Source organism: Erythrobacter sp. F6033, assembly GCF_023016005.1.
GTDB lineage: Bacteria > Pseudomonadota > Alphaproteobacteria > Sphingomonadales > Sphingomonadaceae > Erythrobacter.
On record NZ_JALKAZ010000001.1, the window covers coordinates 2113066 to 2228132 of the forward strand.

105 protein-coding genes (2 of these 105 only partly in view) are annotated in these 115067 nt (G+C 57.6%); 46 read left to right on the plus strand and 59 right to left on the minus strand.

The features are described from left to right. The 3 genes in view from MWU39_RS10180 to MWU39_RS10190 are tightly spaced (at most 58 nt apart) and all read left to right on the plus strand, a layout consistent with a single transcriptional unit that may run on beyond the window. Positions 1 to 586 carry the end of a S9 family peptidase gene (locus tag MWU39_RS10180; protein WP_247159877.1) on the plus strand. It extends 1370 nt beyond the left edge of the window, so only the last 586 of its 1956 coding nucleotides appear in the window; the start codon falls outside the window, past its left edge; it ends in the stop codon at positions 584 to 586. Positions 587 to 644: 58 nt separating this feature from the next. Then, complete coding sequence (locus MWU39_RS10185) at positions 645 to 1460, plus strand: SDR family oxidoreductase (RefSeq protein WP_247159878.1); 816 nt, start codon at positions 645 to 647, stop codon at positions 1458 to 1460. Between the two features lie 12 nt (positions 1461 to 1472). Continuing rightward, positions 1473 to 2285: an SDR family oxidoreductase gene (locus MWU39_RS10190; protein WP_247159879.1), complete on the plus strand. Its 813-nt coding sequence runs from the start codon at positions 1473 to 1475 to the stop codon at positions 2283 to 2285. Here MWU39_RS10190 and MWU39_RS10195 read toward each other — a convergent pair. Next, the gene (locus MWU39_RS10195; protein WP_247159880.1) at positions 2282 to 2575 is read right to left on the minus strand and encodes a 4a-hydroxytetrahydrobiopterin dehydratase; all 294 of its coding nucleotides are present in this window, start codon (positions 2573 to 2575) and stop codon (positions 2282 to 2284) included. The two genes, MWU39_RS10190 and MWU39_RS10195, sit on opposite strands and share 4 nt — an antisense overlap. Before the next feature lie 57 nt (positions 2576 to 2632). Between MWU39_RS10195 and ccmA the strand changes: the two genes are divergently transcribed. After that, a complete protein-coding gene (gene ccmA, locus MWU39_RS10200) occupies positions 2633 to 3241 on the plus strand; it encodes a heme ABC exporter ATP-binding protein CcmA (protein WP_247159881.1) in 609 nt (202 codons plus the stop codon). Beyond that, positions 3238 to 3888, plus strand: a complete 651-nt coding sequence (locus MWU39_RS10205; protein WP_247159882.1) for a heme exporter protein CcmB — start codon at positions 3238 to 3240, stop codon at positions 3886 to 3888. Before ccmA ends, MWU39_RS10205 begins: the two co-directional genes overlap by 4 nt. Before the next feature lie 298 nt (positions 3889 to 4186). On the opposite strand, the gene map is transcribed toward MWU39_RS10205, so the two are convergent. Further along, a complete protein-coding gene (gene map, locus MWU39_RS10210; RefSeq protein WP_247159883.1) occupies positions 4187 to 5017 on the minus strand; it encodes a type I methionyl aminopeptidase in 831 nt (276 codons plus the stop codon). Positions 5018 to 5049: 32 nt separating this feature from the next. Further along, on the minus strand, positions 5050 to 5907 hold the full coding sequence (locus MWU39_RS10215; RefSeq protein WP_247159884.1) for a DUF4163 domain-containing protein: 858 nt from the start codon (positions 5905 to 5907) through the stop codon (positions 5050 to 5052). 61 nt (positions 5908 to 5968) lie between these two features. Between MWU39_RS10215 and MWU39_RS10220 the strand changes: the two genes are divergently transcribed. The 3 genes from MWU39_RS10220 (at position 5969) to argC (ending at position 8769) form a co-directional block, all read left to right on the plus strand. Continuing rightward, positions 5969 to 7354, plus strand: a complete 1386-nt coding sequence (locus MWU39_RS10220; protein WP_247159885.1) for a leucyl aminopeptidase family protein — start codon at positions 5969 to 5971, stop codon at positions 7352 to 7354. Between the two features lie 112 nt (positions 7355 to 7466). Then, positions 7467 to 7820, plus strand: a complete 354-nt coding sequence (locus MWU39_RS10225) for a hypothetical protein (protein ID WP_247159886.1) — start codon at positions 7467 to 7469, stop codon at positions 7818 to 7820. Between the two features lie 19 nt (positions 7821 to 7839). Continuing rightward, positions 7840 to 8769, plus strand: a complete 930-nt coding sequence (gene argC / locus MWU39_RS10230; RefSeq protein WP_247159887.1) for an N-acetyl-gamma-glutamyl-phosphate reductase — start codon at positions 7840 to 7842, stop codon at positions 8767 to 8769. Positions 8770 to 8836: 67 nt separating this feature from the next. Here argC and MWU39_RS10235 read toward each other — a convergent pair whose 3' ends face one another. Beyond that, entirely contained in the window at positions 8837 to 9439 is a 603-nt protein-coding gene (locus MWU39_RS10235) for a hypothetical protein (RefSeq protein ID WP_247159888.1), read from the minus strand. Here MWU39_RS10235 and MWU39_RS14560 point away from each other — a divergent pair. Further along, complete coding sequence (locus tag MWU39_RS14560; RefSeq protein WP_281501102.1) at positions 9438 to 9569, plus strand: hypothetical protein; 132 nt, start codon at positions 9438 to 9440, stop codon at positions 9567 to 9569. The two genes, MWU39_RS10235 and MWU39_RS14560, sit on opposite strands and share 2 nt — an antisense overlap. A 482-nt stretch (positions 9570 to 10051) precedes the next feature. Here MWU39_RS14560 and MWU39_RS10240 read toward each other — a convergent pair whose 3' ends face one another. Next, on the minus strand, positions 10052 to 11035 hold the full coding sequence (locus MWU39_RS10240) for an IS1595 family transposase (protein ID WP_247159889.1): 984 nt from the start codon (positions 11033 to 11035) through the stop codon (positions 10052 to 10054). A 199-nt stretch (positions 11036 to 11234) separates the two neighbouring features. Between MWU39_RS10240 and MWU39_RS10245 the strand changes: the two genes are divergently transcribed. The 3 genes from MWU39_RS10245 to MWU39_RS10255 all read left to right on the plus strand — a co-directional run bounded on the left by MWU39_RS10245 (position 11235) and on the right by MWU39_RS10255 (position 16760). After that, positions 11235 to 11573 (plus strand): P-II family nitrogen regulator, encoded by a 339-nt coding sequence (locus MWU39_RS10245; RefSeq protein WP_247159890.1) that lies wholly within the window; start codon positions 11235 to 11237, stop codon positions 11571 to 11573. 68 nt (positions 11574 to 11641) lie between these two features. Next, positions 11642 to 13051, plus strand: a complete 1410-nt coding sequence (glnA, locus tag MWU39_RS10250; protein WP_247159891.1) for a type I glutamate--ammonia ligase — start codon at positions 11642 to 11644, stop codon at positions 13049 to 13051. Between the two features lie 319 nt (positions 13052 to 13370). Next, positions 13371 to 16760: an autotransporter domain-containing protein gene (locus MWU39_RS10255; RefSeq protein ID WP_247159892.1), complete on the plus strand. Its 3390-nt coding sequence runs from the start codon at positions 13371 to 13373 to the stop codon at positions 16758 to 16760. A gap of 77 nt (positions 16761 to 16837) precedes the next feature. On the opposite strand, the gene MWU39_RS10260 is transcribed toward MWU39_RS10255, so the two are convergent. From MWU39_RS10260 to MWU39_RS10275, 4 genes are all read right to left on the minus strand, one after another. Then, the gene (locus tag MWU39_RS10260; protein WP_247159893.1) at positions 16838 to 18787 is read right to left on the minus strand and encodes an EAL domain-containing protein; all 1950 of its coding nucleotides are present in this window, start codon (positions 18785 to 18787) and stop codon (positions 16838 to 16840) included. 166 nt (positions 18788 to 18953) lie between these two features. After that, positions 18954 to 19604, minus strand: coding sequence for a hypothetical protein (locus tag MWU39_RS10265; RefSeq protein WP_247159894.1), 651 nt, complete (start codon positions 19602 to 19604; stop codon positions 18954 to 18956). Beyond that, entirely contained in the window at positions 19601 to 19807 is a 207-nt protein-coding gene (locus MWU39_RS10270; protein ID WP_247159895.1) for a helix-turn-helix transcriptional regulator, read from the minus strand. Before MWU39_RS10270 ends, MWU39_RS10265 begins: the two co-directional genes overlap by 4 nt. Before the next feature lie 104 nt (positions 19808 to 19911). Next, a complete protein-coding gene (locus tag MWU39_RS10275) occupies positions 19912 to 20670 on the minus strand; it encodes a hypothetical protein (RefSeq protein ID WP_247159896.1) in 759 nt (252 codons plus the stop codon). 118 nt (positions 20671 to 20788) lie between these two features. On the opposite strand from MWU39_RS10275, the gene MWU39_RS10280 reads away from it, so the two are divergent. Beyond that, on the plus strand, positions 20789 to 21439 hold the full coding sequence (locus MWU39_RS10280; RefSeq protein ID WP_247159897.1) for a lysozyme: 651 nt from the start codon (positions 20789 to 20791) through the stop codon (positions 21437 to 21439). Here MWU39_RS10280 and MWU39_RS10285 read toward each other — a convergent pair. The 4 genes from MWU39_RS10285 to MWU39_RS10300 all read right to left on the minus strand — a co-directional run bounded on the left by MWU39_RS10285 (position 21433) and on the right by MWU39_RS10300 (position 30208). Continuing rightward, a complete protein-coding gene (locus MWU39_RS10285; protein ID WP_247159898.1) occupies positions 21433 to 25647 on the minus strand; it encodes a translocation/assembly module TamB domain-containing protein in 4215 nt (1404 codons plus the stop codon). The two genes, MWU39_RS10280 and MWU39_RS10285, sit on opposite strands and share 7 nt — an antisense overlap. Then, positions 25647 to 27851, minus strand: a complete 2205-nt coding sequence (locus MWU39_RS10290) for a BamA/TamA family outer membrane protein (RefSeq protein WP_247159899.1) — start codon at positions 27849 to 27851, stop codon at positions 25647 to 25649. Before MWU39_RS10290 ends, MWU39_RS10285 begins: the two co-directional genes overlap by 1 nt. A gap of 24 nt (positions 27852 to 27875) precedes the next feature. Beyond that, positions 27876 to 28721, minus strand: coding sequence for an arginyltransferase (locus MWU39_RS10295; RefSeq protein WP_247159900.1), 846 nt, complete (start codon positions 28719 to 28721; stop codon positions 27876 to 27878). A gap of 221 nt (positions 28722 to 28942) precedes the next feature. Beyond that, positions 28943 to 30208 (minus strand): threonine ammonia-lyase, encoded by a 1266-nt coding sequence (locus MWU39_RS10300; protein WP_247159901.1) that lies wholly within the window; start codon positions 30206 to 30208, stop codon positions 28943 to 28945. 136 nt (positions 30209 to 30344) lie between these two features. Between MWU39_RS10300 and MWU39_RS10305 the strand changes: the two genes are divergently transcribed. The 3 genes from MWU39_RS10305 to MWU39_RS10315 all read left to right on the plus strand — a co-directional run bounded on the left by MWU39_RS10305 (position 30345) and on the right by MWU39_RS10315 (position 33495). After that, on the plus strand, positions 30345 to 31253 hold the full coding sequence (locus MWU39_RS10305) for an NAD(P)-dependent oxidoreductase (protein WP_247159902.1): 909 nt from the start codon (positions 30345 to 30347) through the stop codon (positions 31251 to 31253). 5 nt (positions 31254 to 31258) lie between these two features. Then, positions 31259 to 32905, plus strand: coding sequence for an amidohydrolase (locus tag MWU39_RS10310; protein ID WP_247159903.1), 1647 nt, complete (start codon positions 31259 to 31261; stop codon positions 32903 to 32905). Positions 32906 to 33270: 365 nt separating this feature from the next. Continuing rightward, positions 33271 to 33495, plus strand: a complete 225-nt coding sequence (locus tag MWU39_RS10315) for a hypothetical protein (protein ID WP_247159904.1) — start codon at positions 33271 to 33273, stop codon at positions 33493 to 33495. Between the two features lie 173 nt (positions 33496 to 33668). On the opposite strand, the gene tatC is transcribed toward MWU39_RS10315, so the two are convergent. The 9 genes from tatC to MWU39_RS10360 all read right to left on the minus strand — a co-directional run bounded on the left by tatC (position 33669) and on the right by MWU39_RS10360 (position 41330). Then, a complete protein-coding gene (gene tatC / locus MWU39_RS10320; protein ID WP_247159905.1) occupies positions 33669 to 34487 on the minus strand; it encodes a twin-arginine translocase subunit TatC in 819 nt (272 codons plus the stop codon). Positions 34488 to 34490: 3 nt separating this feature from the next. Beyond that, on the minus strand, positions 34491 to 34895 hold the full coding sequence (tatB, locus tag MWU39_RS10325) for a Sec-independent protein translocase protein TatB (RefSeq protein WP_247159906.1): 405 nt from the start codon (positions 34893 to 34895) through the stop codon (positions 34491 to 34493). Positions 34896 to 34951: 56 nt separating this feature from the next. Next, the gene (gene tatA, locus MWU39_RS10330; RefSeq protein WP_247159907.1) at positions 34952 to 35188 is read right to left on the minus strand and encodes a twin-arginine translocase TatA/TatE family subunit; all 237 of its coding nucleotides are present in this window, start codon (positions 35186 to 35188) and stop codon (positions 34952 to 34954) included. A gap of 83 nt (positions 35189 to 35271) precedes the next feature. Beyond that, complete coding sequence (gene scpB / locus MWU39_RS10335) at positions 35272 to 35916, minus strand: SMC-Scp complex subunit ScpB (protein ID WP_247160362.1); 645 nt, start codon at positions 35914 to 35916, stop codon at positions 35272 to 35274. A 65-nt stretch (positions 35917 to 35981) separates the two neighbouring features. Beyond that, positions 35982 to 36872: a ScpA family protein gene (locus MWU39_RS10340; protein WP_247159908.1), complete on the minus strand. Its 891-nt coding sequence runs from the start codon at positions 36870 to 36872 to the stop codon at positions 35982 to 35984. After that, positions 36869 to 37891 (minus strand): beta-N-acetylhexosaminidase, encoded by a 1023-nt coding sequence (nagZ, locus tag MWU39_RS10345; protein WP_247159909.1) that lies wholly within the window; start codon positions 37889 to 37891, stop codon positions 36869 to 36871. The genes MWU39_RS10340 and nagZ overlap by 4 nt, the downstream gene beginning before the upstream one ends. Before the next feature lie 116 nt (positions 37892 to 38007). Next, the gene (locus MWU39_RS10350) at positions 38008 to 38724 is read right to left on the minus strand and encodes an SPOR domain-containing protein (protein ID WP_247159910.1); all 717 of its coding nucleotides are present in this window, start codon (positions 38722 to 38724) and stop codon (positions 38008 to 38010) included. A 47-nt stretch (positions 38725 to 38771) separates the two neighbouring features. Continuing rightward, a complete protein-coding gene (argS, locus tag MWU39_RS10355; RefSeq protein ID WP_247159911.1) occupies positions 38772 to 40520 on the minus strand; it encodes an arginine--tRNA ligase in 1749 nt (582 codons plus the stop codon). Between the two features lie 159 nt (positions 40521 to 40679). Beyond that, a complete protein-coding gene (locus MWU39_RS10360) occupies positions 40680 to 41330 on the minus strand; it encodes a hypothetical protein (RefSeq protein WP_247159912.1) in 651 nt (216 codons plus the stop codon). A 105-nt stretch (positions 41331 to 41435) separates the two neighbouring features. Between MWU39_RS10360 and ispH the strand changes: the two genes are divergently transcribed. From ispH to rnhA, 3 genes are read left to right on the plus strand one after another with little or no spacing between them, the layout of a single operon-like run. Next, positions 41436 to 42410, plus strand: coding sequence for a 4-hydroxy-3-methylbut-2-enyl diphosphate reductase (gene ispH / locus MWU39_RS10365; RefSeq protein WP_247159913.1), 975 nt, complete (start codon positions 41436 to 41438; stop codon positions 42408 to 42410). Between the two features lie 18 nt (positions 42411 to 42428). Further along, positions 42429 to 43397 (plus strand): homoserine kinase, encoded by a 969-nt coding sequence (thrB, locus tag MWU39_RS10370; RefSeq protein WP_247159914.1) that lies wholly within the window; start codon positions 42429 to 42431, stop codon positions 43395 to 43397. Positions 43398 to 43425: 28 nt separating this feature from the next. Beyond that, on the plus strand, positions 43426 to 43881 hold the full coding sequence (gene rnhA / locus MWU39_RS10375) for a ribonuclease HI (RefSeq protein ID WP_247159915.1): 456 nt from the start codon (positions 43426 to 43428) through the stop codon (positions 43879 to 43881). A 73-nt stretch (positions 43882 to 43954) separates the two neighbouring features. Here rnhA and MWU39_RS10380 read toward each other — a convergent pair whose 3' ends face one another. From MWU39_RS10380 to MWU39_RS10390, 3 genes are read right to left on the minus strand one after another with little or no spacing between them, the layout of a single operon-like run. Next, positions 43955 to 44131, minus strand: a complete 177-nt coding sequence (locus MWU39_RS10380; RefSeq protein ID WP_142787015.1) for a YegP family protein — start codon at positions 44129 to 44131, stop codon at positions 43955 to 43957. A 43-nt stretch (positions 44132 to 44174) separates the two neighbouring features. Beyond that, positions 44175 to 45320, minus strand: a complete 1146-nt coding sequence (locus tag MWU39_RS10385; protein ID WP_247159916.1) for an FAD-binding oxidoreductase — start codon at positions 45318 to 45320, stop codon at positions 44175 to 44177. Between the two features lie 6 nt (positions 45321 to 45326). Further along, complete coding sequence (locus tag MWU39_RS10390; protein WP_247159917.1) at positions 45327 to 46316, minus strand: alpha/beta hydrolase; 990 nt, start codon at positions 46314 to 46316, stop codon at positions 45327 to 45329. Positions 46317 to 46428: 112 nt separating this feature from the next. On the opposite strand from MWU39_RS10390, the gene MWU39_RS10395 reads away from it, so the two are divergent. The 7 genes from MWU39_RS10395 to MWU39_RS10425 all read left to right on the plus strand — a co-directional run bounded on the left by MWU39_RS10395 (position 46429) and on the right by MWU39_RS10425 (position 53867). Continuing rightward, positions 46429 to 46911 carry a prepilin peptidase gene (locus tag MWU39_RS10395; RefSeq protein WP_247159918.1) on the plus strand — a complete coding sequence of 161 codons (483 nt, stop codon included), beginning with the start codon at positions 46429 to 46431 and terminating at the stop codon, positions 46909 to 46911. A gap of 88 nt (positions 46912 to 46999) precedes the next feature. Further along, positions 47000 to 48097: a Flp pilus assembly protein CpaB gene (gene cpaB, locus MWU39_RS10400; protein ID WP_247159919.1), complete on the plus strand. Its 1098-nt coding sequence runs from the start codon at positions 47000 to 47002 to the stop codon at positions 48095 to 48097. A gap of 80 nt (positions 48098 to 48177) precedes the next feature. Continuing rightward, positions 48178 to 49791 (plus strand): type II and III secretion system protein family protein, encoded by a 1614-nt coding sequence (locus MWU39_RS10405; RefSeq protein WP_247159920.1) that lies wholly within the window; start codon positions 48178 to 48180, stop codon positions 49789 to 49791. A gap of 19 nt (positions 49792 to 49810) precedes the next feature. Continuing rightward, a complete protein-coding gene (locus MWU39_RS10410; protein WP_247159921.1) occupies positions 49811 to 50458 on the plus strand; it encodes a CpaD family pilus assembly protein in 648 nt (215 codons plus the stop codon). Positions 50459 to 50461: 3 nt separating this feature from the next. Further along, positions 50462 to 51745, plus strand: coding sequence for a pilus assembly protein CpaE (locus tag MWU39_RS10415; RefSeq protein ID WP_247159922.1), 1284 nt, complete (start codon positions 50462 to 50464; stop codon positions 51743 to 51745). Positions 51746 to 51875: 130 nt separating this feature from the next. Further along, on the plus strand, positions 51876 to 52847 hold the full coding sequence (locus tag MWU39_RS10420) for a type II secretion system F family protein (protein ID WP_247159923.1): 972 nt from the start codon (positions 51876 to 51878) through the stop codon (positions 52845 to 52847). Positions 52848 to 52865: 18 nt separating this feature from the next. Beyond that, positions 52866 to 53867, plus strand: a complete 1002-nt coding sequence (locus MWU39_RS10425; protein ID WP_247159924.1) for a type II secretion system F family protein — start codon at positions 52866 to 52868, stop codon at positions 53865 to 53867. 90 nt (positions 53868 to 53957) lie between these two features. Here the strand turns inward: MWU39_RS10425 and MWU39_RS10430 are convergent, their stop codons facing one another. Both MWU39_RS10430 and MWU39_RS10435 read right to left on the minus strand, forming a co-directional pair. After that, positions 53958 to 54452, minus strand: a complete 495-nt coding sequence (locus tag MWU39_RS10430; protein ID WP_247159925.1) for a MarR family winged helix-turn-helix transcriptional regulator — start codon at positions 54450 to 54452, stop codon at positions 53958 to 53960. Between the two features lie 48 nt (positions 54453 to 54500). Then, a complete protein-coding gene (locus MWU39_RS10435; RefSeq protein WP_247159926.1) occupies positions 54501 to 55373 on the minus strand; it encodes a crotonase/enoyl-CoA hydratase family protein in 873 nt (290 codons plus the stop codon). A 131-nt stretch (positions 55374 to 55504) separates the two neighbouring features. Here MWU39_RS10435 and MWU39_RS10440 point away from each other — a divergent pair, with 131 nt between their 5' ends. Further along, positions 55505 to 56512 (plus strand): hypothetical protein, encoded by a 1008-nt coding sequence (locus MWU39_RS10440; protein WP_247159927.1) that lies wholly within the window; start codon positions 55505 to 55507, stop codon positions 56510 to 56512. Between the two features lie 52 nt (positions 56513 to 56564). Here the strand turns inward: MWU39_RS10440 and MWU39_RS10445 are convergent, their stop codons facing one another. The 4 genes from MWU39_RS10445 to MWU39_RS10460 form a co-directional block, all read right to left on the minus strand. Beyond that, positions 56565 to 57695: an acyl-CoA dehydrogenase family protein gene (locus tag MWU39_RS10445; RefSeq protein ID WP_247159928.1), complete on the minus strand. Its 1131-nt coding sequence runs from the start codon at positions 57693 to 57695 to the stop codon at positions 56565 to 56567. Between the two features lie 26 nt (positions 57696 to 57721). Further along, entirely contained in the window at positions 57722 to 58930 is a 1209-nt protein-coding gene (locus MWU39_RS10450) for an acyl-CoA dehydrogenase family protein (RefSeq protein ID WP_247159929.1), read from the minus strand. A gap of 112 nt (positions 58931 to 59042) precedes the next feature. Continuing rightward, the gene (locus MWU39_RS10455; RefSeq protein WP_247159930.1) at positions 59043 to 59828 is read right to left on the minus strand and encodes an SDR family NAD(P)-dependent oxidoreductase; all 786 of its coding nucleotides are present in this window, start codon (positions 59826 to 59828) and stop codon (positions 59043 to 59045) included. 29 nt (positions 59829 to 59857) lie between these two features. Further along, positions 59858 to 61030: an acetyl-CoA C-acetyltransferase gene (locus MWU39_RS10460; protein ID WP_247159931.1), complete on the minus strand. Its 1173-nt coding sequence runs from the start codon at positions 61028 to 61030 to the stop codon at positions 59858 to 59860. 193 nt (positions 61031 to 61223) lie between these two features. On the opposite strand from MWU39_RS10460, the gene MWU39_RS10465 reads away from it, so the two are divergent. The 3 genes from MWU39_RS10465 to MWU39_RS10475 are packed head-to-tail and all read left to right on the plus strand — an operon-like array spanning position 61224 to position 64566. Beyond that, positions 61224 to 61955 (plus strand): 2OG-Fe(II) oxygenase family protein, encoded by a 732-nt coding sequence (locus tag MWU39_RS10465; RefSeq protein ID WP_247159932.1) that lies wholly within the window; start codon positions 61224 to 61226, stop codon positions 61953 to 61955. Between the two features lie 8 nt (positions 61956 to 61963). Continuing rightward, entirely contained in the window at positions 61964 to 63655 is a 1692-nt protein-coding gene (locus MWU39_RS10470; protein ID WP_247159933.1) for a tetratricopeptide repeat protein, read from the plus strand. Next, positions 63652 to 64566, plus strand: a complete 915-nt coding sequence (locus MWU39_RS10475) for a class I SAM-dependent methyltransferase (protein WP_247159934.1) — start codon at positions 63652 to 63654, stop codon at positions 64564 to 64566. Before MWU39_RS10470 ends, MWU39_RS10475 begins: the two co-directional genes overlap by 4 nt. Positions 64567 to 64682: 116 nt before the next feature. Here MWU39_RS10475 and MWU39_RS10480 read toward each other — a convergent pair whose 3' ends face one another. After that, a complete protein-coding gene (locus tag MWU39_RS10480) occupies positions 64683 to 67607 on the minus strand; it encodes a TonB-dependent receptor (RefSeq protein WP_247159935.1) in 2925 nt (974 codons plus the stop codon). 338 nt (positions 67608 to 67945) lie between these two features. Between MWU39_RS10480 and MWU39_RS10485 the strand changes: the two genes are divergently transcribed. Beyond that, positions 67946 to 68431: a type VI secretion protein gene (locus MWU39_RS10485; protein ID WP_247159936.1), complete on the plus strand. Its 486-nt coding sequence runs from the start codon at positions 67946 to 67948 to the stop codon at positions 68429 to 68431. Between the two features lie 85 nt (positions 68432 to 68516). Here MWU39_RS10485 and MWU39_RS10490 read toward each other — a convergent pair whose 3' ends face one another. From MWU39_RS10490 to MWU39_RS10505, 4 genes are all read right to left on the minus strand, one after another. Then, positions 68517 to 70511: a prolyl oligopeptidase family serine peptidase gene (locus tag MWU39_RS10490; RefSeq protein WP_247159937.1), complete on the minus strand. Its 1995-nt coding sequence runs from the start codon at positions 70509 to 70511 to the stop codon at positions 68517 to 68519. Positions 70512 to 70664: 153 nt separating this feature from the next. After that, a complete protein-coding gene (locus MWU39_RS10495) occupies positions 70665 to 74090 on the minus strand; it encodes a TonB-dependent receptor (RefSeq protein ID WP_247159938.1) in 3426 nt (1141 codons plus the stop codon). A 341-nt stretch (positions 74091 to 74431) separates the two neighbouring features. Further along, entirely contained in the window at positions 74432 to 77011 is a 2580-nt protein-coding gene (gene clpB / locus MWU39_RS10500) for an ATP-dependent chaperone ClpB (protein ID WP_247159939.1), read from the minus strand. Between the two features lie 157 nt (positions 77012 to 77168). Further along, positions 77169 to 78614 (minus strand): ATP-binding protein, encoded by a 1446-nt coding sequence (locus MWU39_RS10505; protein ID WP_247159940.1) that lies wholly within the window; start codon positions 78612 to 78614, stop codon positions 77169 to 77171. Between the two features lie 112 nt (positions 78615 to 78726). Here MWU39_RS10505 and MWU39_RS10510 point away from each other — a divergent pair, with 112 nt between their 5' ends. From MWU39_RS10510 to MWU39_RS10520, 3 genes are all read left to right on the plus strand, one after another. Further along, positions 78727 to 80961: an acylase gene (locus MWU39_RS10510; RefSeq protein ID WP_247159941.1), complete on the plus strand. Its 2235-nt coding sequence runs from the start codon at positions 78727 to 78729 to the stop codon at positions 80959 to 80961. Positions 80962 to 81030: 69 nt separating this feature from the next. Further along, positions 81031 to 83892, plus strand: coding sequence for a pitrilysin family protein (locus MWU39_RS10515; RefSeq protein WP_247159942.1), 2862 nt, complete (start codon positions 81031 to 81033; stop codon positions 83890 to 83892). A 233-nt stretch (positions 83893 to 84125) separates the two neighbouring features. Next, positions 84126 to 84428 (plus strand): hypothetical protein, encoded by a 303-nt coding sequence (locus MWU39_RS10520; RefSeq protein ID WP_247159943.1) that lies wholly within the window; start codon positions 84126 to 84128, stop codon positions 84426 to 84428. A gap of 67 nt (positions 84429 to 84495) precedes the next feature. Here MWU39_RS10520 and MWU39_RS10525 read toward each other — a convergent pair whose 3' ends face one another. The 3 genes from MWU39_RS10525 to MWU39_RS10535 form a co-directional block, all read right to left on the minus strand. Further along, entirely contained in the window at positions 84496 to 85299 is an 804-nt protein-coding gene (locus MWU39_RS10525; RefSeq protein ID WP_247159944.1) for an SDR family NAD(P)-dependent oxidoreductase, read from the minus strand. 177 nt (positions 85300 to 85476) lie between these two features. After that, positions 85477 to 86520 carry a hypothetical protein gene (locus tag MWU39_RS10530; protein ID WP_247159945.1) on the minus strand — a complete coding sequence of 348 codons (1044 nt, stop codon included), beginning with the start codon at positions 86518 to 86520 and terminating at the stop codon, positions 85477 to 85479. Continuing rightward, entirely contained in the window at positions 86517 to 87119 is a 603-nt protein-coding gene (locus MWU39_RS10535) for a hypothetical protein (RefSeq protein WP_247159946.1), read from the minus strand. Before MWU39_RS10535 ends, MWU39_RS10530 begins: the two co-directional genes overlap by 4 nt. 389 nt (positions 87120 to 87508) lie before the next feature. Here MWU39_RS10535 and MWU39_RS10540 point away from each other — a divergent pair, with 389 nt between their 5' ends. The 3 genes from MWU39_RS10540 to MWU39_RS10550 are packed head-to-tail and all read left to right on the plus strand — an operon-like array spanning position 87509 to position 89416. Then, the gene (locus MWU39_RS10540) at positions 87509 to 88243 is read left to right on the plus strand and encodes a hypothetical protein (protein WP_247159947.1); all 735 of its coding nucleotides are present in this window, start codon (positions 87509 to 87511) and stop codon (positions 88241 to 88243) included. Between the two features lie 7 nt (positions 88244 to 88250). Then, positions 88251 to 88967 carry a hypothetical protein gene (locus MWU39_RS10545; RefSeq protein WP_247159948.1) on the plus strand — a complete coding sequence of 239 codons (717 nt, stop codon included), beginning with the start codon at positions 88251 to 88253 and terminating at the stop codon, positions 88965 to 88967. Between the two features lie 14 nt (positions 88968 to 88981). Next, a complete protein-coding gene (locus MWU39_RS10550; RefSeq protein ID WP_247159949.1) occupies positions 88982 to 89416 on the plus strand; it encodes an META domain-containing protein in 435 nt (144 codons plus the stop codon). A gap of 13 nt (positions 89417 to 89429) precedes the next feature. On the opposite strand, the gene MWU39_RS10555 is transcribed toward MWU39_RS10550, so the two are convergent. The 9 genes from MWU39_RS10555 to rpsU all read right to left on the minus strand — a co-directional run bounded on the left by MWU39_RS10555 (position 89430) and on the right by rpsU (position 95105). Continuing rightward, positions 89430 to 89666: a hypothetical protein gene (locus tag MWU39_RS10555; RefSeq protein WP_247159950.1), complete on the minus strand. Its 237-nt coding sequence runs from the start codon at positions 89664 to 89666 to the stop codon at positions 89430 to 89432. 28 nt (positions 89667 to 89694) lie between these two features. After that, a complete protein-coding gene (gene gatB, locus MWU39_RS10560) occupies positions 89695 to 91194 on the minus strand; it encodes an Asp-tRNA(Asn)/Glu-tRNA(Gln) amidotransferase subunit GatB (protein ID WP_247159951.1) in 1500 nt (499 codons plus the stop codon). Beyond that, positions 91187 to 91399 carry a hypothetical protein gene (locus MWU39_RS10565; protein ID WP_247159952.1) on the minus strand — a complete coding sequence of 71 codons (213 nt, stop codon included), beginning with the start codon at positions 91397 to 91399 and terminating at the stop codon, positions 91187 to 91189. Before MWU39_RS10565 ends, gatB begins: the two co-directional genes overlap by 8 nt. Further along, positions 91399 to 91632, minus strand: coding sequence for a hypothetical protein (locus MWU39_RS10570; protein ID WP_247159953.1), 234 nt, complete (start codon positions 91630 to 91632; stop codon positions 91399 to 91401). The genes MWU39_RS10565 and MWU39_RS10570 overlap by 1 nt, the downstream gene beginning before the upstream one ends. Positions 91633 to 91672: 40 nt before the next feature. Continuing rightward, positions 91673 to 92359: a hypothetical protein gene (locus MWU39_RS10575; RefSeq protein ID WP_247159954.1), complete on the minus strand. Its 687-nt coding sequence runs from the start codon at positions 92357 to 92359 to the stop codon at positions 91673 to 91675. Beyond that, on the minus strand, positions 92350 to 93831 hold the full coding sequence (gatA, locus tag MWU39_RS10580; RefSeq protein WP_247159955.1) for an Asp-tRNA(Asn)/Glu-tRNA(Gln) amidotransferase subunit GatA: 1482 nt from the start codon (positions 93829 to 93831) through the stop codon (positions 92350 to 92352). The genes MWU39_RS10575 and gatA overlap by 10 nt, the downstream gene beginning before the upstream one ends. A 1-nt stretch (position 93832) precedes the next feature. Then, positions 93833 to 94135 carry an Asp-tRNA(Asn)/Glu-tRNA(Gln) amidotransferase subunit GatC gene (gene gatC / locus MWU39_RS10585; protein ID WP_218404468.1) on the minus strand — a complete coding sequence of 101 codons (303 nt, stop codon included), beginning with the start codon at positions 94133 to 94135 and terminating at the stop codon, positions 93833 to 93835. A 30-nt stretch (positions 94136 to 94165) separates the two neighbouring features. Further along, positions 94166 to 94771: an FKBP-type peptidyl-prolyl cis-trans isomerase gene (locus MWU39_RS10590; protein ID WP_247159956.1), complete on the minus strand. Its 606-nt coding sequence runs from the start codon at positions 94769 to 94771 to the stop codon at positions 94166 to 94168. 127 nt (positions 94772 to 94898) lie between these two features. Beyond that, entirely contained in the window at positions 94899 to 95105 is a 207-nt protein-coding gene (rpsU, locus tag MWU39_RS10595) for a 30S ribosomal protein S21 (protein ID WP_247159957.1), read from the minus strand. 238 nt (positions 95106 to 95343) lie between these two features. Between rpsU and crcB the strand changes: the two genes are divergently transcribed. From crcB to MWU39_RS10620, 5 genes are read left to right on the plus strand one after another with little or no spacing between them, the layout of a single operon-like run. After that, positions 95344 to 95751 (plus strand): fluoride efflux transporter CrcB, encoded by a 408-nt coding sequence (gene crcB, locus MWU39_RS10600; protein WP_247159958.1) that lies wholly within the window; start codon positions 95344 to 95346, stop codon positions 95749 to 95751. Continuing rightward, a complete protein-coding gene (locus MWU39_RS10605; protein ID WP_247159959.1) occupies positions 95748 to 96974 on the plus strand; it encodes an RluA family pseudouridine synthase in 1227 nt (408 codons plus the stop codon). The genes crcB and MWU39_RS10605 overlap by 4 nt, the downstream gene beginning before the upstream one ends. Continuing rightward, entirely contained in the window at positions 96971 to 97633 is a 663-nt protein-coding gene (locus MWU39_RS10610; RefSeq protein WP_247159960.1) for an HAD-IA family hydrolase, read from the plus strand. The genes MWU39_RS10605 and MWU39_RS10610 overlap by 4 nt, the downstream gene beginning before the upstream one ends. Further along, positions 97630 to 97869 carry a hypothetical protein gene (locus MWU39_RS10615; RefSeq protein ID WP_247159961.1) on the plus strand — a complete coding sequence of 80 codons (240 nt, stop codon included), beginning with the start codon at positions 97630 to 97632 and terminating at the stop codon, positions 97867 to 97869. The genes MWU39_RS10610 and MWU39_RS10615 overlap by 4 nt, the downstream gene beginning before the upstream one ends. After that, a complete protein-coding gene (locus MWU39_RS10620) occupies positions 97866 to 98567 on the plus strand; it encodes an ATP12 family protein (protein WP_247159962.1) in 702 nt (233 codons plus the stop codon). The genes MWU39_RS10615 and MWU39_RS10620 overlap by 4 nt, the downstream gene beginning before the upstream one ends. Before the next feature lie 7 nt (positions 98568 to 98574). On the opposite strand, the gene MWU39_RS10625 is transcribed toward MWU39_RS10620, so the two are convergent. Genes MWU39_RS10625 through MWU39_RS10640 form a run of 4 tightly spaced genes read right to left on the minus strand, consistent with a single transcriptional unit; the run spans position 98575 to position 102132 of the window. After that, a complete protein-coding gene (locus MWU39_RS10625) occupies positions 98575 to 99213 on the minus strand; it encodes an ABC-type transport auxiliary lipoprotein family protein (protein ID WP_247159963.1) in 639 nt (212 codons plus the stop codon). After that, entirely contained in the window at positions 99203 to 100150 is a 948-nt protein-coding gene (locus MWU39_RS10630) for an MlaD family protein (RefSeq protein WP_247159964.1), read from the minus strand. Before MWU39_RS10630 ends, MWU39_RS10625 begins: the two co-directional genes overlap by 11 nt. 56 nt (positions 100151 to 100206) lie before the next feature. Further along, complete coding sequence (locus MWU39_RS10635; RefSeq protein WP_247159965.1) at positions 100207 to 101016, minus strand: ATP-binding cassette domain-containing protein; 810 nt, start codon at positions 101014 to 101016, stop codon at positions 100207 to 100209. 3 nt (positions 101017 to 101019) lie between these two features. Beyond that, a complete protein-coding gene (locus tag MWU39_RS10640; RefSeq protein ID WP_247159966.1) occupies positions 101020 to 102132 on the minus strand; it encodes an ABC transporter permease in 1113 nt (370 codons plus the stop codon). Positions 102133 to 102288: 156 nt separating this feature from the next. On the opposite strand from MWU39_RS10640, the gene MWU39_RS10645 reads away from it, so the two are divergent. After that, positions 102289 to 105030 (plus strand): valine--tRNA ligase, encoded by a 2742-nt coding sequence (locus tag MWU39_RS10645; RefSeq protein WP_247159967.1) that lies wholly within the window; start codon positions 102289 to 102291, stop codon positions 105028 to 105030. 8 nt (positions 105031 to 105038) lie between these two features. Here the strand turns inward: MWU39_RS10645 and MWU39_RS10650 are convergent, their stop codons facing one another. Further along, on the minus strand, positions 105039 to 105365 hold the full coding sequence (locus MWU39_RS10650) for a hypothetical protein (protein ID WP_247159968.1): 327 nt from the start codon (positions 105363 to 105365) through the stop codon (positions 105039 to 105041). Between the two features lie 118 nt (positions 105366 to 105483). On the opposite strand from MWU39_RS10650, the gene MWU39_RS10655 reads away from it, so the two are divergent. After that, positions 105484 to 106299, plus strand: coding sequence for a M90 family metallopeptidase (locus MWU39_RS10655; RefSeq protein ID WP_247159969.1), 816 nt, complete (start codon positions 105484 to 105486; stop codon positions 106297 to 106299). Positions 106300 to 106515: 216 nt separating this feature from the next. Continuing rightward, on the plus strand, positions 106516 to 107250 hold the full coding sequence (locus MWU39_RS10660; RefSeq protein ID WP_247159970.1) for a 7-carboxy-7-deazaguanine synthase QueE: 735 nt from the start codon (positions 106516 to 106518) through the stop codon (positions 107248 to 107250). 231 nt (positions 107251 to 107481) lie between these two features. Here MWU39_RS10660 and MWU39_RS10665 read toward each other — a convergent pair whose 3' ends face one another. From MWU39_RS10665 to MWU39_RS10685, 5 genes are all read right to left on the minus strand, one after another. After that, positions 107482 to 109167: an ATP-binding protein gene (locus MWU39_RS10665; protein ID WP_247159971.1), complete on the minus strand. Its 1686-nt coding sequence runs from the start codon at positions 109165 to 109167 to the stop codon at positions 107482 to 107484. A 122-nt stretch (positions 109168 to 109289) separates the two neighbouring features. Beyond that, the gene (locus MWU39_RS10670) at positions 109290 to 110069 is read right to left on the minus strand and encodes a TIGR02186 family protein (protein ID WP_247159972.1); all 780 of its coding nucleotides are present in this window, start codon (positions 110067 to 110069) and stop codon (positions 109290 to 109292) included. After that, positions 110066 to 110980 carry a sulfite exporter TauE/SafE family protein gene (locus MWU39_RS10675; protein WP_247159973.1) on the minus strand — a complete coding sequence of 305 codons (915 nt, stop codon included), beginning with the start codon at positions 110978 to 110980 and terminating at the stop codon, positions 110066 to 110068. The genes MWU39_RS10670 and MWU39_RS10675 overlap by 4 nt, the downstream gene beginning before the upstream one ends. Positions 110981 to 111057: 77 nt before the next feature. Further along, positions 111058 to 112194 (minus strand): hypothetical protein, encoded by a 1137-nt coding sequence (locus tag MWU39_RS10680; RefSeq protein WP_247159974.1) that lies wholly within the window; start codon positions 112192 to 112194, stop codon positions 111058 to 111060. Next, entirely contained in the window at positions 112191 to 113600 is a 1410-nt protein-coding gene (locus tag MWU39_RS10685; protein ID WP_247159975.1) for a glycosyl transferase family protein, read from the minus strand. Before MWU39_RS10685 ends, MWU39_RS10680 begins: the two co-directional genes overlap by 4 nt. A gap of 88 nt (positions 113601 to 113688) precedes the next feature. Here MWU39_RS10685 and nhaA point away from each other — a divergent pair, with 88 nt between their 5' ends. Beyond that, positions 113689 to 114945 (plus strand): Na+/H+ antiporter NhaA, encoded by a 1257-nt coding sequence (gene nhaA, locus MWU39_RS10690; protein WP_247159976.1) that lies wholly within the window; start codon positions 113689 to 113691, stop codon positions 114943 to 114945. Between the two features lie 50 nt (positions 114946 to 114995). Here nhaA and MWU39_RS10695 read toward each other — a convergent pair whose 3' ends face one another. Then, positions 114996 to 115067, minus strand: partial view of a VOC family protein gene (locus tag MWU39_RS10695; RefSeq protein WP_247159977.1) — the final stretch only. Its footprint extends 366 nt past the window's final position; 72 of the gene's 438 nt are visible here — the last part of the coding sequence; its start codon lies beyond the right edge, outside the window — the gene reads right to left on this strand; the stop codon is at positions 114996 to 114998.

Below are 115067 nucleotides of genomic sequence, written 5' to 3' on the forward strand. Positions count from 1 at the left end.
TTGGGCCGTGGCAGAAGGCATCGCGATCAAGAACAAGGTCGCGATCATGGGCGGCTCCTATGGCGGCTACGCAACGCTGGCGGGACTTGCCTTTACACCGGACGTGTTCGCATGCGGCGTCGATATTGTCGGCCCATCCAACCTTGAGACCTTGCTCGGCACGATCCCCCCATACTGGGCGCCGATGGTGAAGATTTTCCACGAGCGGATGGGCAATCCAGAAACCGAAGAAGGTCTCGCGCTGCTGAAAGCCGCGAGCCCGCTCTACAAGGCCGATCAGATCATCAAGCCGCTGCTGATTGCGCAAGGCGCGAACGACCCACGCGTGAAGCAGGATGAAAGCGACCAGATCGTCGGTGCGATGAAGGATGCCGGTATTCCGGTCACTTACGTGCTCTATCCCGATGAAGGCCACGGCTTTGCCAAGCCTGCGAACTCCATCTCCTTCTTTGCCGTGGCCGAGAATTTCCTTGCCGCATGCATCGGCGGGCGGGCGGAGCCTTTGGGCGATGTGCTGAAGCCTTCGACCGCCGAAATCGTCGAAGGCGAGGATCACGTGAAGGGGCTCAAAGCCGCTTTGAGCTGATGACAAGCGTCCCTCTGCGCGATAGACAAGTTTCAAATCGCAATCGGAGAGGGATTACATGAGCGCCACAGAACCGCGCCGCAGCATTTTCATTACGGGCGGTGCCTCCGGCATTGGCCGCGCCACTGCGCGCTATTTTGGCGAGCGCGGCTGGTTTGTCGGGATTGCCGACATCAACGAAGCGGGGATGGAAGATACGCTCGGCCTGATCTCGGGCGGCTTTACCTACATGCACAAGCTCGACGTGCGAGATCGCGCCGCGTGGGACACCGCGCTGGAAGCGTTTTCGACCGCTGCGGGTGGACGGATTGACGCGATGGTCAACAATGCCGGTATCGGCACCGGCGGCCCGCTGGCAGAGCTTGAAACCGAGGAGATCGATCGCTGCCTCGACATCAATCTGCGCGGGGTGCTTTACGGTGCGCAAGCTGTCTATCCCTACCTGCAAAAGACCGCTCCCGGTTCGGCGCTCGTCAACATCGCCAGCGCGGCGGGCATTTCCGGCGGCACTGGCATGAGCGTTTACAGCGCGACCAAATTCGCTGTGCGCGGCATCGCCGAAAGCCTAGATGCGGAATGGGCACCGGAGGGTATCAAGTCCTGCTCGATCTGCCCCAGCTTTATCGAAACGCCGCTGCTCGATGGGACCGGCAATCGCAAATCTAACGAAGATGTGCGCAGCCGCGTTCAAGCCTCTGGTCTGGAGATCACGCCTGTCGAAGAGGTAGCCGAGACGATCTGGAAAGCTGTCCACGGCGATGATCTGCACTATCTCGTCGGCAAGACTGCCAAGAAACTGAACTTCGCCAAGCGCTGGATGCCGGGCAAAGTGCGCAAACAGAACCGCGAAGGCGCGGCACTCCTCGGTAAGTAGGGAAACAACAGCATGACCACAGGCGAACCCACTCGTTCCATCTTCATCACCGGCGGCGCATCGGGCATTGGCCGCGCGGTTGCGGTGTTTTTTGCTGAGCGCGGCTGGTTTGTCGGCATCGCGGATGTGGACGAAGCGGGCATGGCGGAAACGCTGTCTATGATCACCAGCGGCAGAGCCTCCACCCATACGCTCGATGTGCGTTTCCGCGATCAATGGGACACGGCGCTGGCCGATTTTGCGAAAGCCGCTGGCGGGCGCATCGATGTTGTCTTCAACAATGCCGGTATCGGCGATGGCGGCCCGCTCGTGGATCAGGACGCAGACGAGCTGACCCGCATGCTCGATATCAATATGAAAGGCGTGATCTTCGGCGCGCAGGCCTCGCACAAATACCTCGTTGAAACCGCGCCGGGTTCTGTGCTGCTCAACACCGCCAGCCTCGCCGGCATTATCGGCGCACCTGGCCTTGCGGCCTATTGCGCAACCAAATGGGCCGTGCGCGGGCTCACAGAAAGTCTGGACGCGGAATGGGCCGATGACGGGATCAAAGTCTCTGCGCTGTGCCCCGGATTTATCGACACGCCGATCATCGGGAAGGTTCAGAAGGATTCGAACCTGACCGCCAAAGAGGCTCTGGCCGAAGCAGGCGTCGAAATCTCTCCAGTGGACATCGTGCCCGGCGTCGTTTGGCAGGCCGTCCATGGAGACGATCTGCACTACACCGTCGGAAAGATGGCCAAACGGATGCGTCTTATGAAACGCTGGCTGCCCGGTGTCCTGCGCAAGGAAATGCGCAGCCGCGGTGTCGGGGTCGAGCTTTAGACCAGCTGATCAATCGCCCGCGCCATCGTAGCATCGCGCTGTGACAACCCGCCTGCATCATGCGTGGTCAGCGTGATTTCCACCTTGGCGTAAACGTTGAACCATTCGGGATGGTGATCCTGACCGTCGGCGAGCAAGGCAACGCGGCTCATAAAGCCCCATGCTTCGGAAAAATCGGCAAACTGGAACGTGCGCGTGATCGCTTTGTCTTCGCGCGTCAGCTCCCATTCGGGATGGTCGGCAAGCAGGGTGGCGCGTTCTTTTTCATTCAGCTCGGTGACACTGGCCATGGGGGCTCCTGAAGTGAGAGTTGTTTGCGAGGTCGCTTTTGCCTAACGCGTGAAGCGATGCAAGGTTCTCACGCTCCATCGCTTGTCGCAAACAAACTGGCATGCCGCCGCGGCGACCGGCTGCTGTTTCGCGGGTTGTCGTTTGAACTGGGCGTGGGAGAGGCGCTGCATATCACCGGCGCGAATGGCACTGGCAAGACCACCTTGATCCGCGCGCTGGCGGGCCTGACTACCCCGTATGCAGGCGAGGTCACGAACGAAGGCGCGATGGGTTTGCTGGATGAACGCACCGGCATCGATCCAGATCAACCACTCGGGAAAGCGCTGGAGTTTTGGCAGCGAATTGACGGATGCAGCGATCCTTCGGGCGCACTTAAAGTGCTCGGGCTGGAGCCGCTGCTGGATGTGCCCGTGCGGTATCTTTCGACGGGCCAACGCAAGCGGGCGGGCCTCGCTGCGCTGCTCAATCGCGAAGTGCCGATCTGGTTGCTAGATGAGCCTTTGAGCGGGCTGGATGCGGCGGCGATTGAGCAAGTCACCGCGCTCATCGCGCTGCACATCGGCGGCGGCGGTATCGCGCTAATCGCGTCGCACCAAAGCCTTGCGATTGACGGTCTGCGCAGCCTCGCGATTGAAGACTTCGCTGCGATGGATGAACCAGCATGATCGGCGCGCTGCTGAAACGCGATCTGGGCAAATTCTTCCCCTTCGCAGGCGGCGGCGCTGCCCTGCCCGTGGTGTTCTTTGTCGCGGTGGCGATGCTTTATCCGTTCGCCGTGGGGCCAGATCAGGATTTGCTGGGACGCACTGGCGGCGGAATAGTCTGGATCGCCGCGCTGCTCGCCGCGATCCTGCCGCTCGAAAAGCTGGTGGCGCAGGACATAGAGCTTGGCACGTTTGACCAGCTGCGCCTGCGCGGGCTGACCGAAGAGATCATGATGGCGGTGCGGCTTCTCGCCCACTGGCTCAGCTTTGGCCCGCCGCTGATCCTCGCCGCTTTCCCCGCTGCTGCCCTGCTTGCGCTGGACGGGCCGAGCTTGCATCTTCTGCTGCTCGGATTGCTCGTGGGCACGCCGGGTCTTGCAGCCATCGGCCTAATCATCGCCGCGCTCACCGCGTCGCTTCGCGCAGGCGCTGCTCTGTCTGGCCTGATGCTGATCCCGCTGGCCCTGCCAATCCTCATTTTCGGCGCAGGGGCACTGGCGCGTCAGGACCAGGCCAGTCTCGGCTTTGTAGCTGCGATCAGTCTAGCGCTGGTGGCGATTGCTCCCTTCGCCGCAGGGGCCGCGATTAGGGCTGCAAGGGAGGTTTAGTTGGCCATTAGACTCGGCGCCAGGCTCTCTTGATAATGGCATGAGTCAGAGCAATATGGTTACTGCAAAGCTTGCGATCTAATCGAGATCAAGATCGCCAATAGGCGGCAGTTGAGTGCCGCAAAAGGGGCAAAAGCTGATAGCGATTATGCTCGAAGCATAACCATCCTTTCCATCTCGAACTGGCAATCCATAGCCGCCCCGAACGGGATTGATTAACGCATCAGGACACGCATCACGATCTGAATGTTGATCACAGACTTGATTTTGATCGTACGAAAACCGTTCGCAACAATAATCAGCCATAAGGCGGCTTATCCCGTCCCGTCGGGCTTTTCGTGAAAATCTCCACGCCATCGTCGGTGATCGCCAGTGAATGCTCGAACTGTGCGGATAGCGACTTGTCGCGCGTTACGGCGGTCCAGCCGTCGCCCAGCACTTTGGCCCATGGCTTGCCGAGGTTGATCATCGGCTCGATGGTGAAGAACATGCCGGGTTTCAGCTCCGGCCCCGTGCCTGCCTTTGCTGCGTGCACCACTTCGGGCGCATCGTGGAACAACCGGCCCAGACCATGCCCGCAAAATTCGCGCACCACGCCGTAACGGAACTGTTTCGCGTGCGCCTCAATCGCTGCGCCAATATCGCCCAGCCGCGCGCCCGGTTTGCCCGCCGCTTCGATACCCAGCATCAGGCATTCGTATGTCACATCGACCAGCCGCTTGGCTTTGATCGACGGTTCGCCTGCATAGAACATGCGGCTCGTGTCGCCGTGCCAACCATCCAGCAGCGGGGTCACATCCACGTTGAGGATATCGCCCTCTTTCAGCACTTTATCCGACGGAATACCGTGGCAGATCACATGATTGATCGAGATACAGCAGGAATGCGCATAGCCGCGATAGCCGAGCGTCGCGGGCACCGCGCCTGCATCCAGCGTCATTTCGCGCACGCGATCATCAATTTGCGCAGTTGTTACGCCCGGCACCACCAGATCGGCGACTTCGTCAAGGATCGTCGCGGCAAGGCGGCCTGCCTTGCGCATCCCATCGAAGCCTTCTTCGGTGTGCAGCTTGATCGTGCCGTCGCGGTAAACGGTGTCGGTGGACTCTACGAGTTGATATTCAGTCATGCGCGTTATGTAGCGAAGGTCGGCGAAGATTTCTACTTCGCCGAGAACGCCTCGCGATATTCAGGCTTCAATGCGCTGATAACCGCCTGCGTTACGGGCAGAGTGAATTCGAAATCACCTTCTGCATATGCGCCCGCAATGTATGGCGCGTAATAAACGCCGAGGCGGTCAAACTTTGCACCATTCGACGATCCGATGAACAGCACGGTTTCGTCCATCGTCACGCATTGATCAGGCCATTCGCCGTCGCTTTGGGTAACCGGTTCGCCGCGCCGCTTCGCGCGCTCTTTATTGAGCATGGTGCAGGCCGTATCGCCGATCGCGGCATCAAGGCTGTCCAAAGACGCAAACATCTCTTTCGGTTCGATCGAAGCCTCCGCTTCCCGGTCCCAGACTATCGACCCGCGACCGGAATTGCCATGCGCGCCGCCAGTATACATATAGAACCCACTCGACAGGCTCAGAAAACGCGGCAAGTCGGCAACGACGTCCCAGCTCAATTCGAATGAAAGGTTACGGCAGGATGCCGAGTCAGCCGGGCAATCGGCAAGCGCTTCTGCCCACCATTCTTTTTGCTCAGCCAGCTGTTTATCGCGCTGCTTCTCCAGCTCTGCTGCCAAAGCAGGGATTTCGGCGACTTCGCCGGGCCAGGAATAGGAAAACTCGCGTGAACCTCTTTCGCCGCCAGCGTCTCCCTTGGAGTTATTTTCGTACGTCACTCTTCCGGCGATTGGCTTATCCGGCGTTTCCGGCGGCGCGGGCGGAGTTGCATCAGCATTCGCAGCGGCATCGGGTGTTTCGACGCCCGTTTCCTCGCCAACATCTTCGGGAGAGGAACACGCCGCCAATGCCAATGTCGCGGCCCCTGCAAGCATATGTTTGATCATCATATTCCCTCCCAAATCTCAATTCGCGCGTGACAAGCCGCAGATCGCACCTAATTACATAATCATGACTGAAATTACCGATTTGATCCAGCCCGATCGCGGGCAAGACGCAACCCCCATCCACCTCACCACGGCGGCGGGTTTTGACGAATACGCCAAAACCTTAAGCGCTGGTCAGCGCGCCAGCCTGTCTGCGCAACAGTTTGAAGGCGGCGCGGGTCAGGTTGGGATTGTGACAGATGGCGATGGTTTCTTTGCCGTAGGGGGCGTGGTCGATCCTGAAAACCTGTCGAGCTATTGCCTTGCTGCTCTCGCGGACAAGCTGCCCGAAGGTACCTACCGTCTTGCCAATGCCGAAGCGGGCGCAGCGATGTTCGGTTGGCTCACCGCGCATTACAGCTTCACGCGCTATAAAGATGATGAAAAAGCAGTCGGCCCGAGGGTGCTTTTGACCGAACAGGTCGGTCGCCTACCAAGCTATATGGCCGAAGCCGAGGCCGAGATGCTGGTGCGTGATCTCGTCAACACTCCTGCCGAAGATATGGGGCCAGCCGCACTTGAGGCCGAGTGCGAGAAGCTCGCCAAGGCGCATGGTGCAAAGCTTGATGTGACAAAGGGTGATAGTCTGGAACAGGGCTATCCCATGGTGCACGCCGTTGGCCGCGCCGCCGCCCGCCACCACGCACCGCGGATCATGCACCTGACATGGGGCAAGGAAAGTGACCCCGTGCTTGCATTGGTCGGCAAAGGCGTGTGCTTCGACACGGGTGGTTTGAACATCAAACCGGGCAGCGGCATGCGTTTGATGAAGAAAGATATGGGCGGCGCGGCACATGTGATCGCGCTTGCTGGTTTGATCATGGCTGCCGGTCTGAAGGTGCGTTTGCATATGCTCGTGCCTGCGGTCGACAATGCCATTTCCGGCCCCGCCTTCCGGCCGGGAGACGTTTTGGACAGCCGCAAAGGCCTGTCGGTTGAAATCCACAACACCGACGCTGAAGGCCGCCTGATCCTGGGCGATGCTCTCACTCGAGCAAGCGAGGAACAGCCTGACCTTATCATCGATTTCGCCACGCTAACCGGCGCGGCGCGCGTTGCGCTCGGCCCGGACTACGCAGCGATGATGGCGCGTAAGGATGAAACCGCACAAGCATTGATTGCAGCGGGCAAAGCCAATGATGACGAGCCGTGGCGGCTTCCGCTGCCAGAGGCGTATCGCGATTATTTGAAGTCCGACATCGCCGACATCGTCAACGCGCAAAGCAACCCATATGCAGGCGCGAGTGTCGCTGGCCTGTTCCTTGATCGGTTTGTGGGCGAAGGTATCGACTGGGTACACTTCGACACATTCGCGTGGCGCCCTTACCCCAAACCGGGACGGTCGAAAGGCGGCACAGCTTACGGTCTGCGCGCAGCATGGCACATGCTGAAAGACCGCTATGGCGCGTAAAGGAACCGTAATCGTGCGGTGCGCGTTACACGGTTTCTACAGGCGCAAACTTGCCCGATTGGTAAGTTACAGCTAAGCGCGCGCCACCGGGGGACTAAGGATACCTACGCGAATGAGCGGCACCGACGTGCAGGCAAGCAAATACACCGTGCCAAATGGCGTTCTGGGTCTGAAAGGCCCAGTTCAAAAGCCTGCGCCCGGCACATTGCCCCTGCGCGGGGACCTTGCCCATATCGCGCTCGCCGGAACACATCTGGCCGCGCATTATGTAATTCCTCATCCAGGGCGCATTGGCGACGTAGATGTCGAGCTTCATCTGGTCCCCCGTGACGATAGCGACGTGACCGACACTCTGGCTGCCGGAACAGCAATCGAGGTGCTCGATGTAGCTGGCGATTGGGTTTGGATCTGTGTCGGCGCAGACGGTCCAAGCGGATATTGCAAAGCCGTTTGTCTCGCTGGCTGAAGCCGCTACAAGCGCGGCCATGACAATCCGTATATTCATCGATGGCGCTGCCGGAACGACCGGTCTGGAAATCCGCGAGCGGCTTGCCGGGCGCAGCGAATTTGAATTGCTGGTACTGGAGGATGATCGCCGCAAGGACAAGTCCGCTCGCCGCGACGCGCTACACGAAGCCGATATTGCGATCCTGTGCTTGCCCGATGATGCCGCGCGCGATGCGGTGGCCTTGGCCGAAGGATCGGGCACCCGCATTATCGATGCATCCAGCGCGCACCGCGTGGCTGATGGCTGGACCTATGGCTTTCCTGAGTTGATCGGGCATGAAGCGATTGCGAACGCGCAACTTGTCTCCAACCCCGGTTGCTATCCAACTGGTTTTCTCGCGCTCGTCGCACCGCTTGTGCAGGCCTCAGCCTTGCCAGCCGACTGGCCTTACACCGTCAACGCCGTCAGCGGCTATTCGGGAGGCGGAAACGCTTTGATCGATCGGTTTGAGGAGGATCAGAACATTGCGTTCCGTGCCTACGGGCTTGCTCTTACGCACAAGCATCTTCCTGAAATGCGTGAATATGCAGGGCTAACCAGCGAACCTGTTTTCTCGCCCAGCGTGGTGCCCGCCCATCGCGGCATGCTGGTAGATGTCCCTCTGCCTTTGGCGGCAATGCCCGGCGCAGCATCGGCCACTTCCCTCGAAAGCGGGCTTACGGACCACTACGGCGACAGCGCCATTGTGAAAGTCCATTCGCATCCGACCCCGCCCGCCGAATTGCTTCTTGGCAAGGATGCCGAGCCTTGGGACGGTCTGGCGCTGCATGTCTTCACCGGCGAAGACGGCACACAAGCCCGCCTGATCGCCATGCTCGACAATCTCGGCAAAGGCGCAAGCGGCGCCGCGATCCAGAATTTGAACATTATGTGCGGCGTGCCGGAGACGACCGGCTTGCGGCTCTAATTATTACCTCTGCCCAAAATTTAGGCAATGGTATACATGACAAAGCAACGAATCGAAGAAATTGAGGTTACGCCTGAGATGATTGAGGCGGGGATTTGTTCTCTCGAGCAGGGTCTCGAGGCACTGCCCGCTGCTTCATTGGTTTTGGAGGTTTATAAAGCCATGGCCGCTGTGCGGCCTCTATAGTGTTCTGGTACTGAGCGGATTCAATGAGATCGGGCCTCTCACATTCAATCCAGAATTTCACAAGGCAGGCGTTTAGCGTGATCGCATCAGATTCAAGGTCATCAAGGGCTTTTATAGAGATCGTATGCTTAAACGCTCTCGCGCTGAAATTTTTGTTTTCATCTGTGACAATCGCTTTTCCGTCTTCGAAATTTATTCCATTGTGCAACAGGCGGTCACGTATTTTCGTTATTTCCCCGATCCGTTCAAATGCTCGCTCTAGATCATTAGGTACCAGTTGGCCGCTGGCAGAATAAAATCGCTTAATGGTATCCGCTGCTCCGCGAACACGAACGCCAGAGAATAGCACTTTAGAAGTCAACACTGAGGTGCCTGAGACAATCCGGAGTATCTGGTGCATAGTGGCCTCGATCTCGGCGTACCGATGGACAAATTTGCCGAGCGCATACCAATAACCTGCGAAAGAGTGATCTGGGAAATCCATGAAAAACACCGATCAAAAAGAGAAAGAAGTGCTTAAGCGGATGTTGCGGACACCGCCTAAACCAAAGGAAAAGAAAAGGGGGGCAGGCCCGAAAGCCCACCCCACTAAAAGTCAGAAAAGTTCGGCCTGATTGGGGTCAGTCCCGCGCTTCCCAGTTTTCACTTCGGACACACGTCCTTGGTTCCAACCAAGATCGGCTGCAATGTCATGCTGAAACTCGCCACTGGCGAGCCTTTGCTTAACTTCGCAGAAGATTTCAGGAGAGTATGGTGCCCTTTCTGGGCGTTTGGGTCGTACAAAAATCACGGTTTATCCTTTCCGTGTAACGACCGGCTTGACGACGAGAATCCCCTATGTGTAGATGCATGCATCACGGGGACTATCTCGCTCCTGCTAGCCGGACAAAAGTAAGCAGGAGTTGCCTCGACTAGGCCTCTGGTGTTCGAGCACCGGAGGCCTTGCCATTTGAGGCAACCATCCAAAACAAAACAGAAAACTTTGCTCGGCGCGAGACGAGACTGTCTGGATTCGCGATTCAACTGGGGATAAATGCGTTCTTAGCGATTCCAGCGCTTGCGTCTCTCCCCAATCTTTCGGGGAGGCTTCAACCTATCAGGCTGCGACTGCGCTAGTCCGCCGATAGGTCAGGCGCTTGCCAGAGATACCCTTTAGGGCTTCGTCAGCGCGTTCAAAGTCAGTCAGCTTGCGAGTGTTGTAGCGGAAGTCGAACTCGCCAGTGTAGCGGTGCAAATGCGTTGCCGAGACGTGATGATAAACACCGATGATCCCGCGCTTAAGAATGGAGAAGAAGCCTTCAATTGTGTTGGTGTGAGAATGCTCGCCGCGCTTGTATTCGCCAAGTGAGTGCTTGACGATGCTGTGCTTACCGAACTCTTTGCCGACATTCGTATAGCCCGCATGTTCGTCGGTCATGAGGTAAGAATAGCGGTCAACGTTGGTAACGAGAGCGTGGCGCAAGGTTTCGCCAGTTACGCGCTCAACGTGGATTGAGCGGACTTTACCGCCACGTTCGACAAGCGAGACGACAGGCTGCTTGTTCGCAAATGGGGAGCGACGATTAGCCGAAAAGCGACGTTGCTGTTTGGCATTGCGGTTCTTGGACTTGCCGCCGACATAAGTTTCATCGGCTTCAACGAATTTGCCAAACCCGCCTAGCGGCTCGTTATCGGTGTCTTTCATGGCTTCGCGAATGCGGTGCATCATGAACCACGCGGTTTTATAGGTAACACCAAGCATACGCGCCATTTGATGCCCGCTGATGCCCTTCTTGGACGCACACAGCATATGTGTAGCCAGAAGCCACTTATTGAGAGGCACCTTGGAGCGTTCAAACACGGTGCCGACTGTGACAGTGTATTGCTTGCGGCAATCATTGCACTGGACGACGCCCTTGCGGACGGTGCCGCCGGGATGCGCTTTGGTTGACTTACGCTTTTGCGGTGGAAGCCGTTTAGCGTTGTCCGATCCGCAATGGGGGCACAGCGGACCCTCAGCCCAATGAAGGGCTTCTAGGTGCTCACGTGCTGCATCTTCGTTTTGAAAGCGAGGGGCAAAAATGTCGACTGCGGTTTTCATGCATTATCAATGCACTGAATGCCCTGCTTTGTCAAGTATACAATGCCCAAAATTTAGGCAGTTGTTGGATTCAGAATAAGCAGCGGTAAAAGCGATTCCAATGCTTGCGCCGAGACGCCCCCTCTGTAGGATCACATGGCACGATTCTTGATAGAATTGGTGTGTGTCACAAACGGACCAAGGGGTGGGGTAGCCACACGTGAAAAAGATCGAAGCGATCATCAAGCCTTTCAAACTCGACGAAGTGAAAGAGGCACTCCACGAAATCGGCGTGTCCGGTATCACCGTCACCGAAGCCCGCGGCTTCGGCCGGCAGAAAGGCCACACCGAACTGTATCGCGGCGCTGAATACGTCGTCGATTTCCTTCCCAAGGTAAAACTGGAAGTCGTCGTTTCCGATGATCAGGCCGAACGCGTGGTTGAGGCGGTTGCCGCCGCAGCACAAACCGGCCGGATCGGTGACGGCAAGATCTTCGTCAGCCCTATCGAGACCGCTTTGCGCATCCGTACGGGCGAGACCAACGACGACGCGATTTAATCCGCATTCAATTACACTCGCCTTGAGGCGGGGACCACACGCAATTCTATCAGCTGGAGACTACGAACATGGCAAGCATCAAAGACGTCCTTAAACAGATCAAGGACGAGGAAATCGAATGGCTCGACCTTCGCTTTACTGACCCCAAAGGCAAGTGGCAGCACCTCACCATGGCCGCCAGTGTCATGGACGAAGACGCGCTTGAAGATGGTCTGATGTTCGATGGTTCTTCGATCGAAGGTTGGAAGACGATCAATGAATCGGACATGATCCTGAAACCGGATCTGGATGCAATTTATGTCGATCCATTCTCGGCCACGCCGATGCTTTCGGTGTTCTGCAACATTGTCGAACCTTCCGATGGCCAGCTTTACTCACGCGATCCGCGCTCGACCGCGAAACGCGCCGAAGCTTACCTCGCATCGACCGGCATCGGTGACACAGTCTATGTCGGGCCAGAGCCAGAGTTCTTCATGTTCGACGATGTCCGCTTTGAAGACGGCTATGCCGGATCGGGTTACGCGATCGACGATATCGAACTGCCGACGAACACCGGCAAAGAATACGAAATGGGCAATATGGGCCACCGTCCACGCGCCAAAGGCGGCTACTTCCCAGTGGCGCCGGTAGACAGCGCCATGGATATCCGCGCCGAGATGGTTTCCACTATGATGGAAATGGGCCTCAACATGGACAAGCACCACCACGAAGTGGCAGCTGCCCAGCATGAGCTCGGCATAACCTTCTCCTCGCTCACCACTGCGGCTGACCAGGTGCAGGTGTACAAGTATGTCGTGCAGCAGGTTGCTCACGCATACGGCAAAACCGCAACCTTTATGCCAAAGCCGATCAAGGACGATAACGGCAGCGGCATGCACAGCCACATGTCGATCTGGAAAGACGGCAAGCCGACTTTTGCAGGCAATGAATATGCCGGTCTGTCGGAAAACTGCCTTTACTACATCGGCGGTGTCATCAAACACGCGAAGGCCGTGAACGCCTTCACCAACGCCACCACCAACAGCTATAAGCGTCTGGTACCGGGCTTCGAAGCACCGGTTCTGCTCGCTTACTCCGCGCGCAACCGCTCGGCATCGTGCCGTATTCCATACGGTTCGGGCGAGAAAGCCAAGCGCGTCGAATTCCGCTTCCCGGATGCGATCGCCAACCCTTACCTTGCCTTCTCGGCATTGCTGATGGCTGGCCTCGACGGGATCGAGAACAAGATCCACCCGGGCGAAGCGATGGACAAGAACCTCTACGATCTGCCGCCAGCGGAACTCGCCGAAGTTCCAACCGTGTGCGGTTCGCTTCGCGAAGCTCTCGAAGCGCTCGAAGCCGATCACGAATTCCTGCTGAAAGGCGATGTGTTCAGCAAAGACCAGATTGACGCTTACATGGAACTCAAATGGGAAGAGGTCATCCGCCTCGAAACCACGCCGGCTCCGGTCGAGTTCGACATGTATTACAGCAGCTGATCCGAATCGGTTTCAACGAAATACGGGCCGTCGGGAGAAATCCCGGCGGCTTTTTTGTGCTTTGTCGAACGCGCGCGCCAAAAGGTACGGCTGCTTACGTCAGTCCAGAGTCACGATATTGGTGAGTCGCGTAATATAAAGACGCATTCAATCGCCTAATTCCGCCTTTTATTGCTTGCCTAACAATTGCGTAACCATCTTGTCACACGATTCATAAAGCATTGGGTTAACCATGCTTTCTGATTGAGCCAATTCGGTCTTGCGGTAGATTTTACATCATGGGGCTCTGTTAGGGTCCAGACTGACATTGGGGAAAATCATGAAAATTTCGAATGCGCGGTTTAGCCAGCGCTCTCTTCTGGCTGGTTCAGCCACTCTTGCACTCGTCGCAGCGGCAACAGCCGTTCCGGCTCAAGCGGTGGTGCCGAATGATAACGTCACTCCCGAAGAAGCCGTCGATGAAGACGACGAGTTTAGCGGCGTCGGCATGCTCTTTCGCAATGATGGCTTTGTGTGCACCGGTACGCTGATCAATCCGCGCACGGTCCTATTTGCCGCCCACTGTGTGAATAATCGCCCCGCGACAGATTTCGAGACGACTATCCAAACCGCTTGGTCGTTCAACGTCAATGCGCTGCCGGGTTTCGTGAATTGGATTAACAATAATTTCGCGAGCAATCCCGATCTCGCAGTCTACAATAGCAATCGCGTTTATTACGATGCGCGTTCGCTTGATGATCCTGCTGCGCAAGGTTTCCTTGAAGCCGATATTGCGATTGCCAGCCTTGATACACCGGCAGCGAATTTGCCGACCTGGTCGCTGCTATTTTCACCGCTCCCCGATCCCGGCGCGATCGATGACGTCAACGGCACAGGTTACCATGTAAACATCACCGGTTATGGCCGCTCCGGCTCCGGCACGACCGGCGCATCACAGGGCATCGACTGGCGTCGCCGGTCTGCCGAGAACATGCTCGGCGCGCTGACGTCATTTAACGAACGGAACAATTTCCTGTTCGGCCAGCCATTCGGCGATCTTCCGCAAAGCCTCTATTGGTTGGATTTTGACGATCCCAACAAGACCAACCCGTTCGATTTCAACCTGTTCAAGGACGAACCGCTCGAACGCGAAGGCACGACAGCTGGCGGCGATTCCGGCGGCCCGCTGATCCTCGACGCGGCTAACAACACCCTGTCCGATGAAGATCTGGTCATCGGCGTTCTGTCCGGTGGCTCACGCTTCTTTGGGGCACAGGTGTTTTCAAGCTACGGCACAGCCAGCTTTTACCAGCCGCTCTATCTCTATTGGGACTATATCGCGGCGACGAACCCATACCGTTATGTCACCGCCAAAGCTGGTGACGGCAATTGGGAAGACGCATCGCACTGGGAAACCACGCTTGATCCGGCATACCGCATCATTGATGATAGCGGCGCTGTGGTGAATGGCATTCCAACCAGCATCGGGCTTGGCCCAGAAGGCGGATCACCCGATTTCGGTGAGGTCTGCTTCGATCCCGAAGGCACCAATCCGGGCGACGGCTGTCAGGATCTTGCCACAGGAAACCTGACACCTCCGGCTCGCAACACACAAGATGTTATCGTTTCTTCGAATATCGGCCGCGTAGGCGCCGATGCTCTAAGCGAAGCAACTGGCGATAACGCAGTCACGCTTGCGGATGATACGCGGGCTCAATTGAGCGTTGCTCTGGACCAGCAGGTGCTGGCGCCAGAATTTGCCGAAAATGCCCCGCAGGGCATCAATGGCGGCGGACCGGAGTTTTCCGATGATGCGCTGCCCGCAGCGACTCTGGAAAACGGGCTTCCCGGTGCGTCGGACTTTGTTCCTGACAACATCGATCCAATCATCAGCACCGATGCAAATGTGAACGTTGATCCACGTTACTTCGACGTGACATTGGGCAATTCGGGCACCACCACACTGAGCAGCGAGGTTGAGATTGATCGGCTCACCGTTCTCAGCGGAGCTGGGCTAAACATTGCCGAGGAAGGCGATCTGACCACATTGATCGATGTCAGCCAGTTTGGCGGCACGGTCACCGTTGATGGCGCGCTGAACTCGGTCGGTGATTACACCCTCTTCGGCGGCGCGCTGCAGGGATCGGGTACGGTTGTTGCGCCATTTGTCACCAACATCACTGGTGCAATCTCGCCCGGCACAATTGGCGGTATCGACACTCTGACGATTGACGGCAGCGCCGTGCTATCATCGGGATCGACGCTGATGATCGACGTCGACGGCGCAGGCGCTTCGGATCTTCTCGCCGTCACCGGCGAAGCGAATGTCGGCGGTATAGTAATGGTCGGCAGCGGGGTGCTCAATCAGCCCGCTGGCAACGGCCAGCAATATACGATCCTGACTGCCGATGGCGGCGTGACTGGCGCGTTTGATGAAAGCAACCTGTCCGCCATTCTCAGCCAGTCGTTCACCTACGACGCAAACTCGGTCATGATGGAAATCTTGGCGGCGAGTTATAGCACGGTGGTTGACGCGAACGATCCGAACCAAGTCGCCTATGCGCAATTGTTCGATCAGAACCGTACAACTGGTCTGCTGAACGATCTCTACGCACTCGATCTGGCCGACGCGGACACAATCCGTGCGACCTTCTCGGGACTTGCTCCTGTTTCGGAACAAGCCGTTCGTTCGTTGACGGGCATGTCGCTCAACACGATGCAGAACTTCAACAACAGCCGTCTGCATGCTGCCAATCGCAGCAGAGCCGGCGGTAAGATCGCGAAGATCGGCGCTCCGCTTGAGACTGTGCAAATTGGCCTGATGCCAGCGACGCAGGGTGTTGGCCCCGCCGCGATGGCTATGCAAGGCGGCGATGACACCGAATTGTCTGATGCGAACATCTCAGAAGATGTCGCGATCTACGTCGCTGGCGGCCTTGTCGGTGGCAGCGCGGATTCGCTACCCGGTTTCGGCGCAAGCAGAACCGATGTCAGCGGATTTTATGTCGCAGGCGGTGTCGAATTCTACGCAGCTGAAGAAACCATGATCGGCGTTTCTGGCTATTTCAGCTCGCTCGAAGGTGATGTTATTCTTGGCCAGGAAGTTGAAAGCGATCTGATCGGTGGCTCGGTTTATGCGCGCCACAAAACAGGCGGCGGTCTGGTCATTGATGGTCAGGCGAGCTTCGGCAGCATTGGCACTTCGTCACAGCGCAATGTCCAATTCCTCGGCACAAACCAGACGCTGGTATCGGACACTGATGACACGCTGTTCTCGACCGGACTGGCGCTTTCCTATGACATGGAAACCGGAATCGGTACGATTTCGCCAGGCGTAGAGGGCCGGTATTCCCGCGCCTCTCTGTCACCGGTCACCGAAGCTGGTGGCAATCTGGCGCTTCAGGTGGATCGTGAAGACTTCACCAGCGCTCAGGCCCGCGCCGGATTCGACTATGAAAAGTCGGGCTCTTTCGCGAAGATCAACGGCACGGCGCAGTTTGTTTGGGAGCTTGAAGAAGGCCCGCAATTGCTGGGCGCACAATTCGCGCAGGGCTCTGGCCCGAATGCGAATTTTGTCATCAATCAAGCGGATCAAACCTGGGTTGAGCTGGGCATTGCCGCGACACTTGGCGATGGTCCTGTGAATGTGAGCTTTGGCTTTGACACCACGGTGGGCCGTGCGTCGGCGGACGCATATGCGTTCACAACATCGGCGACTTTCCGCTTCTAAGCGGACAACGACCAAACAGAAACGGGCGCTCGCAGCGATGCGGGCGCCCATTTTGTTTTCGGTTTAGGTTATGTAGCCTAGCTCGCGCGCGATACGTCGCTGGCGTCGGCGCAACGATCTGATCCATCATTGTCTCCCGCGCTATCAATCGATCGCATCAGATTTTCAGAAGTCATCGGCTTTCCAAACAAGTAACCCTGTACGGATTCCGCGCCGGCCCGTTTAGCCATCAACAGGCCAACTTCGTCTTCAACCCCCTCAAGCAGGCAATGCACACCCAGTACGCGGGCCATGCCCACAAGCGATGCCAGAACTTTTTCCGCCATCGGATCGCCGGGATTTTCGACAAAACTCTTGTCCACTTTGAGCTTTTGAATGGGCAGCGAGCGCAAATAGCTGAAATTGGAATAGCCCGTACCAAAATCATCAAGCGCGATCGGGAAACCGATCTCCTGCAGTCGATCCAGATTGGCAGTCGCTTTCGCGATGTCGGCCATCATCGCCGTTTCGGTGACTTCGAACTCAATAAGGCTGGGATCGACGCCGTGCTCTTTCACCAGCGATATGATCTGGTCGATCGTGGGATTGGAAATGAGATCATAGCTCGACAGATTGATCGATAGCGGCACCGCATGCGGCCATGAGGTTAGCTCTTCGAGCGCTTTTTGCACGACCATCAAAGTTACGCCAGTGATAAGGCCGCTTTCCTCGGCGATCTGGATAAACCCGTCCGGCGAAACATGCCCGATCGCCGGACTATGCCAACGGACCAGCACTTCGGCGCGAACTACTGTTTTCGATCCGAGTCTGAATTGCGGCTGGAAAACGAGATTGAGTTCTTTCGCAAGGTCAGCTTTTCGAAGCGCATCTTCGACGCGGAAACGAGCATGGGCGGCCTGCGCATGTTCCTCGTTGAACAAAACCAGCTGGTTCTTGCCCTTTTTCTTCGCCACCATCAGCGCATAGTCGGCATGGCTAATTTGCGAACGGAAACTGCGGCCCTGCTCTACGAGGGTCACACCAAGCGAGCAGGAAATGGCGATGGTGCGCTCGTTGATCAGATAGGGTTGTGAAATCTCGGTCAGCAGTCTTTCACAGCGCCCGATAACTTCAGCTGGATCGGTAACGCCGAGACAGATCAGATTGAACTCATCTCCGCCCATACGGCTGATGAACATCTTGTCGTCAGCTGCCCGCTGCAACCGGACAGCAACCTCTTGCAGCAATTGGTCGCCAACCAAATGGCCGTGAATATCGTTCACGGCTTTGAAGCCGTCGAGGTCCATCAGAACCAGCCAGACATCCATTCCATTGCCGGTTTCATCACCAGCAGCGGCCCACTCTCGATTGGCTTTCTTGAGCCTCGCGAAAAAGGCTCGGCGGTTTGGCAGTTTGGTAAGGCTGTCTGAAAGCGATTGCTCTCGCAGCTCCTCGCTCAGCGCGTTGGCGTTCTCCAGTTCGTCTTCGGCTTGAACCTTTGCGTCGGCAATCTTGCGGATGGCTTTTCTCATGAGGAGCGCGATCGACGATGCGGCGATGACGGCGGCAAATGTTAGGAAGCAATAGAGCCAAAGAGTGTTTTCATCGAGCTGCGGCGCAAATGTCAGCATTCCGACAGCCATTACCCCTTGCGAGATCAGAGACTGTTTAAAGTTGACGCTGCCAAGGCTGAAAGAAACGGCCGCGATAATGAAGTAGGTCAGCTTTTCAGGTGCGAAGCTTACGTTCAACGCGACGACAATATTGAGCACCACTGAAACATTCATCAGCAGCAGCAAGCCGTCGACCCGGTGGGCAGGTTCAGCTTTGCGCATAAAATACACGCCGAACATCGCGATACTGACAGAAATCAAAGTCATCGTCTGGAGCGCGATGAAACCGGGCCAGTCGGGCCCGATGAAATTCAACGGCAGCATCGCGCCATAGTAGAGCATCCATGCACAGAAATAGCCGCGCAGAATGGGGCGATAGATATCGCGAACCGTCAGCTCGGCTTCCTTGCCCAATCTTTGATTGCGATCTCGCATCACGCCCCGCCTCCTGGCGCGATGCAACTAGCTGTTATTAATTAACAAGACGTATTATTACCGGGCTGTCTCCAAGGTTTTGAGTGGCCAGCTTTTTATCTACGCTACTCACAATGTTTGCCCTCACCCTTATTTGGGTGACATGGGAGGCCGAACGGCGGAAACCTTACGCCACTTTCAACATGCCGCGCCGCCCTGTCACAATGAACGTTGCAGCCAAGCCGGTGACATAGAACATTGTAAGCCAGTCGAGCGGTGCCATCGCGTCTGCCAGTTCAAGATGGGCCAGCATCATCCAACCGCCGCCGATCACAATGGTCGCGAAGTATGCGACCGCCGTGGCCTCGATATTGACACGGCTATAGAGCTCATCCGAAGCTTTATGCGATTTCCACCCGAGCCAAGCACCGATCGCCATCATCGCAGTGGCAATGATCAGAGCAACTTGCGCGGGAACGGGGCCGGCGGGTGCGGCTAGCGCCAGCAATACCAGCGCAGCTCCCCACAGCGTCATAGCTATGGCGGAATACAGCAAGACGGCCCGCATCTCGCGAATTTCGTCGGCGTCCTCGGTATTGAGATATTTCTCGCCAAGCGCCGGTGATGCCGCCCCGACACCCACACCGATCGCGATCATCATGTAGAGCCCGCCCACCACAGCAGCGATCATTCGCGAGGCAGAAAGTGTATCGTCGAAATTGGCATCCATAAACGTCATCACCGCCGCTGCGCTGACAACGCCGGCCACCGCACCGGAGATCAGAGGGATGACCATTTTGCGTTTCAGTGGGATTTCATTGCTGCTTGCTTCAGTCATGCTTCCGGCTCCCAATTGTCAATAAACAGATCGGGCACGCTCGCTTCGAAAAGCTTCGCCATGCGCAATGCGAGAGGCAATGATGGATCATACTTGTCGGTCTCAACCGCGTTGATGGTCTGGCGCGACACGCCCAGCCTTTTCGCGAGTTCGCCTTGGCTCCAGCCATGCAGCTCACGGTGATGTTTCAAACGGTTTTCCAAGACCCAACAAGCCTCTCTTTGCGCAGGCTGATTCGTGCCTGTAAAGAGCTCTTTACTGTAAAGATCTCTTGTCAGTCAAGGACTCTTTACAGGCGGCATGGAGATCAGGTGTAAGCCCAGTCAAGCAAATCGACACTGTCCATCGCTCCGCTTACGTCGGGATGGATGTGCGCAATCGCCTTGCCAGCTTTCTTCATGCCGCCGCGCAAATAGGGCTTTAGCGCTGCCTCCGCTGGGCCAGTGCCATAACCGTGCAAGGCGGCGAACAAAGCCGTTGCCGTGACCAATGCCTGCTCCGAAAGGTAGCCGTTCGCCGACGATCGCCACCCGGCCCACTCACCATCGGTGAACTGTTCGAAACTGCGAGCCGAATTGGCAAGAAACACCCCGAAACCGATATAGACCGCTGCGCAGTCTGTTGCATGCTCCAGCAAGTCCGGGCCGCCCGGAGGATCGCCGGCATTCACGAGCAGATAATGGCAAAGCTCATGTGCGAATGTCGCGGTAAGCGCATCCGGATCGCGAAGCATTTGCGACGAATACCGGATCACAGCCTCCCCATTTTCAACCGAGAATGTCCCGCAAGCAGCGCCGCCTTCATGCGTGAGATGCGGGGACGAGACGGGATCGCCGACAGCAACTTTCTGCAACCGACACGGCCATTCCTCCATCCCCGCGATGCCGCGCACTGCCTCGAACAGCTCTGGCCCTGTCCGCGCTTCGAGCAGCGCGGGATGATCCGGCAACACGAATTCAGGCCGGATATGCGCATCGCCCAACACTGTGCGCAGCCAGGCGAAACAGGCGACAAGCCAGTCGAACTCGTCCCGGGAAATCGGCGGCTTGGGTTTAAAGAACGGCATGGCGCATTGCTGACAAAGCGGGCGTGTTTGTTCAAGCCCTTCTTCATATGCGTTTTCCTACTCACAGATTATCTGCCAACTGAGCCGGTCTCCCCTTCCCCCAAACGGAGATCCAGCAATGCCAGAGAGCCGTAAGCCTCTATTCGATACCGTCCGCTCCGTGCTCAAACGTGGCTTTCGCCAGTCCGAAGTCGACGCCATCGACACCGCGATTGACCGCGTGTTTGAACGCAAAGGTGAAAGCGCATCAGGCGTCCCCCATATCAAACCCTCGCGGCCAATATCAGCAGATACGCCGCGCACAATCGGACCGGATGGCATTGCCATCATCAAGCAATTCGAAGGCTGCGCGCGGCTGCGCCGTGATGGCTTGGTCGCAGCCTATCCTGATCCCGGAACTGGCGGCGCGCCGTGGACGATCGGCTGGGGCGCAACGCGCGGCGGTCTTCACGGATTTGTCGGGCAAGATACCGTCTGGACACAGGCGCAATGCGACGAGCGTTTAGAGGAAGACCTAAAACGTTATGCCGCCGACGTTGCCCGCGCGATTGGAAGCACGCCCACAACTCAGCCGCAATTCGATGCCATGGTCAGCTTTCACTACAACACCGGAGCAATCGCCCGCGCGACCTTGACCAAGAAGCATGTTGCAGGTGATTACGAAGGCGCTGCGGCAGAATTCGCACGCTGGAACAAAGCCGGTGGGCGCGTGCTGAAGGGATTGATTAGGCGGCGCAGCGCCGAAATGGCGCTGTACCGCCGTCAATAATCCCGGCTGATTTCGGCAAGCACGCTGTCACGCCCGATGGTCGACACAGTGCCCAGCAAGGCAAGCCAGCCGGTGACACGGTACTCGACCGACGTGGCGCTGTAGCCGCGGCCATCGGTCACGATTTCAACATAGAAACGCCGCCCGATATTCTTGCCAAGGGCAACGCCGGTGCCGCGCCCAATGGCGGGATCGGCGCTGACGATCCGCAGCTGGTCGAGGCCGATTGACCGGCGCAGATCGCCGATAGGATCAAGCCCGCCTCCGCCACCGCGCAGCGAGGCTAGCGCCGCGCCAAGCTGTAGCGCGTCGGTCGCCGAGAGCGACGTGACCGATCCGCCGAAAAGCAATTGCGCGAGGATTTCTTCCTCGGGCAAAGCAGGTTCGGAAGAGAAGGTGACTTGCGGCGTCTGGGCATTTCCGGTGATCGCAACCGTGACATCGGTTCCATTCGCGTCGGTTTCTGCAAGCATATTGATACGCGGATCAATTGGCCGGTTCACATCGAATGTGATGCGGCCTTCGGTCATATCAAACCGCGTGCCAGCGAAGGTGTAGTCGCCGCGCACCAGGCGCGCCTCCCCGCCGAGGCGAGGGTCATTCACTGTGCCACGCAAAGCGATGTCGACGCCCCATTCGCTATCGAGGCCAAGGCCGCCCACCGCCACCCGGCTCGGCGCCGATGCATTGATCAGATACCGCCAAGAACTTGCCGCGCTGCGTGCGGTCGCGCCGTTTGTGTCGCGGCGATTGATTTCGCGCGTGGCAATTGTGGGAAGCGACATATCCTCCGCCGCTATCCCGAGAGCCCAGCTTGCGCGGTCAATTTTAACGCGCCCTGCGATTGTGCCGCCGACTCCGTCAGAGACGATACGGAGCGGCCCTGTGATCGTCGCATCCAGACCGCTCGCATTGAGCAATCGCGCATTTGACGCTGCGGCGCGCAAATCGAGCCGGGGACCGCGGCTGCCGCTCATCGCGGCAAGGTCTACAGTACCGCTGCCGCTAACCTTCCCGCCGCCGCGCGTTGTGCCGGCAAAGCGGGTCAAAGTCAGGGTCGATCCGGCAAAGCGACCACGCGCGGTGACATCATCAATGTCAGTGCCGGAAATCGCACTTTGCAATCGCAGATCATCGCTGGCGAGATTACCCGTGATACGGGGATTGTTGAGCGTGCCAACCGCTTTGGCGTTCACGCTGATCGGGCCAGTAAGATCAAAGGTTTCGATGGCCGCGAGCCGCCACAAGGAACTGGCCGCGCCGTCATAGGCAAAGCTGGCATCAAGCCGGCCATTCATAATCCGCCGCGCAAGGTCGCTTCCACCACTCAAAGATGTGACCCGCGCATCGAGGCGGCCCAGGCGGTTACCATCTTCGCGCAGGCGCGCTCCGACGACCAGCGAGCTGCCTGTTAGATCGGCGACTGCAAGCACATCCATCGGCGTAGAGGACAGGATTAGTCCAGACCGCGTGAAATCGTCGATCCGCACGCGAGCGCTTGCGGTGGGTGCGGCGTTTCCGCTCTGGTTCCAGTTCACAATGCCGGAGAGCCTACCACCGAGGCCGAGTTCGCTGCCGATCAGATCGGCAAGGCGCAGCGGCATTTGCGACAATTGCGCCTTGAGAGAGGTTTCTCCGCCGCCCAGTTCGCCTTCGACAATGGCATATCCACGCGCAAAACCGATCTGTGTTGGCGCGAGCGACCAGCCGCCATCACTTTGGGCTGACAGAACAGCGCGGCGCGGCATGGTGATCGGACGCCCGCCATATTCGCCGCGCGCCAGCACTGCGATCCGCTCTGGCGTAACATCGCCGTCAAACTTCAGTGAGAATCGATCACTGCGGCGCCCAGCAATGGAAGCTTTTACATCGCCGCGCCCGTCGACCACTTCCGCATTGGCGGCAAACTCCGCAATCGACAACGCCCCATATGCAAAGCCGGAGCCTCTGACATCGGCGAGGATGCGGCTGGCCCCGCCGCCAAAGGTGCCGCTTGCGTCAATATCCGCGTTCGTCAGTGAGATCGGCGTGTCGCCTCCGAAACGCGCTTGTCTTGCGGTGAGATCAAGATCGAAGCCTTGCGCGCCGCCCGCTGCGGGGGCCAAGGCAACAGTCCCATCGAGACCTCCGCCCGAAAGCGCGAGATTGCCCGAAACTCCCGCATCGGCAAGCGAGAGGTCGCCTGTCACGTTCGTGCGATACACCTGCAAACGCTCGATCGCGATTTGCGTCGCACCATTTGCGGGCAGGACCAGTTCAAGCGCGCCGTCAAACGGCCCGAGCAGCGATCCGCCGCTTGTATCAATCGCAAAGCCATTGTCGCTAGGCGCGATGGCCAAGCGCACATCCGCCAGGCCCGCAGCCGGATACGGATCAGCAAGAATCAATGTCGCGCGCGGCCCATCGCCTGCCAGTTCGGCGTCGACAGTGAACGGGCCATAATCGACATGGCGACCGCTCCCTGCGAGGCTGGTCCGCTCACCGACAATCCGGCTGTCAAAGCGGGCGGCTAGCCGCTCGCTATCCAACTCAACATCGCGCAACACAATCGGCTGGTCCGCAGCCATGCCGAAGGCGCCTTGGAACGTCAGCCGCTCACCAGCGACATTGGCGACGCTGGCATTGGTGACGTCATCCAGTCGTCCGGCAAGGTTGGCCCGGATGCTCCACGGTGTCTGCGTGCCAAATCTCGCCACAAGTTTGGCATTGGCATTCACCGTGCCAATCCCGTCGAGCGCCAGACCGCGCGCGTTCACTGGACCAGCGAGCGCATAAACGCCGCTTGCGGTATCCCCGCGCAGCGCCAAACCGGCATCTAGCGAAGGAAAAGTAAGCCTCGCTTCATCGGTCGTCAGACGCGTGCCCGCATAGGTCAGTGTGCCCTTAAGTGTGCCGCCAACGAGCTCTGGATCTATGCTCTCATTGCCGGTGACGACGCGCTCAACGCTCGCGTCCAGCGGCAAAGAAAGGATGCTGTCGCGAAATATGGCTGAGCTCGATTGCGCAAGATTCTGCAGCACAGTGGTGCCCGCCTGCAGTTCGCTCACAGACAGATTGTGCTGAATTGTCAGATCGTTGAACGATCCATCAATCACGCCGGTGAGACGCGCACCGCGAAGCTCTACGGCATCGCCGAGGATCGACGGATTGCGAACAATTGCCGCGACATCGAAATCGGAGAAACTGTTTCCGGCAAGATCGACATTGCCGTTGCCGCGCACGTCTATTCCCGACGAAACCGCTCTAATCTGACCGTCAAACTCGCTGTCTTCCAGCGTGCCGGTCAGTGCGAGAGACAGAGCGCGTCCGGAGGCTCTTCGCAGGATTGTACCAGGCGTAAAATCAGGATCGACCTGTCCCAGCAGGCCATAAGTGCCGGCATCATTGGTGATCTGAAACGCGGCAAACCGGCTCGCTTCGCCTTCGATTGGCTGGCGCGTCACCAAAGCGTGCCCCAGCCAGCGGGTCCAAGTGCCTTCGCCTTCGACGCGCGCTTCGTAACCGGAGCCTAGCCCCGCCATCTGGGCAATCGGCCCATCTGCAGCGGCCTTGTAATCCAGCGAAATATCGAACCGATCACCGTCGGGCTCTGAATCCAGCAGGAGCGCAATCCGATCTTCGCGGCCAAAGGCTCCGTCCGCATCAATCAATGCGCGGCCGGACCGGATGTCCACTTCGCTCGAAAAATTGAAGCTGTGAGCCTGATCGCCAGCAACACCGGGAGCGAGGACAAAGTCCTCAATAGCCAGCTTGTCGATGCGGATATCGAAGTCCGGCAGGAGCGGCGCATCCGGATCACCGGGAAGCAATTCGGGCAGGCGCTCCAGCCTGCCGCGCCGCGCCGTAAGCTCGCGCACATCGAGGCCGCTCCATAACCACGCCAGCGGGTTCCAGTCGATTTCCGCTTCGGGGATGACCAGAAATTCGCCCTTGGGATCACTCAGTACCACATCGCGTAGCACGGCCTGACCATAAATGTCGCCTTCGATCCGGCCCACTTCAAACCGCAATCCGGATGCAGGTGCCACCTGTGCAATCTGATCCGCGACGAAGCGCTTTCCAATCGGCGAGCTCAGGAACAACGCGCCCAGCAGGATCGGCGCTAGGATAATCGCGAGCAGCCAGCCGAGCCGTTTCAGCCAGCGGCGTTTACGCTTGCGCTCGGGCGTTTGATCTTCACCCGCTTCAATTGCGCCTTCGTTCTCCATCAGAACGCCTGACCGAGACTGACATAGACCACGACGGGCGCATCGAATTCAGTCGGATTAAGCGGCGTGCCAACATCCACGCGGATGGGACCGAAGCTGGTTTTATAGCGGACACCAACACCGGCGCCATATTGGATGAAGCGAAAATCGGGTGTTGAGCCCAAGGAAACCGATCCGGCGTCGACAAACGGCACGATCTCAACAGCACCATCGAGAAAGCCTGTTTGAATGCGCGCTTCCAGAGACAGCTCGACTAGCGAGCCCCCTCCGGTCGGTTCGCCCAGATCATTGCGCGGGCCAATACCCTGGAATCCATATCCGCGCACCGAACCGCCGCCGCCTGCGTAAAGCCGGCGCGATGGCGCGATCAGCCCTGCATCGGCGCCTAGGATGCTCGCGGCTCGGACGCGCCCTGCGAAGACCGTGTCGCCAACCGATTGGTAGTAACTCACATCACCCTGCGCGCGCAGATAGAACGTTTCCGTACCGACTGAGCGCGAGACTTCTGGCGCGAGGAAGCCCGTCACACGGTACCCCTCGGTTGGGTCGAGCAGATCATCGCTGGAATCAAGCGTAGCGCTGCCGAACAAGCCAAAGATTGTGTAGGTCTGGCGCGGTCGTTCGATCCCGCCGATGATCCGGTTTCGTTCATCGGTGTAGAGAGCCTCTGCCCCAACTTGCCAGCTCAATGGTTTCTGGAAAAGCAGGTTGGATACCCGTTCAAACGAACCGCGTAATGCCACTGTGCGCGCATCAACCGCTTCGGTCTCGATATCGCTGGCATAAGCATCAACCGTAAGGATCTGGTCCCGGTCGCGGAAATTGTTCTTCTTGAACGTCACACTGGCGAGTTGTTCGCGCGTGCCGAAAATCCCCCGCAACTTTAGCGAACCTTCGGGCGGGAACAGGTTGCGGTGTTCCCAGCTCGCCTCCAGCTTCACGCCGTCTTCGGTGCCGTAACCGATTGCGCCCGCAATCGTGCGCAGTGGTGCACGCTCGAAATCAACATTCAGCTCAACTTGCCCAGGTGCCCCGTCCTGCGGAGGCGCGATCTCGCGCGGCTGGACAGTGACGCTGGTGACAAGGCCGGTAGCCAGGATCGCGCGGCGTAGGTCCGCTTGCAAACTGGCCTGATAGACATCGCCTTCCTCGAACCGGGCAATGCGCGACAGATGCCTGCCTGACAGGAACCGCGCATCTTCGCTGCTGATCCCGCCGAACACATATTTCCCGCCCGGCTGCACGGGCAAAGACAGGTCGCCCTCGGTGCGAGCATGATCAATCAGCAATTCGGGCGCATCGACTTCGGCAAATGGATACCCATTCTCGCCCAATGCGAGACGAAGGTCTGTTTCTTCAGCGACAATCCGGTCTGACTGCAGAGGGTCGCCCGATTGGATCGCGAAACTGTCTCGAAGGATGCCGTAATCGGGAGCGGTGTCGAGCGCGCCGAAATCGATTTCCCCAAAGGTATACCTATCCCCCGGGAGCACATCGAAGCGAACCTGAGGGTCCGTGTCCACGGCCTCTCCGCCTTCATCACCGCCGCGACGTCCGCCTGAAAGCTGGCGCACAACTTCGCCATCGTAATAACCGTAAGTGCGCAGCATATCGGTCAGCAGGGTTTCATCCGCCCGCGCCCGCGCCGCGAGCTGCGGCACCGTGTCATCGCCGCTTTCTAACGCCTCAATGGTGGAAAGCGCCCGGAACCGCTCGATAAAGTTGGTGCGTTCGGGAAAGAGATCATTGTCTTCCGGAAAAGCGAGGATCAATTCATCGCTGATCGTAAACTCTTCCAGCGCGGGCAGCTCGACAAGATCGGGCGCATCAATTTCGGCAATCGCGGTGACAGCGGGATCGGGTTCAAGACGGTCTGGCTCCGGGATTTCAAACCCGTCCAGTGCAGCGGATATCGCCGGATCGGTCGGGCTCTCCAACTGATCCTCCGCCGCTTCCGATACGTCAGCCACATCGGCTTCGGAGCGGGCAGGAGCGTTGTCTTGTCCGGCCCACTCTTCCGCATTGGTCACCGCATCACGCGGGATTAGCTCATCGAGAGAAAGATCATTGAGCGTGGGCGCTGGCGGTTGGCTCGGCTGCTCTGTCTGTACGGTTTCATCACTGCCGCCTGCCTCTTGCGCATGAACATAGCTTCCCGCCAAGGCCAGTGCGCTTGCCGCGCACAGCCGAGCCGCGAGGACCATATTCAATTGTAAGTAGGGCAAATATTAGCTCGCTGGAAATTTGACCGGTTGCCCGTCCTTACCCCTGCGACCGCCAATTGTTCCAGCCTTTTCGGCGCGAGGTGCTGTGGCCTCGGCGATCAGTTTGCTTTGCTGATCGCTGTCCATCCGCTTCCACCCGTCTCGCGTGAGCTGTTCGAGCGGGCGATAACGCACTTTATATTGCATGCGCGGCGATCCATCGACCCAATAGCCAAGATAGACATAAGGCAGACCAGTTTCGCGTGCGCGGGAAATGTGATCTAGGATGATGTAATTGCCCAGCCCGGCGCGTGCTGTGTGTTCAGGATCATAGAACGAGTAGATCATCGAAAGGCCATCGCCCTGACGATCTGTCAGGCATGCGCCGATCAATTTGCCCGGTTCACCATTTACGGTTGGCTCGCGATATTCGACGAGGCTGCTGGTGACCGGCGTATGCTCGACCATGTCGGCATAATCCATTTCATCCATCGCCGACATGCCCCCATCAGGATGGCGAACCGACAGATATTTGGTCAGCAGTTCAAACTGCTCATCGGTCGCCCATGGACGACATTCTGTTACGACCAGATCGCGGTTGCGCTTCAGATCGCGTTTTTGTGTGCTGGACGGTTTAAATTCGCTGGCGGCAACACGCACCGATACACAGGCCTGACAGTCCAAGCAGCTGGGGCGGTAGGCGACAGTCTGACTGCGACGAAAACCGATACGGCCAAGCGCCTCGTTCAGCTGATCCGCATGCTCACCCTTCAGCTCTGTAAATACCTTACGCTCTTGGCGCCCGGGTAGATACGGACACGGCGCAGGGCTCGTCACAAAAAACCGGGGGAAGCGAATTGGGGCCGTCACGGGTCGGCTTGGTCCTCTCTAGCGGGAATCGGCTCGGGGCCGCGTTAAGACAATCTTATGCCTGCTTGGGCGGCGCGGTAAAAGAGTCTTAACTATGAATCGTGGTGAATAAAGGCTTACTTTGCACAGAGCATCGTGTCACCCGGCACAAGTGATTCAAAGCGGGACACAAATTTGCAAGGCGTTGCGCTAGTCTCTGTCAGAGCCAGCCAGACGCTCGATCAGTTCAGCTCAACCATCTCGACTGCGTAGTTTTTCTCGCGCAGCGCTTTGATAAGCCGTTCGACCTGATCGGCATCGCGTGCTTCGCATTCGATATCCGTGATCAATCCCTTCGCCGGCAGCGTGGTGAAGATGCGCTGGTGATAGATCTCGATGATATTGACGTTGTGCTGATCGAATAGGCTCATCACTTTGAACAACGCGCCGGGGCGGTCCTGCAAAGTGACACGCAGACGGGCAAGGCGCCCCTGACGCGCCAGATCGCGCAACAGAACATTTGCGAGCAAACGTGTGTCGATATTGCCGCCGCACAGGACCAGACCGATCATCTTGCCTGCAAAGCGCTCCGGATTGCTCAGCACTGCTGCGAGACCCGCAGCGCCAGCGCCTTCGACCACGGTTTTTTCAATCTGAAGCAGCAGCGCGACAGCTTTTTCAAGCTTAGGCTCATCGACCAGCAAAATGTCATCGACACGCTCGGCGATAACCTTGCTCGTAAATTCGCCCGGCTTTTTGACGGCGATGCCTTCAGCCAGAGTATCGCCGCCACAATCGCGCTCTTCGCCTTTGATCTTTGCGAACATGCTCGGGAACAGAGCGGCCTGAACGCCGACAATTTCGATATCGGGATTGAGGCTTTTCGCGGCGGTGGCCATGCCAGAGATCAATCCGCCCCCGCCAATCGGCGTGACGAGACAATCGAGATCCGGCTTTACGTCAAGCATCTCGAGGGCAACCGTACCCTGCCCTGCCGCGATCAGGGGATCATCGAACGGGTGGATAAAGGTAAGCCCCAGCTCTTTTTCAAGCGTGCGGGCATGCGCGGCTGCTTCGTCGAAGGTCTCGCCCTCGAGCACAACATTGCCGCCGACGCTTTCAGTCTGCATGACTTTTACAGTCGGGGTCGTTTTGGGCATGACGATCGTAACCGGAACACCCAGACGGGTGCCGTGATAGGAGAGCCCTTGCGAATGGTTGCCAGCCGACGCCGCAATAACGCCGCGTTTTTTCTGCTCTTCGCTTAAATGAAGCAGCGCATTGAGCGCGCCGCGTTCTTTATACGCGGCGGTGAATTGAAGATTTTCAAACTTCAGCCACACTTCCGCGCCGGTAATTTCCGACAGCGTAATCGAATGCATCATCGGTGTTTTGACAACCGCACCTTCAATTCGCGCAGCGGCGGCGCGAATGGTTTCGATGGTCAGCGCGTCAGCGCCCGCTTCGGTTGGGTTCGTGAGAGCCACAGATGCATTCTCTATTGTCATAGTGACACGCGAGTTAGGGCTTACGCGAAGCAAGGGCAATTCGATTTAAAAGGCGTCGGCACAAGAATTTCTTTGAAGGCAAGATCGGGGTCGCAGCGCATTGGCATAATTGCGAAAGCTGATTAGGACACGCCTCATGACTAAAACTCAATCTGTCGCCTTTATCGGGCTTGGCGTTATGGGCGGACCGATGACCGGCCACCTTGCCCGCGCAGGCCACAAAGTCACCGCTTATAACCGCTCGCCAGAACGCGCTGAAAAATGGCGCAGAGTATGGGCGGAAGAAGGCCTGGGCGTTGCATTTGCTGATACGCCCGCTGACGCTGCCAAAGACGCAGATATCGCCTTTATTTGTGTGGGCAATGACGAAGATCTCGCCCGAGTAACTCTGGACGATGACGGCGTATTGGCGACCATGCGCGAGGGGACGCTACTGGTCGATCACACCACCGTCTCTGCCGATATGGCGCGGCGGCTGGCAGAGAAAGCCAGTGCGCGCAGCATTGCTGCTGTCGATGCGCCCGTAAGCGGCGGTGAAGCAGGCGCGGTGAATGGCCAGCTAGCGGTGATGTGCGGCGGCAGTGAAGACGCTGTTGAACGCGCGCGCCCAGTGATGGAGTGCTATTCCAAAGCTATCGTCCATGTCGGCCCGTCTGGCGCGGGGCAGACCGCCAAGATGGCCAACCAGATGTGCATTGCAGGCATTCTGGGCGGTCTGTCGGAAGCAGTCCGACTAGCCGAAGCTGCCGGCCTTGATCTCGACAAGACTTATGAAGCGATTTCCGGCGGCGCGGCGCAAAGCTGGCAAATGGACAATCGCTGGGCAACGATGACGTCGGACACATTCAATTTCGGCTTTGCGATTGACTGGATGCGCAAAGACCTTGGCTATGCTCTTGATGAAGCCAAGCGACTGGGGCTGTCATCTCCGGTGACGGCGCTTGTCGATCAATTCTATGCCGATGTTCAGTCTTCCGGCGGCGGCAGGCATGATACCAGCGCGCTCATCACCCGCCTTCCGCGCAAAATTTCTGACCAAGGATAATCTCTATGCGTTTTGTTTCCCGCACATTGGCCGCTGTCGCCGCATTGCTGGCTGCGCCTGCCGCCGCTGATACGCTGGTCGATAATGTCAACGGCATCACTGTTGATGAAAGCGGCGATGTCGTGCGATTTACCGGCCTTGTCTTCGATGATGACGGCAAAGTGCGCGAAGTTTTGAAGCGCGGCGATGACCGTCCGACCGATGTCGATTTCGCGCTGGACGGTAAAGGCCGTGTCATGCTGCCCGGGATGATCGATGCGCATGCCCATGTGATGGGGATCGGCTTTGGAGCCTTGCTGCTTGATCTATCGGACACGAACTCGCTCGAAGAAGCCCTCGCCAAAATTGACGCCTTTGCCAAAGAGAACCCCGGCCGTCCCTGGATATTGGGCCGCGGCTGGAATCAGGAGAAATGGGGTCTCGGACGCTTCCCGACCGCAGAAGAGCTCGACGCAATCGTTTCTGACCGCCCTGTCTGGCTACAGCGGGTGGACGGTCATGCGAGTTGGGGCAACACAATGGCAATCGAACTCGCCGGAGTGACCGCAGCGAATGAGGACCCTGCTGGGGGCCGAATTATTCGCAAGGCTGGCAGCAGGGAACCAGCGGGCGTATTCGTAGACGCAGCCGAAGCGCTGGTGAACAAAGTGGTTCCGGAACCCCGCCCGGAAGACCGCGATGCTGCGTTGGCAAAGGCTCAGGAAATCCTGCTGGACAATGGCATTACGGCTGTGGCCGACATGGGCACCAGTATCGAGGATTGGCAGACATTCCGGCGCGCTGGCGATCTGGGCACTCTGAATGTGCGCATCATGTCCTACGCGACGGATGGCGACACGATGGACCTTATCGCTGGGCCTGGTCCGACGCCTTGGCTCTATGATGACAAGCTGCGCATGGGCGGGATCAAGCTCTATCTCGACGGTGCGCTTGGATCGCGCGGTGCAACGCTCAAAGAACCCTATGCCGATGAGCCGCAGACACGCGGCCTCCCGCTTATGACACCTGCACAGCTGCGCAACACAATGAGCCGCGCCGCGCTCGATAATTTCCAGACGGCGATCCACGCGATTGGCGATGCTGCGAACTCGGATGTGCTCTTGGCGGTTCAGGAATTGTCGGAGACATATAAAGGCGACCGTCGCTGGCGCGTTGAGCACGCGCAGGTCGTCGATCCGGTTGAACTCGCAGAATTCGGCAAGCACGGCATCATCGCTTCGATGCAGCCGCTTCACCAGACATCAGACCGGACCATGGCAGAGGCGCGCCTTGGTCCTGATCGGCTTGAGGGAGCTTATGCTTGGCGCAGTGTCTTACAAGTCGGAGGCAAACTGGCTTTCGGCTCTGATGCGCCCGTTGAACCGACAGATGCATTTGCGGGCTTCGCTGTCGCGATCAGCCGGACTGACGCGGATGGCCAGCCATTCGGCGGTTGGTTGCCGAGCGAGACCGTGAGCCGCGAGGCAGCGCTCAAAGCGTTCACCGCGGATGCGGCCTTTGCCGGCTTTGCAGATGGGCATTTTGGCCGTTTGATCGCAGGAGAACGGGCAGATTTCTTGCTCGTTGATCGCGATCCTCTGCTCGCCTCACCAAGCGACATCCGGGAAACGAAAATCCAGGAAGTCTGGGTTGGCGGCAAGCGTATGCGCTAAGCTTTGCTTTGCCGTTTCAAGAGTAATCCCAGCTAGTGCCTTGATTCGGGCCGCGCATTCATAATTGCGTCATCAATTTTGGGTAATGGACCGCCAAGTGTCCGCAAATCAAAGGGTCCGAATCACGGTTTCAAGTACACAGTCAGTCAAAGTTGCAATTGTGCAACTGCGAGAGGAATGTGTGACCTTAGCCTACGGCAACCCGATGCTTCTGCGCGATGAGCCGTGTAAGATATTGAATGGAAAACATTCTTTTGAAGACATGGATGATGCGTTGATACAAATAAGGACTTGTCACGGCAGGACCATTTGAGTAGTAAGCAGCTGAACGAAATTAACTAAGAGCTCAATTAGGAGACGATTCGATGAAATTCCGTAACCTTGCACTGGCTACCGCTGCAGTATCTCTCGCTGCTTCGCCTGCCATCGCTGAAGCAGCACTTGACCGCGCTTCTGCACCGGTTGAAGGAGAGAGCCAGCTTGAAGGTGAGAACGGTATCCTTATCGCTCTTCTCGCAGCAGCAGCTGTGATTGCTGGTATCATTGTCATCGCTAGCGATGATGGTGAAGACCTTCCGACCAGCCCATAATTCGGCTGTTCGAACAAGAATTCAGAGGGGTCCGTTCGCGGGCCCCTTTTTTTGTGTGTGTTTCGGTTAAGCGCCGTTGAAACGCATATCCTCTGCAGATTGCGCGTAATGAGGTTCGCGTAGTGGAGTGGAGTGCCTGCAACTCTAACCCCGCAAGAACGGCAGCAAAGCTCCTATGCTTCGGCCTCTTCTTCGGCGTCGCCTGCATCCTTCGCCTTCTCAACCTCCGCATCGCGAGCCACAGCGCCTTCTTGAAAGCGCATAAGAATCAGCGATCCTTCAAACAGTAGCAGAAGCGGCAGCGCCAAAATGATCTGAGAGCCGGGGTCAGGCGGCGTCACAATCGCAGCCAGCGCGACCACGCCTACGATGACATAGCGGCGTGCCCCTGCAAGTTGGGCGCGGCTGACAATGCCCGCCCGGTGGAGCAACATCAGCAGAACCGGCAACAGAAATGTCAGGCCAAACGCCAAGATGAACTGCATCACGAGATTGAGGTATTCGCCCGCTGCTGGCAGTGCCTCGACCGTCAGCCCGCCCGCATCCCCGCCAAAACCGAGGAACCACCGGAACGCTGTCGGCATGACCACAAAGTAGGCGAGCGAAGCGCCGCCTATGAACAGAACAGGCGTGGCCAACAGGAATGGCAGAAACGCCTTCTTTTCCCGCGCGTAGAGCCCGGGTGCGACAAACGCCCAAAGTTGGTTCGCGATGACCGGGAAGCTGACCATGAAACCAGCGAACAGCCCGACTTTCAAATCAACGAAGAACAGTTCGGGCAGTTTGGTGAAAATCAACTGCCCCTCCCCATCAGGAAAAGCGTCTTTCAGCGGCTGAACCAGAAATGCGAGGATCGGGTCTGCGAAATACAGGCAAATGCCAAACGCTACGAGCAGCGCGAACACACTGCGCACCAGCCGTGTCCGCAGCTCAACCAAATGTTCGAGCAGCGGCGCACGCGTTTCATCGATGTCTTTGACTTCGAACGCCACCGGTCAATCCTTTGTCGGTTTTTTAGGATCGAGCGGAAGCTCGGGCGCGGCGTCCTTCGGCGAAGGTGCCGGATCATCGGCCATCGGATCGGGCATGCTGTCTGTGGCGACCGGTCCCTCAACAGGCGGCGGTCCGGTCATTACAGGCTCACCGACCTCATCTTCCGCCTTGATCGCAGAACGTTTCATGATCGCTTCGTTCTGCGCCTTCCATTTCTTTTCCATGTCCTCGAGCTCGGCCTCGCGCACCATGGTGTCGATACCGGCTCTAAAATGGGAAGAAACTTTGCGGATTTGGCCAATCCAGCGGCCTGCAGTTCGCATCGCGCGCGGCATTTCACTCGGCCCGATCACAAGGATCGCGACGATCACAACAACCAACAATTCAACGGCGCCGATATCGAACATTACATACCTCTATCCGTGCGGCCCACGCTTTGACGCGCGGAACACGGGACGTTCAATCAGCTGGACGAGTCGCTTTTCTCGCTCGTTTTCGCTTCGGTGGTCGCATCCTTTGCAGGCGCTTCGATCTGCCCTTTGGATGCAGGCGTATCGTCGACCTCTTCGGTCATGCCTTTTTTGAAGCTGGAAATGCCTTTTCCAAAGTCGCCCATCATCTCGGAAATGCGGCCACGCCCAAACAGGACGAGGACGACAAGCGCCACGATGAGGATTTGCCAGATGCCGATACCGCCCATGAGGTCTCTCTCTATTAAAATTACCGTATCAATATAGGGGCGAACGGACCGCTACGCCAGTCATCGCGGCAATTCGCGCGAAATCAACTGTCTTCAGCGTCCTCTTGGGGCATCTCATCGGGCTCAATATCATCACCATGATCGCCTTGGGGGTCTGGATTGCCGGCGGCATCCATCGCCTCTTCGAACGCATCGTCGACTGGGTCCAACAAACCAGCCGCGCGCAGTTCATCCATACCCGGAAGATCGCGGCGCGATTCGAGACCGAAATGGTCGAGAAACTCTGGCGTGGTGGCGTAGATAACCGGGCGGCCGGGCACTTCGCGCCGACCTGCCATTTTGATCCAGCCCGCCTCCATCAACACATCAAGCGTTCCGGCGCTGGTCTGGACACCGCGGATCGATTCGATTTCAGCTCGGCTGACAGGTTCATGGTACGCGATGATCGCAAGCACTTCAGTCGCAGCGCGGCTCAGGCGGCGAACCTGTTCGCGCTCCCTGCGCAGCAAGTGCGCCAGATCAGGCGCGGTTTCAAAATGCCAGCGCTTCCCGCGCTCAACCAGATGAATGCCACGCTTCTCATAAAGCGCCGCGAGCGAATTCAACCCTTCGCGGACGTCACCATTCGCCAAGCCGCCCAGATGCTTGGCGAGCGCGTCCACACTCATAGGCTCTTCGGAAGCAAACAAAGTGGCTTCCAGCGCGCGCTCGATCTCATCCGGTTCCATGGTTGGCGCCGCGCTTTCTGGTGCGACATCATCGCTCGGAACGCAGTCTTCGGTGACTTGATCACTCACGCCGCGGCCCCTTCTTTCATGCGTCGGATGCGCAAGGGAGAGAAGGCTTCGTCTTGGGCAATTTCGGCTTTTCCGAGCCGCGCAAGTTCAAGCGCAGCAACAAAGCTGGATGCGAGTGCCGATTTGCGCAGTTCCGCATTGGCATGTGCGGGCAGGAAGTCGCGGATCTCCATCCACTCCAGCGTCACGCCCAACATCGCCGAAACCCGGTCGAGTGCGCTGTCGAGCGTCATGACCGGACGGTCGGCAACATGATAGATGCGCGGCGCCGTGCGCGCTTTCACCTGACCATAGGCCTGTATCAGCGAATAGGCGTCGCTCTTCCACAGCCTCTTACGATCAATCCGCAAGCCTTCGGGATTGCCGCGCAAGAAGATATCGCGCCCGATCCGGTCGCGTCCCATCAAACGTGCGGCAGATTCGCGCATCGCGCCAAGTCGCTGAAGCCGCAATTGCAGGCGCAGAGCGAGCTCTTCGGGGCTCGGGTCTTCCTGTTCGTCTTTGGGCAGCAGAAGCGCGGATTTCAGATAGGCCAGCCACGCCGCCATCACGAGATAATCAGCCGCGAGTTCGAGCCGCAGGGCCTCGGCGCGCTCGATATAGCCGATATACTGATCGACCAAGGCCAGAACCGAGATTTGACGCAGATCGACTTTCTGGCGGCGGGCCAGATCAAGCAGCAGATCAAGCGGCCCTTCCCACCCGTCCAACTCCAGATAGAGCGCCTTGTCGCCCGACTTTGCGCCCTGTTTCGCGGCTTCATCCTCAGGCCATACGGCAGTTGGCTCAGACGAACCGCCCGTCAGCATAAAGCCTTGCTGCTTTGGCGAAGTCTCTTCAGCCTCATTCTTGACGACATTCGCATCCTGATGGTCGAGATCGCTCATGCGGCCTCCTCCTTCAAAGCGAGCAGCGCGTCACGCTTGGCGAGCAATTCCGGTTGTCCTGCAGCCATTTCAGGCGCTATGCGGGTCCCTTCAAGCGCGCGGTCGAGACGTTGAGCGGTCGCATCTGACATCGCCGGCAATGCTTCGCAAATGCCCGTCATATCATCCATCTTGGCCCAGCAATTGAGCACGATGTCGCACCCTGCCTGATGCGCGCGGGCCGAACGTTCAGGGATAGTCCCATCGAGCGCTTCCATATCGATATCATCGGTCAGCAGCAGCCCATCGAACCCGATTTCGCCGCGAATGATATCGCGAATGACCGTTTCGGAAAGCGTCGCCGGATTGTCCGCATCCCAAACCGGGAATACGAGATGCCCCGTCATCCCGATCAGCGCGGAATTCAGCGCGCGAAACGGTGCAAGATCGGCTTCCAATTCCTCCGCGCTCGCGTGGACCGTCGGCATTTCCTTGTGCGTGTCGACCATGCTGCGGCCATGGCCGGGCATGTGTTTGATGCAGCCCGTCACGCCGCCTGCCGCCAGACCATCAATGATCGCGCGACCAATCGCGGCGACCTGCATCGGATTGTGACCCAGCGAACGATCGCCGATCACGTCGTGTGCTCCGGCCTGCCGCACATCGAGCGGTGGGTGGTAATCGACGGTGATGCCCATTGCCGACAATTCCAGCGCCATCGCATGCGCATTGGCACGCGCCGCTTCAATCGCGCTGGCTGGCGCGAAGGCATACAGCTTGTCGAATGCTTCACCGGCTGGATAAGGCGACCAATGCGGCGGACGCAGCCGGGCGACCCTGCCGCCTTCCTGATCAATCGAAATGAGCAACCGCTCGCGGCCATGAAGCGCGCGCAGCTCATCGGTTAGAGCGCGCAATTGATCTCGGTTGTCGCAATTCCTACCGAACAGGATGTAGCCCGCCGGGTCCGCATCGCGGAAGAAGTCGCGCTCGTCGGCCGTCAGAGTATGGCCCGAACATCCAAAGATCGCTGGAATCATATCAAAAGAGTTACAGCAGAGGCGCGGTCAGGCAAGCGCGTTCACCACCTATTGTGGGGGAAAACGCCTGCCAAACACGACAGGTTGTGGTTTACCGCCAAACTTGGCCGAAACGCTTAGGATTTAACGGCGCAATCCAGCCCATCCGCCTTGATCGCACGGCACAACGCATCGGCTGCGGCACGGTCGGCAGCTACGGCCTGAAGCCGGTAGACTGTGCCGCTGTCCACAACACCCTCGACAACGCGATACCGCACACCGGAAAGCGCGTCTGTTTGGCGAACAAGCTGTGCCCAGCCCTGCTCTGCGCGGGCCCGCGAGCTGTACGCCGCGAGCTGTACGCCAACGCCGGAAGTCGATGCCGCGCTGTTGCCGCTGGATTCGCCGCCCGAACCGGAGTCAGTGCTGCCTGATGCCCCCGCAGCGCTCGCTGTCGCAGTGCCATCGCTGGCGGTTCCATCGCCAATCTGGCTTTCGCGGGTTTTGCCTTCACCCACGGCTGGAGCAACATTGCCAGTACCAGCAAACTCTTTGCCCTGCGGATCTTCCGGGCGCTCTTTGATAGGGCCTTCTGGGGCCTCAATCGTGCTTCCGTCCGCGATCGGCGCGTCTTCGCCAGCGCTATTGGCGACGAGGTAAAATACGCCGACAATGCCCAGCAATAGCGCGATCAAAATCGCACCAAACCCGACTATCTGCCCGATATCGAGGCCGCCTTCGTCCTCATCTTCGTCGGCGTCGAGCCAAGGAAGACTATCGGATTCAGACAGATCAAGCTCTTCGCCTGTATCTGCGGTGTCTTCGGTTTCACCGAAATCAGCTTCGACAATCACGGTTTCTTACCCCTCACAGTCAACCATCACGCGCCGCGTTAGGCTGGTTACATAGACTCGACTGCCTCAACTCCTAGCACAGCGAGGCCATTTTTAATCACTTGCCCGATTGATTGCGCGAGGAAAAGCCGCGCCTGCGACAAACCCTTGTCCTGTTCCACGATGAAGCGCTTTTGCGGATTATCGTTACCCAAGTTCCAAAATGCGTGCAGATCAGCCGCCAAATCATAGAGATAGAAGGCGACACGATGCGGTTCGCGCGCTTTTGCAGCGGCTTCGATAATGCGCGGGAACTGTGCGGCGTTGCGGATCAGCGCGATTTCTTCGTCGCCCAGCTGCGCCAATGCATCTGCTGAAGGCGCAAAGCCAGCTTCAGCCGCCTTGCGCATGGTCGAGCGGATCCGGGCATGGGCATATTGCACATAGAATACCGGATTGTCCTTCGACGCTTCTACCACTTTGGCGAAATCGAATTCCATCTGCGCTTCGGGTTTGCGGGTCAGCATGGTGAAACGCACCACGTCCTTACCCACTTCCTCGATCATGTCAGCGATGGTGATGAAATTGCCCGAACGTTTGGACATTTTGATCGGCTCGCCATCGCGCATCAACGCAACCATCTGAACCAGCTTCACATCGAACGGCATGGGCTTGCCCTGCCCCTCTGACAGAGCGGCAACAGCAGCTTTAATCCGCTTCACCGTCCCAGCATGGTCCGCGCCCCAGATGTCGATCAGCGCATCCGCTTCGGCGGCTTTTTGCATGTGATAGGCGAGGTCTGCCCCGAAATAGGTCCACGCCCCGTTCGATTTCTTGATCGGGCGATCCTGATCATCGCCAAACTTGGTTGAGCGGAACAGCGGCAGCTCGACTGGCTCCCAATCCTCTGGCGGAGGCTTGCCCTTCGGCGCTTCAAGCACGCCGTCGTAAACGAAGTCATGCTCGCGGAGCCAAGCCTCTGCTTCGTCGGGCTTGCCAGCAGCATGCAACGCGGCCTCCGATGCAAACACATCATGATGGATGCCAAGCAGCGCGAGATCGGACTTGATTAGCTCCATCATCCGCGTGACGGCTTCTGCGCGGAAGATCGGCAGCCAGTCGTCTTCCCCTTCGGCGGCGTGTTTGTCGCCAAATTCCCTCGCCAGCGATTCGCCCACAGGCTTCAGATAATCACCGGGATAGAGCCCTTCCGGGATTGCTCCGATGTCTTCGCCCAATGCTTCGCGATACCGCAGATGTGCGGAGCGGGCGAGCACATCGACCTGGCCGCCTGCATCATTAATGTAATATTCGCGCGTGACTTTGTGGCCTGCAAATTCGAGCAAGCTGGATAAGGCATCGCCAACCACCGCGCCGCGGCAATGGCCCATATGCATCGGGCCGGTTGGATTGGCAGAGACATATTCGACATTGACCGTCCGGCCTTCACCCATCGTCGACCGGCCATAATCGCCGCCCATGTCAGCAATCGCCGCGAGCTCACCCAGCCACGCCGCAGGATCAAGCCGCAGATTGATAAAGCCCGGCCCAGCGATCTCCGCGCTGGTGATACTATCCACGGCTTCGAGCTTCGCCGCGATCTGCTCGGCGAGCGCGCGCGGGTTGGTTTTCGCCTGCTTTGCCAGCACCATCGCCGCGTTTGTCGCCAGATCGCCATGCGAAGGATCACGCGGTGGCTCCACTGTCACATTGGCAAAGCTTGCGTCAGCGGGCAGCACGCCTTCGCCCGCAAGCTCTGACAAGGCGGTTTCAACGATAGCCGCATAGGCAGCGTAGAGAGTTGTTTCTGAGGTCATTTCACCGGCGCATTTAGCGGAAAACAGATAAGGGACAAAGGCCGAATCTGGAAAGCCCGCCGACGCTGTAAGCGTCGCAAGGCCGACAGGCCGCCCGCAGCGATGCGGCCTTTAAGCCGCGAGAGCGAGGAAATCGCACCCCGGATGGGGTGCATAAAACTAGCGCGTAGCGTTGTAAGCTAGTTGATCTTCGGTCAGCTGAAAACCCACCAACATTTCAAAGCGTGTTCGCGCGATCGCCGCCTTCACTTCTGGATCGGACAGCGGATCAAGCGCCGCGTCTACATCGCCGGCCCGCCTTCTGCGTGTGATTTTCTCGCGAATATCTTCCGGCAGTGTCGCTGCGCTGCGATCGACAAATGATCCGGCTTTGCCAGTGCCGCTCGCGCGTTCCTGACCATCGGCGAAGTTGATCGTCACTTCGCCAACGCGTTTCGTCACAACGGCGCTGCCGCCGCGCAGGACTGTTACGAAGAACGGCAAAGTTACGGTCCGCGCACCGCGAACATCCGTCCGCCGGGCCAGCACATCAAACGATGCTTCGCTGTAAACGCGATCACCCGTGTCATTGCAGGTCGATCGAAGATTCGTCATCGAAGCAGTCATATCGAGGTTAGCAATCGTGGGATCGCCAGCAGCTCGGAAAACCGTCACATCACCAGTATAGTCCGGAATGCCTACAGCCGGGCACGAACTCAGGACAGCCGTCACGCCGACGCCCTGATCCACCACCAGTTCACCTTCACTGGCACACCCTGCCAGACCTACAGCAAGTGCAGCGACAGAAAGAACACGGGTGCGAAAAGCCATGAATTACACGTCCTCGAATTATCGATCCAATGTGCTGCAAATCAATCTTTGCAGCGCTTGCACTCGCCCTAGCGGCGCGCGCAGCAAAGCGCTAGAGGGTGGGATATGAACGCGCCCTTTAACAAATCAGACGCTCAAACAGAGCGTACTCCGCTGAATCTCCTGATTGCAGCCCCTCGAGGCTTTTGCGCAGGCGTCGATCGCGCCATTGAAATCGTCGAAAAATCGCTCGAGCGGTACGGCGCGCCAGTCTATGTCCGCCACGAAATCGTCCACAACAAATATGTTGTCGAAGGGCTAAAGGCCAAAGGCGCGATCTTTGTTGAGGAACTGGATGAGGTTCCCGAAGACGCGCCGGTTGTTTTCAGCGCGCATGGTGTGCCAAAATCGGTCCCAGCCGAGGCAGAGCGGCGCAACATGATTTATCTGGATGCGACCTGCCCGCTGGTTTCCAAAGTCCACCGTCAGGCCGAACGCCAGATCGAGAAAAACCGCCACATCATCTTTGTCGGTCATGAAGGTCATCCCGAAGTGATCGGCACAATGGGCCAGGTTGAACCAGGGCAAATGACACTGGTTGAAGATCTTGAGGACGTGGAGAAGCTTCCTTTCGATAAAGACGCACAGCTTGCCTATCTCACACAAACGACTCTTTCGGTTGATGACACGGCAGAGGTGATCGCCGCGCTCGAATTGCGCTTCCCGAATATCAAGGGGCCAAAGGCGGAGGACATTTGTTATGCAACGTCCAATCGTCAGGCTGCGGTGAAGGATCTTGCACCTGATTGCGATCTGGTGCTGGTCATCGGTGCGCCGAATTCTTCCAACTCGCTTCGTCTTGTCGAAGTGTCGGAGCGGCTTGGAACTCCGGCAAAACTGATTCAGCGCGCGAATGAGATCGACGCCGCATGGCTTGATGGCGTCAAAACTCTGGGCCTGACTGCCGGGGCATCGGCTCCTGAGATTCTTGTACGCGAAGTTGTCGATGCGATTGGTCAACTTCGCTCGGTCAAAGAGCAAACTATTACTGCGGCGACGGAAAAGATGATTTTCAAGCTGCCCCGCGAATTGACCGACTAATCCGGTCCACGCATTCGTATGGCTGTCTACACCCATCTCGGCGCAGAAGAACTTGCGGAGCTCATCGCGCATTACGATGTTGGCGAATTGGTTTCTGCCAAAGGCATCGCTGAGGGTGTTTCCAATTCAAACTGGTTGATTGAAACCACAGGCGCTGATGGGAATGGCGCGCGATTCATTTTGACGATGTATGAGCGCCGGATCGAGATCGATGATCTGCCCTATTTCCTTGGCCTCCTCGATCACTTGGCGGCCAAGAACTGCCCCGTTCCGCGCACGATCCATGACCGCGGCGGCAATGCCTTTCGAATGGAGCACGGCAAGGCTGTCGCTTTGATCGAATTTCTGCCTGGTGTTTCACCGACGCACCCGACCCCGCAGCAAGCACGCGCGTTGGGAGAGGTTCTGGCGAAATTGCATATGGCCAGCGGCGATTTTTCTCTGAGCCGCGCAAATACAATGGGTTTTGCAGACAATCTCAGAGTGCTCGAGGCGTGCGGTACAAGCGGCCTGGCCTCGATTAACCCCGATTTGCCAGCGATGCTTGAGCCTGCGCGAGCTGCAGCGGCAATTGATCTGTCGATCTTGCCGCAAGCGAACATTCACGCCGATCTGTTCCCTGACAATGTTCTGATGCTTGGTGACAATGTGACTGGCCTCATCGATTTCTACTTCGCATGTACAGGGGCGATGGCGCTTGATTTGGCAACCACTCATGCCGCTTGGAGCTTTGATGATCGGAACACCTACCGTGCGGATGTGGGCGGCGCGATTTTGGAGGGCTACGAGAGAGTGCGACCGCTCACCGAGGAAGAGCGCGCCTTGCTTCCCGAGATCGCAAAAGGCGCTGCGCTGCGCTTTGCCGCGAGCCGCGCCGAGGATTGGCTCGATACGCCGGATGACGCTTTGGTAATCCGCAAGGACCCGATGCAGTTCGTCTCTCGATGGCACTATTATGAGGATTTTGGCGCGCAGCTATTTGCGTGACAACACGTATCGCGGCATGGAGCCTCCCATGAAGAAAGTCGAAATTTTCACCGATGGCGCCTGCAAGGGCAATCCCGGCCCGGGCGGCTGGGGCGCTTTGCTGCGTATGGGCAAGCATGAGAAAGAGCTTTCCGGCGGCGAAGACGACACGACCAACAACCGGATGGAAATGACCGCCGTGATCAAAGGCCTCGGCGCTTTGATCGAGCCGTGTCAGGTCGATATCTATTCCGACAGCAAATATGTTATCGATGGCATCACCAAATGGGTCGACGGCTGGCAACGCAAAGGCTGGGTCACGGCCAGTAAAAAGCCGGTGCGCAACGAAGACCTTTGGCACGAGCTGATCGCAGCTGTGGCGCGCCATGAAGTCGATTGGCACTGGGTCAAAGGCCATTCCGGCCATGTCGAAAATGAGCGGGTCGACAAACTCGCCAGCGACGAAGCGGAACGGATCGCCACTGCAGATCCGGACGCTGAATAAAGTCCTTCCAGAATCAAAACGGGCGCACCCCGCGAAGGGCACGCCCGTTTTAGATTTGATGTCAGATGACGGCTTAGCTGTTGTCGACAACGTCGGCGCCAGGGCCGTTTTTCTTGATCGAGTCGATCGCATTCTGCGCTGAGGATTTGCTGGAATAACCCTGAGTCGAGAACATCACTTCGCTGTTGTAGCTAAAGCGTACGCGGAACTCGCCAGATTTGTCTTTGTAGATTTCGAAATGGTGGCCCATCATTTATCTCCCATCATTGGTGGTTCAAACTCACAGCAGTTTGTTACATATCACTTGAGACTTGGCTAGGGTTTGGCGCTCGCTCAAGATGTAAAAATCTTCGTGGATCATAAGCCGTGCGATCAATCCCCCTCGTCAATTCGTCCGCTTCATGGCCGAGAATGATCTGCGCACCCAAGCGTGCGGCTGCTGGCGCGGTTTGGATGCCAAACCCTCCTTGGCCCGCAAACCAGAAAAAGCCATCGACCTCGGGATCGGCTCCGTAAACGGGCAACCGGTCCGGTGCGAAGCTTCTGAGGCCAGCCCAGCGACGCTCAACCGCCTCAATGTTCCAGTCTGTCACCCTCTGGAACCGGTCAATCACTCGGGCGACGTCGATCTCCTCAGCCGCTGCATCGCAGGCCTGTGTGGGTATTTCGTCATGCGGACTAAGCCAAAGCCGCCCATTGTCCGATTTGAAATAGAAATCGCCATTGATATCGAGCACCAAGGGTAAATCAGCGGGTGCCTGCGGCGTGACGCGCAACTGCACCACGGTCCTGCGATATGGAGTGATGCCGAGCGGTGTGGCACCGGCCATTTGCGCTATAGGGTCAGCCCACGCTCCGGCGGCGTTTACAATGTTGCTCGCTGAGAACACGTCCCCTACCACAGTGGTGATCTGCCAAACGCCTTTTGACCGCTTCAATTCGCCAACCTGAGCGCGGCACACTATGTCAGCACCGCTTGCTTTGAGGCGTCTGAGATAGTCCTGATGCAGGCCCGCGACATCTATGTCAGCGCATGCCGCTTCCCAGATGGCATCGCACCAGTCATTGCGAATGGCGGGCACGCGCTGCTTCAGCTCCTCTGCATCCAGCCGTTCGATAGTTACGCCGGTACCGTCGAAGGTCTGGACAAATTCATCGAGCAATTCGCGATCCTCGCCGCGCCCGACATAAAGCGCGCCGCGTTCGCGCAGAAATCCGTTTTCGCGCAGATAACGCCCTGATGCGAGAGTAAGCGGGACTACCCCCGGACCGCCATAACACTCTTCCCAGAAGGCAGCCGAACGCCCGGTGGAATGGTAACCCGGCGTGTCTTCCGCCTCGAGCACCAATACTTTTGCGTGCGGCGCAAGTTCGGCAGCCAGGCTCGCACCCGCCATCCCTGCGCCAACAATCGCGAAATCGTAGACCCTGTCGCTCATGTAAGCTCAGTCGGCTTTAGCCGGTGCATGCTGGTCAAGAAAGCTGGCTATCCGCTGCATGATCGGATCGCGCACAGCATCCACTTCGCGCAGCACCTCATGCGCAGCCTCATTGCCCAGTTCCATCAGTTCACCATTGGGCAAACGCTCAGCGGCGCGAACATTGGCATCGTGGCTCACCAGTTTATCAGCTTTGGTCGAGATAATCAGAACAGGCGTCTGCACACTTTCCAGCGCGCCATCTTCTTCCAATTCGCGCCAAGAAGCATAGGCACGCTCAACCCAGTGCCAGCTTGCCGGGCCCATCACCAATTCCGGGCGCTTATCCCGCCACCAGGCCTCATCTTCATAGCGATCCTTGTCGTGGGTCAGCAAAGTTGCCCGGCCCAGCGGCAATTCGCCCGGTTTTTCGCTCCATTTCCATGCCTGCCGCTTGGGATCGCCGATCTTCGTCATCAACTGCGCGACACCGTGCAGCATAGGCAATGGCAATGGCGGACCGGACATGCCCAGCATTGGCGCGCTTAAGAAAACGGCGTCAGGGTCGACACGTTTCTCGACAAGAGAACGCATCACAACCTGCCCGCCCATCGAATGCGCTGCCAAAACATGCGGTCCGGGAGTGCTCGCGACCCAATCCTTCCAAAGGCCGGAAAGATCATCGACCCAGACATTGAAATCGGAAATATGGCCCGTCACGGCGTCGTCGGCCAATCGCCCACTGCCAGCCTGCCCGCGCCAATCCGCGCCGGTTACCCGCCACCCGGCCCGGTGCCATTCTTCCAGTGACTCAAGGTATTTTTCATACGCATCGCCGCGCCCCGGCAAAAACAGGATCGAACCACGCGGCTCGGGCTCTGCACCCGGCCAATCAATCCGGCGCACAGCATGGCCATCGGGCGCATGCCAAATGGTTTCGGTGGCCGCAGGTGGGATCACCCGGCGATCGATCACAGCCGCGTTCGCCGGGCTGGTTGAGGAGTGTGCTTGACTCACGTGGATAATTTCGCGCCTCTGGGTTTGGTTACTTTTTGGTAAGCACTCACCTGTAGCAACACCCTCAAGAGGTCCAACCGGACAACCCGGCGGGCCACCTTTGGGGGCTTTGATGCTTACAACATATGTTCACTACGGTCTGCTGATTGCCTTGGCAATCGCGCTGCTGTTTGCGGCATTCACAGATATTCGCAGCCGTCAGATCAGCAACAAGCTTAATCTGGCAATCGCGATCTTTGCGCCCGTCTTCTGGTGGAGCAGCGGCCTTGCCCTGTGGCCGGATGTGGCCATGCAAGTTGGCGTCGCCGTTGCAGCCTTTGCCGTTCTCGCGGGAATGTTTGCACTCGGCATGATGGGCGGCGGCGATGTGAAGCTGCTGACCGCGCTCGCGCTGTGGATTGAACCCAACGCATTTCTTCAACTGCTTGTCATCATGGCAATCGCAGGCGGCGTCCTGACCATCGTCATGGGCGCCTGGCATTTTCTCAAACAGCAAAAAGAACGGCTCGCCATTCCATACGGCGTGGCCATCGCATTTGGCGGTCTTTGGGTGCTGGTCGTCAACTACATGCCGGACACGGCAAGCTTCGCGTGAACCTGATTTTAACCAATCAGGACGTACGAAGTTAAACCATACCCGCCCAACAACCGTTTTAGGGCATCAATTAGGGGGCTAAGAAGCCATGGATAGGAAGAAACTAGTTCTGCTGCTCGGAGCACTGATCATCGCGGTCGGTACTGCTTTTGCTGCGCGGAGCATGTTCGCGGAAGGCGCTGCGCCAGAGGTCCTCGCGGCACCTCAGCCAGAAGGCCCGAAAGTTCTGGTTGCCAATCGCGGTCTGCCCGCAGGCACGATCATCACAGCCGACGCGCTGGGATATCAGCAATGGCCAGAAGAGCTTGTTCAGGACGCCTACTTCATTGAAGGCGAATCTGATGTGAACCAGTTGATTGGCACTGTTGTCCGTCATCCTGTCACCGCTGGTGAGCCTGTGACCCAAGGGTCGCTCGTTAGCCCTGGTGATCGCGGCTTCCTCGCTGCGGCGCTTGGTGCCGGTATGCGAGCTGTTACTGTTCCTGTGTCTGCCCGTACCGGTGTTGCCGGCTTCGTATTCCCGGGTGACCGCGTGGATCTTCTGCTGACCCAGAAATACGAAAACAAGGTAACCGACGTTGATTTCGAAGGCGCGGAAACCATCCTTCGTAACCTTCGCGTTCTCGCGACTGACCAGTCGACCGAAACCGTAACCAACGAAGAAGGCAAGACGGTTGTTCGCGCTTTCCGTACAGTTACACTCGAAGTCACTCCGAAACTGGCCGAGAAAATTGCTGTTGCCCAAACCATGGGCACTCTCAGCCTGGTGCTTCGTTCACTCGCCGACAATCAGGCCGAGCTTGATCGCGCTATCGCAAACGGTGACGTCAAAATCCCTGAAGGAGCCACGCCTGAAGAGGAAGAGCGTCTGCTGCGTGCGGCCGTGACCCGTCCGGTTGATGGCAAGCAGACTTACCAGACTGCGTTCGACGTATCGAAGTTCCGTCGTCAGGAAGAAGCTAAGGCCAAAGCAGCGTTGCAGGCCATGAAGCCAACTCCTCCTGCAATCGGCGTTTCGTCTTCGGCTCGCGGTGAGCCGGTTCGCACCGGTCCAACCGTCCGCGTAACCCGCGGCAAAGCGACCAGCGAAGTTCCGGTCAGCACCACACGCGGCCGTGGCACCAATTCGTCGCTTCGCAGCTCGAGCCGACCCAACAACGCGCCATCACCACAAATCGTGCGCTGAGGGGACATCACATGTTTCGCAAGACACAAAGTCCGAAGTCCGCCTTCGCGGCACAACGAAAGTCCACAGGGGGCCTTAAAATGAAGCGCCAACTTACTGCCAAATTGCTGCTTGCGAGTATCGCAGCAGCCCCGCTTGCAGCGGTGCCGGTGGCTACCGCCACAGCCCAGCAGGTCGTTAAACCGTCGCAGGAAATTGTTCTGTCGATCGGCAAAGGCGAGCTGGTGACTATTCCGGGCTCGATGGCTGATGTCTTCGTCGCTAACGAGAACGTTGCAGACGTTCAGGTCAAATCACAGCGCCAGCTTTATGTCTTTGGTAAAGCGGGCGGTGAAACCACTATTTACGCCAGCAATGCTCGCGGTGATGTGGTCTTCGCAGCGAATATTCGCGTCGGCAACAATATCGGCAGCATCGATCAGATGATGGCCCTTGCTATGCCAGAAGCGAAAATCAATGTCGCAACAATGGGCACCAACACTGTATTGCTTACGGGTACAGTCAGCGCGCCTGAAGATGCAGCCGAAGCGCAGCGTCTGGTTCAGGCATTCCTTGGTGAAGACGCCAATGTCATCACCCGCTTGAAAACGGCAACGCCGCTACAGGTTAACCTGCAAGTGAAGTTTGCCGAAGTCAGCCGCAGCCTCGTTCGCGAGATCGGCGGCAACCTTTCAACCTATGATTTCTCGACCGGCGGATTCCGCGGTGCGCTCGGCACCGGTCGTCCATTGGGCAACGGCGCATTCCGCGTCGATGGCCCGATTGCGGTCGGCAACGGAGTTGCTAACCCGGCTCTTATCGTGGGCGTTGATCCGGTTACCGGAGAAAACATCACCATCGAAGGTCCAGGCATCAACTCTGATGGCAACACCACTCTTGGTGGTTTGGGCCGCCTGTTCGGTCTGGATGTGCTGGGCGCAATGGATCTGTCCGAACGTATCGGTCTTATCACCACGCTTTCGCAGCCAAACTTGACCGCTCTTTCGGGCGAAACTGCAACATTCCTCGCCGGCGGCGAATTCCCGATCCCGATCAGTCAGGGTCTGGGCAACGTCTCGATCGAGTATCGCAATTTCGGCGTAAGCCTAGCCTATACTCCAACCGTGCTATCGAATGGCCGGATTTCGCTTCGGGTTCGCCCGGAAGTGTCCGAGCTTTCGACACAAGGTTCGGTAACGCTCAACGGCTTCCAGGTTCCAGCGCTGACAATTCGTCGCACTGAAACAACCGTGGAACTCGGCTCAGGCCAGAGCTTCATGATTGCTGGTCTGATGAGCAGCAACTCACAAAATGCCTTGGATAAGGCGCCAGGTCTTGGCGATATTCCGATCCTCGGCAACCTGTTCCGTTCACGCGATTATCGTCGCGGTGAAACCGAGCTGGTCATCGTTGTTACGCCGTTCCTGGTGAAGCCGGTCAACGCCAGCGACATCAAGCTGCCAACCGACGGCTATCGTTCGTCGACCGAGCTGCAACAGCTGCTTTTGAACAAACAGCATGACGGTGTTTCTGGCGAACAGCGCCCGGGACCACGCGCCGCAGATGAGGAAGCACCGCTTCCCGATGTAAGCGACGCCGATCCGTCAGCGATTGTTCCAAACAACGCTCCGAAAAAACCGCGCCGCGCGGACAACAAAGATCGCAAGAAGAAGGACCGCACAGCAGACGCAGCGGCTCCTGGCTTCAGCCTCTAATTCGAGAAAGGTGAGAACGATGCTCATTGCACGGAAAAGCAAACTCGCGGGGGCTCTCGCACTTTCGATTGGCCTGATCACAGCAGGCTGCGGCGGTGTTGCGACAAACACTTCGCTTTACAGCACCAAACAGGCGGTGGTGGAACGCACGAACTTCACGTTCGATGTGCAGACCAACGCATCTGGCCTTCCAATCGGCGAGCAATCGCGATTGAACGGTTGGTTCGAAGCGATGGACCTTCGCTATGGTGATCGTGTCACTATCGAAGATCCTGCGAACAGCACGGCTGTTTCGACCGCGGTCAACGATCTGGCGGGCCGCTACGGCATTATCGTCAGCAAAGTTGCGCCGACCACCGCAGGCTATCTCCAGCCGGGTCAGGCACGTGTGGTTATCACACGGTCTTCGGCATCGGTTCCGGGTTGCCCCGATTGGTCAGCCAAATCGGATACTAACTATATGAACGCAAACAGCCCGGGATATGGCTGCGGCGTTAACAGCAATCTGGCGGCAATGATCGCCAATCCGGAAGACCTTCTCGAAGGTCAAAAGGGTACGGGCGAGACAGTCATCGTGACTGGCACCAAAGCCATCGACACATATCGCGAAACACCGCCAACAGGGGCCGGTGGCCTTCAAAGCGCGCAAGCCGAAGGGGGACAGTAAGTCATGAATGCTCCATGGAAATCAGGTCTACCCGGCAACCGCGACGCCTTCGCTGCCTATATCTGCGACGATGCTGCTCTGGACGTATTGCGTCCAGTCGTCATCGAAATGGGATGGCAGCCTGAAAAATGTAACAAAGGCGGCCTTCGTAACGCGATCCAATCGCTGTCTGTTAGCGCGAGCCCGGCCATTCTGGTCGTTGATCTTTCGGAAAGCGGTGATCCGCTCAACGACATCAACGCACTGGCCGAAGTTTGCGAACCGGGCACCGTTGTGATCGCCATTGGTCAGGTCAATGATGTACGCTTGTACCGCGACCTCGTCGCCAGCGGCATCCACGACTATCTGCTGAAGCCGCTCAACGCACAGCAGCTGCACGATTCATTGAATCAGGCGCTGGCTGTCTTCACATCACCTAAAGCGGGCGATGGCGAAACTGCCAAGCGGCACATTTCGACTGCAGTCGTGGGTACACGTGGCGGTGTTGGCGCATCAACGCTGGCAACTTCGCTGGCGTGGCTGTTCAGCGGCGAGCATGAATCTCCGACTGCGCTGCTGGATCTCGACATCCACTTCGGCACAGGCGCGCTCGCGCTTGATCTGGAGCCGGGCCGAGGTCTCACCGACGCTATCGACAATCCAAGCCGGATTGACGGACTGTTCATTGAACGCGCAATGACGCGTGCCAGTGAAACGCTGTCGATCCTGTCGGCAGAGGCACCGATCAGCCAACCGCTAATGACCGATGGTTCTGCATTCGTGCAGCTCGAAGAAGAGTTCCGCTCTGCATTCGAGATGACCGTCATCGACATGCCGCGCAACATGCTGATCAACTTCCCGCATCTGCTTGCAGACGTGAACCTTGTGGTTCTGACGTGCGATCTGACGCTGGCATCGGCACGCGATACAATCCGTATCCTGTCATGGTTGAAAACGAACGCTGCGCATGCGCATCCGATGATCGTTTGCAACAAGGTGCAGCCGGGTGTGGCAGAGATCAGCAAGACTGATTTCGAAGCCTCAATCGAACGCAAAATCGATTTCGTCGTCCCTTACGATGCGAAGGCAGCCGCCAACGCAGCCAAGCTGGGCCAGGTGTTTGTCGAAGCGAACAAATCGAGCAAGGCTACCGCTGTCATCAGTCAGCTGGCCGAGCGTATCACGGGCGCGAGCGAGGACGACATGTCTTCGATCACAGAAGAGAAAAAATCGCTGCTTGGCGGTTTTGATCTGAAATCGCTGCTCGCGAAGAAAGACAAAGCGCCAGTGGAAGAGCCAGCTGAATAAGCAGTCTTCCACGGCATCCGACCCTGACCATTTCGGTTCAGGTTCGGCTGCGGCGGGCCGTTTCGTCGGCCCAATGAGGCAATGCTGCGAACCGCGCAGCGCAACGTGTTGAAACAGGCGGGAAACTACAATGGATTTTACCCAAACCCTGCTCATTACAGTCGGCATCTTTGCCGTGATCGTGCTGGCCTATTTGGCCTTTAGCGGTCCGGCCGTCGGCTCTGCGCAAAAACGCCGTCTCGATGCATTGCGTTATCGCCATTCCGAGAATGCGAACACCAAAATGGAATCGCAGCTCAAGAAAGCGATCGCTGCGCGCAAACCGAAAGCCCACCATGTCGCGGGATCGGGTTCGCGTATGGAAGCTTTGGCCGTTCGGCTGGACCGGACCGGCAAAGGCTGGACTATAACACAATACGTCTACGCGTCGCTTGGCCTGGCCGTTGTGATCGCGATGGCCGTGTTTATGCAAAGCGGTGCAATTCTGCTTTCGCTGGGCGTTGGCTTGGTGATCGGTGCTGGCTTGCCGCACCTAGTCGTCGGCTTCTTCATCAACAAGCGGACCGCCGGGTTCAACGAGAAATTCCCTGACGGCATTGAATTGCTGGTGCGCGGTTTGCGTTCCGGCCTGCCAGTGACGGAGACGCTTGGCGTTGTCGCTCAGGAAGTCGACGGCCCCGTCGGCATCGAATTCAAAGGCATCGTGGAACGCATCAAGATCGGTAAAACGATGGAAGACGCGTTGCAGGATACCGCGGATCGTCTCGGCATCCCAGAGTTTAACTTCTTCTGCATCACGCTTGCGATCCAGCGCGAAACCGGTGGTAACCTCGCCGAAACGCTGTCGAACCTCGCAGACGTGCTGCGCAAACGTGCGCAGATGAAGCTGAAGATCAAAGCGATGAGCTCAGAATCAAAAGCGTCCGCCTACATCGTTGGCTCCCTGCCCTTCATCGTGTTCGGCCTGATCTACATGATCAACCCGGGCTATATCGGCGGCTTTTTCTACGAAGACCGTTTGATCATCGCCGGCCTTGGCGGGCTCGTCTGGATGAGCATCGGGGTCTTTATCATGGCCAAGATGGTCAATTTCGAAATTTGATGCGGGAAGGAATTAGCAATGCTTGAACAACCCGCAGGACCAACGCTGCTTGGCTTCGACGTCGTCGTCGTAGGCACCATTCTGGCCGGACTCGCCGCTTTTGCCGTTGTCATGGCAATCTATGCTGCGGTCACGATCAAGGACCCTATGGCCAAGCGCGTCAAATCGCTTGAGGCACGCCGCGACGAATTGAAAGCTGGCGTGATCACAGCCGGTACGAAAAAACGCGCAAGCCTGGTCCGTAAGACCGACGGCACCGATAAAATGAAAGAGCGGCTCGACAGCATGAAAGTGCTGCAGGAGAGCCAGCTTGAAGTGATCCAGCAAAAGCTGGCCCATGCCGGTATTCGCAATAAAGAGCTCGCCGTGTACATCATTGGTGCACGCGCGGTTCTTCCAATTGTGTTCGGCATTCTCGGCTTTGCGGTGATCTACTGGATCGACTTCTTCCCAGACTGGGGCCCGATCAAGCGTCTCGGCGCGATGTCGGCGATCCTGTTCCTGTCCTACAAGGGCCCGGAAATCTTCCTGTCCAACAAATCGTCCAAGCGGACGGCGGAAATCCAAAAGGGTTTGCCAGACGCGCTCGATTTGCTCGTGATTTGCGCCGAAGCCGGTCTGACGGTCGACGCAGCGTTCAACCGCGTGGCGAAAGAACTGGGCCGGGCTTATCCCGAACTGGGTGACGAATTCGCACTTACCGCAATTGAGCTGTCGTTCCTCAACGAACGGCGTCAGGCGTTTAACAACCTCGCCTACCGCGTCGATCTCGAAGCGGTCAAAGGCGTGGTGACAACCATGGTTCAAACGGAACGCTACGGTACTCCGCTGGCATCGGCACTCCGCGTGCTGTCGGCTGAATTCCGTAACGAGCGTATGATGCGCGCCGAAGAAAAAGCCGCGCGTCTGCCGGCGATTATGACGGTTCCGCTCATTCTGTTCATTCTTCCTGTGCTCTTCATCGTGATCCTTGGCCCAGCGGCCTGCTCGATCTCCGATGCTCTGATCAACAAGGAATAAAAGTTACGAGTAAATCGAGGCACGATTACTCGGATAAACGAAGGGGTCGTTCAGGTTCGCCTGAGCGGCCCCTTTGCAATTGGAGCGGGATTATTCCGCCAGTTCACCGATTTGTGCAGCGCGTTTGCGCATCCGGCCAAGCAGCTCGCGGAACTGGAGCCGCTCTTGCGGAGTGAAACCTTCGAACAGTTCGCTCTCGCTGGCGATAACAAGTGGCATCACCTCGCGGTGGATCGCCCGCCCCTCTTCCGTCAATTCCAGCAAGTGCGAGCGCCCATCGCTTTCATTGGGCACACGCCCGATCAGACCGCGCTCCTCCAGCACCTTGCACGCGCGGTTCACCGCAACCTTGTCCATTAGGGTGGCCTGCGTAAGCGCCTGCTGCGTCGCAGCGTCGGTTTCGCTATCGCCAAGCACAGCCATCACGCGCCACTCTGGCACCTTGAGGCCAAAGCGCCGCCGATACCGTTCGGACATTAAGTCACTGACAGCGTTTGAGGTAATCGAAAGCTGGTACGGCAAAAACTCCGCCAGCCGCCAATCGGTTTGCGATTGCTCTGAATTGTCGTTTGCAGTCTTACTCATGGCGATGGTTTCTCATGAAACCATCGCCTTTTGCAAGTCCCCGCCCGTTTACGAGTAAGGCCGCTCATCCCACCATGGGTAGAAATCGGGCATGTCTTCGCTGACTTTCGCGGGATATTCCGGTGTGCGCTTCTCCAAGAAGCTGGCGATACCCTCTTTCGCATCTGCGCCGCGCGAAAGGCGATAGATGGCGCGGCTATCAATCTTGTGCGCTTCCATAGGATGGTCGGTGTTCATCAGACGCCACATCATCGCCCGCGTCATTGCAACGGACACGGCGGATGTATTGTCAGCGATTTCGCGGCCAATCTCGCGGGCCGCCTGCATTAGGCCGCCTTGCGAATGGATCGAGCGGATCAATCCGCCCGCTTTGGCTTCCTCGGCATCGAAAACACGGCCCGAGTAACACCATTCTAGGGCCTGACTGATGCCAACAAGGCGCGGGAGGAACCAGCTTGAAGCAGCCTCGGGCACAATCCCTCGGCGCGCGAATACAAAGCCGTATCGCGCGTTGTCGCTTGCCAATCGAATATCCATCGCAAGTTGCATAGTCGCACCCACACCTACGGCGACACCGTTGCAGGCCGAGATAAGCGGTTTCTTGCTTTCAAATAAACGCAACGTCAGCAATCCGCCCCCGTCGCGAACGCGCTCATCGGAAAGATCATCAACCTCATTCGGGTCGGAGAACACATGCCCTCCCCCTTCCGGCGTTAAATCCGCGCCTGCACAAAAGGCCCGATCGCCGCTACCGGTGAAGATCACCGCCCGAACGCCATCATCCGCGTCAATATCGTCCATCGCCACCATGATCTCCGCGCCCATAGTGCGCGTATAGGCGTTCATTTTTTCTGGGCGATTTAACGTGATGGTCGCAATGCCATCGGCTTTCTCGACAAGAATCTGGGTGTGGTCGGTCATTTCAGTCTCTCCTTGAAACCGTATCTGACACACTGGTCTGAGACAGAAAACCCCGCGCCATCGATTTGCGGAGGCTGTTTTGCACATAAGCGTGGCTGACACACTGCGAGCCAATGGATAGGGTACTAGTTATGACATTGCCTGCTGACATCGCTGCAAACTCAGACTGGATTCCGCACCGCGTGGATTGGAACACGCGGCAGGTCGAATTCCTCAAAATTCCGAGCAGCAAATTTGTGGAGCCAGGCTTTCTGGCAGACTTTCAGCCGGCTGGGTCTAGCGACAAAGCCGTAATCAGCGCGACCGATGTGATGGCGATGGAGGCCGACACTGGCCCGCTCCACTTCATTTTCCACACCGCTTTCTGCCGCTCCACTCTGCTCAGCAAAGCATTGAATATTCAGGGTGTGTCTGTTGGAATGAGCGAACCGGGCATCTTCGCAAACCTCAATGGTGCAGGCGAGCAAGCCGCTCCTTTGGTGGAGCCGATCATGCGCCTCCTCGCGCGCGCGCGCAGCGATGCTCGGGCTGTATTCGTCAAGCCGACCAACCATTCCAACCGGCTGATCCCGCAATTGCTGCAATCGTGCCCCGATGCAAAAGCGATCCTGATGAGCAATCCGCTTGAGACCTTTTTGGAAAGCGTCGCGCGCAAGGGGATGCACGGGCGCAGATGGGCGCGAAATCTTCTGCTGGAAATGCAAAGCTATGCCGGGATGGATTTCGGGATGGACGAACGCGAGCTGTTTTGCATGTCAGACATGCAGGCAGCGGGCCTCGCATGGTTCCTGAACCAGAATTACTTTCATGCCCTCGCCAGCAGCGCATTCGGGCCGAGGCTCAGGGTGCTTGATGGCGACGTGTTCAACAAGGAACGCGCCGCCACGATCAAGTCAGTGCTGGAATTCGCAGGCGTGGGACATCAGGATACGCACGTTGAGAACGCCGTAAATGGCCCGGCCTTTGCCAGCCATTCCAAACTAGGCGGCGGATTCGATGGCGATCCGACTGCAACAAAGGCAGCGCTGTCTGACACGGTTTCCGAAGAAATCGCTCAAGTCGCGCAGTGGGTTGGCATGATCATTCAGCAGACTGGGCAACCTCTGCCGCTCAAACAAACACTTTTCACGCCGCAATAGAAAAGGGCGGCCCCGAAGAACCGCCCTTCCCTAATTCTGCAAAGATCGCCGCTTATGAAAGCGCGATATGCCGTTTCATGTGGTGATCGACATTGCCGAACTCGGAATCGAAGATCGTCAGACGTTTGAAGTAAGCACCAATCGCCAACTCATCAGTCATGCCCATGCCGCCATGAATCTGGATCGCTTCCTGACCGATATGATGCGCTGCCTGGCCTAGGCGAACCTTAGCAGCGGAAACGGCCAGCTTACGGGTCCGCTCATCTGCGTCGAGGCGCAGCGTCGCCAGATAGGTCAGCGATACGGACTGCTCGTATTCGGTATACATGTCGACCATGCGGTGCTGCAGCACCTGGAATTTGCCGATCGGCACGCCGAACTGTTTGCGCTGGCGCGAGTATTCGACGGTCATCGTGTGGGCGACTTTCATCGCACCGCAGGCTTCCGCGCATTGTGCAGCGATGGCTTCATCCGTGACGCGCTCGATCAGCGGCAGAGCATTGCCCTCTTCACCAATCAGAGCCTCTGCCGGAACAGAGACGTTCTCAAAATAGACTTCGGAAGCATGGCGCCCGTCAACGGTCGGGTAATCGCGTGTGACGACGCCATCGGCGGACTTGTCGACTACGAATACCGAAATGCCCTGCTTGTCCGTACGCTCGCCCGATGTGCGTGCGGTGACAATCAGATGGCTCGCCCATGGCGCACCGATGACAACCGATTTGTGGCCATTCAGCACATAGTCGCCGCCAGACTTCTTCGCGGTGGTTTCGAGGTTCGCATAGTCATACCGGCCCCGCGGCTCTGCATAGGCAAATGCAAAAACGCGGCTGCCATCGACGATAGCGCCAATGTGCTCTTCTTTCTGAGCCGCTGTGCCAGCATGCTTCAGAAAGCCGCCTGCGCAGACAACAGTCGGGACGAATGGCTCAACCACTAGGCCTTTGCCGAATTCTTCCATGACCACCATGGAATCGACGGCACCGCCGCCAAAACCGCCATCGTCTTCGCTGAAAGGCATGCCCAGAATACCGAGCTCGGCAAGCTGCGCCCACACTTCGGGCCGCCATCCGGCTTCGCTGGCAACCACGCCGCGGCGGGTGTCCCAATCATAGTTTTCGCGGACCATACGGGTCAGGCCGTCGCGAACCATGTCTTGTTCTTCGGTGAAATTGAAATCCACTTATACTCTCCGGTATCGCTTGCGGCTTAGAGGCCGAGGATCATCTTGGTGATGATGTTGCGCTGAATTTCGTTCGATCCGCCATAAATCGACGTTTTGCGCATGTTGAAATAGGTCGATGCGGCATGCTGCGCATAGTCCGGCCCTATCGGATACTGGTTTGAACCTGCATCACCCGGCACATTGGCGATATTGCCATAAAGCGGCGTGCCGTAACTACCGACAGCTTCCAGGGTCAGCTCGGTAAGGCGTTGCTGGATCTCGGTACCTTTGATCTTCAGGATCGAGCTTTCCGGACCGGGGCCTTTTCCAGCCTGCTCACCGGCCAGCGTGCGCAGCTCAGTGATTTCGAGCGCAGCGAGATCAATCTCAAGCTGGCTGACTTTGCGGGCAAAATCGAGGTCACTCATCAATGGCTCACCGTCGAGCATTTCCGATCCTGCAATCTCGCGCAGCTTTTCGACGCCGCGCTTGGAACGCGCAACACCAGCAATTCCGCTGCGCTCATGCGCGAGAAGGAACTTGGCGTAGGTCCAGCCCTTGTTCTCTTCACCGACAAGATTTTCGACCGGAACGCGAACGTCCGTCAGCCACGTTTCATTGACCTCGTATCCACCATCGATCAACTTGATCGGGCGCACTTCAACACCAGGTGTGTTCATGTCGAGCAGGATGAAGCTGATGCCTTCCTGCGGCTTGGCTGCATCTGGATCGGTGCGGCACAGGAAGAAACCCCAGTCGGCGTACTGCGCCAAAGTGGTCCACGTTTTCTGGCCATTGATCACATAGTGATCGCCATCGCGCACGGCGGTGGTTTTCAGCGAGGCGAGATCCGAGCCAGCGCCCGGCTCTGAGTAACCCTGACACCACCATGTTTCGCCGCTGCGAATACCTGGCAGATGCTGAGCTTTCTGCTCTTCATTGCCGAAGGTGTAGATCACCGGACCAACCATCGACACGCCAAAGGGAAGCGGCATAAGCGCGTTCACGCGGGCGTTCTCTTCCGACCAGATATAGCGCTGTGTCGGGGTCCAGCCGGTGCCGCCATATTGCTCTGGCCAAGCCGGAACGGACCAGCCCTTTTCACCCAGAACCTTGTGCCACGCGACGAAATCTTCCCGCGCAAGATCTTCGCGCAGGCCTGTATCGCCGAGATGCTTGGGATAGTTCGCTTCGATAAAGTTACGAACTTCCTCGCGGAACGCCACTTCTTCGGGCGTGAATTCAAGGTTCATGGGGTTCTCTCCTAAAGACCGTTTTTGCCTGATCGCTCAGGCAAGTACGTTTCCGGCACCCGATCGGATGCGGAAAGGGCCGCGCTTTTTTGCAAGCGCAGCCCCAGCAAAATTACCGCGGTGCCATGCGGATCGCGCCGTCGAGACGCACATCTTCGCCGTTGAAATATCCGGTTTCGATCATGCACATGGCAAGCTTCGCGTACTCTTCCGGATTACCCAGACGTTTCGGGAATGGAACCGATGCAGCGAGCGCTTCCTTCACCTGAGGCGGTGCAGCATTCATCAACGGGGTTTCAAAGATGCCCGGCAGGATGGTGTTCACGCGGATGCCTTCGCGCATCAGATCGCGCGCGATTGGCAGGGTCATGCCAACAACGCCGCCTTTGGATGCAGAGTAAGCCGCTTGGCCGATTTGGCCGTCTTCAGCAGCCACCGAAGCCGTGTTGACCATCGCGCCGCGTGCGCCTTCTTCGTTGATTGGGTCGAGGCTCATCATGCCAGCCGCCGATTTGGCGATGCAGCGAAATGTGCCGATCAGGTTGACCTGAATGACGAAGTCGAATGCCGAAATCGGGAAGTGCTTGATTTCACCAGTTTGCTTGTCGCGGCTGGCGGTTTTGATCGCGTTGCCGATGCCAGCGCAGTTCACAAGAATGCGCTCTTGGCCGTGGGCTTCGCGGGCCTTGGCAAAGCCTGCATCAACGTCTTCATCGCTGGTCACATTGACCTTACAAAACACGCCGCCAATTTCGGCAGCCATGGCTTCGCCCTTTTCTTCGTTCATGTCGAAGATGGCGACTTTCGCGCCTTTGGCCGCGAGAGCACGCGCGGTTGCCGCGCCGAGCCCGGATGCGCCGCCTGTTACGACGGCAGGGGTGTTTGCTGATACTTCCATGGGGTCTTCCTCTCAGATTCTAAGGTAGCTTATAGCGATTCAACGATAGTGACATTGGCGACGCCGCCGCCTTCGCACATCGTTTGCAGGCCGTATTTCTTGCCGTGGCGCTTCAGTCCGTGGACCAAAGTCGCCATCAATTTCGTGCCCGACGCGCCCAGTGGATGGCCGAGCGAAATCGCGCCGCCATGCACATTGAGCTTTTCCGGGTCTGCACCCGTGTGCTTGAGCCAAGCCATCGGCACCGGCGCGAACGCTTCGTTGACTTCGTAGAGGTCAATATCGTCGATTTTGAGGCCCGCCCGCTTCAGCGCTTTATCGGTAGCGAACAGCGGCTCTTCCAACATGATCACAGGATCGCCTGCCGTCACGGTCAGATTGTGGATGCGGGCCATCGGGGTCAGGCCATACTTCTTCAGAGCCTCTTCCGAAACAACGAGCACGGCCGATGAACCATCGCAGATTTGGCTGGCGCTGGCGGCGGTCACTTTGCCTTCAGGCGCGATCAATTTGACGCCCGCAATACCTTCCAGCGTCGCGTCGAAACGGATGCCTTCATCGATCGTGTGCATCTCCGTGCCGTCGGGAGTTTCGATCTCCACTGGCACGATCTCGTTGGCAAAGGCGCCAGCCTCTGTCGCAGCGATTGCACGCTTGTGGCTTTCAAATGCGAATGCATCCAGATCGTCTTTGGAGAAGCCGTGTTTGTTCGCGATCATTTCCGCGCCCATAAACTGGCTGAATTGCACACCAGGATATTTCGCCTTCACCCCGTCAGACATGTAATTGCCAAGCCCCTCTTTCATGTGCAGCGTCATATTGCTGCCCATCGGAACGCGGGTCATGCTTTCTACGCCGCATGCGATCACCACATCCTGCGTGCCGCTCATTACAGCTTGCGCGGCGAACTGGATGGCCTGCTGCGAAGACCCGCACTGGCGATCAATCGAAACAGCCGGGGTGGATTGCGGGAGAAGTTTCGAAGCAAGCACAGCCATACGGCCCACCTGCCCTGCCTGCTCACCGGCTTGGCTGACACAGCCTGCAACAACATCGTCAATCGCGCTGGGATCAATGCCGCTGCGCTCAACCACCGCATCTAGCGATTTGGCGAGCAGATCGACAGGGTGCACGCCTGCGAGACGGCCACCACGGCGACCTCCGGCTGTACGAACGGCGTCGACGATATAGGCTGTGGCCATTTGGATTATCCTCTCGTTTACGTAAACGTTGCTCTTTGCCACTGACTATGTGAGCGCGAACGGCAAATCAATGGGCGAATTGACGCTATTGCGGCGCAGGGCGAACTTGCCGCTACGGCATCCGAAACCTCAGGCGCAGACTCGTTGCAAGGGTTGCTTATTCCCGCTTGGTCTGGCTACGGATAATGGCGAAATGAAGACACTGTTTGAACTCAATCCCGCGCTCGATCGCGGTGCGCTGGCACAGCGTTTTGCTGACACAGGCCGCGTGCAGATTCGGGATGTTCTGACCGAGGAAGCAGCACAGGAAATCCTGACTGTTCTGACCAAGGGTACACCGTGGGGGATGGCGACCGGTGCAGGCGATGAAAACCGCCAGAGCTTCCCGGCGGAGATGATGCGAACGCGCGAAGGCCAGCAGGAAATCAACGCCGCAGCAAACGAAGCGGCGCAGAATTCCGCCCGCGGCGAATATGGCTTCCGCTTCGCTCACTATCCGATTTTGACAGCTGTTCAGGAGGGGCGGAACCCCGGCGGCCCGCACGAAATCCTGATTGAACACCTCAATGCCCCCGAGTTCCTCGGTCTGGCGCGCGAGGTTACAGGGATCAATGCTTTGGTGAAGGCAGACGGTCAGGCAAGCCTGTTCGCGCCCAACCACTATCTCGGACGCCACATCGACAGCCACGTCGCAGAAGGGTGGGAGGTTGCCTATGTGTTGAACTTCGCCCCGCCCAACTGGCATCCAGACTGGGGCGGGTATTTGCTGTTCATGGATGATGATGGCGATGTCGTGGAAGGCTTCCGGCCTCGCTTCAACGCGCTCAACCTCTTCCGCGTGCCGCAGTCCCATATGGTCAGTTATGTTCCGCCATTTGCGCCGGTTGGCAGGATGGCTGTAACCGGATGGCTCCGTTCCCAATGAGCGTGGCCATGTCTGTGCAGGACGCGCAGATGCGCATTCAAGCGGCACTGCGATCAAACGATTTGGCGGGTGCACGCGCAATTGCGAAAACGGCACTGCGCGCCAATCCACGCGATGTCACGCTTGCCCATATGGCTGGCAATCTGGCTCTGAAAGCGGGCGATCCAAAGGCGGCGAGCAAGCACTTCGAAACCGCTGCCACGCGCGTGCCGAGCCATCTTGATTATACTCTCGATCTTGCAATTACTCTCCAGCAACTGGGGCAGCATGAGGACGTGATCAAGCGACTTGCGGCGCGTGAGGACGCCGGGCGCAAAGCGGTACGATATGCCAGTATTCGGGCATTATCGCACAAAGAGCTCGGCCAGATGGATGAGGCCGCAGAGTGGTATGATGTCGCGCTCTCGATAGAACCACAGCATCCGCGGGCGCTTCATGGACGCGCGCGTGTCGCACTTGAACGCGGCGAAGCAGAAGCACTTGCCAGATTTGATCAGGCCTTGTCAGTCAATGCTGGTGATGCCGATGTATGGCTTGGCAAAGCGAACGCGCTGGATGTCTCGGGGGATGCACAAGGCGCGATGACGGTTGCCCGCCAGATTGCTGAACAAGCGCCATCTTACCTGCCGGGGCAGTCTTTCCTTGCGCAAATGAAGCTTGCGGCAGGCGAGGAGAACTTTGCTTCCCATTACGCCGATGCCGCCGCGAAACATCCGCAAGACCCCAATATTCCAGCTGCGCATTGCGATGTGCTGTCCGGCCTGGACCGGGCACAAGAAGCGGCAGAGGTTGCCGCCAACGCGCGCATAGCCTTTCCAGATGTCGAACACTTCGCGCTCTCAGAGGCAGTCCATAGCGGGACAGCTGGCGACTGGGACCGGGCTGACGCGATTTTTGCCGACCTGCGAGATGACAGACCGATCCGGCATCTCAATGAAGCCCGCCATCGCCTTCGCAAGCATGATCTTGATGCTGCCGAACGCTCGCTGACAAAGGCGCTAAGCGGCGATGGCTGGGATATCGCAAGCTGGGCTTTACTCGGCATCGTCTGGCGCCTCTCTGGCGATCCCCGCGCTGAATGGTTGCATGAGCGGCAGGGTCTGGTCCAGTTCTTACCGCTCGAAGGCGCAGAGGACCTGGTGGAGAGATGCGTCTCCTTCCTTCGGGAATTGCACGCGAATTCGGCGATGCCACTTGGCCAGAGCCTTCGCGGAGGCACCCAGACACGCGGTATACTCTTCTATCGAACTGAGCAGCTCATCCGGGAGCTTCGAGACGCGATTGCCGAGACAGTTGAGACCTATCGCAGCCAATTGCCAAAGCGGGATGAAAAACATCCGCTGCTTCGGCACCGGAATGCAGATTGGCGGTTTGATGGGTCATGGTCCGTCAGGCTCACTGGCGGGGGCGATTTTCACACCTCCCATATACACCCTAAGGGGATTGTATCCTCGGCGCTGTATCTGATCACGCCCGATGACTGCGCTGACGAGAGCTCGCGTAACGGTTGGCTTGAAATCGGGCGCCCTCCTCCTGATCTGGGGCTGGATTTGGAGCCCGTGAAGGCTATCCAGCCAAAATCGGGGCATCTCGCGCTGTTCCCTAGCACTTTGTATCACGGCACCACCCCATTCGCGGCATCGGAGCGAATGACGGTGGCCTTCGATGTTGTCAGCCAAAGAAAGTCATACCCGAAATGAGCAACACTCAATCGCAGGATGCTTGGGGCGATTTCTGGGCGCTCAACGCACGCGGAAACACCAGCGGTGAAGGTGGAGGCTGCCTGCCACAAAGATGGGCAGCCATCGAGCAGGCGCAATCCGGGGTATGGCATGACTTTGCCGAACATCTGCCTGAGGGAGCAAAGGTCCTCGATCTCGCGACCGGTGATGGGAGGGTCCTTGGCTGGATGATCGCCAAACGTCCTGATCTCATTCTGACAGGCGTTGATCTTTCACCGACACTGCCCAAACCTCCCTTAGGAACAGAAACTCTCAGCGGTATCCCGATGGAGAAACTGCCCTTCGAAGAGGGCACATTTGATGCTGTGGTGAGCCAATTTGGGTTTGAATATGGTGATACCGGTCAAGTAACGGCGGAGATTGCCCGGATACTCAAGCCTGGCGGCAAAGTCGGTTTGATTATGCATCGCGGCGATGGCCCGATCCTGGCGCATAATCGCGCGCGCCGTGACGAGCTTCTATGGCCGCTCAAAGAGAAAGCGGTCGCTCGCAAGGTAAAGACCGCGCTCAAAAAAGGTCCATCCGCAATCGACAAGGCTGCGGAATTTGCTGGGAAAATCGCGCAAAAGGGCGCCGAAAAGTTCGGTCAGCAATCACCCGCTTGGGAAATTCCCGAGGCGATCCGCCGCACGTGCCTGATGGGGCGCAGCTCTGGTGTAGGTTCCATTATCGAGACTGTCGGGACGATCGAAGGCCACGCAAAGAATGAGCTGGGCAGGATCAAATCGCTTACGGGCGCCTGCGCGACTGCCGATGATCGCCAGACCATTGTCGACCACTTTGCATCGCGGGGTCTGGCATTGATGGAAACACGCCATCTTACAGAAAAGAGCGGCCGCGAATTCGCGGACTTTGTCCGGTTCGAATAAACGCCGCTCCGACGCACGTCCACGTACGGACAGAATACAAAAAGGGCGCCAGACCGAAAGTCTGGCGCCCTTTTGTTCGATTGTGTCCCCGACCGAAGCCGGGGACACTAATCTGATTAGAAGCGGAACTGTGCCGAAACGAAGAAGTCACGACCCAGAACATCGTATGTGCTCGGGTATGTGTTCGACTGCTCAGCGTTGTTAAAGTCACCAAGAAGCAGCGTGTTCGTGTCGTTAATGACGTTACCAGCTGCATCGAAGATTGGCGACGATGGCAGAGTATCAAACAGGTTGTTGACACCAGCCGAGACGGTCAGGTTCTCCGACGCATCAAACGACAGCGTAAGATCGATGAGGTCGTATGCATCGATACGCTCAACGAAGTTGTCGTCTGCATCAGTATCGTCGTTCACTGCCGACAGGTGACGCCAGCGTGTCGAGAGGGTCATAGGACCATCAGACCAGCTGAAACGCGAAGTCCACTTGAACGATGCCTGTGGATCATCACAGGTAAGTCCGAAGCGACCAGCACACTGATCAACAATCGTAGGATCCGATACGTCTGGACGGGTATCGTTCGATTCCGTCCAAGTACCCAGGAACAACACGTCGAAACGTGAGTCGCCGTCACCAGTGATCGAGAACGGTACCGAAGTGCCGTAGTTCACCTGAAGGTCGATACCCGAAGTGCTGAATTCAGCGATGTTCGCGCCACCGAGTACTGGTGGGTTGTCACGGCTGAATGCACCCTGCGCGTCACGTGTACCAACGAAGGTAGCGCAACGTGGGTCGCTCAGATCCTGTGCTTGGTTGTAGCAGAGGTCCAGAGCTTGCTCGAGGCTGATCGTGGTGATCGCGTCTTCAACGACGATGTCGAAGTAGTCGGCTGTGATCGTCAGACCAGGGATAAACGACGGCTGAAGCACGATACCAAAGGTATAGCTGTCCGAAGTTTCTTCACCGAGGTTCGGGTTACCACCGAACAGAGCAGCGATCTGGCCGTCTGGCTGGACAACTGCGTTGTTACCGATGTTACCAGCTGGAACGCCGTTAGCCTGACACAGCGCGAGAAGAGCACCGGTAGGAGTTGGAGCGTTACCAGCACCGCCGTCACCCGCACATGGATCGTTTGCGCCTGGGAAGCCGATGGCTGTACCCTGGAACAATTCACCTACGTTCGGAGCACGAACAGCGCGCTGATACTGACCACGGAGCGTGATGTCCGGGATCGGCTGGAACTGCGCACCACCGGCATAAGTCCAAACACCGCCGACTGTGCCGAGCGAGTAATCGGAATAACGTGCCGCACCGTTCAGTTCGAAGCGGATACCGCTTTCGGTTTCGAACGGAATGTTAAGCTCACCGAAGAACTCGGTTACGTTATACGCACCTTCAGTTGGCTCACCAGCGTTAAAGCCAGCTACGTCACCCGAAGCGAGGAACTCGTCAGGGATGAAGCGCGAGCTAACCGAACGGTACTCAGTACCTACCGCGAAAGCGACTGGTTCTGCAGCACCAAGAGCAAAGTCACCGAAAGTACCCGAGATAACGCCAGAAGCGACTTCAAGAGTAGAGATATCGCCGTTTTGCGCTTGGATGCGGAATACGTCGACCATGTCAGGTGTAAGCGTACCAGCACCGAAGATGTTGATCTGCTCGTCACCAGTACCATTCACCGCAGCAGTGAAGCGCGAAACAGATGCGTTACCCTGCTGAATGTTGGCGTTACGAGTACGCGAGTACATGTAGTACGCATCGTACTGCAGGTAATCGGTGATGTCGCCGCGCGCACCAGTTACGATACGGAAAGCGTTCCGTTCGTCGAGGTTACGACGGCCGCCGGCTTCTTCAAGACGACGACGGATCTGTACGTCGATCAGGCCGTTGTTTGCGTCCGCACCAGTTTCCGAAGCATCAAGCTGACGGAATTGTGCTTCTGTCGCAGCATCGATGAAGCCGTTTGCAACAAGCGAGTCGATGTCGAGGAAGGTGTTTACGAGAATTGGTGTTGGAGCCAGTTCTGCATCAACGCGGTTGTTGGTGTATGCAACTTCCGTGTAGAATTCGAGTGCATCCGAAACCTCGTAGCTCGCGTTACCGCCAAGCAGATACCGCTCTTGCGGGAGCTGCAGGTAGTTAACTGGAGCGTAGTTATAAAGGTCACGAGGAGTTTGGTAGTCGCGGAGCGAGCCCGGAGTACCAAAGATCGCGAGGTTGCTGTTAGGCTCGAACGAAGTGCCAGTTACATCGCCGTCGCCATCATAGCGAAGACGTGTTTCTGGTGGAAGCGACGAACCAAGCTGACGCAGTGGCGAACCACCAAGAGCGAAGAACGAGAAGTCACGGTCGCCCTGGAAGATTTCGTCACGGTTGAAGTACTCACCGAATACGGTGACGTTACCACGACCTTCATCGAAGCTCGAACCGATCGCACCATGGATCTGGTAACGACGGCCATCACCGCGCTCTGTGAGCGAGTACTGACCACCGATTTCAACGCCTTCAACTTCACGAAGACGGAAGTTCACAACACCTGCAAGAGCGTCCGAACCGTAGACGGCCGAAGCACCACCGGTAACAACATCAACCGATTCCAGAAGGAACTGCGGGATGGTGTTCAAGTCGGTGATTTGGTTGGTATCATAGAACATCCAGCGGCGGCCATTGACCAGCAGCATGGTACGTGTCGCGCCAAGACCACGAAGGTTCAGCGATGCAGTACCGTTACCTGGGTTGTTCGAGAACGATGTCGTACCTGGAACAACTTGCGGCAGGGTGTTGATTACGTTTTCAACGTTGACCGTACCAGAAAGTTGGAATTCTTCGGAATCAACGACTGCTACTGGAGCAGCAGTTTCAACGTTACGACGCTGAATGCGTGAGCCGGTAACAACGATAAAGTTGTCATCAGCAGCTTCGGCCGAACCATCAGTGCCGACGGATACCGGCTCTTCTTGGTCCTGAGCATATGCTGGCGTTGCAACCATGGCACCAGCCATGATTGTACCCGCAAGCAGACTGCCTTTGCTAAAACGGTTCATTTTAGTCCCCTTAGGAGTTTGCGACCTTGATTGGTTCGCATTTGGCTAAAATCACGGGCAATTACCCGGATTGGGCGGCCTTAAGACACGCGAACCCTTTTTCGCAATCGCAACAAGCGTGCTTAACGAAGGTTGATTACAACGTGTGACATTCACGCTACACATGTTGCCACGGCTCAATTCTCTTGGTCTTTGTCGCCACTTGGAACTAACGGAACGAGGGTTTTTGAGGTAGTTGTGGCCAGGAAATCACAAGTTCTTTTGGAGATTACGGGATGCAAAATTCGTCGGTTGGTCAAGCCAGAGGGCTGAGAATAGGTCTAAGTCTAGCAGCAGCGATGTTCGCATCGAGCGCTGCCGCACAATCAGAGGATACCGCTTCTGACGGTGCAAATCTGGATGGCCTGAAAGTGTGTCAGAAGATTGCTGACAATGCAGAGCGTCTCGCGTGTTTCGACAATGCGGTAGGCCAAATTGTCACGGCGACCGAGACAGGCGAGCTTACGGTCATAAACAAGGAAGATGCCAAGAAAACTCGCCGCAGCCTGTTTGGCTTCGCGCTCCCGGATATTGGCATTTTCGGCGGCGGTGACGATGAAGAGGACGAATTGTTCGAGACCACAATCACGAGCGCTCGCTATCTCTCCGGGAAGAAAATCCGGTTCACCACGGCTGAGGGCGCAGTTTGGGAGATGAAGAACGTCCCGCGCCGGCTCCAACAAATCAAGTCCGGCGATAAAGCGGTCTTCAAGCAAGCGTCGATGGGCACATTTTTTGTGCGGATTAACGGCCAGCTTGGAGTTCGGGGGAAACGCGTCGAATAAGGCGCTGAACCCCAATCAATGGAAAAGGCCCGCCCTGCTATGCGCAGAGCGGGCCATTTTTCTAAGCAACTTCTTTATCGAGTGATCAGAGCCCGCCTGGGCCGCAATCGTTCGCAAGGAAATCAAGGATCTTGGTCATGATCTGCTGCTGGTGAGTGTACATGTGCGTGTTGTAGAAGTGATCCGCACCTTCGATGGTCACAAACTGACCATCCTTGCCTGCAGCTTCAAATGCCTTCTTATAGTCTTTGAAGTGGTAATACATCACGCGGCGATCCTGTTCAGGATGCATCATCAGCAACGGAATGTTGACCTTTGACACCTCGTTGATCGGATTGACACCGATCATCCCGCGACGTTTAGACCACGCGTCAAGCGCTTTAAGCGATGTATCGCGGCGGCCCATATACTGCTTTTCGGCATCGGCAACCGCTGCACCCGCAATGGCACATTGATACAGCTGCGGATCGCGTGAAAGCGTGTAAAGCGCGGCCTGACCGCCATACGACCAGCCAAAGAACGCAACACGGTCAGGATCGACCAGACCCTGCTCGATGAGGTGCAAAACGCCATCATCTTTATCGTCCTGCATCCGGCCACCGTGTTCGCCATAGCCGGCGTCAAAGTGCTTTTGACCCCAACCTGTCGAAATGCGGTTTTCAGGATGGAATACCATGTAGCCCGCATTCGCAAGCATTTGGCCCCATTCGTCATAGCTGACCCGACCGTTTACGTGCGGTCCGCCATTGTGCTGAACCACTAGAGGGAACGGACCTTTGCCCTTTGGTACTGTGATATAGCCAGGAATTTCCAAGCCATCGCGTGCTTTGTAACGGATGTACTTAACTTCCGAGAGCTGTTCCGGGTTGATCAGCGGATTACGGCTGCCAAGTTTTGCCAGCTTGCCGTCTTTGACCAGCCAGAATGAACCCGGATCTTTTGGACCGCGGTTCTGGACAACCATCGTCCGGCCATCGAGAGAACGGCTGGAAATGCCGATATCATGGGCATACGGAATTTGCTTCTCAAGCGCTTCGTGAAGTGCCTTCTCGTCTTCGTCGAACCAATGGCGTTCGCCCTTTGCACCGGAGTAACGCGCCGCGACGAGCTTGTCGTTGCCCGGGATCGAGTGCGTTTGAATACGGGTAACGTCGGCGTCTTCAGCCTGGAAGATCTTCTCACCGACAGTGCCGTTGTTGAAGTCAAAGTGGTAAAGCGCCGCTTTGTCTTCGCCATCGCGGTTGTCGATGAAATAGCCTTTGTTTGGGTCGTTCGGATCCAGACCGGCAAGACCGTGGAAACCGCCAAGGATCCGGTACAGGTTACCCTGCTCGTTCATGTCGGTTTCCTGGAACTTCGTCCAAGAACCGTCACCCGGCTTGCGGTAATATTCCTTCAGCATTCCGTCGCCGCGATCGAGGACCGAGGTATAACGAGGATTGCCCTCATTATCCCAGAGCTGGACCTGAGGAAACTTGCTATTGCCTTTCAGAACAAGGGATTTGCTGCCCTTTTTCAGATCGAACTTGTAATATGCACGTGGGCGAAACGCTGCGAACGGATCAACGCCGCTCGTATCCGGAATCGCGTTGCCTGTTCCGATCAAGACCTTGTCAGGATCGGTTGGCAGTGTGTTGACGATGCTGAAATCGCCCTCAACCTTATTGATCTTGTTAGAGATCGGATTGTACGAAAACGCGAGGTAATCGCGAATGTCCTGCTCAGGACGCTTCACTTGGTCGCGGCGAACCTGCCACGCAGTGCCGAAGATGAACTCGTTGCTGACCCAACGTGCGCCGATGATTTCCATCGGGTCCGCGTTGATCGTGCGGAATGGTTTCGTCAGATCATCGGTTTTAAAGACCTGCAGAAGATACTCGCCGTCGCGGCTTGGGTTGATGTGCACCAACACGTGCTTCCCATCGGGCGAGACTTGCACGGCGTTTACAACATCGCGCAACGCCCAGACGTCGATCGGCACGCTGGCTTGCGCTTGTGTCTCGCTGGGGGCGGAGACGCTGAGACCTAACGCCGATACGCCGACCATTGCGGCCATCAAGGGTGCTTTTAAAAGCTTCATGGTTTGAACTCTTCCAGTTTGAAAAGAATGGATGTTCTTCATGAGTCGCCTGGCCTCCCGTCCAGCGCCTCGAACATATGCAGTAAAACAAAAAAGCGGCCCCTCGGCAAGTGCGAGGGGCCGCTCTTTTTCGTTAAATTCGCAGGCTATGCCTTAGAATTCGAAACGGATCGAACCGAAGAACTCGCGTCCGTCGTAATCGTAGCCGTTACCAATCGCGGTGTTGGCAATCGCAAGCACTTCGCCGCCATCAACCTGTGGTGGTGATGTGTCGAAGATGTTGTCGACGCCGAGGATAACGGTGAAGTTATCAGCACGGTAGCGCAGCGATGCTGTGTGGTAGAAGATTTCGTCAGCGAAACCTACGTCACGACAGAATACACCGTCACCTACAACGATGCCATCAGGGTTGCCAGCGGCATCACGCGAACCACCGCCGAGGCAGGTGTTGCCGACGAAGCCGGTTGCTGTGCCGTCAGGACCGAAGCCGAATGCATCCGAGAATGCATCGATACCATCAACATCTTGCTCAACAGCGCCGGTGTAACGGGTCTGCCAAGTGAAACGCAGATCGTCGATGTCAGCTGTGAACGTGGCCGTACCGGTCCAACGTGGAAGGCTGAATTCACCGGCATCATCATCAAATGTTGGCGAACCATCATCGTTGATGAAGAGCGTGCTGCGCTCGATCAGGTGGTTAGCGCGGACGTTAACACCTAGGTCAACGCTTGTCCCGCCGATCATGACTTCCTTGCCGAAAGTGGCGTTGAAATCGAGACCGCGAACGTTTTCTTCGTTCAGGTTGATGAACCCGGCAAATACGTCCGAGACCAGCTGCGTGCCAGTTGTAGAGACCGAAATACGATCACAGAACGGGCTGACGGTTCCATCGTCGCGGCCATAGCAGTCGTTCAGAATGAACTGACCGTTTGGCGAGATGATCGAATCTTCGAGTTTGATGTCGAAATAGTTGACACCGAAGCTCACGTCGAAATCGCTACCCCAGGTATCTTCATACGCCATACCCGCAGTGATCGAACGCGAAGTCTCAGGCTGAATGTCGAGGCTACCACCACGAGCGATTTCAACACTGGCGTTCTGCACCGGAGGAAGCGAGCCGCCGCCAGCTGGATCGTCTTGCAGACCAGCCGAAGTTGGATCACGGCCTTCGCGGACGCAGTTTGCAAGGATGAAGTCTTCACGATCATCCTGTGTCGCATCATACGTACCAGTCGTATCATCAAAGGCATCATCCGGAACCGCGCACGGGTCAAACAGGGTGTTAAAGCCGGTTTGCGAACCGAGGAAGTTCTCACGAAGGTTCGGCGCACGGAACGAAGTACCGTAGCTAAACTTCACAAGCAGTTCCGAAACCGGACGCCAACCACCTTTGATCGCGTAGGTGAAGTTCGTACCGTAGAACTGCTCGTTGGTCACACGACCCGAGAGGTTCACGTTGAGCTCTTCCACCAGCGGCTTACCAGCCATCAATGGAATGTCGACTTCACCGAATGCTTCAAAGATACGCTTCGAACCAACAGCACCGCTATCGGCGAAGAAACCGAAGAAGAGGCCGTTAGAAGCAACCGAGTTGGCTTGCGAGTTGATCCGGTCGAAACGATATTCAACACCGACCACTGCACCGACTGGTCCAGCAGGAAGTTCAAACAGGTCACCGGTCGCAAACGCGTTCAACGTGACTTGCTCATACGTAGTGAGGAACGAACGGTCGCCGAACACGTAATCGCGCTCTGCTGCCGTTTCGAAATCACCAAGGCCAACCGCAAGAACGCTTGGCGCGAACAGGTTTACCGGAACACAGCCCTGAGTCAGATCGGAAAGAGCCGCATCCGGGTTTGCCAGTGCCGAAGCGTCGCATGGTGTGATCGACGCTGGATCACCTACGATGCCAGCGATCAGACCGGTACCGAATGCCTGACCCGAAATGTAGTCATCAGCAATGCCATCGCCGTTGTTGTCGAAGATGCCGTCGCCATCGAAATCCTGGGTAGGATCGATGCCGAGTGCAAAAGCGAGCTTGTCTTCACGGATACCGCGAACATTCGAAGTACCTTCGGCACGCGAGTAAACGCCCGCTACATCGAAGGTCCAGCTTGAGCCAATGAACGGCAGATCGCCGCGAACACCGAGAACGCCGCGATATTGTTCTTGAACAACATCGGTGTTGTTACGGTCACCTTGGATCGCAAAGACTGGGCGAACCGCGATCGGACCAAGCGCACTACGGGCTGAGCCTGGCAGCGCAGCTCCCGTATCCGCACGGCAATCAACGCCGGTAACAGCAGTGTTACATGGGTTGAATGCGTTATCATCCGGAACAAACGGGAAGATCTGAGCGAAGAATTCATTATCCGCCGAGATTTCAGCACGTGAGTAGAGCGCTTCGAAGTAAGGCGTAATGTTCGCCTCACCCGGGAACGTGTACTCACCATAAGCCATGATGTTGTACAGGTTCTGCTCACTGAGGAAGATCTGCTCGGGGTTGATGCCGTTCAGGTTCTGCTCGTTGAGGAAGTCAACGTCTTGAATTCCATCACCGTCGCCATCGATTGGCGAACCACCGAAGAACGATTCGTTGAAGTTTGGAATACCGCTGTTGCTGGGGCCTTCGGTGAAGTACACCGAGCCAACGCTAGTGAACGGGATAATGATCCGGCCGTTAAAGCCGTTTTGCGCACATTCACTGGTCGAGGTGGTGATCGTACCACCCGAGTCAGCAAGAGCGTTTGCCTGGTTATCGATACCAAGACGACGGATTTCACCGTCCTGCGTGATTTCCAGCTGAGTATTACAACCCTGGAAGAAGTCACGATCGCTCAGACGGATCGCGTCACGGTGATCGTATTCTGCACCGATGCCGAAGAAGGCACGGTCAGTGTTGAAGCCCCAAGCGGCGCTGACGGAGTAGTCTTCGCCGGAGCCCTGAGGGTTGATTTCGCCGCGACCGAACAGCTCGAGGCCGTCGAAGTCTTTACGGAGGATCACGTTACCAACACCGGCAACAGCATCCGAACCGTAAACCGAAGACGCACCGTCAAGCAGCAGGTCGTAACGGTCGATCAAAGACCCTGGAAGCAGGTTCAACGATGGAACAGTTGGAGCACCTTCAACACCAGCAGGTGCGAGACGGCGACCATTGATCATCAAGAGGGTACGGTCAGCACCGAGACCACGAAGGTTCAGCGTTACCGAACCCGGACCGTTGTCGAGAACGAAACCCTGGAAGGTCGCATCAATCTGCTGACCAGAGGCGCTCTCGGAACGCTGAAGGATTTGCGAAGGATCGAAAAGACCGGCTTCTTGCGATTGCTCGGTGGTAAGAACCTGAAGCGGCGAAATCGAGCTGTATGTATCGCGAACAATACGCGAACCGGTAACCGTGATACGGCCCTGGTCCTGCGCTTCTGGTTCGTCAGACGTTACGTCGACTTGCTCTTCTTCATCTTCGGCCTGATCCTGGCCTTCGTCCTGCGCGTAAGCCGGACCTGCGACGACAAAAGCGAGGGCCGAAGCCGAAAACGCCAATGCCTTCACGGAATTGCTGTGAAACTTTTTCATGATAACTCCAGTTGCGACAACTGGAACTTTGCTTTGCGGACCAAACACATTTCGCGAATCACATCTTACCCAAACGTGACGTGCGAATCCCCTGCTCGCGCCGCAACAAAGCCCCTGCGGTGGTGGAGGTGTGCAATAGTGACTGTTTGATGTCAAAGCGGGTGCCGCGCGTTCACAACTTTTAAACCCTGTGTTGCGTTAATCCCACAGACAGAATTCGCTCTCGTAATTTTTTGTGATTATGACTTTGCGATAAATACAAAAGAGGGCGGGCCGCACGAAACAATCCACCCTCTATGCATTTATGCCAAATTCGCGAAAGCAAGTTGCTGAGCCGCGACTCACTCGACTGGCGTCATCATCAGCTCTCCATCGCCCTCATCAACGTTCAGAGTCGTGCCGTCTGGAACACTGCCTTCGAGCAGCATCTCAGCCAGCGGGTCCTGCAGATAGCGCTGAACAGCTCGCTTAAGCGGTCTTGCGCCATAAACCGGATCGTATCCGACCCGGCCAAGCCATCTGAGCGCAGCATCGGTCAGGTTGAGCGTGATCTTGCGATCACTAAGCAGTTTTTGCACCCGCTTGACCTGAATTGCGACGATCGGGGCCATGTGTTCCATCGCCAGGCGGTGGAACAGAATAATCTCGTCCAGACGGTTCAGGAATTCTGGGCGGAAATGTCCGCGCACCACATCCATCACCTGATCCTCGACATCGGCGACCTTTTGATCATCACCAAGATTGGAGAGGAACTGACTGCCGAGGTTTGATGTCAGAATGATCAGCGTGTTCGAGAAATCGACCACGCGCCCTTGCCCATCTGTCAAACGGCCATCATCGAGCACCTGCAGCAATACGTTGAACACATCGGTGTGTGCTTTTTCGACCTCGTCGAACAGCACCACTTGATATGGACGCCGGCGCACGCTTTCTGTCAGCACCCCGCCCTCATCATAGCCGACATAGCCCGGAGGCGCGCCGATGAGACGGGCAACGGAATGCTTCTCCATAAACTCGCTCATGTCGATCCGCACCATCGCGCTGTCGTCGTCAAACAGGAATCCAGCGAGCGCTTTGGTCAATTCGGTTTTGCCGACGCCGGTCGGGCCAAGGAACAGGAAACTGCCAAGCGGGCGCCCGGGATCTTGCAAACCGGCCCGCGCACGGCGGACAGCTTTGGACACGGCGGTGATTGCATCGCTTTGGCCGATCACACGCTTGCCCAGGATGTTCTCCATATCGAGCAGCTTCTCGCGCTCGCCTTCCATCATCCGTTCCATCGGGATGCCGGTCCAGCGGGCGACAACACTGGCGATGTCTTCCTCGGTCACTTCTTCGCGCAGCAGCGCGTCATCGGAAAGCTCCTCAGCCGCTTCCAGCCGCTTTTCGAGATCGGGGATCGTGCCGTAAGACAGCTCGCCCGCTTTCGCGAGATCGCCTTCACGCTGCGCCTGCTCCAGTTCGAGGCGCGCGTGATCCAGATCTTCCTTGATTTTGCCTTCAGCTTCGATCTTGTCGCGCTCATTCTGCCAGCGGGTCGTAAGCTCGGATGATTCCTGCTCAAGATTGGCAAGCTCTTCGCGTAGAGCTTTCAAACGGTCGCGCGATCCGGCGTCGTCTTCTTTTTCAAGCGCGGATTCTTCGATCTTTAGCTGGATGATCCGGCGATCGAGTTCGTCGATTTCCTCCGGCTTGGATTCAACCTCCATCCGGATGCGCGAAGCAGCCTCGTCCATCAGATCGATGGCTTTGTCTGGCAGGAAGCGATTTTGAATGTAACGATCAGACAGCTTCGCCGCCGCGACAATCGAACCATCGGTGATGCGCACGCCGTGGTGCAGCTCATATTTGTCTTTGATGCCGCGCAGAATACTGATCGTATCCTCTACACTCGGCTCTTCGATATAGACGGGTTGGAACCGCCGCTGAAGCGCTGGGTCTTTCTCGACATATTTCTGGTACTCATCGAGCGTTGTTGCACCGATACAGTGCAGCTCACCACGCGATAGAGCCGGTTTCAGCAGGTTGGATGCATCCATTGAGCCTTCCGATGCGCCCGCCCCGATCAGAGTGTGCATCTCATCAATGAACAGGATGATCTGACCGTCCGCGCCCTTCACTTCATCAAGCACGCTCTTCAACCGTTCTTCAAACTCGCCGCGATATTTCGCGCCTGCAATGAGCGAACCCATGTCGAGGCTCATCAATGTGCGGCCTTTGAGACTGTCCGGCACATCGCCATTGGCAATTCGCAGCGCCAGCCCTTCTGCAATCGCGGTTTTACCCGTACCCGGTTCGCCGATCATCGCAGGGTTGTTCTTGGTCCGGCGGGCGAGGATCTGGATCGCGCGGCGGATTTCCTCGTCGCGGCCGATCACCGGATCAAGCTTACCGTCCCGTGCCGCCTGCGTCAGATCACGCGCGAATTTCTCCATCGCGTCATAATTGGCTTCCGCATTGGCGCTGTCTGCCTTTTTGCCGCCTCGCAATTGATCGATCGCGGAATTGAGGCTCTGCGGCGTAACGCTTGCCGCCTTCATCGCCTCGCCAGTCGCGCCGGGCGCGAGCGCCAAAGCGACGAGCAGCATCTCAACCGTCACATAAGAGTCACCGGCTTTCTCGGCGATCTGCTCTGCCTGATCGAGCGCGCGGACTGCATCATTGTCGAGGCCCGGTGTCTGCTGCGCCCCTCCACCGGTAACGGCGGGCACCTTCGCCAAACCCGCATCAACGGCGCTAACCGCCAATGCCGCTTCGCCGCCAGCGCGCTGGATCAATCCGGCGGCCATGCCTTCATCATCTTCAAGCAGCGCTTTAAGCAAGTGCAGCGGCGTAATGCGCTGGTGGTTCATCCGGATCGCGACAGTTTGCGCGCTTTGCAGGAAGCCTTTGGCGCGATCTGTGAACTTTTCGAGATTCATCAGATTGTTTCCCTCTATCTGTGTGCCCGCATTCCATCAATTGCAGGTGTGTTAGTCACATATAGGGGTAAGCCCGATTGTTGCGAGGGGGTAGCCCAAATTTGGTGCCATTTTAGCGGGAAACCTTGGCAATTCTGGCCGTCCAACTTAGAGCGAACTACTCCGCCGAAACGTCTTCCAGTCCGGGCACCATTATCGTGCGGGCACCGCCGAAATCCTCACGCACGACAACGACGCCTTGCTTTTCAAGATGATCGAGCAGCCGCCTGATCCGTCCGGGCGAGCTGGTGCCATAAGCGCGCGCCAGAGCATCCTCATCAACCTGCGTTTCACCGGCGTGGGCCGCGCTGGCAATCACCAGCCAGGGGGCCAGCAAGTCCTCTTCAACCTGACCAGCCAATTGCAGGATCCGCGCACGGACACCTTCATCCAGTTCATCAAGCCTTGCGCCTGCAATCGCAAAATCACGGCGGAACGCTTGCATGTCGGGCATCGGGCCGATGATCCGATCCCGCCTGCACCGCGCGAGGAAGGATTGATATTGCGAGCTGGAGGATTGGAACGCCGCATCAGCGGAAGCAGCCAGTTCCTTTATGATCGCAGCAATGCGGTCTTGAATGTCGGATTGCGGCATGGCGTCCGAACCGTCTGCAATGGCTTCTTCGGATTGCGCAATGCTTTGTGCAACCGCGTCTACCGGCGGGACTGGCGGCGGTGGGGGTGTCGGATTTGCTTGCGCAGCCTCGGCAGCCAAATCCTCGGTCAGCAAAGCTTCCATGGCAGCCGGCGCTTCTGACGGCATTGGCATCAATCCGCCCACATCGTCTTTTTTGCCTGATCTGACCGATCCGATTTTCACTGCAACCGGGCGGCGGCTGATCGCCGGACCTAGAGCCAGAAAATACCCGCGCTCCAGCTCACGGATACGTTCCGCCTGCCGCCGGTCCATACCAAGCAGATCGGCAGCGCGGACCATATCAATGTCCAGGAATGTCCGGCCCATCAGAAAGTTTGATGCTTCTGCCGCGACGTTCTTGGCCAGCTTCGCAAGGCGCTGGGTCGCGACGATCCCTGCCAAGCCGCGCTTGCGCCCGCGGCACATCAGGTTCGTCATAGCGCCAAGCGTCATCCGGCGCGTATCCTCTGCCATCTCACCCGCGACGGAGGGCGCAAACATCTGCGCCTCGTCAACAACGACCAGTGCGGGAAACCAGTGTTCGCGCGGCGCATCGAACAAAGCGGCAATAAACTGCGCCGCACAGCGTATTTGCTGCTCAACCTCAAGCCCTTCCAGCGCAAGAACCACGCTGGCGCGGTGTTCGCGAATGCGGCGCGCCAGCGCCTCGATCTCCGCTGGCGAATAAGCTGCAGCATCAATCACGATATGACCGAACTCATCGGCGAGCGAGGTAAAATCTCCCTCCGGGTCAATCACCACCTGCTGGACCATTTGCGAGCTCTCTTCGAGCAAGCGACGCAGCAAATGCGATTTACCGCTGCCCGAATTGCCCTGAACAAGCAGACGGGTCGCCAGCAATTCCTCGATATCGAACTGCACCGGGTTGCCGGTGGCTTCATGGCCAATGGTGATCTGCGCTTTCACATGATCTGCGTAGCGAGCCGACTCCGAAAAACGGAAGGGCTGATGAGTTTCTAATCCCCAGCCCTTCACCGATGTGCATTTGCGCGCTAGCCTGATCACCAGAGGAGAGTTTATGCGTACTTGGTTTGCACGGACCGGCTTTGCTGTTGCCGTATTGGTTTTGATCGTCGCGATCGTATTGATGACATGGGAACCGATTGCAGCGGGAAGCGGCAAGGCTCCGCCAGAACGCACCTATTCAGCCGAGATCATCCGTGATGAATTCGGCGTTCCCAAAATCTACGGAAAGACCGATGCCGATGTCGCTTTCGGTGTCGCAATGGCTCAGGCGGAGGATGACTTCTTCACATTGCAAGACGTGGTTGCGATGAGCCGCGGGCGTTACGGCGCGATTGCAGGCGAAGAAGGCGCGACCTTCGATTATGTCTATCACCTGCTCGATGCACGTGGCACGGCGGAGCGGGAATATCCTAAACTTCCAGAAGACAGCCGCGCATTGTTTGAAGCGTTTGCTGCGGGTCTCAACCAATATGCAGACGAGCATCCTGACGAGGTCAAACTCACCAATCTCTTCCCGGTAAACGGAGAAGATGTGGCGGCAGGCTTCGTCCTGCGCCAGCCGTTCTTTTATGGCCTCGCCAACGTTGTCGGACCACTGGTTGCGGGTGATGATCTGCGCAGGGAATTCGGCCCGGACATTCCCGGCTTCCCTCGCGATGGCTCTGCGCCGGCCAAGGAAGCGGGTACAGAAGATATGGCAATGAAGGGCGTCCACCCGCTGCCTTGGGGTGATGATGCGGGCATGCTCGGTTCCAACGCTTGGGCCGTATCGCCGGAAAAATCGGGCGGACCGACCACGCTCATTTCAAACTCGCACCAGCCGCTACGCGGCGGCGTGGCATGGTATGAGCTGACCGTTGAAAGCGAAGAAGGCTGGCACTTCACTGGAGCGAACTTCCCCGGATCGCCCTTCCCGTTTCTGGGCCATAACCGGCACCTAGGCTGGACCAACACGGTGAACCGCCCCGACATGGCCGATATTTACAAGCTGGAGATGAATGAAGCGGGCGATCAATATAGGCTCGATGGCGAGTGGCGCGATCTCGAAACGAAGACGGTGTTCCTGCCCGTGCGCATGGGTCCGTTGGTGCTGCCGATCCCTCGCAAGATTCACCGCAGCGTACACGGGCCGGTGATCGAAAACGATAACGGCTTTTTCGCGGTCCGCTATGGCGGGATGGACAGTGTCGATCAGCTCGACGCCTATTATCGCATCAACAAAGCGACCAATTTCGAAGAATGGCAGACGCAGATGGCCCGCATGGCGATCCCGTCGACCAACTTCATCTACGCAGATGAAGCGGGCAACATTGCCTATATCTACAACGCGGCGATCCCTGATCGTCCCGAAGATGTGAAGGCCAACTGGCGCAGCGTTCTCGATGGCAATCGCAGTGACCTGATCTGGGAAGGCGCGGTCAATTACGAGGAGTTGCCGAAGGTTATCAATCCATCCTCCGGCTGGCTCTATAACGCCAACAATGAGCCCTACACCGCCGCCGGAGCAGGCGATGACATTGATCCCGAAAGCATCTCGCCCATTCTCGGCGTAGAGCTGAAACAAACGAACCGCTCGCGCCGCGCTTACAAGCTGTTGTCAGAATCAAGCCTGCTTGACCGCGAAAATCTTGAGCGGATTAAATACGACATGGCTTACGAACGCGAAGGCTATGTCGCAGACATGTTCGACGGGCTTGAAGCGATGGAATTTCCGCCTCGCATGAAAGACACAGGCCAGTTTGAATTGGAGCGCGCCCGCGATCTGCTCCTCGAATGGGACTTCACCGCTGACAATGAAGGCCCAGCCGATGCGCTCGCGCTGCTGATGATCCGCGACTTTATGTCCGCCGAATATCAGAATAAAGGCGAAGCGCCCGATGTGAAAGAGCATCTGACCACAGCAGTCGAACATCTGATGGAGCATTTTGGCCGGATTGATCCGCCGATGGGCGACCTTCTCCGCCTGCGCCAGGGCGATGTCGATCTGCCGCTTGATGGCGGGTCCGATACTCTGCGCGCATCCACCACGTGGGAAGTGCACGATGACGGGCGTCTCAGCCTCGTTCATGGTGACAGCTTCATCCAGTGGGTTGAATGGACCGATGGCGAGCCTGTGTTCTCGCGCTCAATCCAGCCATTCGGCGCCGCAATCACGCGGCCTGAAAGTCCGCATCACACCGACCAGATGCAGCTGTTCGTCGATCACAAATTGAAGCCGGTCTATTTCTGGCGCGAAGACGTGATCGCTAACGCAAAACAGCGATACACTGTGAGCAACGGGGACTGATTTACCGTTGCAATACACGTTTCTAACACCCACGTTCAGGCCAATCTAAGTCTCAGGGGAGAGTACCTTATGTCCGTTCTAAAAGCAGGCACACGCCTTGCCACCACCAGTCTTGCCGCAATCGCGCTGGCGACCGTCGCACCGATCACGCCCGCATTGGCCGATGACCATGCAAGCGAACAGGCCGCGACCGGCGATCTGACCGATCTCGTCGCGCAGGTTGCGATTCCTTACGAAGAATTTGAACTCGAAAACGGCCTGACCGTGATCGTTCACGAAGACCGCAAAGCGCCCGTTGTCGGCGTCGCCGTCTGGTACAATGTCGGCTCCAAAGACGAACCGACCGGCAAAACCGGATTTGCCCACCTGTTCGAACACCTGATGTTCAACGGATCGGAAAACGCCCCTGCTGACTACTTCCAGTACCTGCAGGAAATGGGCGCGACCGATTACAACGGTACGACCAATTTCGACCGTACGAACTATTTCCAGACCGTGCCCCGCCCTGCGCTTGAACGCGCGCTATGGCTGGAAAGCGACCGCATGGGTTATCTGCTCGGCGCGGTGACACAGGAAAAGCTCGATAACCAGCGCGGCGTTGTCCAGAACGAGAAACGTCAGGGCGATAACCAGCCGGGCGGCCTCGTATTCTATGAAATCCTCGACAAGATGTTCCCCGAAGGCCACCCGTACGGCCACTCGGTCATCGGCTCGATGGCGGACCTCGACAGTGCGTCGATGGAAGATGTGCGTAACTGGTTCCGCGACAAATACGGCCCGAACAACGCGACCGTTGTTCTCGCCGGAGACATCTCGGCGGCGGAAGCCCGCCCGATGATGGAAAAGTGGTTTGGCCCGATCGCGCGCGGTCCGGTCAACAATCCGGCTCAAGCTGAAATTCCGGTTCTGCCTGAAAACATCCGCAGCGTGATGAAAGATCAGGTCGCAGCGACAACCGTGACTAAATACTGGCCGGTTCCGGGCATCACCAGTGACGAGCTGACCGCACTCAATATCGGCGCCAGCGTCTTTGGCGGTCTCGCATCCAGCCGTCTCGATGAAATCCTTGTGCGTGACGAGCAATTGGCCGTTGGCGTATCGGCTGGCAATTTCGACTTCCAGCGCGTCGGCATCCTGACTGTCAGCGCAACGCTCAAGCCGGGCGGTGATCTGGCTGAACTCGAAGCGCGTCTCGATCAGTTGATTGCAGAATATATCGCGGAAGGTCCGAACGAAGACGAAGTGCGCCGCGCGGCAACCAGCCGCCTTGCTGGCACTATTCGCGGTCTTGAACAGGTCGGCGGGTTCGGCGGCAAAGCGGTTACGCTTGCTCGCGGAGAAGTGCTTGCTGGCGATCCGGCGAACTACAAGAAGAACTTCGATGTTCTCGCCACGCTCACTCCGGCTGATGTGAAAGCCGCGATGCAGAACTGGATGACCCGTCCGTCCTTCACTCTGGTGCTTGAGCCGGGTGAGCGCGATGACAGCTACGAAGAAGCAGCCAGCGTCGAAACAGCGGAAGCAGCGGAAGACGCCGCCCCTGCTGACAACACGCTGACCGTTTCGGTAGAGCGCACTGCTCCTCCGATCGACACGCTTGCCACTCTCGACTTCCCCGATCTGCAGCGCACCACGCTCGCGAACGGAATGCAGATGACATATGCGCAGCGCGACGCTGTCCCTGCGACCTATGTCACCATGTCGTTCAATGCAGGCAGCGCGGCTGATCCAACCGATATGCGCGGTCTCGAAGACCTGACCATGTCGCTGTTCGACGAAGGCACCGCCGATATGTCGAGCCAAGAAATCGCCGAAGAGCGTGAGCGTCTAGGCCTGACTATCGGTACTGGCGGCGGCGCAGACCGTTCGACCTTCACTCTGTCGGCGCTGTCATCAAACCTGACACCGTCGCTTGAGCTGATGAGTTCGATCATCCGCAACCCTGCCTTCAACGAAGCCGATCTGGAGCGCGTGCGCACCCAGACCGTCACCGGCATCAGGCAGCAGCTTAAATCGCCGCAAGGCATTGCTCGCCGCGCAATCGGCCCGGAAATCTTTGGTAGCGATCACCCCTATGGTGAGAGCAGCAGCGTTGCGAGCGTCAGCTCGATCACACGCGATGATCTGTTCGGCTTCAAAGACAGCTGGATCCGTCCGGACAATGGCGAGGTTTTTGTGATCTCTGATCGTCCGATGGCCGAAGTTGCCAATGCTCTCAACGCTGTGTTTGGCGATTGGTCAGCACCTGAAGCTGCGAAAGGCACCAAATCCTTCGCAAGCACCGGACAAGCCACAGCGGGCAATCGCATCATCCTGATCAACCGCCCGAACTCGCCGCAAAGCGTAATCGTCGGCGCGCAGCTGACCGGTCTGGATGCGAGCGATGAGAACTACATCGACTTCACCAACGCCAACAATTCGCTTGGCGGAAACTTCCTCGCGCGGCTCAATATGAACCTGCGCGAGACGAAGGGTTGGAGCTATGGCGTTCGCGGCGGGCCTCAAGCTCAGGAAAACGCGGTTGTCTATGCGATTTCGGGCGGGGTCCAGCAGGACCAAACCGGCCCCAGCGTCGCCGAGATGATCCGTGAAACGAAAGAGTTCCTGAGCACCAATGGCGTTACGCCAGAAGAACTGGAGCGCAATGTCGCCGCCGAAGTCGGCGAATTGCCTGGACGTTTCGAAACCTCGCCAGCTGTCTTGGGCGCGATGCGCAGCAATGCGCTCTACAACCGCCCGGACGATTATTACGAAACGCTGGTTGAGAAGTATCAGTCGCAGACTGCGGAAAGCCTCGATGCGGCAGCGCGCGAAGCGCTCGACGTTGAAAACTTCGTCTGGGTTGTCGTTGGCGATGCTGCCCAAGTGCAAGGTCAGCTCGAAGAGCTAGGCCTACCTCTGGAAGTGCGCGAACTGCCTACCGAAGAGTGACGTTACGGCCCGCAGGGCTTTGAATAGAAACGAAGGGCGGAGGGCTGCGAAAGCAACCTCCGCCCTTTGTTTTGCGCCCTTCAATTAGGCCGGAATCCGGTTGAACGGCACTGACACACGTGTAAACAACTCTACTTGAGTTTTGGGTCTCTGACCCGCCACGCTCGAACACCCTCAGACCCGATGGGTCAAACAGGGCCGATCAAACGGCCTGACACGCAAGGAGAAACACGATGTCACTTTCCGGTTCTTACAGCACCACAGTTAAAAGCCCGATGGGCGACCAAGCTGGCACTTTCACCGTTGTTGACAACGGCGACGGCACATTCAGCGGCAATATGGCCGGCGGAATGGGTTCGATGGATGTCGAAGACGGCAAGGTTGATGGCAACACCCTCACCTGGAAAATGAACATGACTGTTCCGATGCCGATGACGCTGGATTGCGAAGCAACCATTGAAGGCGACACGCTCGCCGGTAACGTGAACGCAGGCGCATTTGGTGCGATGCCGGTAACCGGCACGAAAACCGCTTAAGCTGCGCTTTAACGGATAATGAAAGGGCCGCCGGAGCATATCGCTCCGGCGGCCCCTTTTGTTTCCGCTAGAGCAGCGAGGCAGCAGTTTCCCGGATCAACTGAGCCAGTTTATCTGAACGCGCGTCATCCTCCGCATGCGGATGAGGGCGGCCCCAGTCCCTCGCATCATTGTCAAAATACCGTCCGCTCATGCCTTCAAACTCGGCATCTTCGGCTGAACGCACCAGAATGTCAGCGCCAATTGACAAGTCTTTGCCAGCAACGCCAAATCCCTCACGAACCATCTTGCTCGCCAGCAGAGAGCCGGGATTGACCGCGATAAAGGCTGGGCCTTGCGGATGCGCAAGAGCCATAGCGCGCGACCACATCGTCACCGCCAACTTGCTTTGCGCATAGGCATCCATCGCCTCTGCGTCGCTCCGTTTGCTGGTCATCAGATCGGTATCGACAGGAGACTGCGCAGCGGAGGACAGTGTCACCACGCGCCCTTGCTGCGGTATGATCGGGAGCAAGCCGGATGTCAGCACATCAACAGCAAAGGTGTTCACGACAAACCGCGCGTCGTGCCCGCTCGCGAGAACCGGTTGAGGCAATTTCAGGACGCCTGCATTGTTGATTAGTACATCGAGCGTCTCATGCTCCTCCACAATCCGCCAGGCCATCGCCGCGACCTGAGCAAGATCAGTGAAGTCCGCGCGGTATGTCTGCACTTTTGCGTGCGGGGATGCGTCCCGAACCACGGCAACAGCTGCGTCCAGTTTTTCCGTACTACGTCCGTGGAGCAAGAGATTATGGCCGCGAGTTGCCAGCTGCTTCGCCGTTTCAAGGCCGATACCATCTGTTGCACCGGTAATCAGAATAGTCGCCATCGCCTTGCTCTCCGTCACTATTGTTGGGCCTAGATGGGGCGCCACCTGCGCGCTGCAAGATCGCAAGGGACTAAGGGAGCAATGCTCCAGCTCCTGCCAATTCCATCACACAGCAAATGGGCCGCCCAAGCGATATGCTTGGGCGGCCCTTTCAATTCTGGCGAAGCAGATGCGGCGTTAGTCGCCGGAAGTGTCTTCAACCGCGTCGACCGCAGCATCTTCACCGCCCTCTACGACGGTTTCCGCTGCTTCGGCAGCGAGACGGTCTGCTTCGGCTTGAGCCGCTTCTTCAGCAGCAAGCCGTGCGGCTTCCTCCGCAGCAGCGCGCTCTTCTTCCGCTTTTTTCCGGGCAAGCTCGGCCTGAACATCGATCACTTCATCGCGGTTATAGGCGAGCACACCGGGGATCGGTGCGATACGGTTGATCTCCGCCCCCATCCAGTTCGGCACGAATGGCATCGGCACCAATTCGGCATCGCGGAACCAATCGCTTGGCAAGCGCGGATCATAAGCGGCCTCGTCAACAGGCTCGATGATCATCGCCACCCGCACAAGGGCATCATTCGTGTCTACGCCCTCTGGCATCTTGCCCCGGCCAATCGGCTCTCCATCCTTGTCGAGCCAGACCCCGTCATAACGCAGAGCGTTGATCGTTCCGGGTTCGACTTCGAACTTTACCGTGCCCATGCAAGCGCATGCGCCGAGTCCCAAACTGGTGGTGCCGTAATAGACATATTCGCCGGCGGGCACTTCCTGCAGATAAAGCGAGAGCCCTTTGCCTTTTTCGAACCGGTTGAGCGGCCCGATCGAGAACATCATCTGTTGTTCCGGTGAAATCCAAGAGAAGTTCTCTTCGGTCGGCTCAACCGGGTTCTTGCGAGTGGGTTTGGTGCCCTTCTTCTCGTGCCAGGCTGCGTGCTTGTCATAGCTCGCCTGTTTCTTGGCCCATTTCTCGCGCGCCTCAGCCAATTCCGCAGCGCGTTGATTGGCGACAATCTCACGCTCTTCGTCGGTCGGCACCTTGAAGAAAGTGGCCGGAACGGCGACGGGCGATTGCAGTAGGATATAGGCTTTTGAAGAATCGAGGATAACCTCCTTCTTGTCCTTCATCACCCGGGTTTCAAATTCGATCTCCGGCAGATCATCATCCGCCGCCGCAGGAGAGCCCGCAGCGATCAATGCCGCACTGGCGGCGGTGAGAGAAAGCTTTGCGATATTCATAGCCCGAGATTCTCCGTCGCTGGAAGTTCGCTTGAGGCGACATATGCCTGCGTGGCGAGGTATTGCTGGCGTTCTTTTTCGCCTACACCGGAAAGGCCTTCTTCAAAGTTGAACTCTTTCCAGAGCTCTTTTGAAAGGCCGTGGCGGGCATAGCCTTTGAAATGCATGCATCGGCGCATGTTTACGCGGCGCTTGGCCCGTTTTTCGGCAGAACCGTAAATCGCCTGCGCAATGGCGCCGCCAATAGCATCGCCTAGAATACCGGCAGGGCCATACATCGCGCCGCCATAGCCAGAACCGTAGTAATTGGCCGTCGCCAATCCGCGGGCCAATTCATCGCAAAAGCGGACATCGGTCAAAGCTTCTTCGAAGCTCGTATCTGCGCGGTTGAAATAGTAATATTTCTTGTAATTCTTGACGTCATTGTCTGACGGTTCGAACTCCAACACCGGCATCGAAAGCTTCGACTGATCCGGCATCCACTCGCGCCAATCCTCATCGGTCATTTCAGATTTATCTTGTGCCTGAGCCGCACCAGGCGCTGCGAATGCAAGCGCGAGCAGCGGTGCGCCGGCAAGCGCCACTACCAATTTCCTCATAAGAGACCCCTGTCCATTACCCAGCTCGGATACTAACGGGAGAATGCTTGGAAGCAATTGTATTTGGGCGACATTTGCACCGATAAACCAAGCGCAACGTTCGATCGTAGATGTGGCCTCACAATAACGGAACACCCCCTCCTGAACTAACAACTTATCCAGTCGCAATTGTGTGTTTTTAGACGACCAAACTAACAAAACTGCCCCTGCTTTGGATCACATGTAAATCTCAGATATCTCGTAGTTTGAGATATTTTCATTTCATTTTCAAAGGCTTTGTGTTCTTCTACAGCTGGGGGAATCGGTAGTCGATTACCTTCGGCATTGGGAGGACTACGATGAAAACCAATTTTGTTTCGAGATTTGCTTGCACTACAGCGGTAATCGCAATGGCAGCCACGCCGGCTTTGGCTGAAAAGGCGCGCGATCTGCAATTCATCAACGGATCATTGGGCCGCGATGCGGAGCGTCAGCTGCAAGACCGCGGCTTCGCGCACATCTCAACGCACAAAAGCTCCTCCGGCTACGTCAATTCCTATTGGTGGGATGAAGGGGACGACAAATGCGTCACCGTCGAGGTGTATGACGGCCGCGTCATGACGATTAATGACGCGTCGGATCAGGATTGCGGCAAACATAAAGGCGACGATGCACTCGCCGCAGTCGGTGTGGTTGCCGGAGCGGCACTGCTGGGCAGCCTATTCGGCCACAAGTCGCACCACCGCGAAGGCAAGGAATACAACAACGAAGACACCAACCACTTTGAGCGGGGTTATCAAGACGGGCTGCACAACGCGTCCTATCACAACTACGACCGGTCAAACGCGTATTCGCATGGCTACGAAAAGGGTGTGGACGAGCGCGAAGCCAATCTGCGCCACCATCATCGCCGCGGTGGTTACCAGCGTGCCGCACAGTTCAAGGACCTTCAGGGCGACCGAGCGCGCGGCGGCATGGAAGCGCTTGAACAGCGCGGCTTCCGTCAGGTCGACAACTTTGCCTCGGGTGAGACCCGTTATTCGATCCAATGGCAGCCACAGACGCGGCAATGTCTGCAGGTGACCATCGCTGACGGTCGTTTTTACGACCTGCGCGATATTGGTCGGCACCCGGAATGCCGGTGATCCCGGCATGTCATATATGAAAGAAACGGCAATTCTTGCTGCAGCAGCGGGCGCTTTTGCGCTCGCTGCATGCGGTGCGGATGCGGCGGATAGCACCGCCAGCGAAAGCCAAAGCGCGGATACCGCCACGCTTGCGGAGATACCGGAAAGTCTGGCTCCTTTCGGTGACGGTTATCCCAATTCGGGCGATCCGTGCCGCCAGCTTGGCGAATCCGAGGCGACCTCCAACTATCTTGATGACAGCGCCGTGTTGGTCGGCTGTCCGGACGAGGCTTCGGCAGAAGCACTTGGCGGCGAGATTGTGAGCAATGTTGACGGCGTCCGGCTTGTTTCGGTTTCGATGGGCGATGCCAATGTCGGCATGGACGATAACGGACCGCCGCCTCCGCCCGATAGCGGTGATGCGCTGGTTGCTGGCACCGATTACAATGCGACAGCACCGATCAACTGCGGTTTTGACAATGCCGCTCCGACCTCTTCCTGTTCTGCTGGCGTCATCCGTGATTGGGGCGAAGACGGCACCATTCTGGTCGAGGTGCAAAAGCCCGATGGCACAAAGCGCGCCATCTTTTTCGACGGGACCACTCCGACCAGCGCAGACAGTTCCCAAGCTGACGGTTCGGCCGGATGGGACTTCACACACTCCCGCGATGGGGACCGCGTGACCATCACCTACGGTCCGGAAACCTACGTGATTGTCGATGCGTTTGTTGCGGGCGGATAAAAAGGATTGAACCTATGATTGGAAGAATAAGCGCAGTCATTGGCGGAGCGATGCTCCTGTCAGCGTGTCAAAGCTATGGACCTCCACCCCACCCTCTGGATGATACGAGCTGGCGGTTGGCGGATGTCGAAACATCCGGAACTTCCACGCAATTGACGCAGGAGCTATCCTCCCGCCATCGGCTGACATTCCGCGATGGCGGCCGGCTGGTTCTGCAATTGGACTGTAACCGGGGCAATGCGGATTGGTCCGCATCCATGCCGCAGGTTGGCAATGGATCGATTTCGATTGGCCCGGTGGCCTCAACGAAGGCGCTGTGCCCTCGCCCTACTTACGGTGAAGAACTCGCAGCGGAATTGCCGACCGCAAATGGCTTTACGCTCACCCCGGACGGCAGCAGCCTTATTATCAGGGCAAGCGAGGCGGTTTACGTCTTCGCCCGCGACTAAACGCCTGCTTCGATCAACGCCGCCATAGCCAGAAAAGCACGGCGGCGTTGATAGCAGGGGCCACCAATGCCGTGGCCATGCCCGAAATACCGAGCCAATCTGCAAGAAAATTCCAAGGCATTCCCAGCGGGAGCAGGAACACTCCCGATAAGGGATCGCGATCCTGTTCGAACAATCCGAAAGTCCCGATCGCCAATAGAGCCAGCGCAGCGACATACACTCCCGTGAAGATGAAGAATGCCCATTTCATTCGCGATCTCCCGTGACGTGTCGAAGGTTTAGCCGAGCTTGTCTTTCAGGATCTGGTTCACGACGCCCGGATTGGCTTTGCCTTGCATCGCCTTCATCGTTTGACCGACGAAGAAACCGAACAGCTTGTCTTTGCCGCCCTTATACTGTTCGACCTTGTCCTCGTTATTCGCGAGAATTTCATCGATGGCGGCTTCAATCGCGCCGGTGTCGCTGACTTGTTTCAGGCCCTTCGCATCGGCGATAGCCTCAGGCTCGCCGCCTTCTTTCAGGACGATCTCGTAAATCTCTTTTGCCTGACTGCCGGAGATTTCGCCCTTATCCTGCATCGAAAGGATAGCGGCCTGCGCCTCAGGCGTGGAATTGGCGAGGTTGGCTTCATCGCCCAACCCTTTCACAACGCCGGGTGCGACCGAAAGTGTCCAGTTTGCCACTTGCGTCGCAACCTTGGCCTCGGGCTTGCCGATCTTTGCAGCCACCACTCCTAACAGCGTTTCAAACCGCGCAAAGGTTTCAACTTCGGCGGTCAATTCGCGGGCGTTATACGCTGTCAGACCCAGCTCGCCTTCATACCGCGCGCGCTTCGCATCGGGCAGTTCGGGCAGGCTGGCGCGGCATTCCGTAAGGAAATCATCCTCCAGAACCACGGGAAGCAGATCGGGGTCAGGGAAATAGCGGTAATCATGCGCGTCTTCTTTGGAGCGCATCGTCCGTGTTGTGCCGGTCGCGACATCGAACAGGCGTGTTTCCTGATCGACGCTGCCGCCGCTTTCCAGAACATCAACCTGACGGTTCGCTTCGTATTCGATGACCTGCATGACGAAACGCACGGAGTTGACGTTCTTCGTCTCGGTCCGTGTGCCCAGCTCAGGATCACCGACCTTGCGCACGGAGACGTTGACGTCGGCCCGCATTGAGCCTTCTTCCATATTCCCATCGCACGATCCGACATAGCGCAAGATGCTGCGCAGTTTGCGCACGTAAGCGCCCGCTTCGGCAGGCGAGGTCATATCCGGCTTTGACACGATTTCCATCAGCGCAACGCCGCTGCGGTTGAGATCGACATAGGACATGGTCGGGTGCTGATCATGCATCAGCTTGCCCGCATCCTGCTCGACATGGATGCGCTCAATCCCGATCACTTTGTCTTCGGGAATGCCGCCCTTGTCATCAGCATCGATGACCAACTGACCTTCACCGACAATCGGGTGGTAAAGCTGACTGATCTGATAACCCTGCGGCAAATCGGCGTAGAAGTAATTCTTGCGGTCGAACCGGCTCCATTTGTGGATTTCCGCCTCGATCGCCATGCCAGTACGCACCGCCTGACGGATGCATTCCGCGTTGGGCACGGGCAGCATGCCCGGCATCGCCGCATCGACGAGGGAGACCTGACTGTTCGGCTCCGCGCCAAACTCGGTCGCAGCGCCGCTGAACAGCTTGGACTTGGATGTGACCTGCGCGTGCACTTCGAGGCCGATTACAACCTCCCAATCGCCGGTCTGTCCTTGAACTATGTACTTACTCATTGTCGTCTTTCACCTGATTTGGCGTGGCGTCTTTATCAAGCCGCTGCGCAGGCTTTGCATCGCCTTTCGGCGCGTCGGCCTTATCCTTGATAACTTTGCCGCTGCTATCGAACCGCGCTTCGCCGTGGTCAATCGTTTTAGAGAGATAAAGCACCACTCCGCCCAAAAGCACGAACGCCACCATAAAGATCGTCGCGAACAGCATTATTTGTCTTGCTCTTCCTCAATCAACTTTCCTGTCTCGCTGTCGAAGCGAGCCTCGGCAATGCCGTAGTTGCTGCCGATATAATCCGCCAAAGCCAGAAATAGCATTCCTGCGAGCACAAAAGGGGCGGAACTCAAAAGCGGTTCCAAACCGTTTTCCCAGGGGCGAGCGTAGAATATCCAGACGCTCAGGAATGTCGCGTATAGCGCGAAGTAGATCGGCTTCCATTTCATGACGATCATTTACCCGCTGCTGCGACGTGGTTCAACATCATCAATGCGCCTTTGCCGCCAGTCTTTCATAAAGTGCGATCGCTTGCCGCAGCGTCGCGGGATCGAGTTGGTCAGTGACATCTTCATGTTTTGCACGCCGCTCCGGATCGGGCCGCGCGGTGTCAGCCATCTGGCTTGTGATTTCCTCGCGCAGTTTACCTGTCGTCGCGCCGTGAAAAAACTTCGCGCCAAACTTCGCGTTGGTTCTCTTGACCACTTTGCCAAGCGCCTGCGTCGCCTGTTCGAACGTCGCGATCACGACCTTGTCAGAGACACTCTCTACGGCCTGATAAAACCCGATCCAGCGGCGCAACGCCCATTGCAAATCCAATCCGCCATCATGCTGCGCCCAGCTGCGGATAGCGTCTTGCGGTGGCCGGATCAGCACGATCACAGGCAGGCCCCGCTTGCATCCGGCAAGGATATGCGCCTCGGAATGCTGATGCTCCGCGATATGCACCCGTCGTCCCTGCCAGCGGCGGAACACACGCACTGTCCAGCTGTTTGCCGAGCGCGGGAAGCCTTCGATAACGATTTCGGTTTGATCACTCAGCAACCGAAAAAGACTGAGCGCGTGTGACTCACCGCCAATCCGGTAGCGTAGTCGCTGGATCGCAAGATAGGCTTTTGGAAAGCGTCCGAGCGCAGCGCGCGCTTTGAGTTGCAATCCAGCTTTGGCTACCACCACTTCGCCGGAGCGTGATCGAAGCCGCTGCGTTGCTGGATCGCGAGGCCTGCGTTCAGCACCATCTGCTCGTCAAACGGCTTGCCTACGAGCTGTAGGCCGAGCGGAAGACCGTCAGCGTTGATCGTCGCAGGCACGCTCATTGCGGGAAGACCCGCAAGCGAGGCTGGCACAGCGAACACATCGTTCAGATACATCGTCAGCGGATCATCGTTCAGGCTGCCGAGCGGGAAGCTCGCTGTCGGAGTGGTCGGCGCAAGGATCACATCGCAATGCGCCCAAGCCTTTTCAAAATCCTGCGCGACCAGTGTGCGGACCTTCTGCGCCTGCGTGTAATACGCATCATAGAAACCTGCCGACAGCACATAAGTACCGATCAGGATGCGGCGTTTCACTTCGTCACCAAAGCCAGCCGCGCGGGTTTCGGCATACATATCTTGCAGGCCAGCGCCCTCTGGCAGATCGCGCAAACCGTATCGCACGCCGTCATAGCGCGCGAGGTTGGAAGACGCCTCTGCCGGGGCGATGATGTAATAGGCCGGCAGCGCGTATTTCGTGTGCGGCAGCGAGATGTCGACGATCTCAGCGCCTGCATCCTTCAGCCACGCTTTGCCCTGCTCCCAGCTATCGAGGATCGCCTGATCGGTGCCCTCCATCGTGTATTCTTTGGGAATGCCGACTTTCTTGCCTTTGAGGTCTGCGTCGAGCGCAGCTTCCCAATCGGGAACGTCCATTTTCAGCGAAGTGGCATCTTTCGCGTCAAAACCAGCCATCGCGCCGAGCATGATCGCACAATCTTCAACCGAGCGCGCCATCGGACCGGCTTGGTCGAGCGAGGAGGCAAACGCCACCACGCCCCAGCGCGAGCAGCGGCCATAGGTCGGCTTGATCCCGCAAATGCCAGTAAAGGCCGCCGGCTGACGGATCGAACCGCCCGTGTCTGTGCCGGTCGCGGCAGGCGCAATCCGCGCTGCCACTGCCGACGACGAACCACCAGATGAGCCGCCCGGCGACATCGCGGCATTGCTGCCCGATTTCTGCCACGGCGAGGAAACATTGCCAAAGAAGCTTGTCTCGTTCGAGCTGCCCATCGCGAACTGGTCAAGGTTCAGCTTGCCCAGCATACCCGCGCCCGCATCCCACAGGTTCTGCGAGACGGTGCTCTCGTATTGCGGGGTAAACCCTTCGAGGATGTGTGAGGCGGCGGTGGTCTGCACGCCTTTGGTCGCGAACAGATCCTTCATGCCAATCGGCACGCCGGCCATCGCGGCCAATTCCTTGCCATCGGCACGCGCTTTGTCGGCGGCATCGGCTGCGGCCAGCGCGTGATCGGGCGTGGTGACGATAAAGGCGTTGAGCGCGGCGGCTTCCGCCACGGCTGCGTTAAAGCTTTCCGCGACTTCGCGCGCGGTGAAATCTCCTCCGCGAACACCGTCGCGGATGGCTTTGACACCGAGAGAGGTCAGGTCAGTCATATTATTCGATCACCTTAGGAACGCCGAAAAATCCGTGTTCAGCAGCGGGCGCATTGGCGAGCACATCATCGCGGCGCCCGCCAGCAGTTTTCGGATCGGCGTCAATCACATCATCGCGCAAACGCAGTTCATTCGGGATGACCGCACTCATCGGCTCCACGCCGTCCACGTTGACCTCGCCCAGCTGCTCCACCCATTCAAGGATGTTGTTCAGCTCTGGCACCATAGTTTCGAGTTGTTCGTCACCCATCTTGATCCGAGCAAGGCTCGCGATCTTGGCAACGGTCTGTTTGTCTACCGACATCGCTTTGTCCCTTTGAGGGGTTGCTTTGAGTTACTGACCGGGAGGCGTGATCGGCACGCCTCCTGGAGGAGGACCGCCCGGTCCACCGGGGCCGCCAGGACCACCCTGTTGCTGCTGCATCGTTTGCTGCAGAATGCCGAGGTTACGGTCAAACGTATCCTTGGTCATGAAATCAACCAGCTCAATCTCGAAAATCAGATCTGCATTGGGCGGGATCGGCGCGCCGGGAGGCGGCTCTGCGCCGTAAGCCTGCTCGGACGGGATATAGACTTCGTATTTGCCGCCCTTCTGCATTTTCTGGAGCGCGTTGAAGAAACCGTCGATCGTCGCGCCTTCCTCAATCGGGAAAGGGGTGCCTTCGGGGAACAAGCCCTGAACCGGCAGCGGAATATCCTGCGATTCGTCGAACACTTCGCCGTTCGATGCCATCTTGCCTTTGTATTTCACGAAAGCGACGTCGCCCACATTCGGGGTCTCGCCTTCTCCAGCGACCAAGGTGTCGATGCTGAAAGTCTTTGGTGTGGCGGACCATGCAAGGCCAGCGCCCAGCGCAATGGCTACGATAACACCGAGCCACAGCTTGGTAAGTGAGCCTTTGGCTACTGGCTTAATAGGAACACGGGTAACTTCGGTCATTTCAATTCCCTGATCGGATGCGCGCGCTTTTACAGAATCCAGATAGCAAAAGGGCGCGGAATGATACCGCGCCCTAATGGCTTATCCGTTGTGAGCGTTCAAGCGTCGAAACACTCAAACAACAGCATTACTTTACGCCGTCGCGCTCCATACGCTTACGCTCAAGCTTGCGAGCGCGGCGAATAGCAGCAGCCTTGTCACGGGCGCGCTTTTCGCTCGGCTTTTCATAGTGGCGACGCAGCTTCATTTCGCGATAAACACCTTCGCGCTGCAGCTTTTTCTTAAGCGCGCGGAGAGCCTGATCGACATTGTTATCGCGAACCATGATTTGCATAAACGACTATTACCTCATTCCAAAAGCACGAAAGACCGCAACCGAATCGCGGTACAAACGCGTAAATTTGACGCTAAAAACGGCGCGTTTCCCGCCATTTAAGGCTTGGAACGCGCTGAAACTGTCGCCCACATAACGCCGCATGGTAAAAATGGCAAGGTATTCAATGCCTCAAATCGGACCGCGAAAAGCCCGCGGCGCTATGCAGGCAGGCCGCGCGGCGCTAAGGGGCTTGCAAATGACATCGCTCGCCCTTTCTCCCATGGCCGCATCGGCCGCCGTTGCCATTGGCGGCGCTATCGGCGCTGTCGGACGGTATCAATTAGGCCGCATGGTCACACACTATGTCGGCGCGGGCAGCGCGTTTCCCTGGCCGACCCTGGCCGCCAACGTGGTCGGCAGTCTGGCGATGGGTCTGGTGTTCGGATGGCTGGCCCGGCATGGCGGGGCGAACGAAACGATGCGCCTGTTCCTTGGCGTCGGGCTGCTTGGGGGTTTCACAACATTCAGCGCGTTCAGCCTTGAAATGCTGCTCTTGATAGAGCGCGGTTCGGCGGGGCTCGCGGTTCTTTACGCCGGAATATCAGTGCTGGCGGGTCTCGCCGCGCTGTATATCGGGCTCCTAATTATGCGAGGTGCGGCATGAGCGCCGACGAAACAAACAACAACAAAAGCGAAAGCAAAGACGTTCGCCAGTTTACTGTGACGGACGATGATAGCGGTATCCGGTTGGACCGTTGGTTCAAACGCAACCTGCCGCAGATCGGCTTTGCAACGGTGTCGCGCTGGGCGCGCACCGGACAGATCCGTGTCGATGGCAAGCGCGCAAAGCCGGAAGACCGGTTGGAAGCAGGTCAAACCCTTCGCGTTCCGCCAGGCGGCGAAGCCAAGCACAAGGCACCAAAGCCGAAACGCGAATTGACCGAGGCCGAAATCGAACAGGCACACGCGATGGTGATCCGCGAAACGCCAAGCGCGATCGTGTTCAACAAACCACCCGGCCTTGCGACACAGGGCGGAAGCAAGACGACGAAGCACGTCGACGGGCTGCTTGATGCATTTGTGACGGATGAGAACACGCCGCGCCCGCGCCTCGTTCATCGGCTTGATAAAGACACGTCGGGCGTGTTGCTCGTGGCGCGCACTCCGGGCAGCGCAGCGGCCTATTCGCGGCGCTTCGCGGGCCGCAGCGCGCGTAAAATCTACTGGGCGTTGATCGTCGGCATTCCCGAAGTGCGCGAAGGCACAATCGATGCGCCGCTCGCCAAACAGCCGGGCACAGGCGGCGAGAAGATGCATGTCGATGAAGAAAATGGTGCGATGGCAAAAACGCGCTACCGCGTTGTCGAGCGTGCCGGGATGCGCGCCGCATGGGTGGAGCTGGAGCCTCTAACGGGCCGCACGCACCAATTGCGCGTCCATATGGCAGCCATCGGCCACCCGATTGTCGGCGACGGCAAATATGGCGGGCAGGATGCGTTTTTGACCGGAGCGATCAGCCGCAAAATGCACCTGCACGCGCGGCGTCTGATCATCTCCCAGCCGAACAATGATGCAGCCGGCGCGGCGACCGGCGGCGGCAAACTGGATGTGACCGCCGAACTGCCCGAACATTTTGCTTCGAGCATGGAAGCGCTCGGCTTTGACGAGAAATTGTCCGACGCATCGCCCGTTCGCGATGAAGCGCCGGAGCGCACACCGGCGGAGAAAAAGCAGGCGGCGCGCCGCTTTGCCAAGCAATACCGGAAAGACCGCCGCGGCGAACGCAAATCGCGCACAACCTCGGCCGTAACCACAAAGAAGAAGGCCAAAGCCGCCGCCAAAGGTAAGGGCAAAGGGAAACCCCGGCCCGACCGCCGGAAGAAATGACCATGAAGCTGGCGGTATTCGATTGTGACGGAACGCTGGTCGATGGTCAGGCCGATATCTGCCAGACGATGGTGCAGGCTTTCGAGCGCGCGCAGCTTACCCCGCCCGATGCAAACGATGTGCGCCGGATCGTTGGCCTGAGTCTCCCGGTTGCGATCCGGCGCCTTGCGCCCGGCATTGATGAAGACACGGCGCGTCAGGTCGTGGACCTTTACAAAAGCGGTTATTTTGCGCGTCGTCAGGAAGGGCTCATCCACGAGCCGCTTTATGATGGCATTCCTGAGCTGCTGGGTATGCTTCAGACCGATGGCTGGACATTGGCAGTGGCCACCGGAAAATCGGATCGCGGGCTGCAATCTGTGCTCGCATCGCATGGCCTCACCGATCTGTTCGTCTCTCTCCAAACCGCCGACCGCCATCCTTCCAAGCCGCATCCCGCTATGCTCGAAGCGGCGTTGTTCGAAGCAGGTGCGCAGCCTGCAGAAGCGGTGATGATCGGCGACACCAGTTTCGATATGGAAATGGGCCGCGCAGCGGGTGTCCACTCAGTCGGGGTTGCTTGGGGCTATCACCCACCGGAAGAGTTGCTGGCGACCGGCGCGCGGCAGGTTGTCGATCAGGTCAGCGAGTTGCACGTCGCATTGGAGCAATTGTTTTGAATACGCCGCAAGATGCGGGCGATACGCTCGCGAAAAAACGCTTCATCGTCATGAATATGGTCCGCATCGGATCGCTCGGCGCGCTGCTGGTCGGCCTTGCGATTGCGCGATCCATCATTGATGCGCCCTATCCAATCGGCGTTGCATTGGCAGTGGGCGGACTGCTCGCTTTCTATTTTGGCCCGCGTTCGCTTGCGAAAAAGTGGAAATCGTCTGCCGGAGAAGAAACGAAGTGAAGCGGTTTTACGACAATGTCGCCGTCCAGAAAGCAGACGGCGGCTGGCAGGTTACTCTGGATGGACGCGGGCTTAAAACGGTCAAAGGCGTGCCGCAAATAGTTCCCACCGCCACGCTCGCGGAAAAGCTTGCCGCCGAATGGGATATTCAGGGCGAAAAGCTTGACCCGGCGCAGTTCTCGCTGCGCGATATGACCGATTACGCGATTGATGTGGTTGGCACCGACATTGCGGCTCAGGCCCAAAAGATCACAGCATTCGGTGACACCGATACGCTGCTCTATCGCGCCGATCCCGATGAGCATCTGTATGCCAAGCAGCAAGAAGTGTGGGAACCGATTGTCGCCGCATTTGAGGCCCGCGAAGGCGTGGAATTGGTGCGTGTCAGCGGGATCATGCACAGGCCACAATCAGACGAAGCCCTGGGCAAATTGCGCGCCCGGCTGGAGGCGATGGGCAGGTTTGAACTGGCCGCGCTTGAAAGCATGACGTCGCTCGCGGCATCACTGGTGATCGCGCTGTCGGCCGCTGATGCCGGGGCAGAAGCTGATGCTATCGAATTGTGGCGCGCTGCCAGCCTCGAAGAGGAATGGCAGGCCGATCTGTGGGGCCGCGATCTCGAAGCGGAGGACCGCCGCGCCAAACGGCAGAGCGACTTCCTGAAAGCGTGGGAATTTATCCGCGCCGCACGCGGATAGAGCTGGCTTAACCGCCAGCGACCCAATCGGCGACTTCAACAGCGACCGTATTGGCCACACGGTTCAGTGCCGGGCCAACCGAGCCTGCTTCGGGCAAAACGCCGCTTTCGATGGCTTCAAATCGGCGCGAAGTCGCTTTGCCATCGGCATCGGCAACAATCGCTTCGTAACGGATCACTACGGAAGAACTGCTCGCGTCGTATCCCATATCGAGCAATGTGCCGCGAACCGTCTTGCCTGCGAGCGTCGGCGTGTCATCGCTGTCCACGATCAGTGCGGGGCTGCGAGTGCGCAGCGTTTCGCCAAGCAAACGGCGGAAAAGCCGCGCAGGCTTTTCCACCCACACCGCATCCTGAAGGTAAGCGATTTCGGTCGCGCTGACTGTGACAGGCACTCGCACCACGTCGAGCTTGGCCGGTGTTTCAGGCGTCAGCACCGCGATAGCCGCAGAGCCGCCTTCACCGCCCGCTTGCGCGCCCGATCCGGCAGGAGCGCTCGCGGTCGAATTCAGCGTCAGAAGACTGGTTGGAAGCTCGGTTCCAAAGCTGACACAGCCTGAAAGAGCCAGCGCCGCTGCGCCCAGCACACCGATACGGATCGGGGCAAATGTGATGCGGTTCAACATGCGCATATCCTTATGGCTCATAGTCAGGCAGCGATTGGCCTTGCACCAGCGCGCCGACGCCCTGGTTGTCGAGTTTCTCGGTCAGCGTGCGCAGCGCGCGGCTGGTCACGCGAAGATCCTGCAACGTCGCCTCTGCCGTCGGCAAAGTCGTTTCGCGCAATTGTCGCGCAGCGGGCCGCGTGTCTTCCAGCGTTGCCGCCAAGGACGCCGCCGCCGCATTGGCCGATTTCAAAGTTCCGCGCAGCTCGTCTGCCAACGCAGGGCCTTGCTTGTTCATCAAATCGTCCGTCGTCGCAGTCACTTTTTCAAAAGCGTCCAGCGCCTCACCCGCCTCTCTCAAAGCAAACTGCAGCTCGGTGAATGTCCCTTCAAGCTGCGGCGCAGTGCGCGCAAGTTGCTCGGTCAGCTCGTTGGAATTGCGCAGGATGCCAGAAAGCTGTTCCTGATTTTCCGGGCCGAGGAGAATGTTCAAATTCTCGGTCAGCGTTGCCAAGCGCTCTAGCAAAAGCGGTGCGTTGTTGAGCAAGGCGTTGATACCGCCATCTTTCGGCGGAATGACAGGAGCGCCTTCGGGGCAAGCGGTTGTTTCGCACGTGATCGCAGGAGCACCGCCGCGCGCACCGTCCAGAAGGATGCTTGATACGCCGGTAAAGCTTGCTTGAATGGTCGCAGTCGTTCCGATCAGGATCGGAACATCCTCTTTCACCTTCACACGCACGCGGACAAATTCGGGGTCTTCTTCGGAAAGAGAAATATCAACGACTTGGCCAACCGGGACGCCAGCATAGGCGACCTGACTACCATTCGCGAGGCCGGAAACCGACTGTGCATAGAAGATGTCGTATTCGTTCTGTTGCCCCTGCCCAAGTCGGGCAATCCAGACGATAGCCGCCGCTAGGCCCAGCAGGAGAACCAGCGTGACCGCACCGACCCAGAGATGGTTAGCTCTTGTTTCCATGTCGCTTCCCTATGAACGCCCAATGGCGTGCGTGTCTATTGCCTTATCCACGTGGACTATCCGTTCGCGCGCTTTTGTGACGCCTGCGCGGCCCGGCCACGCGGGCCGTTAAAATACTCTTCGATCCAGGGATGACCGGTCTTGATAAGTTCAGGGATGGTGCCAACCGCAACCACCTTTTTATCGGCGATCACCGCGACCCGGTCACAGATTTCATACAGCGTGTCGAGATCGTGCGTGATCAGAAACACAGTCAGGCCCAGCGTCTCTTTCAATTCCTTGGTCAGTTCGTCGAATGCCGCCGCGCCGATCGGATCAAGGCCCGCGGTCGGCTCATCAAGGAACAGCAATTCGGGATCAAGCGCGAGCGCACGGGCAAGGCCTGCGCGCTTCTTCATCCCGCCGGAAAGTTCGGAGGGGAATTTCGCAATCGCATCTTCAGGCAAGCCTGAAAGCAGCACTTTGTAGCGGGCAATCTCACGGCGGAGCTCAGGCGCGATATCGGGATAGAACTGCTTGAGAGGAACCTCGACATTCTCGCCCACTGTCAGTGTCGAAAACAGTGCCCCACCCTGAAACATGACGCCCCAACGGCAGCGGACGCCCAAATCCTGATCCGGATCAATGCCTGTAATCGTGCGGCCAAATACAGAGATATGCCCGTCTGTCGGCGTTTGCAGGCCGATTATGGAGCGCATCAGGACCGATTTTCCGGTGCCCGACCCGCCAACCACGCCCAAAATCTCGCCTTCGCGCACTTCCAGCGAGAGGTCTTCGTGGACGGCAAAATTGCCGAAGCGGTTCGTCAGCCCGTCGACCACAACCGGAGGCTTTCCGCTGTAGCGGGAATGGAGTTCGTCATCCATGAATCACCCCCACCCGATCTCTGTGAAGAACACCGCGAAAAACGCATCGAGTACGATGACTGCAAAGATTGCGGAGACGACTGCCATGGTTGTGCGCAGGCCAACCTGCTCTGAATTCCCTTCTACCCGCATCCCGTGATAGCAGCCCGCCAAGCCGATGATCAGGCCGAAGACAGGCGCTTTGATCAGGCCGACCCACACATCATGCATCGGCACAACTTCCTGTATCCGTTCGAGGAAGGTGAAAAATGGGATGCCAAGCGCAACTTGTCCAACCACCGCACCGCCCACAATCGCAACGACAGAGGAATAGAATCCCAGCAGCACCATCATGAACGTGCAGGCAAGAATACGCGGGATCACCAGCCGCTCTGCCGGGGAAATACCGATTGTGCGCATCGCGTCGACTTCTTCGGTCAATTTCATCGTGCCGATCTGCGCGGCAAAGGCGCTGCCAGACCGGCCCGCGACCATGATCGCTGTCATAAGAACGCCCAATTCGCGCAGGGTAATCCGCCCGACAAGGTTCACCGTCAGCGCCTCGGCACCGAATTGCTCAAGCTGCACTGCGCCCTGCTGCGCAATGACAATTCCGATCAGGAAACTCATCAACCCGATAATCGGCAGAGCGGAAACGCCAACCAGTTCCATCTGGCGCACCAGTGCTTTCATCGGGAAAGTGCTTGGGCGGCGGATCAATCGCCCCATCCCGATCAGGATGCGGCCAAGAAACGCGACCACACCAATGATCCCGCCGCGCATATCATATACAAGTTCGCCCATTGCCTCTGGCACGCGAATCCACACAGGCTGACGCTTGGGAACCAACTCCGCATCGCTGCCGGCATTTTGAACCGCGCTCAGCAATCTCGCCGCGCGGTCATTCGCGCCCACAATCTCGGCGTCGTGCTTTCCGGAAAGGCGGCACATCACCCATGCGCCGATCGTATCGATTGCCTCTACACCGCTCAAATCGATGAGATTGAGGTCTGCATCGAGCTCTTCCAATTCCCGATCAAGCGGGCCAACGCTCGATACAAGCAACGGACCGGACAGCGATAAACGCGTGCGTCCTGCCTCATCTTCGTCGAGCGTGAATTGCGCGGCACCGTCCATAACGCCCCAAGCTATGAGGACAAATTGCAGCGCAAACAAGCCGCCAGTTGGGCTCAGGCACAAAACTCTCCGTTGCGTCGCACAATCGGCGCTGTAATGGAGGGGATTAGAGATTCAGCCACGCGCCCGCGCGGCACAAGAGACAAAAGCAAAACAATGACCGATACTCTGCCGACCACATTCGATCCCGCTTCGATTGAAGCGCGCTGGTATAAGCACTGGGAAGAAACCGGCGGTTTCCGGCCCGAGCGCCCCGATGCCGAACCCTATACGATCGTGAACCCTCCGCCGAATGTTACCGGATCGCTGCATATCGGCCACGCGCTCGATAACACGCTGCAGGATATCGTGATCCGTTATGAACGGATGCGCGGCAAGGATGCGCTGTGGGTCGTCGGCACCGATCATGCGGGCATTGCGACGCAGATGGTGGTCGAGCGCCAGATGGAGGAGCGTCAGGATAAACGCACCAATTACAGCCGCGAAGACTTCGTCGACAAGGTGTGGGAATGGAAAGCCGAAAGCGGCGGGACCATCACCACACAATTGCGCCGTCTGGGCTGTTCAATGGACTGGTCGCGCGAGCAGTTCACGATGGACGAGCACTTTACGAAAGCCGTGCTCAAGACCTTTGTCGATCTTTACAACGACGGGTTGATCTACCGCGATAAACGGCTGGTGAACTGGGATCCAAAGCTGAAGACCGCGATTTCGGACCTTGAGGTTGAAACGCAGACCATTCCGGGCAGTTTCTGGCACTTTAAGTACCCGTTGGAAGACGGTGTGACCCTTTCTGACGGACGCGACTACATCGAGGTTGCGACCACACGGCCCGAAACGATGCTCGCCGATATGGCGGTTGCGGTTCACCCATCTGACGAGCGCTATGCGAGCGTTGTTGGCAAGCATGTTGTGCTGCCGATCACAGGCCGCCGCATTCCGATTGTCGCTGACGAACACGCCGACCCCGAGCTTGGCAGCGGCGCGGTGAAGATCACGCCGGGCCACGACTTCAACGATTTCGAAGTCGGCAAACGCGCAGGCTTTGCCGCGGGCGAAATGCTCAACATGCTCGATGGCGATGCGAATGTCTGCCAGACCGCTGACGGGCTGGTGCCGGAGGCGTTCCTCGGCCTGCACCGCTTTAAGAAAGACGGCAAAGACGGCGCCCGTGAAGCGGTTGTCGCGCGTCTGAAAGCGGACGGATACCTCATCCCGCACATCGCCAAGACCAAGAAGGGCGAGGAAGTCGAACACGACGCCGAACCGCGCCAAATCGCAACACCATTCGGTGATCGCGGCGGTGTGGTGATCGAGCCATGGCTGACCGATCAATGGTATGTCGACGCAGAAAAGCTCGCCGCCAAGCCTATCGAACAGGTCAAATCCGGCGAGATCGAAATCGTCCCGCAAACTTGGGAAAAGACGTTCTTCAACTGGATGGAAAACATCCAACCATGGTGCATTTCGCGCCAGCTATGGTGGGGCCACCGGATTCCGGCTTGGTTCGACGGTGATGGCAATGCCTATGTCGCCGAGGATGAAGCTGGCGCTCAGGCGCAGGCTGGCGAAGGCGTTGCGCTGACGCAGGACAATGACGTCCTCGACACATGGTTCTCGTCTGCGCTCTGGCCCTTTGCCACGCTTGGCTGGCCAAACGAAACCGACCTTGTCCAGAAACACTTCCCCAACAACCTGCTAATCTCCGGCTTCGACATCCTGTTTTTCTGGGATGCGCGGATGATGATGATGGGGCAGTACAATATGGGGCAGGCCCCGTGGCCCAAACTGTATTTGCACGGCCTTGTGCGCGCAGCCGACGGCGCGAAAATGTCCAAGTCCAAGGGCAATGTGGTCGATCCGCTAGGCCTGATTGACCAATACGGCGCGGATGCGCTGCGGTTCTTTATGGCCGCGATGGAAAGCCAGGGCCGCGACATCAAGATGGATGAAAAGCGGGTCGAGGGTTACCGCAACTTCGCGACTAAGCTTTGGAACGCGACCCGTTTCTGCCAGTCCAACGGCATTGGCAAGAGCACCACGATCAAGGCTCCAACCGCGCGCCTCGCCGCGAACCAGTGGATCATTGGCGAAGTTCAACAGGTCTGCGCCGAGATCGAACAGGCCATGACAGACCTCCGCTTCGATGCGGCGGCCAATGCGATTTACCAGTTTACATGGAGCAAGTTCTGCGACTGGTATCTTGAGCTGATTAAGCCGGTCTTTGCAGGCGATCCGGACGCGATGCCTGCGGTGGAAACCCGCGAGGTTGCAGGCTGGGCGCTCGACCAAATCCTCGTCATGCTCCACCCGTTCATGCCGTTTATCACAGAAGAATTGTGGCACGCGCAGGGCGAGCGTAAATACGATCTGATCGTCGCCAGCTGGCCCAATCCGCGCGCGGAAGTGTCCAAGGAAGCAACCGACGCGATTGATTGGGTGATCGACCTCACCACCAATGTCCGCAGCGCGAAAAACGAGCTTGGCATTGCGCCGGGCGCGAAGCTCACCGCATTTTTGCCAGCCGCATCAGACCTTGCGAGCAGCACAATCGAGCGCAGCAGCGCGGCGATCGAACGCCTCGCGCGCCTGACGCCAGTAACCGTTGGCGAAGCGCCCGATGGCCCCGCCATGCAGGTCACGGCCCAAGCAGGCGGGGCCAGCGATGTGTTCATCGTCCCGCTCGAAGGCATCATCGATATCGCCGAGGAAAAGGCGCGGCTCGAAAAGGCACTCGCCGCTTCGCAGAAAGAGGCCAAATCGCTCGAAGGGCGGCTCGGCAATGCGAACTTCGTCGAACGCGCGAAGCCGGAAGCAGTCGAGAAAGCCAAGGCCGACTTTGCGCATCATTCGGCGGAGGTCGAACGGCTCGAAGGGGCGCTGAAACGGCTGGGGTGAGAGCGGCCTTACTCGACTTCAAGCCGCGCCAACCAATACTCAGCCAGTTTTGGTTCGCCGATCTGATGCGGGTCACCACGACCACGAGCAGACTCGAACTCTTCGTGAAGCGGATATGGCGCGTCCCCAATCCGCTTCCTCAGTGAGTTGATTATATCAGCCAAGCCACGAAGCCCGTCCAAGCGTTCGTTCTGCATTCGATTACCGAGATGTTCATTCTGCCCGAACAAGCCCCATCGGCCTTCGGAACATTCCGAGAGGGCCGCGACAAGGCTGGCACGATATTCCGTCTCCAATTGGTCAATTCGTTGCGAAATCCGTGCTGCTTTAGACATTGTGGCAGGATAGCAACTCCCAAAGCGTCCGCAAATGGGTCGAAGGCAGAAATGCTTCCTTTTCGCACCGCAGTGCCCTTCCCCTACAAAAACATGAGCGCGATCTTATTTCTCTAATATGTCGCCTTGGCCCCTCCTTATTATCCCGCTGCTGATCGCCGCGTGGTTGCTCTTTCGCCGCCGCGCGAAGCAGCAAAAACGCGACGCGCTTTTGGCTACCCCGCTCTCACAGGAGCAACGCGCGATAGTCGAGCGTCTCGTGCCGCTCGTGCGGCGGCTACCCGATGATTTGCGCAAATCGCTCGAAGGGAAAATCAACCTATTCCTCGACCAAGTCACGTTTCGCGGGCAAAACGGTGTTGAGGTCAGCGAGGCGATGCAGCTTTCCATCGCGGCTCAGGCGTGTCTGCTGATCGTCAACAGTCCGGTCTGGTACGACACGCTCCGCAATGTGCTGATCTACCCCTCGGCCTTCCTAACCCACCGCAATTCCCACGATGGCTATATCGTCAATCAGAACAGGCACGCGACGCTTGGCGAAAGCTGGGCGCGCGGGCCGGTCATCCTGTCATGGGATCATGCGCTGCATGGCGGCCTCGATGCGACGGACGGACACAATGTCGTGATCCACGAATTCGCGCACCAGTTGGACGGCCTATCCGGACAAACCAATGGCATCCCGATCCTGCGCAAAGGTCAAGCCTATGCCGGATGGGAGAAAGCCATGCTGGACGCCTATCATGACCATGTCGAAAGCGTTGAGCACGGCAGCCACACTCTGATCGATCCCTATGGTGCGACCAACCATGAAGAATTCTTCGCCGAGGCAATCGTGACCTTTTTCGAAAAGCCGCGAAAGCTGAAGCGCGAAAAGCCGGATTTGTATAGAGAGCTCGCAAAGCTGCTGGCGCTTGATCCGGCGGATTGGGCATAGCGTTTTATCGGCACGGCGATTTCCTACCTGCACCAATCGCTCTAAGGCGGGGTAATGTTAGCCAAGCGAAACCGCAAAAAAGTTGGATACTTGTCACCCGTGTCCTACACGGCGGAAATGGCTCAATCCTGCGGGTTTGGGCCTGTAGGAACCGAATGACATGTTGGAGAATGTGTCACCCGTATCCTACAGCGTTTCGAATTGGAGAATGCCGCAATGGCTTTAGTCCTCGCCACTGACGACACCGGCGGACCGGAGATTTTCGCCTCGCTTCAGGGCGAAGGGCCAAGCGCGGGCGTGCCGGTGGCATTTGTGCGCCTTTCGCGCTGCAACCTCGCCTGCACATGGTGCGACACGGCCTATACGTGGCATTTTGAAGGCGACGAACGCGAACACCGCGACGGCGTGACTTTCGATCGCAAAGCCAATCAGGTGTCGCTTGATTCAAAGGATGCGGCGGAGCGGATTGCGGCTTTGGGACAGAACCGGTTGGTCATCACCGGCGGGGAACCCTTGATGCAAGGCGGCGCGCTGGCCGATATGCTGGCGCACCTGCCCGATATCAGTGTGGAGATTGAGACCAACGGCACGACCAAAGCACCGAGCCACGTCGATATCCGCGTCGATCAATACAATGTCAGCCCAAAGCTTTCGCATAGCGGCAATGCCGCAGAACTCGCGCTGATCCCGGAGCGGCTCGATTTCTACGCCAGCGACCCGCGCGCATATTTCAAATTTGTGATCGCCAGTCCTGATGACGTAAACGAAGTGCTGGAGTTGCAGCGTACTTACCGCTTCAAACCCGGTCACGTATTCCTGATGCCGGAAGGCACCGACAGCGAAACCCTACGCAGCCGCGAAAAATGGCTCGCCCCGCTGTGCTTGGAACACGGATTCCGAATGTCAGACCGGATGCATATCCATCTATACGGCGACACTCGTGGAACGTGATTGTGGCCGCACGCCATCCGGCGCGCGATGTCCTCGCGCCTTCGGCGCTGCGGGCGGGCGGTCGCCCTTGCTGTCGCTGTGGGACCGAGCTCCGCTGCCAAGCCATGAACTTGTCGCGCAAGACTTACCGCTTGCAGACGATTTTCGCGAGAGTGGAGCGAGAATGGTGGACTGCGAGAACCGGAGCGCAGCAGGCTACTGTTCGCTGCCGGCCCTCGTGGAAATCCCCAACTACCCCTGCGAACGCCAGCGAAGAACGGTGCGTTCGACGATTTCTTCTTCGCCACCGCCATTGTTCCAAAGCTCAACAAAGCTCGGATCTTCGGATGCTGGCCGCTTGTGTTCTTCGAGGAAGTCAAAGTTCACGCGGATCGGGATGGCCACACCCTCGCCGCAGACAATGCATTCGCGATTGCGCAGCGCGGGAATGGAATCGAGGAAACCGCGCGCGCCCTCGGGCATGGCGGCTCGCACAAAAGCTTGGTCACGCTCGTTGTTCAGACGCATCGAGATGATCGTACCGCACTGCGAAAGGACCCCCTCGGCAAGGTCGGATGGCCGCTGAGTAATCAGGCCAAGCGAGATGCCGTATTTACGGCCCTCCTTGGCAATCCGGCTGAGAATTTTGCCGACCGATGAACCGTCCGCGTTTTTCTCGCTCGGGACATAGCGGTGGGCTTCTTCGCAAACGAGCAGGATCGGACGGGTGCGTTCTTCACGGCCCCAGATCGCAAAGTCGAACACGAGACGCGAAAGGACAGCAACAACGGTCGATGTGATGTCAGACGGAACGCCCGACACGTCGATAATCGAGATCGGTTTGCCGTTACCTGGCATACGGAACACTTTGGAAATGAAGTCAGCCATCGTGTCGCCGACCAGCATTCCGGAGAACATGAATTGATAGCGCGGATCGGCTTTGAGCTCGTCCAGCTTGCCCTTAATCCGCATAAACGGTGCAGAAGACGTCGCCTTGTCGAGCTTGCCCATCTGATCCTGAATGATGTTGGAAAGGTCAGACAGAAGATATGGGATTGGCGAATCCACGGTGATCTTGCCCATAGTCTCTGCCAGGCGGTTCTTGGACCGCGCGGCGAGCAGACATTTGGCAAGGATATCGGAGTCGACCTGACGTTCATCGCCGGAGCCGGAAAGCAACACTTCGCAATGCTCTTCGAAGTTCATCAGCCAGTACGGCATTTGAAGGTTCGATACGTCGAGGATCTGACCCGTCTGGCGAAAAGCAGCGGAATATTCGCCGTGCGGATCGATCATCACAATGTGACCGTTCGGTGCGGCTTCGCAGATGCGGTGAAGGATGAGCGAGGCACTGGTCGATTTACCGGTACCAGTCGATCCCAGCAGCGCAAAGTGTTTGCCCAGCATCGCGTCAATATAGAGACCGGCGCGAATATCTTTGGTCGGGAACACCTTGCCAATCGTAATGTTTGCACGACCATCGCTGGCATAGATTTGTTCGAGATCTTGCGTGCTGGCAGGAAACACCATGGCGCCGGGTACAGGGTAACGGGTCACACCGCGTTTAAACCCGTTGATCCGCCCAGTCAGCTTTTCCTCGCTGCCCTCACCGAGGAAATCGATGTTGGCGATAATGCCGTTGTCGCTGCGGCGGTCTTTGCGTTGGTCGCGAACACTGGCCAGCAACCAAGCGTCGCCAACGCGAATTTTGATCTGGCTGCCGACTTGCCCGGCAAGTTTGATCGACGGATCTTCGTCTTCCATACATTCATTCAAACGCTGGAGATCAATCGCAATCTGAGAACCCGAACCGGCAATTTCGAGCACCACACCGATCGGCATGCGCGCATTATCCATTTGATCGCTAGGAGCGGCATTCGCTCCGCTAGCGGCAGAGTCGGCGCCTTGGGCGAAATTCTGGTTGGCCATATCGTTCATTGTCGGCGGTCCCCTGACTGCAAAGCCATGCACGCGGAGCATCAAACTCCGGCGCAATCATGAAGCGAAATGGATACCGGCGTTCGGTTAATTTCGCGTCAACGATCCTAGGGAAAGGTCCGCTACGAACGGTTAAAGTAACGTCCTGCGATCAACCCCATGCCGAGAGAAAGGAAGATAGCAAACAAGCCGTAAAGCAACGAGGACCGTTCTGCCGCGTCCACCACCTGACCTTCCAGTCCTACCTTTTCAACCTCGATTTCTGCGGTGGCACTGGCCAAGACACGTCCTTCAGCGATGGCAAAAGTCTCCGCAGTGTAGGGCCCGGTTATGACGTTCGATGGAAGCGCTATGCGTGCCTGGTACAACACGCCCTCGCTGATACGTACACCGTCAGGGTCCACTTTGTAGAGCCCGGCGCGCTGGCGCATTTCAACAAGACCTGCTGCGAAACGAGCCTGTTCCTCTGGCTCAATCTCACCGCTGGGGCTTAGCTGAATAAAGTTGGTGCCCAGCTCGTAAATAGCGGCGGTTCGCTCGTCGACGATTTCGTCAACGGGCCGAGATGATGCCACCGCGAAAAAAGAAGGAGCAGACCTGAAATCACTGGAGCCTGCGTTCATCCAGATGCCTGCGATCCGATCCTTTTCCCGTAATCTGATCGGTTCGGTCGGACCTTTAAGGACCACGACAATGTCATATTGAAGACCTTGCCGCCCGCCGACGGGATCAATTACTGCGCCGTACAGCAACAGATTCGCACCCGTGAAACCTTGCCGCACTTCAATGCGCGATTGGCTGACTTCTGGCACCAGAATAGGTTCGCGCTGTGCTGTCAGCGAGAACATCGCCAAAGCAAGAAATGCGAGCCTAAGGGTCGGGCCAATCGCGACGTAGATCATAGCGGGCTGACGGTGTAGATTTCATCGGGCTGGATACCCAATCCATAAAGCATGCGCAGCGCAACCAGAATGACAATTGCTGCTAGCACCAATCGCAGCACCTCTGGCCGGGCTTTCATGGCGATTTGGGTGCCAAATTGCGCGCCGAGTACGGAACCAAGAAGCAGTAAACCCGCCAAAACGATATCAACCGCCTTGGTCGTCAAAGCGTGTGTCATGGTGGTAACCATTGTCACGAACAGAATTTGGAAAAGCGATGTCCCCACAACGACGTTGCCGCTCATACCGAGCAGGTACAGCATTGCAGGCACCAGCAAGAAACCACCGCCGACACCCATCAACATCGTCAAAATTCCAACGACTGTCCCTAGAATAAGTGGCGCAAGCGGCGAAATGAAAAGCCCGGAGCGATAAAAGCGCCACCGGAATGGAAGACCCGCTACAAGTGGGTGGTGACGTCGTTTGCGGGGTTGGACCCCAGATGTTTCAGCACCCGGCCGCAACGCGGTGACAGCTTCGCGCATCATCAATGTTCCGATGGAGCCGAGCAAAACCACATAGAGAATATTGATGACAACATCGATCTGGCCAAGCGCCTCAAGCGCATTGAACAAGACCGCACCAATCAATGCGCCTACAATTCCGCCGCCGACCATGACCGCACCCATGCGATAATCGACGCCGTTGCGTTTCGAATGCGCCAATACACCGGAAACGCTTGCGCCCGTCACCTGCGTCGCGGCTGAAGCCGCAGCGACAGTGGGTGGAATCCCGTAGAAGATGAGAAGCGGTGTCGTAAGGAACCCGCCGCCAACACCAAACAATCCAGAAAGGATGCCCGTTAATCCGCCCAGCAAGACGATGAACAGACCGTTCACCGAAAGATTCGCAATGGGAAGATAAACATCCATGATCGCAGCGTTACTCCACGCGAGGCTTTGATGATAGACACAGCTTGGCTGTGTTCCCCGTCAATAAGGCCAGCCAATCAAAAACGCGTCGATAGCGTTGCCGCAATGCCTGATCCAGGCGACGCATCCCCGCCAACACGTTCACGCCAATCGACTGCGAGGCGTGCAGGGACATCTCCAACCGTCAGGTCGAGACGCATTGTCGGACCGGCATCAACCCGGCTCGCATCGATCTGTGCGCCTCCCCAAGCAGCTGCACCTAGGCTGAGGCGCGCACTGGTGTTTGAAGGGCCACCAAAACTCGCAATTTCCCGGGTGATGGCGGCCTGACCATCAACGAAAGCAGTCGCACCTGCGCCGCCGACATAGCCTGCCCCGCCATATGCTTCGAGCTTGAAATCAGCGGGCAAGACCTGCGGTGCAAGCTCGGTTGTCGCCAAAACTGACGGGCGGATATTGGTCGCAAATCGGGTCTCGGTGACGCGCAACTCAGCGCCGACCCGTACTGGGATGGAGCCGAGTGGCTTGGCCGATGCCCCGACCGCGAACTCGGTTTCTCCATTTGCGATCATCGCGCGGTATGCGCGCGCATAGATGCGCGGATCGTGCTGTGAAGACGGTGCAACCCGGTATTGCAGGTTCGCACCAATCTGACTGGCCCCATAAATCGGCACCCGACCTTGCGAAACGGCGGTAGAACCGGAGCCCTGACGCCAAAAACCCCATGCATCGAAACTCAACCGGTCAAGATTTTTCGGATCACCCTCTGGCTGGGACAGAGGAGTAACCCCTCGAAGCCGCATGGGTCGATCACGCATGTAAGACGCATTTTGGGTATAAGGTAACCGGGACCGCATAGTGTGCGACCACAGCACTTGATGTTGAAAGGTCGTTAGCGGGCGATCTTTGTCAAACGGAACCGTCGTCGCAGTCGTTAAGACTGAAAAGAGCGGACTCATGCCTTTTTTCGGAAAGGTCTGACCTGCGCGAGAGCGAGTATCCGCATTGGCAACGGCTGTGATGGCATTTGGACTGTCCGTCTGAGTGGGTGATCCTGCATTTTCTGCAATTAGCGTTTCTGCGCCGGCAAGCTCTAAAAGCGTTGGAAACGGGTTCTCCCATGTCATAACCCTGGCGCTGCCCCAAACCGCCAATACCAGCACGAGCATGGCAATCGGCCCGCCGCGCCTCGTGGTGCCACCAAAGGCGTTCATTGCGAACCTGATCCGGCTGGAACCATCCGAGCTGGGTGCGTGGTATGCGGTGTCTTGTCCCATACGATTGCGCTGCCCATCAGGGTTTTAGCATAGGCAAAGACAGCACGACGCCCTGCCATAATTGATACTATGTTGGTCAACGGAATGCGTAGAATCGCGCGAAAACCCTCACCAATCCCGAATTCACGAGCGGTGAAGGCAAACCGAAACGTCGCACGCCAAACGAATGCGACAAAATTGGCGATAAGGAGCCATTTCAAGGCAGGCGAAAGAACCACCGGTTCACCATACCCCATACTTATGGCTCCCCAGCCGAGCGCGGTAAGAACAATCAAGGCATAGCCCAGCAACAGCACAAAGGCTGTCATAGGTCCGCGACGATCCCGGGCACGCATCCATGTCTCGATCAGGCCATTGCCCCATCCAATCCGGTCCCACCCCTGCAACGCGATGCCGTGTACCCAGCGGGTTTTTTGTCGGACAATTTCATCTAGCCTTGCAGGAAAATATGCTCGGGTCGCGATCAAAAGCCCATCATTTCCGCGCGCCCTGACAAAGGAACATTTGCCGCCTGACTGAGCCACCGCAAGGCCGAGTTCATAGTCTTCCGTAAGGGAGTCTTCGCGGAAAGGCTTTGCACCTGCACGCCGAGCGGCAAGTCCATGCAATGCTGCCCGCGAAACGGCACAACCGACGCCCGCAGCTGGGAGGCCAGCACCAAGAGCATCGCGCACGACCATGGCTTTCCCATGCGCTTCGGCAAATTCCTCGCAATAGTGGCTGCCTAGCCAACGGCTCTGGGCTTGAGGCAACGCTTCGACAGGCAGTTGCGCAAAATCGGCACCTTCAAAGATGGCTTGATCAAGAAGCACCAATCCGGCCGGGTCGACGAGATCTTCGGCATCGTGAAACACTGTCATCGAAAATGGCACGCCGATGCGTCGTTCGTCGTCGCACATCGCCTCATAGAGCCTGTTGAGACAATCCGCCTTGGTGCTTGGTCCGGCTTGACTGTGAATGACGATCCTCAGGCGGGCGTCACCTTGCGCAGCAGCCATCGCGGCGCTGATCGTGGCTGCATCGTTCTTGTAACAACCGATATACAGACGGAGGTTTGATTGCGGCCAACCCGATAGCGCGTGACGAATCGTGTCCCCAATAACGCTGGCTTCATGCCAAGCCGGGATGAATATAGCGGCAGGACCATGCAATTCGCTTATTTGAGTTGCGCCGCGATCCACTGTTCTGGTGTTCGCTCTGCCCGTTAGTTTCAACCATACCCAAACAAGGTCGACGGCAAGGTCATCTGCCGCGCCAATCAGAAAGAAGACACCAGCAAACAACAACATTTCGTGCTGGACCAATGCCAACCATTGCCAAACGTCAAACCCAAGAAACGTCAAGGCGACCCCCACCCCAGATAGAAAAAGAGACTAACGCGCCCTGATTGCCCTTGCAACCAGTTCAAGTTTCTCAAATAGAGCGACCAACATGTCAGAAAAAAATTCCACAACCACCCCGCCACTTCGCAGAATTTTTGCTCCGGTACGCGCGCTTTTTGTTGGCGACGCGTCGGCAGGGATATTGCTGATTGTTGTCGCCGCTGCGGCGATGCTTGCAGCAAATTCCGCCTTCGCGAGCGAGTATCGCGACCTGTTCTACGGGGAGTTGTCCTGGACGCCGATCGCAAAACTGAAGGACCTTCACTACTGGATCAATGACGGTCTTATGGCGATTTTCTTCTTCGTCGTCGGTTTGGAAGTGAAACGCGAAATCGTTGCCGGGCAGCTGGCAAATCCTGCAGCAAGGCGTCTGCCAATGCTCGCGGCAGCCGCGGGTATGTTGGTGCCAGCAGGTGTTTACATGGTGGTGACGGGCGGCGGCGTTTACGCTGATGGCTGGGCTATTCCCGCAGCGACCGATATCGCTTTTGCGATGGGTGTTTTGGGGCTGCTAGGCAGCCGAGTACCGGCTTCCCTCAGACTGTTTCTTCTAACCGTCGCCATCGTCGATGATATTGGCGCGGTGGTTGTGATTGCCTTGTTCTACACGCAATCGCTTTATCCTGAATGGCTCTTGGCTGCGGTTGTCGTGTTCGGCCTCATGCTTGCGCTGAACCGGATGCGGGTTTCCGTCTTCTGGCCATACATATTGCTTGCGCTAGTGCTTTGGTATTGCGCTCTTAACTCCGGTGTACACGCCACGATTGCAGGCGTGGTCGCCGCGCTAACAATCCCGCTTCACCGCAAAGACGGCAACTCGATGCTCGAACGCCTAGAGCACAGCCTTGCGCCGTGGAGCGCCTATCTTGTCGTGCCAGTGTTCGGATTTGCCAATGCAGGCGTTTCGCTTGCCGGAATGGGGCCAGAAGCGCTTGTTGCAGCATTGCCTTTGGCTGTTGCCGCAGGTCTGGTTGTCGGCAAACAACTCGGGATTTTCACGGTGGTCTGGATCGCCGACAAAACAGGCTTTGCAAAACGCCCCGACGGAGCGAGCTGGCCGGAGATCTGGGGAATCTCGATCCTATGCGGGATCGGGTTCACCATGAGTATCTTTATTGGTGGTCTCGCATTCCCGGACAGGCCCGCTTTCGTTGAAGAAGCCAAAATTGGCATCCTGTTGGGATCGGCGATCTCGGCGGTATTGGGCTATGCTATCCTACGGCTGACGACGACCCACCCTGACGAAGAATGCGATGACCAAGGCGATATGCCGATCGATCCGTATCCAGACGATCCGCTCCGCTAATCAGTAGCACGCTATTGTGGCGGCGCTCCCGCTTGGACGTTGGAAGGCGCTCACCAAGTGCCAGTGTTTTCCATGCTGGCCCATGGCTCCTTGGGTTCCAGATTGCCTTCCTGAAGCAATTC

Coding starts and splice junctions, on each gene's coding strand:
- MWU39_RS10395 (WP_247159918.1), top strand. CDS start 46,429: ATGCTTACAACATATGTTCACTACGGTCTGCTGATTGCCTTGGCAATC.
- MWU39_RS10515 (WP_247159942.1), top strand. CDS start 81,031: ATGTCCGTTCTAAAAGCAGGCACACGCCTTGCCACCACCAGTCTTGCC.
- MWU39_RS10490 (WP_247159937.1), bottom strand. CDS start 70,511: ATGAAGCTTTTAAAAGCACCCTTGATGGCCGCAATGGTCGGCGTATCG.
- MWU39_RS10495 (WP_247159938.1), bottom strand. CDS start 74,090: ATGAAAAAGTTTCACAGCAATTCCGTGAAGGCATTGGCGTTTTCGGCT.
- MWU39_RS10225 (WP_247159886.1), top strand. CDS start 7,467: ATGAGCGGCACCGACGTGCAGGCAAGCAAATACACCGTGCCAAATGGC.
- MWU39_RS10185 (WP_247159878.1), top strand. CDS start 645: ATGAGCGCCACAGAACCGCGCCGCAGCATTTTCATTACGGGCGGTGCC.
- MWU39_RS10255 (WP_247159892.1), top strand. CDS start 13,371: ATGAAAATTTCGAATGCGCGGTTTAGCCAGCGCTCTCTTCTGGCTGGT.
- crcB (WP_247159958.1), top strand. CDS start 95,344: ATGACATCGCTCGCCCTTTCTCCCATGGCCGCATCGGCCGCCGTTGCC.
- MWU39_RS10655 (WP_247159969.1), top strand. CDS start 105,484: ATGTCGCCTTGGCCCCTCCTTATTATCCCGCTGCTGATCGCCGCGTGG.
- MWU39_RS10645 (WP_247159967.1), top strand. CDS start 102,289: ATGACCGATACTCTGCCGACCACATTCGATCCCGCTTCGATTGAAGCG.
- MWU39_RS10590 (WP_247159956.1), bottom strand. CDS start 94,771: ATGACCGAAGTTACCCGTGTTCCTATTAAGCCAGTAGCCAAAGGCTCA.
- MWU39_RS10415 (WP_247159922.1), top strand. CDS start 50,462: ATGAATGCTCCATGGAAATCAGGTCTACCCGGCAACCGCGACGCCTTC.
- MWU39_RS10570 (WP_247159953.1), bottom strand. CDS start 91,632: ATGAAATGGAAGCCGATCTACTTCGCGCTATACGCGACATTCCTGAGC.
- MWU39_RS14560 (WP_281501102.1), top strand. CDS start 9,438: ATGAAAAACACCGATCAAAAAGAGAAAGAAGTGCTTAAGCGGATGTTG.
- MWU39_RS10305 (WP_247159902.1), top strand. CDS start 30,345: ATGACTAAAACTCAATCTGTCGCCTTTATCGGGCTTGGCGTTATGGGC.
- MWU39_RS10220 (WP_247159885.1), top strand. CDS start 5,969: ATGACTGAAATTACCGATTTGATCCAGCCCGATCGCGGGCAAGACGCA.
- argC (WP_247159887.1), top strand. CDS start 7,840: ATGACAATCCGTATATTCATCGATGGCGCTGCCGGAACGACCGGTCTG.
- MWU39_RS10525 (WP_247159944.1), bottom strand. CDS start 85,299: ATGGCGACTATTCTGATTACCGGTGCAACAGATGGTATCGGCCTTGAA.
- MWU39_RS10670 (WP_247159972.1), bottom strand. CDS start 110,069: ATGATCTACGTCGCGATTGGCCCGACCCTTAGGCTCGCATTTCTTGCT.
- MWU39_RS10310 (WP_247159903.1), top strand. CDS start 31,259: ATGCGTTTTGTTTCCCGCACATTGGCCGCTGTCGCCGCATTGCTGGCT.
- MWU39_RS10550 (WP_247159949.1), top strand. CDS start 88,982: ATGATTGGAAGAATAAGCGCAGTCATTGGCGGAGCGATGCTCCTGTCA.
- MWU39_RS10640 (WP_247159966.1), bottom strand. CDS start 102,132: ATGGACGGTGCCGCGCAATTCACGCTCGACGAAGATGAGGCAGGACGC.
- MWU39_RS10280 (WP_247159897.1), top strand. CDS start 20,789: ATGCCAGAGAGCCGTAAGCCTCTATTCGATACCGTCCGCTCCGTGCTC.
- MWU39_RS10360 (WP_247159912.1), bottom strand. CDS start 41,330: ATGGCTTTTCGCACCCGTGTTCTTTCTGTCGCTGCACTTGCTGTAGGT.
- MWU39_RS10420 (WP_247159923.1), top strand. CDS start 51,876: ATGGATTTTACCCAAACCCTGCTCATTACAGTCGGCATCTTTGCCGTG.
- MWU39_RS10475 (WP_247159934.1), top strand. CDS start 63,652: ATGAGCAACACTCAATCGCAGGATGCTTGGGGCGATTTCTGGGCGCTC.
- MWU39_RS10380 (WP_142787015.1), bottom strand. CDS start 44,131: ATGGGCCACCATTTCGAAATCTACAAAGACAAATCTGGCGAGTTCCGC.
- gatC (WP_218404468.1), bottom strand. CDS start 94,135: ATGTCGGTAGACAAACAGACCGTTGCCAAGATCGCGAGCCTTGCTCGG.
- glnA (WP_247159891.1), top strand. CDS start 11,642: ATGGCAAGCATCAAAGACGTCCTTAAACAGATCAAGGACGAGGAAATC.
- MWU39_RS10195 (WP_247159880.1), bottom strand. CDS start 2,575: ATGGCCAGTGTCACCGAGCTGAATGAAAAAGAACGCGCCACCCTGCTT.
- MWU39_RS10240 (WP_247159889.1), bottom strand. CDS start 11,035: ATGAAAACCGCAGTCGACATTTTTGCCCCTCGCTTTCAAAACGAAGAT.
- MWU39_RS10425 (WP_247159924.1), top strand. CDS start 52,866: ATGCTTGAACAACCCGCAGGACCAACGCTGCTTGGCTTCGACGTCGTC.
- MWU39_RS10565 (WP_247159952.1), bottom strand. CDS start 91,399: ATGCTGTTCGCGACGATCTTTATGGTGGCGTTCGTGCTTTTGGGCGGA.
- MWU39_RS10290 (WP_247159899.1), bottom strand. CDS start 27,851: ATGGTCCTCGCGGCTCGGCTGTGCGCGGCAAGCGCACTGGCCTTGGCG.
- MWU39_RS10545 (WP_247159948.1), top strand. CDS start 88,251: ATGTCATATATGAAAGAAACGGCAATTCTTGCTGCAGCAGCGGGCGCT.
- MWU39_RS10440 (WP_247159927.1), top strand. CDS start 55,505: ATGACATTGCCTGCTGACATCGCTGCAAACTCAGACTGGATTCCGCAC.
- ispH (WP_247159913.1), top strand. CDS start 41,436: ATGAACGCGCCCTTTAACAAATCAGACGCTCAAACAGAGCGTACTCCG.
- MWU39_RS10455 (WP_247159930.1), bottom strand. CDS start 59,828: ATGGAAGTATCAGCAAACACCCCTGCCGTCGTAACAGGCGGCGCATCC.
- rpsU (WP_247159957.1), bottom strand. CDS start 95,105: ATGCAAATCATGGTTCGCGATAACAATGTCGATCAGGCTCTCCGCGCG.
- tatA (WP_247159907.1), bottom strand. CDS start 35,188: ATGGGCGGTATCGGCATCTGGCAAATCCTCATCGTGGCGCTTGTCGTC.
- MWU39_RS10635 (WP_247159965.1), bottom strand. CDS start 101,016: ATGGATGACGAACTCCATTCCCGCTACAGCGGAAAGCCTCCGGTTGTG.
- MWU39_RS10285 (WP_247159898.1), bottom strand. CDS start 25,647: ATGGAGAACGAAGGCGCAATTGAAGCGGGTGAAGATCAAACGCCCGAG.
- nhaA (WP_247159976.1), top strand. CDS start 113,689: ATGTCAGAAAAAAATTCCACAACCACCCCGCCACTTCGCAGAATTTTT.
- MWU39_RS10540 (WP_247159947.1), top strand. CDS start 87,509: ATGGCAGCCACGCCGGCTTTGGCTGAAAAGGCGCGCGATCTGCAATTC.
- rnhA (WP_247159915.1), top strand. CDS start 43,426: ATGAAGAAAGTCGAAATTTTCACCGATGGCGCCTGCAAGGGCAATCCC.
- MWU39_RS10410 (WP_247159921.1), top strand. CDS start 49,811: ATGCTCATTGCACGGAAAAGCAAACTCGCGGGGGCTCTCGCACTTTCG.
- MWU39_RS10530 (WP_247159945.1), bottom strand. CDS start 86,520: ATGAATATCGCAAAGCTTTCTCTCACCGCCGCCAGTGCGGCATTGATC.
- MWU39_RS10435 (WP_247159926.1), bottom strand. CDS start 55,373: ATGACCGACCACACCCAGATTCTTGTCGAGAAAGCCGATGGCATTGCG.
- map (WP_247159883.1), bottom strand. CDS start 5,017: ATGACTGAATATCAACTCGTAGAGTCCACCGACACCGTTTACCGCGAC.
- MWU39_RS10300 (WP_247159901.1), bottom strand. CDS start 30,208: ATGACAATAGAGAATGCATCTGTGGCTCTCACGAACCCAACCGAAGCG.
- MWU39_RS10450 (WP_247159929.1), bottom strand. CDS start 58,930: ATGAACCTTGAATTCACGCCCGAAGAAGTGGCGTTCCGCGAGGAAGTT.
- ccmA (WP_247159881.1), top strand. CDS start 2,633: ATGCAAGGTTCTCACGCTCCATCGCTTGTCGCAAACAAACTGGCATGC.
- argS (WP_247159911.1), bottom strand. CDS start 40,520: ATGACCTCAGAAACAACTCTCTACGCTGCCTATGCGGCTATCGTTGAA.
- clpB (WP_247159939.1), bottom strand. CDS start 77,011: ATGAATCTCGAAAAGTTCACAGATCGCGCCAAAGGCTTCCTGCAAAGC.
- MWU39_RS10340 (WP_247159908.1), bottom strand. CDS start 36,872: ATGAGCGATCTCGACCATCAGGATGCGAATGTCGTCAAGAATGAGGCT.
- MWU39_RS10665 (WP_247159971.1), bottom strand. CDS start 109,167: ATGAACGATATGGCCAACCAGAATTTCGCCCAAGGCGCCGACTCTGCC.
- MWU39_RS10510 (WP_247159941.1), top strand. CDS start 78,727: ATGCGTACTTGGTTTGCACGGACCGGCTTTGCTGTTGCCGTATTGGTT.
- MWU39_RS10555 (WP_247159950.1), bottom strand. CDS start 89,666: ATGAAATGGGCATTCTTCATCTTCACGGGAGTGTATGTCGCTGCGCTG.
- MWU39_RS10625 (WP_247159963.1), bottom strand. CDS start 99,213: ATGAGCCATAAGGATATGCGCATGTTGAACCGCATCACATTTGCCCCG.
- MWU39_RS10650 (WP_247159968.1), bottom strand. CDS start 105,365: ATGTCTAAAGCAGCACGGATTTCGCAACGAATTGACCAATTGGAGACG.
- MWU39_RS10315 (WP_247159904.1), top strand. CDS start 33,271: ATGAAATTCCGTAACCTTGCACTGGCTACCGCTGCAGTATCTCTCGCT.
- MWU39_RS10660 (WP_247159970.1), top strand. CDS start 106,516: ATGGCTTTAGTCCTCGCCACTGACGACACCGGCGGACCGGAGATTTTC.
- MWU39_RS10260 (WP_247159893.1), bottom strand. CDS start 18,787: ATGCGAGATCGCAATCAAAGATTGGGCAAGGAAGCCGAGCTGACGGTT.
- MWU39_RS10405 (WP_247159920.1), top strand. CDS start 48,178: ATGAAGCGCCAACTTACTGCCAAATTGCTGCTTGCGAGTATCGCAGCA.
- scpB (WP_247160362.1), bottom strand. CDS start 35,916: ATGGAACCGGATGAGATCGAGCGCGCGCTGGAAGCCACTTTGTTTGCT.
- cpaB (WP_247159919.1), top strand. CDS start 47,000: ATGGATAGGAAGAAACTAGTTCTGCTGCTCGGAGCACTGATCATCGCG.
- MWU39_RS10485 (WP_247159936.1), top strand. CDS start 67,946: ATGTTCGCATCGAGCGCTGCCGCACAATCAGAGGATACCGCTTCTGAC.
- MWU39_RS10605 (WP_247159959.1), top strand. CDS start 95,748: ATGAGCGCCGACGAAACAAACAACAACAAAAGCGAAAGCAAAGACGTT.
- MWU39_RS10385 (WP_247159916.1), bottom strand. CDS start 45,320: ATGAGCGACAGGGTCTACGATTTCGCGATTGTTGGCGCAGGGATGGCG.
- MWU39_RS10235 (WP_247159888.1), bottom strand. CDS start 9,439: ATGGATTTCCCAGATCACTCTTTCGCAGGTTATTGGTATGCGCTCGGC.
- MWU39_RS10480 (WP_247159935.1), bottom strand. CDS start 67,607: ATGAACCGTTTTAGCAAAGGCAGTCTGCTTGCGGGTACAATCATGGCT.
- nagZ (WP_247159909.1), bottom strand. CDS start 37,891: ATGATTCCAGCGATCTTTGGATGTTCGGGCCATACTCTGACGGCCGAC.
- MWU39_RS10215 (WP_247159884.1), bottom strand. CDS start 5,907: ATGATGATCAAACATATGCTTGCAGGGGCCGCGACATTGGCATTGGCG.
- MWU39_RS10680 (WP_247159974.1), bottom strand. CDS start 112,194: ATGAACGCCTTTGGTGGCACCACGAGGCGCGGCGGGCCGATTGCCATG.
- thrB (WP_247159914.1), top strand. CDS start 42,429: ATGGCTGTCTACACCCATCTCGGCGCAGAAGAACTTGCGGAGCTCATC.
- MWU39_RS10465 (WP_247159932.1), top strand. CDS start 61,224: ATGAAGACACTGTTTGAACTCAATCCCGCGCTCGATCGCGGTGCGCTG.
- MWU39_RS10520 (WP_247159943.1), top strand. CDS start 84,126: ATGTCACTTTCCGGTTCTTACAGCACCACAGTTAAAAGCCCGATGGGC.
- MWU39_RS10460 (WP_247159931.1), bottom strand. CDS start 61,030: ATGGCCACAGCCTATATCGTCGACGCCGTTCGTACAGCCGGAGGTCGC.
- gatA (WP_247159955.1), bottom strand. CDS start 93,831: ATGACTGACCTGACCTCTCTCGGTGTCAAAGCCATCCGCGACGGTGTT.
- tatB (WP_247159906.1), bottom strand. CDS start 34,895: ATGTTCGATATCGGCGCCGTTGAATTGTTGGTTGTTGTGATCGTCGCG.
- MWU39_RS10205 (WP_247159882.1), top strand. CDS start 3,238: ATGATCGGCGCGCTGCTGAAACGCGATCTGGGCAAATTCTTCCCCTTC.
- MWU39_RS10675 (WP_247159973.1), bottom strand. CDS start 110,980: ATGGATGTTTATCTTCCCATTGCGAATCTTTCGGTGAACGGTCTGTTC.
- MWU39_RS10265 (WP_247159894.1), bottom strand. CDS start 19,604: ATGACTGAAGCAAGCAGCAATGAAATCCCACTGAAACGCAAAATGGTC.
- MWU39_RS10630 (WP_247159964.1), bottom strand. CDS start 100,150: ATGGAAACAAGAGCTAACCATCTCTGGGTCGGTGCGGTCACGCTGGTT.
- MWU39_RS10275 (WP_247159896.1), bottom strand. CDS start 20,670: ATGCCGTTCTTTAAACCCAAGCCGCCGATTTCCCGGGACGAGTTCGAC.
- MWU39_RS10535 (WP_247159946.1), bottom strand. CDS start 87,119: ATGAGGAAATTGGTAGTGGCGCTTGCCGGCGCACCGCTGCTCGCGCTT.
- MWU39_RS10470 (WP_247159933.1), top strand. CDS start 61,964: ATGTCTGTGCAGGACGCGCAGATGCGCATTCAAGCGGCACTGCGATCA.
- MWU39_RS10610 (WP_247159960.1), top strand. CDS start 96,971: ATGACCATGAAGCTGGCGGTATTCGATTGTGACGGAACGCTGGTCGAT.
- MWU39_RS10430 (WP_247159925.1), bottom strand. CDS start 54,452: ATGAGTAAGACTGCAAACGACAATTCAGAGCAATCGCAAACCGATTGG.
- MWU39_RS10190 (WP_247159879.1), top strand. CDS start 1,473: ATGACCACAGGCGAACCCACTCGTTCCATCTTCATCACCGGCGGCGCA.
- gatB (WP_247159951.1), bottom strand. CDS start 91,194: ATGAGTAAGTACATAGTTCAAGGACAGACCGGCGATTGGGAGGTTGTA.